Annotated in this window: 118 protein-coding genes, 10 pseudogenes, 2 riboswitches and 1 other annotated feature (1 of these 131 only partly in view); of the genes and pseudogenes, 40 read left to right on the top strand and 88 right to left on the bottom strand. The window is 31.7% G+C overall.

Annotated elements, in window-relative coordinates:
- A protein-coding gene (gene gerXA / locus AC2CGR_RS08640) for a spore germination protein GerXA (protein WP_071716335.1) crosses the window boundary here: on the top strand, positions 1-67 show its 3' portion. Its footprint begins 1,412 nt before the window's first position; 67 of the gene's 1,479 nt are visible here — the last part of the coding sequence; the start codon falls outside the window, past its left edge; it ends in the stop codon at positions 65-67.
- Positions 54-1,214 (top strand): spore germination protein GerXC, encoded by a 1,161-nt coding sequence (gerXC, locus tag AC2CGR_RS08635; RefSeq protein WP_087963987.1) that lies wholly within the window; start codon positions 54-56, stop codon positions 1,212-1,214. Before gerXA ends, gerXC begins: the two co-directional genes overlap by 14 nt.
- A gap of 70 nt (positions 1,215-1,284) precedes the next feature.
- Here gerXC and AC2CGR_RS08630 read toward each other — a convergent pair.
- From AC2CGR_RS08630 to AC2CGR_RS08620, 3 genes and pseudogenes are all read right to left on the bottom strand, one after another.
- Positions 1,285-1,428, bottom strand: a pseudogene (locus AC2CGR_RS08630) (class A beta-lactamase); the annotation flags it as partial.
- Positions 1,429-1,886: 458 nt separating this feature from the next.
- A complete protein-coding gene (locus tag AC2CGR_RS08625) occupies positions 1,887-3,359 on the bottom strand; it encodes a sensor histidine kinase (protein ID WP_071716337.1) in 1,473 nt (490 codons plus the stop codon).
- Positions 3,352-4,017 carry a response regulator transcription factor gene (locus AC2CGR_RS08620; RefSeq protein ID WP_000800744.1) on the bottom strand — a complete coding sequence of 222 codons (666 nt, stop codon included), beginning with the start codon at positions 4,015-4,017 and terminating at the stop codon, positions 3,352-3,354. Before AC2CGR_RS08620 ends, AC2CGR_RS08625 begins: the two co-directional genes overlap by 8 nt.
- A gap of 440 nt (positions 4,018-4,457) precedes the next feature.
- Between AC2CGR_RS08620 and AC2CGR_RS08615 the strand changes: the two genes are divergently transcribed.
- The 7 genes from AC2CGR_RS08615 (at position 4,458) to AC2CGR_RS08585 (ending at position 10,249) form a co-directional block, all read left to right on the top strand.
- Positions 4,458-5,150: an HAD family hydrolase gene (locus AC2CGR_RS08615; RefSeq protein ID WP_270185111.1), complete on the top strand. Its 693-nt coding sequence runs from the start codon at positions 4,458-4,460 to the stop codon at positions 5,148-5,150.
- Between the two features lie 136 nt (positions 5,151-5,286).
- Positions 5,287-5,655 (top strand): DUF4180 domain-containing protein, encoded by a 369-nt coding sequence (locus AC2CGR_RS08610; RefSeq protein WP_087963989.1) that lies wholly within the window; start codon positions 5,287-5,289, stop codon positions 5,653-5,655.
- 108 nt (positions 5,656-5,763) lie between these two features.
- Complete coding sequence (locus tag AC2CGR_RS08605) at positions 5,764-6,267, top strand: MepB family protein (protein WP_484480746.1); 504 nt, start codon at positions 5,764-5,766, stop codon at positions 6,265-6,267.
- A 138-nt stretch (positions 6,268-6,405) separates the two neighbouring features.
- A complete protein-coding gene (locus AC2CGR_RS08600) occupies positions 6,406-7,173 on the top strand; it encodes an arylamine N-acetyltransferase family protein (protein ID WP_087963990.1) in 768 nt (255 codons plus the stop codon).
- 156 nt (positions 7,174-7,329) lie between these two features.
- Positions 7,330-7,983: a YdeI/OmpD-associated family protein gene (locus AC2CGR_RS08595; RefSeq protein WP_087963991.1), complete on the top strand. Its 654-nt coding sequence runs from the start codon at positions 7,330-7,332 to the stop codon at positions 7,981-7,983.
- 125 nt (positions 7,984-8,108) lie between these two features.
- Entirely contained in the window at positions 8,109-9,224 is a 1,116-nt protein-coding gene (locus tag AC2CGR_RS08590) for an NAD(P)/FAD-dependent oxidoreductase (protein WP_087964052.1), read from the top strand.
- Between the two features lie 362 nt (positions 9,225-9,586).
- Positions 9,587-10,249 carry a protein kinase family protein gene (locus tag AC2CGR_RS08585; RefSeq protein WP_270185554.1) on the top strand — a complete coding sequence of 221 codons (663 nt, stop codon included), beginning with the start codon at positions 9,587-9,589 and terminating at the stop codon, positions 10,247-10,249.
- Positions 10,250-10,440: 191 nt separating this feature from the next.
- On the opposite strand, the gene AC2CGR_RS08580 is transcribed toward AC2CGR_RS08585, so the two are convergent.
- A complete protein-coding gene (locus tag AC2CGR_RS08580) occupies positions 10,441-10,698 on the bottom strand; it encodes a hypothetical protein (RefSeq protein ID WP_270185114.1) in 258 nt (85 codons plus the stop codon).
- Between the two features lie 136 nt (positions 10,699-10,834).
- Here AC2CGR_RS08580 and AC2CGR_RS08575 point away from each other — a divergent pair, with 136 nt between their 5' ends.
- The 4 genes from AC2CGR_RS08575 to AC2CGR_RS08560 all read left to right on the top strand — a co-directional run bounded on the left by AC2CGR_RS08575 (position 10,835) and on the right by AC2CGR_RS08560 (position 14,069).
- The gene (locus tag AC2CGR_RS08575; RefSeq protein ID WP_087963993.1) at positions 10,835-12,265 is read left to right on the top strand and encodes a PQQ-dependent sugar dehydrogenase; all 1,431 of its coding nucleotides are present in this window, start codon (positions 10,835-10,837) and stop codon (positions 12,263-12,265) included.
- 182 nt (positions 12,266-12,447) lie between these two features.
- Positions 12,448-13,020 carry a hypothetical protein gene (locus tag AC2CGR_RS08570; protein ID WP_484480745.1) on the top strand — a complete coding sequence of 191 codons (573 nt, stop codon included), beginning with the start codon at positions 12,448-12,450 and terminating at the stop codon, positions 13,018-13,020.
- A 27-nt stretch (positions 13,021-13,047) separates the two neighbouring features.
- Positions 13,048-13,611: a GNAT family N-acetyltransferase gene (locus AC2CGR_RS08565; RefSeq protein ID WP_087963995.1), complete on the top strand. Its 564-nt coding sequence runs from the start codon at positions 13,048-13,050 to the stop codon at positions 13,609-13,611.
- A gap of 77 nt (positions 13,612-13,688) precedes the next feature.
- On the top strand, positions 13,689-14,069 hold the full coding sequence (locus AC2CGR_RS08560; protein WP_001048941.1) for a nucleotide excision repair endonuclease: 381 nt from the start codon (positions 13,689-13,691) through the stop codon (positions 14,067-14,069).
- A gap of 54 nt (positions 14,070-14,123) precedes the next feature.
- Here the strand turns inward: AC2CGR_RS08560 and AC2CGR_RS08555 are convergent, their stop codons facing one another.
- Entirely contained in the window at positions 14,124-14,330 is a 207-nt protein-coding gene (locus AC2CGR_RS08555; RefSeq protein ID WP_131102329.1) for a hypothetical protein, read from the bottom strand.
- Between the two features lie 132 nt (positions 14,331-14,462).
- On the opposite strand from AC2CGR_RS08555, the gene AC2CGR_RS08550 reads away from it, so the two are divergent.
- The 5 genes and pseudogenes from AC2CGR_RS08550 to AC2CGR_RS08530 all read left to right on the top strand — a co-directional run.
- A complete protein-coding gene (locus tag AC2CGR_RS08550; protein ID WP_088033764.1) occupies positions 14,463-15,242 on the top strand; it encodes an undecaprenyl-diphosphate phosphatase in 780 nt (259 codons plus the stop codon).
- 82 nt (positions 15,243-15,324) lie between these two features.
- Positions 15,325-16,647: an NAD(P)-binding protein gene (locus AC2CGR_RS08545; RefSeq protein ID WP_270185116.1), complete on the top strand. Its 1,323-nt coding sequence runs from the start codon at positions 15,325-15,327 to the stop codon at positions 16,645-16,647.
- Between the two features lie 63 nt (positions 16,648-16,710).
- Entirely contained in the window at positions 16,711-17,238 is a 528-nt protein-coding gene (locus tag AC2CGR_RS08540; RefSeq protein WP_087963999.1) for a GNAT family N-acetyltransferase, read from the top strand.
- A gap of 16 nt (positions 17,239-17,254) precedes the next feature.
- A complete protein-coding gene (locus AC2CGR_RS08535) occupies positions 17,255-17,776 on the top strand; it encodes a YfiT family bacillithiol transferase (RefSeq protein WP_087964000.1) in 522 nt (173 codons plus the stop codon).
- Position 17,777: 1 nt separating this feature from the next.
- Positions 17,778-18,251 (top strand): annotated as a pseudogene (locus AC2CGR_RS08530) (GNAT family N-acetyltransferase); the annotation flags it as partial.
- Positions 18,252-18,373: 122 nt separating this feature from the next.
- On the opposite strand, the gene AC2CGR_RS08525 reads toward AC2CGR_RS08530, so the two are convergent.
- Positions 18,374-18,751: a PH domain-containing protein gene (locus AC2CGR_RS08525; protein WP_000522480.1), complete on the bottom strand. Its 378-nt coding sequence runs from the start codon at positions 18,749-18,751 to the stop codon at positions 18,374-18,376.
- 179 nt (positions 18,752-18,930) lie between these two features.
- Between AC2CGR_RS08525 and AC2CGR_RS08520 the strand changes: the two genes are divergently transcribed.
- The 5 genes from AC2CGR_RS08520 (at position 18,931) to AC2CGR_RS08500 (ending at position 23,393) form a co-directional block, all read left to right on the top strand.
- Positions 18,931-19,782: a patatin-like phospholipase family protein gene (locus AC2CGR_RS08520; RefSeq protein ID WP_087964002.1), complete on the top strand. Its 852-nt coding sequence runs from the start codon at positions 18,931-18,933 to the stop codon at positions 19,780-19,782.
- A gap of 12 nt (positions 19,783-19,794) precedes the next feature.
- On the top strand, positions 19,795-20,166 hold the full coding sequence (locus tag AC2CGR_RS08515; protein WP_087964003.1) for a YxiJ-like family protein: 372 nt from the start codon (positions 19,795-19,797) through the stop codon (positions 20,164-20,166).
- Between the two features lie 253 nt (positions 20,167-20,419).
- Complete coding sequence (locus AC2CGR_RS08510; protein WP_087964004.1) at positions 20,420-20,785, top strand: hypothetical protein; 366 nt, start codon at positions 20,420-20,422, stop codon at positions 20,783-20,785.
- Positions 20,786-20,873: 88 nt separating this feature from the next.
- A complete protein-coding gene (locus AC2CGR_RS08505; protein ID WP_484480744.1) occupies positions 20,874-22,499 on the top strand; it encodes a DnaJ family domain-containing protein in 1,626 nt (541 codons plus the stop codon).
- Positions 22,500-22,577: 78 nt separating this feature from the next.
- The gene (locus AC2CGR_RS08500; protein ID WP_484480743.1) at positions 22,578-23,393 is read left to right on the top strand and encodes a YwqG family protein; all 816 of its coding nucleotides are present in this window, start codon (positions 22,578-22,580) and stop codon (positions 23,391-23,393) included.
- 698 nt (positions 23,394-24,091) lie between these two features.
- Here AC2CGR_RS08500 and AC2CGR_RS08495 read toward each other — a convergent pair.
- From AC2CGR_RS08495 to AC2CGR_RS08485, 3 genes are all read right to left on the bottom strand, one after another.
- Entirely contained in the window at positions 24,092-24,487 is a 396-nt protein-coding gene (locus AC2CGR_RS08495; RefSeq protein ID WP_270185120.1) for a RidA family protein, read from the bottom strand.
- Between the two features lie 136 nt (positions 24,488-24,623).
- Positions 24,624-25,706, bottom strand: a complete 1,083-nt coding sequence (locus AC2CGR_RS08490; RefSeq protein ID WP_484480742.1) for a hypothetical protein — start codon at positions 25,704-25,706, stop codon at positions 24,624-24,626.
- Positions 25,707-25,841: 135 nt separating this feature from the next.
- Complete coding sequence (locus AC2CGR_RS08485; RefSeq protein WP_484480741.1) at positions 25,842-26,618, bottom strand: LAGLIDADG family homing endonuclease; 777 nt, start codon at positions 26,616-26,618, stop codon at positions 25,842-25,844.
- 296 nt (positions 26,619-26,914) lie between these two features.
- Between AC2CGR_RS08485 and AC2CGR_RS08480 the strand changes: the two genes are divergently transcribed.
- A complete protein-coding gene (locus tag AC2CGR_RS08480; protein WP_484480740.1) occupies positions 26,915-27,877 on the top strand; it encodes an MBL fold metallo-hydrolase in 963 nt (320 codons plus the stop codon).
- Positions 27,878-27,938: 61 nt separating this feature from the next.
- Here the strand turns inward: AC2CGR_RS08480 and AC2CGR_RS08475 are convergent, their stop codons facing one another.
- The 13 genes from AC2CGR_RS08475 to AC2CGR_RS08415 form a co-directional block, all read right to left on the bottom strand.
- On the bottom strand, positions 27,939-28,877 hold the full coding sequence (locus AC2CGR_RS08475) for a hypothetical protein (RefSeq protein ID WP_484480739.1): 939 nt from the start codon (positions 28,875-28,877) through the stop codon (positions 27,939-27,941).
- Positions 28,878-29,034: 157 nt separating this feature from the next.
- Positions 29,035-30,165, bottom strand: a complete 1,131-nt coding sequence (dnaN, locus tag AC2CGR_RS08470; protein ID WP_087964012.1) for a DNA polymerase III subunit beta — start codon at positions 30,163-30,165, stop codon at positions 29,035-29,037.
- 30 nt (positions 30,166-30,195) lie between these two features.
- Positions 30,196-30,639, bottom strand: a complete 444-nt coding sequence (locus AC2CGR_RS08465) for an NUDIX hydrolase (protein ID WP_087964013.1) — start codon at positions 30,637-30,639, stop codon at positions 30,196-30,198.
- A gap of 215 nt (positions 30,640-30,854) precedes the next feature.
- Positions 30,855-31,280 (bottom strand): GNAT family N-acetyltransferase, encoded by a 426-nt coding sequence (locus AC2CGR_RS08460; RefSeq protein WP_087964014.1) that lies wholly within the window; start codon positions 31,278-31,280, stop codon positions 30,855-30,857.
- 181 nt (positions 31,281-31,461) lie between these two features.
- Entirely contained in the window at positions 31,462-32,088 is a 627-nt protein-coding gene (locus tag AC2CGR_RS08455; RefSeq protein ID WP_087964015.1) for a cadmium resistance transporter, read from the bottom strand.
- Between the two features lie 289 nt (positions 32,089-32,377).
- Positions 32,378-33,586: an L-lactate MFS transporter gene (locus AC2CGR_RS08450; protein ID WP_131102316.1), complete on the bottom strand. Its 1,209-nt coding sequence runs from the start codon at positions 33,584-33,586 to the stop codon at positions 32,378-32,380.
- A 279-nt stretch (positions 33,587-33,865) separates the two neighbouring features.
- A complete protein-coding gene (locus AC2CGR_RS08445) occupies positions 33,866-34,009 on the bottom strand; it encodes a hypothetical protein (protein ID WP_000653680.1) in 144 nt (47 codons plus the stop codon).
- Positions 34,010-34,040: 31 nt separating this feature from the next.
- Positions 34,041-35,057: a serine hydrolase domain-containing protein gene (locus AC2CGR_RS08440; protein ID WP_087964017.1), complete on the bottom strand. Its 1,017-nt coding sequence runs from the start codon at positions 35,055-35,057 to the stop codon at positions 34,041-34,043.
- A 101-nt stretch (positions 35,058-35,158) separates the two neighbouring features.
- A complete protein-coding gene (locus AC2CGR_RS08435; RefSeq protein ID WP_001071388.1) occupies positions 35,159-35,425 on the bottom strand; it encodes a heterocycloanthracin/sonorensin family bacteriocin in 267 nt (88 codons plus the stop codon).
- A 199-nt stretch (positions 35,426-35,624) separates the two neighbouring features.
- Positions 35,625-36,071 (bottom strand): NUDIX domain-containing protein, encoded by a 447-nt coding sequence (locus tag AC2CGR_RS08430; protein WP_087964018.1) that lies wholly within the window; start codon positions 36,069-36,071, stop codon positions 35,625-35,627.
- Positions 36,072-36,096: 25 nt separating this feature from the next.
- Entirely contained in the window at positions 36,097-36,435 is a 339-nt protein-coding gene (cutA, locus tag AC2CGR_RS08425) for a divalent cation tolerance protein CutA (protein WP_087964019.1), read from the bottom strand.
- A 30-nt stretch (positions 36,436-36,465) separates the two neighbouring features.
- On the bottom strand, positions 36,466-36,924 hold the full coding sequence (locus AC2CGR_RS08420; RefSeq protein WP_087964020.1) for a GNAT family N-acetyltransferase: 459 nt from the start codon (positions 36,922-36,924) through the stop codon (positions 36,466-36,468).
- Between the two features lie 109 nt (positions 36,925-37,033).
- Positions 37,034-37,945: a DMT family transporter gene (locus tag AC2CGR_RS08415; protein ID WP_087964021.1), complete on the bottom strand. Its 912-nt coding sequence runs from the start codon at positions 37,943-37,945 to the stop codon at positions 37,034-37,036.
- Positions 37,946-38,094: 149 nt separating this feature from the next.
- On the opposite strand from AC2CGR_RS08415, the gene norG reads away from it, so the two are divergent.
- On the top strand, positions 38,095-39,528 hold the full coding sequence (norG, locus tag AC2CGR_RS08410; protein ID WP_087964022.1) for an efflux pump transcription regulator NorG: 1,434 nt from the start codon (positions 38,095-38,097) through the stop codon (positions 39,526-39,528).
- A gap of 45 nt (positions 39,529-39,573) precedes the next feature.
- On the opposite strand, the gene AC2CGR_RS08405 is transcribed toward norG, so the two are convergent.
- The gene (locus AC2CGR_RS08405) at positions 39,574-40,104 is read right to left on the bottom strand and encodes a DUF4269 domain-containing protein (protein WP_087964023.1); all 531 of its coding nucleotides are present in this window, start codon (positions 40,102-40,104) and stop codon (positions 39,574-39,576) included.
- Positions 40,105-40,277: 173 nt separating this feature from the next.
- On the opposite strand from AC2CGR_RS08405, the gene AC2CGR_RS08400 reads away from it, so the two are divergent.
- On the top strand, positions 40,278-40,739 hold the full coding sequence (locus tag AC2CGR_RS08400; protein ID WP_087953562.1) for a DUF2306 domain-containing protein: 462 nt from the start codon (positions 40,278-40,280) through the stop codon (positions 40,737-40,739).
- 156 nt (positions 40,740-40,895) lie between these two features.
- On the opposite strand, the gene AC2CGR_RS08395 is transcribed toward AC2CGR_RS08400, so the two are convergent.
- The 3 genes from AC2CGR_RS08395 to AC2CGR_RS08385 form a co-directional block, all read right to left on the bottom strand.
- Positions 40,896-41,243 carry a VOC family protein gene (locus AC2CGR_RS08395; protein ID WP_087964024.1) on the bottom strand — a complete coding sequence of 116 codons (348 nt, stop codon included), beginning with the start codon at positions 41,241-41,243 and terminating at the stop codon, positions 40,896-40,898.
- 96 nt (positions 41,244-41,339) lie between these two features.
- The gene (locus AC2CGR_RS08390) at positions 41,340-42,203 is read right to left on the bottom strand and encodes a glycerophosphodiester phosphodiesterase (RefSeq protein WP_484480738.1); all 864 of its coding nucleotides are present in this window, start codon (positions 42,201-42,203) and stop codon (positions 41,340-41,342) included.
- 45 nt (positions 42,204-42,248) lie between these two features.
- Positions 42,249-43,049, bottom strand: a complete 801-nt coding sequence (locus AC2CGR_RS08385; RefSeq protein WP_484480737.1) for a GNAT family N-acetyltransferase — start codon at positions 43,047-43,049, stop codon at positions 42,249-42,251.
- A 507-nt stretch (positions 43,050-43,556) separates the two neighbouring features.
- On the opposite strand from AC2CGR_RS08385, the gene AC2CGR_RS08380 reads away from it, so the two are divergent.
- Positions 43,557-44,255 (top strand): hypothetical protein, encoded by a 699-nt coding sequence (locus tag AC2CGR_RS08380; protein ID WP_071716368.1) that lies wholly within the window; start codon positions 43,557-43,559, stop codon positions 44,253-44,255.
- Between the two features lie 39 nt (positions 44,256-44,294).
- On the opposite strand, the gene AC2CGR_RS08375 is transcribed toward AC2CGR_RS08380, so the two are convergent.
- The 5 genes and pseudogenes from AC2CGR_RS08375 to AC2CGR_RS08355 all read right to left on the bottom strand — a co-directional run bounded on the left by AC2CGR_RS08375 (position 44,295) and on the right by AC2CGR_RS08355 (position 49,604).
- Positions 44,295-45,590: an MFS transporter gene (locus AC2CGR_RS08375; RefSeq protein ID WP_484480736.1), complete on the bottom strand. Its 1,296-nt coding sequence runs from the start codon at positions 45,588-45,590 to the stop codon at positions 44,295-44,297.
- Positions 45,591-45,701: 111 nt separating this feature from the next.
- On the bottom strand, positions 45,702-46,925 hold the full coding sequence (locus tag AC2CGR_RS08370) for a methyltransferase domain-containing protein (RefSeq protein WP_087964030.1): 1,224 nt from the start codon (positions 46,923-46,925) through the stop codon (positions 45,702-45,704).
- A gap of 377 nt (positions 46,926-47,302) precedes the next feature.
- Positions 47,303-47,935, bottom strand: a complete 633-nt coding sequence (locus AC2CGR_RS08365; RefSeq protein WP_087964031.1) for a type 1 glutamine amidotransferase family protein — start codon at positions 47,933-47,935, stop codon at positions 47,303-47,305.
- Between the two features lie 74 nt (positions 47,936-48,009).
- The gene (locus AC2CGR_RS08360) at positions 48,010-48,972 is read right to left on the bottom strand and encodes a helix-turn-helix transcriptional regulator (RefSeq protein WP_071725555.1); all 963 of its coding nucleotides are present in this window, start codon (positions 48,970-48,972) and stop codon (positions 48,010-48,012) included.
- A 63-nt stretch (positions 48,973-49,035) separates the two neighbouring features.
- A pseudogene (locus tag AC2CGR_RS08355) lies at positions 49,036-49,604 on the bottom strand (recombinase family protein).
- Between the two features lie 567 nt (positions 49,605-50,171).
- Here AC2CGR_RS08355 and AC2CGR_RS08350 point away from each other — a divergent pair.
- The gene (locus AC2CGR_RS08350; RefSeq protein WP_087964032.1) at positions 50,172-50,744 is read left to right on the top strand and encodes a DJ-1/PfpI family protein; all 573 of its coding nucleotides are present in this window, start codon (positions 50,172-50,174) and stop codon (positions 50,742-50,744) included.
- Positions 50,745-50,869: 125 nt separating this feature from the next.
- On the opposite strand, the gene AC2CGR_RS08345 is transcribed toward AC2CGR_RS08350, so the two are convergent.
- The 13 genes from AC2CGR_RS08345 to AC2CGR_RS08285 form a co-directional block, all read right to left on the bottom strand.
- The gene (locus tag AC2CGR_RS08345) at positions 50,870-51,676 is read right to left on the bottom strand and encodes a DegV family protein (protein ID WP_000831948.1); all 807 of its coding nucleotides are present in this window, start codon (positions 51,674-51,676) and stop codon (positions 50,870-50,872) included.
- A gap of 199 nt (positions 51,677-51,875) precedes the next feature.
- The gene (locus AC2CGR_RS08340; RefSeq protein WP_014893677.1) at positions 51,876-52,382 is read right to left on the bottom strand and encodes a DUF3189 family protein; all 507 of its coding nucleotides are present in this window, start codon (positions 52,380-52,382) and stop codon (positions 51,876-51,878) included.
- Positions 52,383-52,636: 254 nt separating this feature from the next.
- A complete protein-coding gene (locus AC2CGR_RS08335) occupies positions 52,637-53,269 on the bottom strand; it encodes a VanZ family protein (protein ID WP_484480735.1) in 633 nt (210 codons plus the stop codon).
- A gap of 139 nt (positions 53,270-53,408) precedes the next feature.
- Positions 53,409-54,002, bottom strand: coding sequence for a GNAT family N-acetyltransferase (locus AC2CGR_RS08330; protein WP_484480734.1), 594 nt, complete (start codon positions 54,000-54,002; stop codon positions 53,409-53,411).
- Between the two features lie 240 nt (positions 54,003-54,242).
- Complete coding sequence (locus AC2CGR_RS08325; protein WP_484480733.1) at positions 54,243-55,481, bottom strand: MFS transporter; 1,239 nt, start codon at positions 55,479-55,481, stop codon at positions 54,243-54,245.
- Positions 55,482-55,546: 65 nt separating this feature from the next.
- Positions 55,547-55,801 (bottom strand) — a binding site (T-box leader).
- A 54-nt stretch (positions 55,802-55,855) separates the two neighbouring features.
- The gene (locus tag AC2CGR_RS08320) at positions 55,856-56,677 is read right to left on the bottom strand and encodes an SDR family NAD(P)-dependent oxidoreductase (protein WP_484480732.1); all 822 of its coding nucleotides are present in this window, start codon (positions 56,675-56,677) and stop codon (positions 55,856-55,858) included.
- A gap of 209 nt (positions 56,678-56,886) precedes the next feature.
- Positions 56,887-59,025: a penicillin-binding protein gene (locus AC2CGR_RS08315; RefSeq protein WP_484480731.1), complete on the bottom strand. Its 2,139-nt coding sequence runs from the start codon at positions 59,023-59,025 to the stop codon at positions 56,887-56,889.
- A 304-nt stretch (positions 59,026-59,329) separates the two neighbouring features.
- On the bottom strand, positions 59,330-59,929 hold the full coding sequence (locus AC2CGR_RS08310) for an undecaprenyl-diphosphatase (RefSeq protein WP_071716378.1): 600 nt from the start codon (positions 59,927-59,929) through the stop codon (positions 59,330-59,332).
- Between the two features lie 246 nt (positions 59,930-60,175).
- On the bottom strand, positions 60,176-61,165 hold the full coding sequence (locus tag AC2CGR_RS08305; RefSeq protein ID WP_087964037.1) for a zinc-binding dehydrogenase: 990 nt from the start codon (positions 61,163-61,165) through the stop codon (positions 60,176-60,178).
- A gap of 106 nt (positions 61,166-61,271) precedes the next feature.
- Entirely contained in the window at positions 61,272-62,687 is a 1,416-nt protein-coding gene (locus AC2CGR_RS08300; protein WP_131102298.1) for a HAMP domain-containing sensor histidine kinase, read from the bottom strand.
- On the bottom strand, positions 62,684-63,358 hold the full coding sequence (locus tag AC2CGR_RS08295; RefSeq protein ID WP_484480730.1) for a response regulator transcription factor: 675 nt from the start codon (positions 63,356-63,358) through the stop codon (positions 62,684-62,686). The genes AC2CGR_RS08300 and AC2CGR_RS08295 overlap by 4 nt, the downstream gene beginning before the upstream one ends.
- 12 nt (positions 63,359-63,370) lie before the next feature.
- Positions 63,371-63,901, bottom strand: a complete 531-nt coding sequence (locus AC2CGR_RS08290; protein ID WP_071716382.1) for a hypothetical protein — start codon at positions 63,899-63,901, stop codon at positions 63,371-63,373.
- A gap of 104 nt (positions 63,902-64,005) precedes the next feature.
- Complete coding sequence (locus AC2CGR_RS08285; protein WP_071716383.1) at positions 64,006-64,515, bottom strand: GrpB family protein; 510 nt, start codon at positions 64,513-64,515, stop codon at positions 64,006-64,008.
- Between the two features lie 127 nt (positions 64,516-64,642).
- On the opposite strand from AC2CGR_RS08285, the gene AC2CGR_RS08280 reads away from it, so the two are divergent.
- Both AC2CGR_RS08280 and AC2CGR_RS08275 read left to right on the top strand, forming a co-directional pair.
- Positions 64,643-65,524, top strand: a complete 882-nt coding sequence (locus AC2CGR_RS08280) for a serine/threonine protein kinase (protein ID WP_071716384.1) — start codon at positions 64,643-64,645, stop codon at positions 65,522-65,524.
- An 88-nt stretch (positions 65,525-65,612) separates the two neighbouring features.
- Positions 65,613-66,881 (top strand): sensor histidine kinase, encoded by a 1,269-nt coding sequence (locus AC2CGR_RS08275; RefSeq protein ID WP_071716385.1) that lies wholly within the window; start codon positions 65,613-65,615, stop codon positions 66,879-66,881.
- Positions 66,882-66,973: 92 nt separating this feature from the next.
- On the opposite strand, the gene AC2CGR_RS08270 is transcribed toward AC2CGR_RS08275, so the two are convergent.
- The 4 genes from AC2CGR_RS08270 to AC2CGR_RS08255 all read right to left on the bottom strand — a co-directional run bounded on the left by AC2CGR_RS08270 (position 66,974) and on the right by AC2CGR_RS08255 (position 70,269).
- Complete coding sequence (locus AC2CGR_RS08270) at positions 66,974-67,081, bottom strand: YjcZ family sporulation protein (RefSeq protein WP_000120182.1); 108 nt, start codon at positions 67,079-67,081, stop codon at positions 66,974-66,976.
- 135 nt (positions 67,082-67,216) lie between these two features.
- Positions 67,217-68,017, bottom strand: a complete 801-nt coding sequence (locus tag AC2CGR_RS08265; protein ID WP_000282894.1) for an energy-coupling factor transporter transmembrane component T family protein — start codon at positions 68,015-68,017, stop codon at positions 67,217-67,219.
- A complete protein-coding gene (locus AC2CGR_RS08260; RefSeq protein WP_087964042.1) occupies positions 68,010-69,710 on the bottom strand; it encodes an ABC transporter ATP-binding protein in 1,701 nt (566 codons plus the stop codon). The genes AC2CGR_RS08265 and AC2CGR_RS08260 overlap by 8 nt, the downstream gene beginning before the upstream one ends.
- A gap of 10 nt (positions 69,711-69,720) precedes the next feature.
- Positions 69,721-70,269 carry an ECF-type riboflavin transporter substrate-binding protein gene (locus tag AC2CGR_RS08255; protein WP_001038201.1) on the bottom strand — a complete coding sequence of 183 codons (549 nt, stop codon included), beginning with the start codon at positions 70,267-70,269 and terminating at the stop codon, positions 69,721-69,723.
- Positions 70,270-70,408: 139 nt separating this feature from the next.
- A riboswitch (SAM riboswitch) is annotated at positions 70,409-70,524 on the bottom strand.
- Positions 70,525-70,678: 154 nt separating this feature from the next.
- Between AC2CGR_RS08255 and AC2CGR_RS08250 the strand changes: the two genes are divergently transcribed.
- Positions 70,679-71,359 carry an aspartate/glutamate racemase family protein gene (locus tag AC2CGR_RS08250; RefSeq protein ID WP_087967807.1) on the top strand — a complete coding sequence of 227 codons (681 nt, stop codon included), beginning with the start codon at positions 70,679-70,681 and terminating at the stop codon, positions 71,357-71,359.
- Between the two features lie 49 nt (positions 71,360-71,408).
- On the opposite strand, the gene AC2CGR_RS08245 is transcribed toward AC2CGR_RS08250, so the two are convergent.
- From AC2CGR_RS08245 to AC2CGR_RS08220, 6 genes and pseudogenes are all read right to left on the bottom strand, one after another.
- Positions 71,409-72,587: a macrolide family glycosyltransferase gene (locus AC2CGR_RS08245; RefSeq protein ID WP_131102297.1), complete on the bottom strand. Its 1,179-nt coding sequence runs from the start codon at positions 72,585-72,587 to the stop codon at positions 71,409-71,411.
- Between the two features lie 336 nt (positions 72,588-72,923).
- Positions 72,924-73,112 (bottom strand): annotated as a pseudogene (locus tag AC2CGR_RS08240) (penicillin-binding transpeptidase domain-containing protein); the annotation flags it as partial.
- Between the two features lie 209 nt (positions 73,113-73,321).
- Positions 73,322-75,109 (bottom strand): ATP-binding protein, encoded by a 1,788-nt coding sequence (locus AC2CGR_RS08235; RefSeq protein ID WP_484480729.1) that lies wholly within the window; start codon positions 75,107-75,109, stop codon positions 73,322-73,324.
- A 524-nt stretch (positions 75,110-75,633) separates the two neighbouring features.
- Positions 75,634-76,485: a Cof-type HAD-IIB family hydrolase gene (locus tag AC2CGR_RS08230; protein WP_270185136.1), complete on the bottom strand. Its 852-nt coding sequence runs from the start codon at positions 76,483-76,485 to the stop codon at positions 75,634-75,636.
- A gap of 163 nt (positions 76,486-76,648) precedes the next feature.
- On the bottom strand, positions 76,649-77,227 hold the full coding sequence (locus tag AC2CGR_RS08225; protein ID WP_087967815.1) for a cysteine dioxygenase family protein: 579 nt from the start codon (positions 77,225-77,227) through the stop codon (positions 76,649-76,651).
- Positions 77,228-77,340: 113 nt separating this feature from the next.
- Positions 77,341-78,555, bottom strand: coding sequence for a cytochrome P450 (locus tag AC2CGR_RS08220; RefSeq protein ID WP_484480728.1), 1,215 nt, complete (start codon positions 78,553-78,555; stop codon positions 77,341-77,343).
- A 140-nt stretch (positions 78,556-78,695) separates the two neighbouring features.
- On the opposite strand from AC2CGR_RS08220, the gene AC2CGR_RS08215 reads away from it, so the two are divergent.
- Complete coding sequence (locus AC2CGR_RS08215) at positions 78,696-79,193, top strand: PadR family transcriptional regulator (protein WP_087953594.1); 498 nt, start codon at positions 78,696-78,698, stop codon at positions 79,191-79,193.
- A gap of 101 nt (positions 79,194-79,294) precedes the next feature.
- Here AC2CGR_RS08215 and AC2CGR_RS08210 read toward each other — a convergent pair whose 3' ends face one another.
- The 6 genes from AC2CGR_RS08210 to AC2CGR_RS08185 form a co-directional block, all read right to left on the bottom strand.
- A complete protein-coding gene (locus AC2CGR_RS08210; RefSeq protein ID WP_000046091.1) occupies positions 79,295-79,450 on the bottom strand; it encodes a DUF1540 domain-containing protein in 156 nt (51 codons plus the stop codon).
- 70 nt (positions 79,451-79,520) lie between these two features.
- Positions 79,521-80,153, bottom strand: a complete 633-nt coding sequence (locus AC2CGR_RS08205) for a Vat family streptogramin A O-acetyltransferase (RefSeq protein WP_270185137.1) — start codon at positions 80,151-80,153, stop codon at positions 79,521-79,523.
- Entirely contained in the window at positions 80,143-81,426 is a 1,284-nt protein-coding gene (locus tag AC2CGR_RS08200; protein ID WP_087967824.1) for an MFS transporter, read from the bottom strand. The genes AC2CGR_RS08205 and AC2CGR_RS08200 overlap by 11 nt, the downstream gene beginning before the upstream one ends.
- Before the next feature lie 268 nt (positions 81,427-81,694).
- A complete protein-coding gene (locus AC2CGR_RS08195; protein ID WP_484480727.1) occupies positions 81,695-82,930 on the bottom strand; it encodes a cytochrome P450 family protein in 1,236 nt (411 codons plus the stop codon).
- A 160-nt stretch (positions 82,931-83,090) separates the two neighbouring features.
- The gene (locus AC2CGR_RS08190) at positions 83,091-83,495 is read right to left on the bottom strand and encodes a hypothetical protein (RefSeq protein WP_087967829.1); all 405 of its coding nucleotides are present in this window, start codon (positions 83,493-83,495) and stop codon (positions 83,091-83,093) included.
- Positions 83,496-83,640: 145 nt separating this feature from the next.
- Complete coding sequence (locus tag AC2CGR_RS08185) at positions 83,641-84,663, bottom strand: DUF1835 domain-containing protein (RefSeq protein WP_270185138.1); 1,023 nt, start codon at positions 84,661-84,663, stop codon at positions 83,641-83,643.
- Between the two features lie 276 nt (positions 84,664-84,939).
- On the opposite strand from AC2CGR_RS08185, the gene AC2CGR_RS08180 reads away from it, so the two are divergent.
- Positions 84,940-85,152, top strand: a complete 213-nt coding sequence (locus tag AC2CGR_RS08180) for a hypothetical protein (protein ID WP_087965142.1) — start codon at positions 84,940-84,942, stop codon at positions 85,150-85,152.
- A gap of 287 nt (positions 85,153-85,439) precedes the next feature.
- On the opposite strand, the gene AC2CGR_RS08175 is transcribed toward AC2CGR_RS08180, so the two are convergent.
- The 12 genes and pseudogenes from AC2CGR_RS08175 to AC2CGR_RS08120 form a co-directional block, all read right to left on the bottom strand.
- Complete coding sequence (locus tag AC2CGR_RS08175) at positions 85,440-85,643, bottom strand: hypothetical protein (protein ID WP_000878362.1); 204 nt, start codon at positions 85,641-85,643, stop codon at positions 85,440-85,442.
- A gap of 140 nt (positions 85,644-85,783) precedes the next feature.
- Positions 85,784-86,200, bottom strand: a complete 417-nt coding sequence (locus AC2CGR_RS08170) for a DUF3995 domain-containing protein (protein ID WP_087965143.1) — start codon at positions 86,198-86,200, stop codon at positions 85,784-85,786.
- A gap of 278 nt (positions 86,201-86,478) precedes the next feature.
- On the bottom strand, positions 86,479-87,252 hold the full coding sequence (locus AC2CGR_RS08165; protein WP_484480726.1) for a DUF3959 family protein: 774 nt from the start codon (positions 87,250-87,252) through the stop codon (positions 86,479-86,481).
- A gap of 208 nt (positions 87,253-87,460) precedes the next feature.
- On the bottom strand, positions 87,461-89,848 hold the full coding sequence (locus AC2CGR_RS08160; RefSeq protein ID WP_484480725.1) for an RNaseH domain-containing protein: 2,388 nt from the start codon (positions 89,846-89,848) through the stop codon (positions 87,461-87,463).
- A 309-nt stretch (positions 89,849-90,157) separates the two neighbouring features.
- Positions 90,158-90,652, bottom strand: a pseudogene (locus tag AC2CGR_RS08155) (hypothetical protein).
- Positions 90,594-90,742, bottom strand: a pseudogene (locus AC2CGR_RS08150) (FtsK/SpoIIIE domain-containing protein); the annotation flags it as partial. The pseudogenes AC2CGR_RS08155 and AC2CGR_RS08150, both read right to left, overlap by 59 nt.
- 590 nt (positions 90,743-91,332) lie before the next feature.
- Positions 91,333-91,830: a hypothetical protein gene (locus tag AC2CGR_RS08145; RefSeq protein ID WP_086389443.1), complete on the bottom strand. Its 498-nt coding sequence runs from the start codon at positions 91,828-91,830 to the stop codon at positions 91,333-91,335.
- 283 nt (positions 91,831-92,113) lie between these two features.
- Positions 92,114-92,710, bottom strand: coding sequence for a hypothetical protein (locus tag AC2CGR_RS08140; RefSeq protein WP_484480724.1), 597 nt, complete (start codon positions 92,708-92,710; stop codon positions 92,114-92,116).
- A 150-nt stretch (positions 92,711-92,860) separates the two neighbouring features.
- Entirely contained in the window at positions 92,861-93,358 is a 498-nt protein-coding gene (locus tag AC2CGR_RS08135; RefSeq protein ID WP_270185181.1) for a BclA C-terminal domain-containing protein, read from the bottom strand.
- Between the two features lie 511 nt (positions 93,359-93,869).
- Positions 93,870-94,232, bottom strand: coding sequence for a hypothetical protein (locus AC2CGR_RS08130; protein ID WP_087965150.1), 363 nt, complete (start codon positions 94,230-94,232; stop codon positions 93,870-93,872).
- Between the two features lie 20 nt (positions 94,233-94,252).
- On the bottom strand, positions 94,253-95,053 hold the full coding sequence (locus AC2CGR_RS08125) for a C1 family peptidase (RefSeq protein WP_087965152.1): 801 nt from the start codon (positions 95,051-95,053) through the stop codon (positions 94,253-94,255).
- 399 nt (positions 95,054-95,452) lie between these two features.
- A pseudogene (locus AC2CGR_RS08120) lies at positions 95,453-95,527 on the bottom strand (DUF3983 domain-containing protein); the annotation flags it as partial.
- 143 nt (positions 95,528-95,670) lie between these two features.
- Here AC2CGR_RS08120 and AC2CGR_RS08115 point away from each other — a divergent pair.
- Positions 95,671-95,886 carry a spore germination protein gene (locus tag AC2CGR_RS08115; RefSeq protein ID WP_060630982.1) on the top strand — a complete coding sequence of 72 codons (216 nt, stop codon included), beginning with the start codon at positions 95,671-95,673 and terminating at the stop codon, positions 95,884-95,886.
- Positions 95,887-97,042: 1,156 nt separating this feature from the next.
- Here AC2CGR_RS08115 and AC2CGR_RS08110 read toward each other — a convergent pair.
- A complete protein-coding gene (locus AC2CGR_RS08110; RefSeq protein ID WP_060630981.1) occupies positions 97,043-97,288 on the bottom strand; it encodes a DUF3947 family protein in 246 nt (81 codons plus the stop codon).
- Between the two features lie 1,017 nt (positions 97,289-98,305).
- Between AC2CGR_RS08110 and AC2CGR_RS08105 the strand changes: the two are divergent.
- The 3 genes and pseudogenes from AC2CGR_RS08105 (at position 98,306) to AC2CGR_RS08095 (ending at position 100,058) form a co-directional block, all read left to right on the top strand.
- A pseudogene (locus AC2CGR_RS08105) lies at positions 98,306-98,610 on the top strand (DUF3784 domain-containing protein).
- A 166-nt stretch (positions 98,611-98,776) separates the two neighbouring features.
- Complete coding sequence (locus tag AC2CGR_RS08100; protein WP_042515056.1) at positions 98,777-98,971, top strand: hypothetical protein; 195 nt, start codon at positions 98,777-98,779, stop codon at positions 98,969-98,971.
- A 301-nt stretch (positions 98,972-99,272) separates the two neighbouring features.
- Complete coding sequence (locus tag AC2CGR_RS08095; RefSeq protein ID WP_071716396.1) at positions 99,273-100,058, top strand: sulfotransferase family 2 domain-containing protein; 786 nt, start codon at positions 99,273-99,275, stop codon at positions 100,056-100,058.
- Between the two features lie 468 nt (positions 100,059-100,526).
- Here AC2CGR_RS08095 and AC2CGR_RS08090 read toward each other — a convergent pair whose 3' ends face one another.
- Positions 100,527-100,700, bottom strand: a complete 174-nt coding sequence (locus tag AC2CGR_RS08090) for a hypothetical protein (protein WP_165507131.1) — start codon at positions 100,698-100,700, stop codon at positions 100,527-100,529.
- A 97-nt stretch (positions 100,701-100,797) separates the two neighbouring features.
- Between AC2CGR_RS08090 and AC2CGR_RS08085 the strand changes: the two genes are divergently transcribed.
- The gene (locus tag AC2CGR_RS08085; RefSeq protein ID WP_071716397.1) at positions 100,798-101,097 is read left to right on the top strand and encodes a hypothetical protein; all 300 of its coding nucleotides are present in this window, start codon (positions 100,798-100,800) and stop codon (positions 101,095-101,097) included.
- Positions 101,098-101,724: 627 nt separating this feature from the next.
- Positions 101,725-102,198, top strand: a complete 474-nt coding sequence (locus AC2CGR_RS08080) for a hypothetical protein (protein ID WP_042515060.1) — start codon at positions 101,725-101,727, stop codon at positions 102,196-102,198.
- 282 nt (positions 102,199-102,480) lie between these two features.
- Here the strand turns inward: AC2CGR_RS08080 and AC2CGR_RS08075 are convergent, their stop codons facing one another.
- The 11 genes and pseudogenes from AC2CGR_RS08075 to AC2CGR_RS08025 all read right to left on the bottom strand — a co-directional run bounded on the left by AC2CGR_RS08075 (position 102,481) and on the right by AC2CGR_RS08025 (position 111,201).
- Entirely contained in the window at positions 102,481-102,957 is a 477-nt protein-coding gene (locus tag AC2CGR_RS08075) for a sigma factor (RefSeq protein ID WP_270185183.1), read from the bottom strand.
- 72 nt (positions 102,958-103,029) lie between these two features.
- A pseudogene (locus AC2CGR_RS08070) lies at positions 103,030-103,403 on the bottom strand (hypothetical protein).
- 77 nt (positions 103,404-103,480) lie between these two features.
- Positions 103,481-103,654, bottom strand: coding sequence for a hypothetical protein (locus tag AC2CGR_RS08065; RefSeq protein ID WP_254797766.1), 174 nt, complete (start codon positions 103,652-103,654; stop codon positions 103,481-103,483).
- A 227-nt stretch (positions 103,655-103,881) separates the two neighbouring features.
- Positions 103,882-104,361 (bottom strand): homoserine dehydrogenase, encoded by a 480-nt coding sequence (locus AC2CGR_RS08060; RefSeq protein WP_205687602.1) that lies wholly within the window; start codon positions 104,359-104,361, stop codon positions 103,882-103,884.
- A gap of 166 nt (positions 104,362-104,527) precedes the next feature.
- Positions 104,528-104,659: pseudogene (locus tag AC2CGR_RS08055) on the bottom strand (site-specific integrase); the annotation flags it as partial.
- 72 nt (positions 104,660-104,731) lie between these two features.
- The gene (locus tag AC2CGR_RS08050) at positions 104,732-105,049 is read right to left on the bottom strand and encodes a heterocycloanthracin/sonorensin family bacteriocin (RefSeq protein WP_484480723.1); all 318 of its coding nucleotides are present in this window, start codon (positions 105,047-105,049) and stop codon (positions 104,732-104,734) included.
- Positions 105,050-105,342: 293 nt separating this feature from the next.
- Positions 105,343-106,032, bottom strand: a complete 690-nt coding sequence (tenA, locus tag AC2CGR_RS08045) for a thiaminase II (protein WP_484480722.1) — start codon at positions 106,030-106,032, stop codon at positions 105,343-105,345.
- Positions 106,033-106,162: 130 nt separating this feature from the next.
- A riboswitch (TPP riboswitch) is annotated at positions 106,163-106,268 on the bottom strand.
- Between the two features lie 71 nt (positions 106,269-106,339).
- Positions 106,340-107,254 carry a D-alanine--D-alanine ligase gene (ddlB, locus tag AC2CGR_RS08040; RefSeq protein ID WP_071716401.1) on the bottom strand — a complete coding sequence of 305 codons (915 nt, stop codon included), beginning with the start codon at positions 107,252-107,254 and terminating at the stop codon, positions 106,340-106,342.
- 4 nt (positions 107,255-107,258) lie between these two features.
- Complete coding sequence (gene pdxR, locus AC2CGR_RS08035) at positions 107,259-108,707, bottom strand: MocR-like pyridoxine biosynthesis transcription factor PdxR (protein WP_071716402.1); 1,449 nt, start codon at positions 108,705-108,707, stop codon at positions 107,259-107,261.
- Between the two features lie 124 nt (positions 108,708-108,831).
- Positions 108,832-109,872, bottom strand: a complete 1,041-nt coding sequence (locus tag AC2CGR_RS08030) for a homoserine dehydrogenase (RefSeq protein WP_484480721.1) — start codon at positions 109,870-109,872, stop codon at positions 108,832-108,834.
- 87 nt (positions 109,873-109,959) lie between these two features.
- Positions 109,960-111,201, bottom strand: a complete 1,242-nt coding sequence (locus AC2CGR_RS08025; RefSeq protein WP_131102226.1) for an esterase/lipase family protein — start codon at positions 111,199-111,201, stop codon at positions 109,960-109,962.
- 253 nt (positions 111,202-111,454) lie between these two features.
- Between AC2CGR_RS08025 and AC2CGR_RS08020 the strand changes: the two genes are divergently transcribed.
- Entirely contained in the window at positions 111,455-111,796 is a 342-nt protein-coding gene (locus AC2CGR_RS08020) for a DUF3914 domain-containing protein (RefSeq protein WP_087965163.1), read from the top strand.
- Positions 111,797-111,864: 68 nt separating this feature from the next.
- On the opposite strand, the gene AC2CGR_RS08015 is transcribed toward AC2CGR_RS08020, so the two are convergent.
- The 3 genes from AC2CGR_RS08015 to AC2CGR_RS08005 form a co-directional block, all read right to left on the bottom strand.
- Positions 111,865-112,530 (bottom strand): lipoprotein BA_5634 family protein, encoded by a 666-nt coding sequence (locus AC2CGR_RS08015; RefSeq protein ID WP_131102224.1) that lies wholly within the window; start codon positions 112,528-112,530, stop codon positions 111,865-111,867.
- 67 nt (positions 112,531-112,597) lie between these two features.
- Entirely contained in the window at positions 112,598-114,532 is a 1,935-nt protein-coding gene (locus AC2CGR_RS08010) for an ABC transporter permease (protein WP_087965167.1), read from the bottom strand.
- On the bottom strand, positions 114,507-115,277 hold the full coding sequence (locus AC2CGR_RS08005) for an ABC transporter ATP-binding protein (RefSeq protein WP_087965169.1): 771 nt from the start codon (positions 115,275-115,277) through the stop codon (positions 114,507-114,509). The genes AC2CGR_RS08010 and AC2CGR_RS08005 overlap by 26 nt, the downstream gene beginning before the upstream one ends.
- Between the last annotated feature and the right edge of the window lie 66 nt (positions 115,278-115,343).

Raw genomic sequence — 115,343 nt, 5'->3', positions numbered from 1 at the left:
AAGACCTGAAGAATTGCATACGCAAGATAATACAAGGAAAAGAGAGAGTACAGATGAAGAAAAATAAAAGAATAGTTGTATTTCTTTTTATGATGTGTACGTTTCTAACAGGGTGTTGGGATCAAAGAGAGTTGCATCACGTTCTATATATAAATAGTCTAGGTATCGATTTTAAAGATAATAATTATATCATCCGTCCGCAATTTATTAATTTCTCTAACATAGCTAAACAAGAAGGGAGCACTACCCGTAATTATAGCCAGGCCTATATTGGAAAGGGAAAAGGCTCCATTTTAGATGAGGCAGCATTTGATTTTTATAAGGGGGCTCAACAAGAAATTTCATGGGAGCATCTCAAAACAATTGTTGTAACAGAGCGATTTTTAAAACATGGTGACATAAATCAATTTAATGATTTTTTCTCTCGTTTTTTTCAATTTCGAGATACTATGTGGATATTTGGAACTAAGGAACCTTTAGAAAATATATTAGCGAACAATAATATTTTAAATATTTCTCAATTATATACAATCATTAATTTACCAAAAGAGATAACCAAGCAATATACAATAATAGATCCTTTACCTTTATATAAATTTCAAAGAAATTATTATGAACCTGGGATGACAACTCGTATTCCTTTCTTAGCTACGACTAAAGCATATTGGAAAAAAGGGCATACATCATTTCCAATGTTAAAATTTAGTGGTTATGGTTTTATAAGTGATAAATCCTATATAAATCATTTAAACAGCCATGATATTGCTGGGATTCGTTGGACGGATGGAAATACGAAACGAGCTCCATTACTTTTAAAATTTAATCAGAAAATTATTGGACATATAGTATTGAAAAACCCGAAGATAGATACAAAACATTTTGTGAAAAATGGAAAGTTACGCATACTTATGAACATCCATTTCGATGCTGATATTTTTCAATTAATACACTCTATGCCCGTAAATGATATTAAAAAAATTGCAGAGGCCCAAGTTGAAAAAGAAATTAAAACAACGTACCGAAAAGGAATCGAAAGAGGGATTGACACGTATCAGTTATCACATTCTTTATATCGTCAGAATAATAAATTATGGAAAAAACACAAAAAAGAGGGAGGGGTATTTCTTCAAAATAAAGAATTAGATTTAAATGTCTCGATTAATATAGCTACAAATGGAAAATCTAAAAATAAGCGTAATATGATTGAGCATTAGAATGGTTGAAAGTGAAAGGAAACATAAAATATTAACTCTAAATAAGTGATTCGAACGTGAAAGACCATTCTGTATTTTCATGTTTGGTTTGTTTCGATGGTTCGGATTGAATATTACTATTAGAACAGCCTATAAGCGTTACACATGAAAGTAATACTACAGGTAGTATCTTTTTATAATGTGCAATGTGAAAAAACTTCTTTGAAACTATTATATATTTTCAATTTCTTTCAAGAATATATGGATTTTGTATAGGTTTTTACATACCTATACAATTAACAAATGCACTGGATAGCACTCCTCTTGTACAAAATGAGAGGACTACCAAGAACACCTTTTTTATACGTAATAGACAATCTTAGTAACACATTTGTTCCATTTATGATTAAGCTTTTTAATATATCTATTATCTTTGTTTTTAAGCATCGCAAACTCCATTTTTTTGCACTCCACTTAAATTAATATGGATTTAGAGTGAGTTTTTCTTGTAACGGGAATTTCAATTGGATAGCGCATATATAACAACCTCGTCTCGGATAGAATAAGGAATAACAACTACTGATTTCATTTTAAAGTTGGATGGTAGAAATAAAGAGCTTAAAAAACGAAAAGTCCCCCTAATTGATTCCTAATAAGATTATACTTGCTACAAAAACAAAAAAACTCGCCATACTAAGAGGGGAGTTTTTTTGTTTGTTTTTTAGATAAAGGAATGTTCATGCAAAATTGCACACTATGTTCCATATTTTTTATAGTATACTTTATATTTAACGTTTCAAGAATTTGTTTAACAATATATAGTCCCAAACCACTTCCCCCAGTATTTCGATTCCTTGATTTTTCAATTCGATAAAATGGTTTGAAAATTTGTTGTATATCTTCATCTTTAATATTGACACCTGTATTTATAATTTGCATTTTGATTTGACCATGTTTAGAATCATTATTTAACTTGATATAGACTTTTTCATCATGTGGTGAATACATAACTGCATTATGGATAATATTTTTACATGCTTTTTCAAATAGAACACGATCTGTATAAACAGAAAAGTCAGAGTCAATTTCTTTTATTATTTGGATGCTTTTTTGAGAAGCGAAAAATTCGAGATCTTTTGTGATTGTACCTAATAACTTTGAAAGATTAACTTCTTCTATTTTTAGTTTAAAAGTGTGTTGTTCTAACTTTGACATACTTAAAATTTCACGAACTAATTGTTGCATACTTTCAATAATTTGATGATTTTTCTTTAAATATTGATCACGATTTTGATAAGGGCCAATATTGTATATCATCCCTTCTAAGTACCCTTTCATTACAGTAAGAGGGGACTTTAATTCATGTGCTACAATCGCAAAAAACTCTCTGCGTTTTGTTTCTATTTCTCTTTCTTTTTCAATATCATTTTTTAGTTGTTCATTTGCTTTTTTTAAATCGAACATAGCTTGTTGTAAGTTAATAGACATGTCGTTCAAACTATTAGATAACTCTCCTAACTCATCTGTAGAGCGAACCTCAATTTTTTCGGAGAAATCTAAATTTGCCATCTTTTGTGCACCTTCATTAATATAAATTAGTGGCTTTGTAATAAACCTGGAATAGAAATAAGCACTCCCTATACCAATTACGAGCACAATGATACTAATATAGGGGAGAAAGCGCACTAATACCTGCGAAGCTTCATCAATCGGTTGAAATGTTGCGAACACTACAAGCGTTAAACTACCATCTTGGAATTGAATTGGTTCCGTAACATTATATGAATTGCTAATGGTACCTGCATTCTCAAATCGTGTGGCTTTAGTAACTACTGTTGTTTGTGTACCACTTTGAATAAAAGAAAATGAAGGCGAGTAAATAATTACTCCTTCTTTATTTTGAAGCGAAAGCATCGCGTTATTTTTTTTTGCGTATTCATCAAAAAGTGGTATCGCATCTTGAAACGTAAGATTTTTGGACTTATCAATTATTTCTTTTATCCCTGTTTGAAGTTGATCTGTTTTGTATTGCTCATAAAACGTAGGAAGAAAGAAATATAAAGTTAAATAAATCAACACTGCAAAGGATAACAAAATGAGGGATGTAGTCATAAAGAGTTTATAAGTAATTCGTTTCATCTTCATGATTTTTAAAATTTTATTCATCAACTTTATAACCAATACCCTTTATTGTTTTAATGTAGGGGATAGCTAGTTTTTTACGTAGGTTTTTAATATGTGTATCAATTATTCGTGTTTCTCCAAAATAATCGTATCCCCAAACTTTCTCTACGATATTTTCTCTTGTCAGTACTTTTCTCTCATTTTGAAATAGTAGTTGTAGAATTTCGAACTCTTTTGTCGTTAAGAAAATTTCAACATCATCTACATATACTCGATATGCATCAACATCAATGCGTACTTCTTTAAATATCAAATGATTATTTACATTGTTATCATAACTTCTTCTAAGTACAGCTTCGACTCGTCTAATCAAAACATGAAACGAAAAGGGTTTTGTTATATAATCATCAATCCCAAGATCGAACCCTTTCATTTGATCTTCCTCTTCTTCTAACGCAGTTAGCATAATAATTGGTATGTTTGACTGACTTCGAATCATTTTAGCAACTTCAAATCCATTAAGATTGGGCATCATTACATCTAGAAGAACTAAATCAAAGGATTGCTTATTAAATTGTGTCATACCCTCTAGTCCATCTGAAGCAACTACCACTGTATACTGTTGTGTCATTAAAAATTGTTTAATTAATTCCTGAATTTCCTGATCGTCCTCAACCACGAGGATATGATAGTTTTTCATAATATCACCTCTGGTAGTCATTATAGCCGTACTATCTGTAGTTTATGTGGAGATACAATAGGAAACTTTATAAGACGTTTAACGTATTAACTCCATTTTCAAGATTGTGTATTCTCCGTAAAAAGGATTATTACCGATCTTCCTTTTTTATGGAGGCATATTTGTGTGCTTGAAAAAACTTATCATATAAAAAGTTGAACGATTAATATTTACGAAAAACTAATGTATAATAATGTAAATTACATGTAGTTTTTTTTAACTGTTTGAAAATACACTTTCGATACTTTACTAGAAGGGAGATGAGTTTAAATATAAAAGAAGCAAGCGAAATTCTAGAGCGTACGCCACAAACTTTGTAGTTTTTTTGCTAATTTAGTAAAGGTCTAAGATGCGAACTAAGGATTATTTAAATCATGTGAGAAAGGTTGTGAATTTATTTAATGGGTTATAAAGCTATGCTGTTTGATTTAGATGATACGTTACTTAATAGGGATAAGGCAGTAGATAAATTGTTTTTATTTGTTTTAGAAAAGTGTTATGAGAATGTTAGTGATACAGTTAAAAACAATATGCTACGAAAATTTAAAGAATATGATAAAAGGGAATACGGCATGAGTGATAAAACGATAGTTTTAGAATCATTGTTTGATGAATTCCCACCAAAGTATAGGTTACAACGCAATTATATCCAAGATTTTTGGAATCATAATTTCCCTAAATGTTTTTCAATAGACAAAAATACTATTCATTTCTTACATCATATAAAGAAGCACTTTGAAGTTGGAATTATAACAAATGGCTCAACTCAAAGGCAAAAGGCTAAAATAAGTAACACGAATTTAAACAATTACTTTGATACGATCATTATTTCTGAAGAAGTGGGATTTAGTAAACCTGATAAGCGTATATTTGAACTAGCATTAAATAAGCTTAATGTACAACCAGAAGATGTATTATTTATTGGAGATGACTTAGAAAAGGATATTGCTGGTCCTCAAAATGCAAATATAAAAGGTGTGTGGTTTAACCCTCAGAAAATCAAGAATACTACCAAAATACAACCATATGCCGAGATTAACACTTTGGATAGCTTATTAAGTTATGTTACGCCACAATATTTTTTTAACAAGTAAAATTAATTTCATTGACCGTATTAGTAATAAAAAATAAAAGCGATTTTAATAGCTGTGGATAATTTAATCTATGATTAATACGAAGTTTTGTAAAACAATTTTACTCATACTGTGTAAATTATAAAGGGGTGGGACTATGGAAATAAAGAAAGTAGTAATCGATGGAATCAATATTGCGGTCATTAGAAATGATACGGTATTAATATCCGATGTTCAATCTGCATTAGATACTATGGCAACTGTTCAATATGAGGTAGATGCGAAGCATATTATTATCCATAAATCTTTAATAAGTGAAGATTTCTTTGATCTAAAAACACGTCTTGCGGGCGATATCCTTCAAAAGTTTATAAACTACAAGGTGAAATTTGCTATTGTTGGAGATTTCTCTATGTATACTAGTAAAAGCTTAAAGGATTTTATTTATGAATGTAATAAAGGTAAAGATATTTTTTACTTAGCAACTGAACAACAAGCAATTGAAAAACTTAGTACATTAAAGTAATAACAATACCGCAGTAAAATTCCCCTCTTTTTCACATCGCTTATTATTTATAACATATAAGAACTGATGTTTGTGTTAAACTAAGAAATGAATAAAGGGGGAGTTTTCTTGAACAGTTATAATGATACGATACAAAACTTAAACAACATAATTTACAAACCTAACAATTTACTGATTGCGAATGTAAAAGAAGAAAAGCAAAACGCAGAATATGCAGGATATTTATTTCACTTAAATAACAAAACCATTCGTTTTAGAAAATCCAAAATTACTCCTAATAAAATGGGTCAATTTGTTTCTTTTTGGGAGAAAGATGACAATATGCAAAATCAAGCGTTTTCTTATGACGCTGCTACTGACTTATTAGTTATCACTTGTATAGATGATAATAAACTAGGACAATTTATCTTCACTAAAGAGATTCTTCTTAAGGAAAAAATCTTGAGAACACAAAAGCAAAAAGGCAAAATGGCTATGAGGATTTATCCAATCTGGGATACCCCTGTTAGCAACCAAGCTAAAAAGAGCCAAATGTGGCAGCTTCAGTATTTTGTTGATTTAAGCGATCATAATAATTTACCTATAGACAAACTATTACATTTGTATTCATAGCTTCTTATCTTAAGTAATCTTGTTGGTTAGACTTTTTGTACCGGTACAGTTAAACGAAATGTACATTGTTTCAGTACCCCTTTAAATTTACAATCAGCATATACTATTTTAACTTATACATTTTAAGGGGTGCTGACTATGACAAATCTACAACATAAGCTTTTTACAAGATTGAATCTTGCAAAGCGTACTGAAGTGAAGTTTGAAGAATTAAATACCATTCTTTTTGCATTTGCACACACTATACCATTTGAGAATTTAGATGTTATATTACGCAATACGAATGCAATTACTATGGAAAATTTACAGGATAAAATTTTAACTAGATCCCGCGGTGGACTTTGTTATGAATTAAATACTCTTTTTTACTACTTTTTAAAAGATTGTGGTTATGATGTACAACTCGCATTAGGTACCGTATATAAAAATGATATAAACGCTTGGGCACTCGAGGATGGGCATATAACAATTATTCTAAATTATGATAACGTACGATACGTAATTGATGTAGGTATCGCTTCATTAGTACCTCTAGTCCCTGTACCTTTTACAGGTGAGTCTGTTTCTTCTAAAAATGGTACGTATCGAGTGAGACAAAAAGATACGAGTAAAGGGAATTACGTTCTAGAAAGAAAAGATACGAATGGTGAGTGGAAAGTTTGTCATGCTTTTTATAATCGTATCATTGGTGAGGCAGTAGTGAATGATGTTCAAAAAAGAGTAGTAGAAGATGAGAAATCTATTTTCAATAAAGGACCAATCGCAGTCAAATTGACGGAATCTGGCCATGTCTCTTTAACCAATACTAGTTTCACTGAAATAGTTCATGGCGAAAAAACGAAACGTGAAATTACAGAAGAGCAATATAGGGAGCTTTTAAATACTTTATTTGCTATTGAGTTATGATAAAACAAATAGATAGCCGGTTCTTGTTCAGAACCGGCTATTTCATTAATTTTAATTTAAAACAACTATTAACGTTTGATTTTCTTAATAGATATAATACACTAGAACAGTATGAAAAAGTATAACAATGAATTTTGAATGTAAAGGAAGATCTTCATGTCAATTATCGATAAATTGAAACTTAATAAGTATACGAATATGGTTGTTATTAATGAGCCAAGTGATTACGAAGTTTTTACAGGAAAAGAAACTGTATTTTCAAAAGAACACGATGCCATTTTTATTTTTGTAGAAACATTGGATGAAATGGTGAAACAAACGAATTATATTATTAGTAATGAAGAATTATTAATTGAAAAAGGATACATATTCTTCGCATATCCGAAAAAAGGTAATCCTCGCTACAGTACGTTTATTCACCGTGATGAGATGTTTCCAGCATTAAACGTTGGAGAAGATGGATATGTGGGAGAAAGCGATATTAAATTTGCCCGAATGGTAAGTATGGATGATATCTTTACTGTTGTAGGTTTAAAGCGTGAGAAGAAAAAAGCGACGAAAACGCCTGCAATGAGCCAATGTGTAGCTGATTATGCAGATCGAATTCAAGATGTTGAAGCTTTATTAGCTAATCATCCAAATGAACTTAAGTTTTATCAAAGTTTAACACCTGGATACAAAAAAGATTGGGCACGTAATCTTTTTTCTGTAAAACAAGAAAAAACACGTGAAAAACGTCTTGAGAAAATGATTGAAATTCTTTCACAAGGGTATAAAACAATTGATTTATTCCGCAAAAAGAAAAAATAAGATTAGGAAAGTCACAATGATGCAACAATTAATTGCGATGAGTACATTGAAAAAAGTATTCCTTCCATTATACTAAGGGATGTTCTTATGTGTATATAATTAGTAAAAGAGAAAAGGTGTTTGAAATGAAATCGTATATTGTAGTTGGAGCGGGAATTTTAGGAGCGTCTACTGCTTACCATCTTGCTAAGGCTGGCGTGAACGTTACTATCGTGGATCGTCAACAAGTAGGTCAAGCAACGGATGCTGCAGCAGGTATTGTCTGTCCATGGCTTTCGCAACGTCGTAATAAAGCATGGTATAAAATTGTTAAAGGCGGTGCACGTTACTATTCTTCGTTAATTCAGCAATTAGAAGACGACGGTGAAACGGATACAGGTTACAGCCGTGTAGGTGCAATTAGTTTACATACTGATGAGAAAAAACTAGATCAAATGGAAGAGCGAGCTTATAAACGCCGTGAAGATGCACCAGAGATTGGTGAAATTACGCGTTTATCAGCTGAAGAAACGAAAAAATTATTCCCGGCATTATCAGAAGAATATAGTTCTGTTCATATTAGTGGTGCTGCAAGAGTAAACGGAAGATTATTACGCAACGCATTAATAAGCGCTGCGAAAAAACATGGCGCAACTTTTTTAAAAGGCGATGCAGTATTAGTCCGTGAAGGTAATCATATTACGGGTGTTAAAGTAAACGATGAAACAATTTTAGCAGAAAAAGTTATTGTAACTGCAGGTGCATGGGCGAATGAAATCTTAAACCCATTAGGAATTAATTTCTTAGTTACGTTTCAAAAAGGACAAATTGTTCACTTGCAAATGGAAAATATAGCAACAGAAAATATGCCAGTTATTATGCCGCCAAATGATCAATACATTTTAACATTTGACAATGGTCATGTCGTAATTGGTGCTACCCATGAAAATGAAACTGGCTTCGATCATCGTGTTACGGCTGGTGGTTTAAATGAAGTATTCCATAAAGCATTAACAGTTGCACCTGGCTTAGAAAATGCTACTATGCTTGAAACGAGAGTTGGATTCAGACCATTTACGCCAGGGTTCTTACCTGTAATTGGCCCGCTTCCTAACTTTGAAGGTATTCTCGTTGCAAACGGATTAGGTGCTTCAGGTTTAACTGCTGGTCCATATTTAGGGTCAGAACTTGCTAAATTAGCACTTGGACAACCAATTGAGTTAGATTTAAATGATTATGACGTTGCTGGAGCAATTGAATAATCATGGGGTACTGCTAACATAAAAAACCTTGCTACACTGCATTTGTAGCAAGGTTTTTTCTTAGTGTCATTTTTATAAAAATCAAACATGGATTTGGCATGGTCAATGAACCAAGAGAACTTGCACTAAGAAAAGCTCTATACAGTTGCCTCTGAAAAAATGAAAATAGTTAGAAATATTTTTAAGTTGTATGGTTTTGGGCTATGAATAGCGGAATACATATTAAGTATTCAACAGTTAAAATAAAACGAGTCATCTTTTTATTTGAAGAAGAAAGATGACTCGTTTTATGCTAAAATTCGCTTAGTGTATATTTTCGTTAAAATGTGGGTAAGCCCCCTTTTAGCAAAACCGGAGTGGAAATGATGAGTATAAATAGTTTTGTGGGATTGATAAAGGACGAATTATTAAAAGAGGTAAGCATAAGAAGTGAAGATGAATTCGAGCCTGTAGTAGTTAAAGATATTCCTAGACTTTGGAAGTGTTTAGGGAAAGGTAATTATGCAGCAGTATTCATGCACAGAGAATTCAAAGATTGGGTAGTGAAAGTTTACGCGCGCGAAGGAGAAGGAATTGAAAAAGAGTCAGAAGTATACCGAAGAATTGGAAATCATCCTTCTTATTCAAAGCTTATTTATAAAGGAGAAAATTTCATAGTATTGAAACGTTTAAAAGAAATTACCTTATACGATGCTATCCATAAGGGGATTAAAATTCCTAAGCAGGTGATTCTTGATATAAATAAAGCTTTAGAGTATGCAAGGAAACAAGGATTAACTCCTTGTGATGTTCACGGGAAAAATGTGATGATGGAAAAAGGAAGGGGATATGTAGTCGATGTATCTGATTTCTTAAAAACAAATGAAGATAGTAAGTGGAGAGACCTAGAAAAGGCATATTTTACATTTTATTTGCCTTTCATTTATAAATTGCCTTTCCCTATTAAAATACCGTATTTTATGTTAAACATTGTTAGACATTCGTATAGAAAATATAAAAAAATTAAAAAAAAATTCGAATTGTAAAAGGATCACATATTTATAAGTGAACCACTAGTAAACAAAAGGACCGTACATTTTAGATATGTCTAATATGTACGGTCCTAATTGTATAACTTCATGAAGGAATCAGTAAGCTTTATATTTTCTTTTTCATGCAATTTCTTTTTTTATAAAATAAAAGCAGTCTAATAAGAAAATATGTACAGCATTATAAATCAATATTTTCCTGTTAAACCACCTTTTTTAAATAGAAATACGACTGATAAAATAATAACAACGGCCTTCAAACTGCCCCAATATGGATAAATAGCATGATCTGTTAGATTAGCATGCTGGAAAATGTTCTCTAATCCAAAAATCCCAATAATGACTGCTAAAAGAAAAGCGGCTTTTCCAATAGTTGTATTACGATAGAGGGTAAATAAATATAGTGCAATTATAAGTGGTAAGATGATTTGTAGTAAAAGTGTCATAAGTAGCCCCTTAGTTTATTTATAATTATATTATATACAAAATTGTAATAAAAAGGAATGCGACTTATTTGATACTAATAAGATCACTCTAATCATATTCTTCTATTAAAAAGAATATAGAGGGGTGTAAAGTTAATTGACAAAAGTGAAGGTTCGTTTACGACCCATTGTTCATCACATAAATTTACCCACTGTAATAAAAACAGCTATTCTTCCAGGTGAATCGGCTGAAAGACTATTTATTGCAACCCAATTAGGGGAGATTTTTCACATAGGAGACGGGGTCATAAAAACATTTTTAAATATTCATCCGCGAATTATTAAATTAGGTACATTTGAAGAAGGTGTTGCTAGTAGCGGCTATGATGAACGTGGATTGCTTGGACTAGCATTTCATCCGCGATTTTATCAAAACGGTTTATTTTATCTTCATTATTCAGTAGTTGGAACTCAAGGACCTGTTGCACTCTCTGAACAATTTAAACCGAATCCTTGTGACCCGAAAACGTTAAACTTAAAGTGGACAAATAGAGATACGCAATATGATCATATTGATACAATCGAAGAATGGAGTTTACAATCAAACGGTCATCCTCAAAAACGTAGAACATTACTTAATATAAAACGCCCATTTTTTAATCATAATGGAGTAAATACTTTAAATTTTTCTCCAGAAACGGGAAAACTTGTTTTTACAAATGGAGATGGTGGGTCGGGTTATGATCCGTTTAATTTAAGCCAAGATGATTTAGAAATAGCGGGTAAAATAATTGAAATCGATGTAAGTAGAGATACAGTCATAAATAATCCTCCAGTCGTTACACGTTTTAATGAACTTCCTCTATCTATACAAAAAACACTTACAGTAATTGCGAAAGGTATTCGTAATATAACCGGTATTTCATTCCAAAGGTTTTATAATCAGTATATTAAATATGCAGGTAATGTCGGACAGGATATTGTAGAGTCTATTTTTTCATTTGTTCAATATAAACCAATTCCGGTTACCGAACTTGTTCAAATGCATGTAATGGGATTCACTTCAAATCAAGATGGGTTTATTAATTTTGGTTGGAGAGGATGGGAAGGAGAATTACCTACTTCTTTTATACAGCACTGTTCTGATAATCCTGCTTTGGATGAGAGAACAATGGTTTATTATAATGAAACAATAGAAACATCAGTGAAGCGAATTCAGCCACTCATTAGTTATTTTCATAAAGACCCAAGACCGGATAAGTTTGGAGGAACTTCACTAACAGGCGTTCAACCATATATGGGAACTGCAATCCCGAGTTTACATGGTAGTGTTGTATTTACTGACCTTGCTAAGAAAGAAGAGTCCCGGCCACCAGTTAAAGGTGTTTTAGCATATATTAAAGCCGGTATAGACGGTAAACATACTGACTTTCATGCTATTGAAACGAATTATGATTTTGGTACGCAAGCAGCTTATTATATGAGTTTAGGAACAAATTTGGATCAAACTAGGTTATATTTAGGAGTTTACAGTTCTATGAAAGTAACTGATTTTAACAAAGGTACCATTTTTGAAATTATTCCTTAATACGATATACACTCGTAGTTTAATCATACAAGGAATCCTCTTTGTTTTAAAACGTACAATTTCTCCCCCCTAAAAGCTCTTTATTGTATAGTAACTCATAAGAAGTAGAAAGTAGCTCATAAACCAATAGTGTATGAATAAGATAGAAAGTGATAAATTAGATATCTTTAGGGGGTATTTTGATGAATCGGTTTGTACGTTATTGGTGTCAACTTATGATAGAGAATGATGCGAACTTTGTTCATACAAAAAAATTGTCCCTAGCAAATAAGCTAGTCATTACAGCTTTAATGAGCGCTTTGGCCACCATGTTTCAAGCAGCAGGTAACTTAATTCCTGGTATAGGGTTATTCATTAGCCCATTTGCGACATTACCAATTTTTTTGGCTATTTGCTACTCTATTCGTGAGGGAGTACTTTCTTATCTTCTTACTATTCTCCTATTATTTATTATTGAGCCAAGTGAACTAATTGTTTTCCCCTTTACTACAGGTTTATTAGGTATAGCCTTAGGACTTTCCTTTATACAATTCAAGAGGAGAATTTGGGTTGTTTCCTTTTCTTCGATTTGTCTACTTATAGGAATTATGATTGTTCTAGATATTTTCCGTTTTCCAGTACTTGGTCCTACTATTCATACAACTATGGATATAAAAATTATTTTATCAATATTTATACTGAGCTTTCTATACTGCTGGATCTATGCAGGGCTTTGTAGAATATTGATGAATAGAGTATATAGAGTATGGTTTTAACACTTGTATAGAATGGAGACTTAAAACATGTATAACGTTGCAATTAGGAGACCAAATTCGGATGATTTAGAGGAACTACACTTATTTTTCCGTATAGTTATTACGAATACATATAAAGACGAAGGATTATCACAACTATTGGATGACATAGAAAATGAAATTAACATGAAAAAGCAATATTTGAAAACAGATTTTGATAGTAATGGAGAAAAACGTTTCTTTTTATTAGCAATTGATACAAATAACGATAAAATCATTGGAACAATTGAAGTTGGTCCAGCAAGTACGTTGATTAATAGTTGTACAGGCGGTGTACTTAAGGATTTGTATGAAATAGGAACTGTTTTTATACTGCCAGAGTATCAAAGAAAGGGTATCGGAAGTTTGCTACTAAACACAATGTTTCTTACGTTACTTAGCAGAGGAATAACAGAATTCTGTTTAGATAGTGGATACAAAAAAGCACAAAGTATATGGACGAAGAAGTTTGGAGAGCCTAGTTATGTACTGAAAGATTATTGGGGAGAATCAAGTGATCATATGATTTGGAAGAAGAGTTTACATGATACACCTATAATATTTGAATTATAAAATGAATTATGCCTCTGAGCGTAGCTTTTCTTACATATGTATGCTATTATTTATCTTTATAATAAAAGAGGACGTGAATGAACTTGATTAAAATTAATATTCCTGAAGCTGATGTTTCAATTACTGAACGTAAACAAGTTATTAAAGGAGACGAGCCAATAATCACTCCAATTAATGGTTTTATCGATTTCCATTTGTTTCCTAGAGATAAAGGCGGCATTTTTATGTTTTACAATATTAATGACGAACTACTTTTCGTAGGTAAAGCTCGTAAAATTAGACAACGTATTAAGAAGCATTTCGAAGACAATGTTTCACCAATTAAAAATCACCGTGATGAAGTATACCGCATTGATGCATGTATCGTAGAAGATCCAACAGAAAGAGAAATTTACGAAACATATATCATTAATGAATACAAAGCAAAATATAACGTTGATAAAGTATTCTATAAATAAGTAATAAAAAAACAATCCTAGCACATATACTGGGATTGTTTTTTTATTATAGATTTAGTCCTCATATTTTTTTCCTTTTTTTAAATGATTAGCAACAATAAAACAGCATACTCCTATACATATAAGTACAATTCCAATTATTTTATGTTTTCCTTCAAAGAAAGGAATATTAGAAATAACATTTGTCATACATAGCCCTACAAACACAAGGATAGGTCCTACCCACAATAATACATTGCCGAATTTCGTATGTTGCCACATAGTAAGCCTCCTCACCCCTTTTTACATATATATCCATAAATTAAGAGTAAATTCATAGAGAAATACAGTTTTTTTCATATCGAAAATTTAACCTTCATATATTGGTACAAGCAAACAAGAAAGGGGACCATCATGAATTGGTTAGAAGCTTTTATATTAGGGATCATACAAGGTTTAACAGAGTTTTTACCGATAAGTAGTACAGGTCATCTTTATTTAGGAAGGCATTTGTTTCAATTAGATGAAGCAGGATTGTTTTTAGATACGATGCTACACATTGGGACTTTACTTGCAGTGTTTATTTATTACAAAAAAGAATTTATATATTTAATCAAAAATCCATTTTCAAAACTAATGCTACTCCTTATTGTCGGAACAATACCCGCAGTTGTAATCGGATTGTTGTTTAAAGATTTTTTTGAGGATATTTCAAAAACAGGTATTACGATTGGTTGGGAGTTTTTAGTGACAGGATTCTTTCTCTACATGGCAGATAAACAAAAGAATGGTCGTAAAAAAATGGACGACATTACATATAAAGACGCATTTATCATCGGTTCATTTCAAGCGGCTGCTATTTTTCCGGCAATTTCTCGTTCTGGTATGACAATCGTCGCTGCATTATGGAGGAAGTTAGACCGCGAAACTGCTGCTTACTTTTCTTTTTTATTATCAACGCCAGCCATTGTCGGAGCTATCATTTTGCAATTTGCAGATGTTTTTCAAGGGAAAGCAGAATCTATTTCTAGTACATCTTTAATTGTCGGAACGTTATCAGCTGCGTTTTTCGGTTACATAGCTGTTTCATGGATGATTCAATATTTAAAACGTCACTCCTTAAAAGTATTCGCGTATTACGTATGGGGATTAGGCATTTTAATTTTAACATTGCAATTTACTCATGTGTTTTAAGTATAATGATAAAGAAGCTAATTAGTTTAAGATCCTGTTTCATTCATACAAGGCAGGATCTCTTTTTATTAAGGGGGAAAACATGTTTAATAAGGCTATCGTTATTGGCGGAAGTATGGCAGGAAAACTCGCAGCAAAAGCATTATCAACTTCTTTTAAAGAAGTAATCATTATAGAAGCTGGTGAAAGATGGGATGGAAAGTCTTCGAGAAAAAGAGTTCCACAAAGTAATCATCCTCACGTGTTATTAAAAGGTGGAGAAAACGCAATTGAAAAATTGTTTCCTACTATTACGAATGAATTAATAGAAGCAGGTAGTATCGTAAATAACTTTACTCGTGATTTAAAATGGCATCAATTTGGTTTATGGAAACAGCCATTCATAGGGGAAGTACATATGATTCAACAAAGTAGATTTTTGCTTGAATGGCATATTCAAAAACGAATACATCAAATTCCAAATATTACCAGTAAATTTGGAACACTGGTTGAAGGATTATTAGTAGATGAAAAGGTTAACAAAGTATGTGGAGTAAAAGCTAAATGTTTAGAGACAGGCATGCAAGAAGAAATGCAAGCAGATATTGTTGTTGATGCAAGTGGATTTAGTTCAAAAAGCATAGCGTGGTTACGTGAATACAATATCGAAGTGCAAGAAGAGAAAGTGCGTATTGATTTATTTTATGCAACGAGAATGTTTAAACTTAAAGAAAATGAGGAATTAGACTGTTGTAATATGCTAATGTCTCCAAGTTTTCCTGACAATCCGTATGGCGTTCTTATTCAAACGATTGAAGATAATCGTTATTTTGTTACTTTCAGCGGATATGCAAATGAGAAAGCACCACAAACAGATGAGGAATTTTATAAGTTTGCTGAAAATCTATCAATTTCTAATGTTACGGATTTCCTAAATAAAGCGGAGGCAATTTCAGAGATCAAAACGTATAAAATTCCTTATCAAGTACGTCGGAGATTTGATCTCACTACAAATATGCCAGAAGGATTATTAGTCGTTGGAGATGCACATTGTCGTTTTGATCCTGTTTTCGGGCAAGGTGTTTCAGTTGCAGCTATGGAAGCTCACCAATTGCAGTTACTTTTACAAAGGAGACAAAAGCTCGATTATGCATTTACACAGCAGTTTTATAAAGAGACCGCTCATATCATACAAACTCCTTGGGAAATGACAACAACGGAAATATCACGTCATCCACAGCTAAAAAGAGAATTAACGATAAAACAAAAATTTCAGCTATGGTATACGAAACAAATATATCAACTATCTGCAACTGATTCTGGTGTTTATATTCGATTAGTAAAAGTGATGAATTTAATTCGCAGTCCATTTCACCTGTTTCATCCGAAAGTGCTACTTGCTGTGTTACTGAAACGAAAGAAATAGCAGGGAAATAGTTGATTAAAAAAGAATATATAACAGTTAGTAGATATAGAAGGGGTAATCGAGATGAAAATATACATAGAACAATTAAAGAAACACGATGCTAAAGATTTATTTACGTTTGAATTTACGAATAAGTCTTTTTTTGAAACAATGGTACCTAATCGCGGCTCGCAATATTTTGATTTTGAATATTTCCAAAAACTACTAGATAATTTGTTAATAGAACAGGCGGATGGAGAATCTTATTTTTATTTAATTCGTAACGAAGAAAATGAAATTGTAGGAAGAATAAATTTAGTAGATATAGATTCGGAAACTCGAATCAGTTCGTTAGGTTATCGGGTCGGAGAAAAGTTTACTAAAAAAGGAGTTGCAACTGCAGCCGTAAAATTAATTTTAGACGTAGCAAACAATAATGAAATTAATGAGGTTCATGCTAAAACAACTTCTAATAATCTTGCATCACAAATTGTACTAGAAAAAAGCGGATTTTCTTATTATCAAAACGAAGCAGATACAACATCTGTACAATTAAATGGGGAACAGGTGAATTTTGTACATTATATTTGGAGAAATACTTCGCGCTTATAAGAAGGGGGACTTATTCATGAATGATTTACGTTATCCAATTGGGCAATTTACATACAAACGTCCTATAACTGAAGAAATGATAGATACATGGATTCAAGAAATTGAAGATTTACCTAATGAACTAACGAAGGCTATCAAAGATTTAGATCAGAAGCAGTTAGACACACCGTACCGTGTTGGTGGATGGACAGTTCGTCAAGTAGTCCATCACGTTGTTGACAGCCACATGAATAGCTACATACGTTTTAAATTAGCGCTAACAGAAAAGAATCCAACGATTAAACCATATAAAGAAGAGAAGTGGGCAGAATTACCTGATTCTAAATTACCAGTAGATGTTTCACTAGTAATGTTAGAGTCATTACATAAAAGATGGGTTAACCTTTTGTATTCTTTAGAACTTGAAGATTTAGAAAAGACATTTAACCATCCAGAGACTGGAGAAACAAAACTTGCTGTTGCAATTGGACTATATGCATGGCACGGACGTCATCATACAGCTCATATAACTTCATTAAGAAAGCGACTAAGTTGGTAAGATGGAGATTACATTAGAGAAGGCAACAGAAAGTGATGCAGCAGTTTTATTTCAAATGCAAATAGACTCATTTAGCTCTTTATTAAATAAATATAAAGACTACGAAACAAACCCAGCAAATGAATCTATTGAAAAAACTATTTTTAGAATAAATAATCCCAGCAGTAATTTTTATAAGATGATATTAGATTCGAGACTTGTTGGAGCGATATGTATATCCCAAAAAGAACTACCTTATAAATTTTGGATTAGTCCAATGTTTATTCATCCAATCTATCAAGGGAAAAGAATTGCTCAGAAGGTACTTATTTTAATCGAAGAAATGTTTCCAGAAGCACGAAGTTTTGAACTTGCTACGATTTTAGAAGAAGAAAGAAATTGTTTTCTATACGAGAAAATGGGGTATAAAAGAACAGAAGTAATAAAGAAATTAAATGATAAAACTACACTTATTTATTACAAAAAAGAAAGGTAAAGCGTTTAAAATAAGCTTTACCTTTTTATGTTATTTTAGATTAAATATACAGAATTAATGTATATCCTTCCAAAATAATCGGGTTAGTAATTTCAAAAATGAATAAACATACAAAAAACCAACTATTTCGTCGTATATGTTACCAATGCTTTTTGAATGCTTAAAACACTATCGTCACCTTTAAATTCTTTCGTAATTGGCGTGCTCAAACTAGATACCCAAATTTTAAGTTCAGCATCTAAATCAAAATGCCCAGCTGTTTCAATGCTGAATTGTGTAATACTTTTATAAGGGATAGAATGATACTCAGTTTTTTTACCTGATATTCCTTGTTTATCTACTAAAATAAGACGACGATTTGTAAATACGATTAAATCACGAATTAATTTATAAGCATGTTCAACTTTCTCATCGTCTAACATAATCTTCTCTAGATCACGTTCTACACTTTCTGTACTCGTATTTGATGCATTTCCTAAAATACCGCTAAATAAACCCATAGGAAATTCCTCCTCCATTATTTGTGGAATGTGTTACTTATATTGTACCATGCTATTTACTAAGAAATTATGATATTACTTTAGTAGTTTCTGGTTATTATTGCAATTCATTTATATAACCTCATCTTAATATCTTATGCTAATATGTAAGTAAGAAAAAAGAAGCAGAGGGATATAGCATGAAAAATATCGGTTTAGTATTAGAAGGCGGAGGAATGAAAGGTTTATATACTGCAGGCGTACTCGAATATTTTATGGAAAAGAACTTATTCTTCCCTTATGTAGTTGGCGTATCCGCTGGAGCTTGTATGGGAGCAACTTATTTATCACGTCAAAAAGGGAGAAATAAAAAAGTAAATACAGAGCTAGTAGCAGATCAGCGTTATATATCTTATCGAAATTTGATTCGAAAACGTGAATTATTCGGAATGGATTTTTTGTTTGATGAAGTACCTAATAAAATTGTACCATTTGATTTTCAAACTTTCTTAAACTCAAATGAACAGTTTGTTATAGGAACGACTGACTGCGAATCAGGACAAGCTATTTATTATAATAAAGCAGAACATGGAAATGATATTTTAAAAATCATTCGTGCATCTAGCTCAGTACCTTTTATAGCACCTGCTGTAGAATATGATAATCGAAAATTGCTAGATGGAGGAATTATAGATCCTATACCGGTTTTAAAAGCTCAAACTGATGGTTATGAAAAGAACGTTGTAATTATGACAAAACCAGAAGGATATGAGAAGCAGCGAAATAAATTTTCTGGACTAGCTAAAATTTTATATAGGAAATATCCGAATATCGCAGAATCTTTAGTAGAACATTATCGTTTTTATAATGAGACGATATCTTATATGCATCAAATAAAACAAAAAGACAACTTTTATATTATTCAGCCTAGCGTACAACTTCCAATAAGCGGAATAGAAAGAAGTAAAGAAAAGCTCGTTAATTTATATAATCTTGGCTATACAGATGCTCAATATCATTATGAAAAATTATTAAGTTGGATAGAGAAATAAAGGGGTGGAAAGTTGAAGTTAGGAAAAAGGGTTATTTTTAATGAATTGCAGAAAATGCCTAGTCTGCTGTATAAACCGTTTCCGAATTGTGACATTCGAAAAATACGCAAAGATTTTAATAATATGTTTACGGAAGATGATTGTATAAGCGCTAATTTAAATTATTATTGGATGCATACAGCAGGTACTTTAAGTTATGTGCTTAATAATAATGAACAGGAGATTGTTTTTAATCAAATAAAGTGGCTAAGGATATCGTTTTTCGAGTGGTTTCCGCAATATCGTTTTCTAGAAACAGAAATTGTTAAGTATCCCATTTTGTATAGAGATTTCATGAATTATGAAAAGACCCGAAAGCTATTACTTTATTACCTTACTGATTAAAAACGTACAAGTTATGCTACTTGTACGTTTTTTGTTCATAAAATATACAATATTAACAACTTGTCCATGTAGGTATTTTAACGAGAAAAAAGAAGTACATATAGAGAATACGTGAGGGAGGAGATAGAAGTTTGTTAGCCGTTTTCCTTTCAATTTATGTCCAACTCAAATATTTCGAGTAAAATTCGCTTCTAAATGGTATTATCAAATATCAAGAAAACTAATTTAGAAACGAAGAAGGGACAGGTTTAATATGGAAAACGTATCAAATGTAGATAAAGTAGAATCAATTAAATCTTTACAGTCAACAATCCGTAAACTTGAAAATGCACTATCCCAGATGACTCAAAAAGGCTCAAACACTACTTTAGTGAAAAAAAGACTCAAAGCAGCTAGTATCGGCTTAGCTATGTTAGAAAGTATTTGGAATGAAGAAACCCATCATTACACGCAAGAGGATTTAGCAGACGCTCGAAATGTTCTAATTGGTTTGTTGCCATCAATTGAAAAGATTTATGTTAAGTCAAAGCTTGGGAGTCCTCAAAGAACACTGTTAGAAAGAAGAATAAAATCATTGGAACTTTCTATTCAAGCAATTGATCATCTTTCTAATAAATAATTTCTCTAAACACATAACTTACGACTACTTTTATATAGGGATTCTAATGAAAAAACTACATATAGAATACTACAAAGGAGGAAGAGAGGTGACTACAATAATCAGTCCTAAGTTAGAGAAGCTTAAAAACCACTTAAAGAATGAAAATGAAAAAGCTCTTTATACTTTTTTGCATGAAATCAAGTCAAATCATACACCACTTATAGAACAATGTCCTATAGATAATCAGTATAAGCTTATAACGTATATATGGTTAGGGGACCGAGAAACTGAAAACGTTTATGTATTCGGTAGTTTTCCTGGTTGGGATCTGTCTGTAAATCAATTACAACGATTGTTACAGACAGATATTTGGTATGTTACGTTTAGGACGAATAAGAGTTTTATTTCAACTTATTATTTTACAGTAAATGATTTTTTTGAAAATGATTGGATAAAGCGTAGTGAAAAGTATCGATTAGACCAATTTAATAAAAATACATTTGGAGAAGGTACCAATAAAGCGTCTTTGTTAAAAATAGGTATGGGCGTGCGGTATAACAGTCGTTTTCCTTCAAATCATTATCCATCTGGGAGAATTGAAACATATTCTTTTCATAGTTCAATTTTAAATAACACACGTAAAATTCATATTTATACGCCTCATGATTATTCTCACACTTCACATCTTCAAGAACTTCTCATTGTATTTGATGGGAATTCATTCATTAATGATCTTTCAATCACAAAAACACTTAATTATTTAATTTACGAAAAAGAAATCCCATCTTGTATTGCTGTTGCTATAGATCCTGTCGATCGATTAGAAGAGCTAACTTATAACGATAAAATGAATTCATTTTTAACAAAGGAATTATTTCCATGGATTCAAACTAAATATCGTGTGTATCAAAAAGCAAAACATACAACAATTGCTGGTTTCAGCCTTGGTGGCTTAGCAGCTTTTTATGCAGCACTTCAAAATCCACATATTTTTGGAAATGTGTTGTCAATATCTGGATCCGTACATTGGAAAAAGGATGATTATGAAAATACAATTCCTTGGATTGAAAATCAAATTTCATCAATAGATTCTAATACGACTCATCTATATTCTTACATAGCAGTAGGTGAACTTGAAAACGAACCTCTTTTAACGGCTAATAGACGGCTATATAAAGCTTTAGAAGAAAAGAAATACCAAACCACTTATGAAGAGTTTCAAGGCGGACATGATAGCGTGTGGTGGCGAGAAAAGCTATTAGATGGATTAAGGGCATTGGAATTTACAAAAACGACACTAAAAAATAAAAAGGAGAGAGAATCTATGAATCAAGAAGAGCTAGATAAAAAACTAAAAAAGCAAGAGATTTTAGTAAAGGATGAGAAAGTTTGGTCCTATACGTATGAGGATCATATTAGTTCTATCGTTAAAGAGGCAGAAAAGAAAGGGTCTTTCGATCATTTACCTGGTAAAGGGAAACCTCTTAATCTTGATAAAGATCTTTCGTACAATCCTGAAAAGCAATTGTATAGAACGTTAAAGAATAATCATGTGTTACCTAGGTGGATTGAGCTTTCAAAGGAAATTGATAATTTAAAAGAGAGACTAAAAGAACATACAAATACAGCAGAAGCAGCGGATTTAATTCGAACTATTAATAAAAAGGTTTTAGAACATAATCTACTTTGTCCACCAAGTGCGCAAAAAACGAGGGTGAAAACGGACTTTTAACAATTTTTAATGAAGCTATCTCTTGCTATATAATTAAGTAAGGCATTTTCAATTTATTATGAAAGGGAGGTAATTGTGATGAAAAATACGTATCAACTTCAAATTCCGAAAGAACTCGAGCAGTATCGTAGTATTTTAGAAGAAAGTGTAAAACCGTATGTTAAAGTGTCTGGAACATTAGCAGAGACAACATTTTTTGAGAGTAAGTTTGGTGGTTATCCGTATTTACCTATAGATCAAGAGCATCCTACAGATTCAAACGGACAACCTATGATGTTACTTGCGCAGTTAAACTTTGAAGAAATTCCGCATGTTGAATATATGCCTCAAAAGGGAATGTTACAGTTTTTTGTAAGTGCTGATGATGAGCTTTATGGAGCAGATTTTGATCATCCAGCAATCCAAAAAGACTTTCGAATTATTTATCATTCTACAATTATAGAAGATTTAAATAAGGTAATTACTGATTTTAGTTATTTAAACACTTTAGAATTAGAAAACTTTATCATACCTGAAGCAGCGAAATTACAATTTGAATTAGATTATCAACCCATAACATCTAGAGATTATCGATTTGAAAAGATGTTTAGTGAGGATATTGATTGGGAAGAAATTGTTGATGAAGAAAATAATACAGAATTAGGCGAACTGTATGATGATTTATGTAAAGATTTCGGACATAAAATTGGTGGTTATCCATTTTTCACACAGACAGATCCAAGAGAATGGGAAGAAAAATACCAACAACATGATATATTATTACTGCAAATCGATACAGACGATTCATTAAATATTATGTGGGGAGATTCTGGTGTTGCAAATTTCTTTATAAAAAAAGACGATTTGTTAAATCTAAATTTTTCCAATGTTATTTACAACTGGGATTGCTACTAAAAAGATATAAATGAAATACTAGCAAGCTAAAAAATCTTCCTGAAGGTGAGGGAGATTTTTTTATGTTAAAAATAAACGTTATGTTAACTAGAGAGTAAAATAATAGGAATAATAAAAGTCAAGCGCAAATAACAGAAATAACAAGAAATAATGTAAAGTTGTAAAACGTGTGTAAATAGCAATAAATTTATAAAGTAAAACATAAAATAAAATTATTAATTTATATTTTATAAAAAAGATTTTTCCGCATAAAAATTTCTTGCTGATCAAAAATATTTTTGATTGGTTAAATCTTAATCAATTATCGATTAAGATTTGCTGTGATGAATTTATAACTAAAAAAAGATAAAAAACTGTATAAATGCGTTTAAATAAGATTTTATGTGAATCTCACTAAAAATCTCTATTTCGTCTCATTAAGTATAGTTTACTTGGATTTTGATACCTGATATTGCTTTGTTTCTATAACTGCCTATAATATATATTATGTTAACTTACTAAAAATAATAAACTTATTAAATATTAGTCGACGGTGTTATGCCCCCTTTTTCCACCGAATTAGTAATGTGTGATTGATTGTGTAGTAATTCGCTTTATCCGCTATATAAATTGAATTTTAAATAATAAAAAATACAATTCGTTTAATGTGTTCATTTTAAACGAATTGTATTGATATGATTGCGAATACGTTTTTAAAATTAGTTTGCTACAGCAATTGCTTCGATTTCAATTAATAAGTTGTCGTTAATTAACTTTCTAACTTCTACAGCTGAACTTGCTGGTGGATTATTAGTGTCAATGTATTGATCTCGTATATCTCTAACAGTGGCCATTTGAGAAATATCTGTTAAGAAAAATGTTAATTTTATTACATCATTAAATTGTAATTCTAAAGTATCTAATGCACTTTTAATGTTTTCGAATACTTGTCGCGTTTGTATAGCTATATCACCAACACCAACTATTTGACCATCGGTATTGATTGCTACTTGTCCAGATATGTAAATTGTTCGTTTAGCGTTACTAACTTCCACTATATGTGAGTATCCAAAAGTTGGGGGCATCGTTTCTGGATTGATAAATTTCTTTTGCATGGCTCTTCTCCTCTATGAATATCTTATTTTCTTTATATTAGATTTTAACTTCAGATTATCCCTTATTTACTAATAATTATTTATCCATTCAGCTGCTACATTTGTAAAAGTATATTAGCACTTTAATTTACAGTTATTAATGGATTATGTACGTTTGATTTTTTTGTGTGCTTGTTATAATTACACCTTGTTTTATTAATTCTTCAGTTACTTTTGTATAGAAAAAGTGATACCACCAGATAAAAAACTCTTCATAATTAATTTCTTTTGAGTATCTGCTGCTGGCAAAGTATTGTTTTAAAGGTTTATCGTTTTCTTTAAACAATAAGGCTAAATCTTTACTGATTATGTTTGCAATTTCGTTAAGTATAAATAAGTCTGTTGATTTAAATACAGGGATAACAGGTTGTGAATTTTGATATAAGCCTAATTTTTCGTAAACTACGTTTAAATGTAAGTCTTTTTGTCTATCTGCTGCTACGAAACCTTTTACTAATTGCTTTTTCTTATAATTAATATCAGTATTAGTGTTTTGAAAATATTCTTCAAATATTTCGTTGTTTGCCGTTATTAAATTTAATGTTGAATATCGAGAATTTCCATAAAGACCAATTTGAACTTCTCCTAAATCTAAATACGTGTTACCATACATCCCGAAAGCCTCTATATCTGTTAGTTCTTGTTCTTGAATCGCATAATAATATCGTTTCTTATTTCTTAAAGGTCGTTTCTTTTTTAAATAGTTTTCTTCAATGTGATTTATTTGTCCAAAATCTAATAACACACCACTATACAATAAAAGACTATAAGATTCTTTAGATAAATGATTAAACGTGTCGATTCTTTTTGAAATATCTTCAATATGACTTGAATGGTTTTCAATGATCTTAAGTGTTGGTTTAATTAGAGGTTCACAAAGGTTATAAAGCTTTTCTCCTTCACAAGCTGTTATAACCATACACGTTGGATAGTACCTCCCTCCTGTTTGTTTCAATAGCCCCTCTGCTTCTAATAAATTAACGCGCTTTTCAAATTCATCATTCGTCCAATTCAACATCATTTTTATAGCATTTGACTCAAAACCAAAATGAACCAATACAAGTAAATATTGAAGTTTCGTTCCTTGTATTTTTATAGATGGCGAATTATCTCCAGATGAAATCATTTTAACTTCATAAGATGTTTGTAATATATTCTCTGGACTATTATTAGTGGGCATTTCATATTCCCTCCCTTACTAGTAAATTCATTGTAAAATCTATGTATTTACTAAGTTCTATAAACGAAAATAAGTATCCTCTAATAATCTCAAATTAAAAACCTTAGCATAAATATACTAAGGTTTCTTGCATTTTTATAATGAATGAATTCTTTCATAGTCTTTTTTAAATTGATTATCATTTTTTAACCAACGTTTAAAAGTTGATTCGCTTATTAGTTGTATTGATTTTCTCCCAGATAAAATAACGCGATAATGTTTGTTTTGATTTAGTATATCGGCTCGTAAATTGCGATTTTGAAGAATTTGATGTAAAGAATTCATAAAGCTATATGATCCTCGTACAAAGCTTACTGTATAAGTTTCATAATTGACGTAACCATCCCCATCAAAATACCCTCGCACAAAATGATGTAAATATTCTTCTAGTACAAAAGGAAATTCAATGTTAAAAGATTTACATGGATTAATTCCGTGTATGTTCATAAGGTCGTCTTTTATTGTTTTGCTATTAATGTTTAGCATATATACGCCTGTCTTTTTGTTTTGGTAAAGTGGCTGGTTTGTTTTTAGTTCTTTTTTTATGTCTTCTAAAATATAACTTTCTTTTTGTGATATACTGACGCATTGATTTTCTTTTGGTATAACACCGTCAGCTGCTATAAACCCTAAAATATAAGCCATATTATTTGACCACGTTTTAAAATAATCTTCTGTTATGTCATACTTTCTCTTCCAGCTCCCTATAGCGCGCCTTGGCACGTTGCTGTCTGATAGAACCATACGAATATACCTTGCAGATACGTTAGCAAGCATGGCGACTTCTGAGGTACCCTTCCCTTCCGCATACAGATGAATGATTTCAGGTTTTGATAGTTTACATTTTGATTTCTTTTTTCTCTCTATTTGCACTTACATCCTCTCCTTCCCTTTAATAATTAGAGACATATTTTCTTCTATAACATATAACGAAACGTATGTTCTTTGTTGCTTATAAGAAGAACTTTACTAAATTAAAACAATTTACATTTACTTCATATTCCTTTTATCAGCTGCTGTAGGATTTACATTTTATATACACAAATAATGAATTTGACAAATTTATGAAATGTACTGTATTTAAGGTGAAAGGTAAAATGATTTCGTTTAAACTACAGATAGCTACAATAACAACATACGTATAGTGTTAAACGTAAAAAGGAGAACGAATGAAAAAGAAATTTATAAATCAAATTCATACTGATGTAAGTTTTAAACCGAAAGATATTATAGGTTTAATGACTGATTACTTAAAAATGAAGACAAAGCTACGTCCTATAAAGAATTTACCGATCGTTTTATCAAATAAAGATAATGAATCTTTAGAGAGTGTGACATGGTTTGGCCATTCTGCTTCTCTTTTAAAAATAGAAGGTAAAAAATTGTTATTAGACCCGATGTTTGGAGATGCCTCTTCCCCGTTTCCTCTGTTTAATAGTAAACGTTATAGCGGTACGTTTTCTTTAGAACGTGAAGACCTTCAAGAAATTGATGCGATTATCATTTCTCATAATCACTATGATCATTTAAATTATAAAAGTATTATGCAATTAAAAGATCGTGCAAAACATTTCTATGTTCCGACTGGAGTTGCACAATATCTTATTAAATGGGGTGTTTCACCTAATAAAATTAGTGAACATAATTGGTGGGATGAAATTACGTTTGATAATATTAAGTTAGTATGTGCTCCTGCAAGGCATTTCTCTGGACGAAGTATGACAGATAGAGATTGTTCATTATGGTGTTCATGGCTTATTCTTGGTCAAGAGACTAAAATTTTCTTTAGTGGTGATAGCGGTTATGCCCCTCACTTTAAGGAAATTGGTGATAAATATGGTCCATTCAATCTTACATTGATGGAATGCGGACAATATGATCCGAGGTGGTCTGCAATTCATATGTTGCCTGAAGAAACTGTACAAGCTCATATTGATGTACAAGGAGAATTACTTCTTCCGATTCATTGGGGTGCTTTTACATTAGCATTACACGAATGGAGTGACCCGGTAGAGCGTGTTACGAAAGAAGCTAACCGTTTAGGAGTTAAAATTACAACACCTCAAATTGGCGAATCTATTACGTTAAAATCTACAAACTATCCTTCAACAGCTTGGTGGAGAGAAATTTAATTATAAATAGAAAAAGAGCGAACTCTCTTATAAGGAATTCGCTCTTTTTCTGTTTTTAAACTTATCTCACTATATTTGATTTCCCGCTATCTAAAATTCTATTTGCTGGTACACTGGACATTTCAATCACTGTATTCATACTCTTATCAGTTAGTTCAACGAGTTCGTTTTCGTGATTGATTTTTTGTAAATCCCACACCATTCCATTGAACTCGTTATGCTGTCCACTTACCTTTACAATACTTTTCGTTTTATTTGTAGGTTGTATTTGAAGGTTTGTAAATAGGTTACCACTAATTTCATTTGGCGTTGTTACATTACTATCCATATAAATCATATATACACAATCTTCAAGAGAGAAATTCATAAAACGGTTGGCATTTATCCATGCATGTCCAGATTGTGGTTTCTTTGCTACTAATTTCACCCCAGTTTCCATTCCTACAACTTTTATATTTTCAAAATTAATAAATGAAATTTCATTTTCCTTCCCACCAGAATACAAAGAAATGCCGGTACCTTTATTCGTTTCTGTCCAATTGATAATATTTATATCTTTTATTTGTGTTTTGTGCCAAGTGTTATAATACTTATTTTTCCCGTCTAAATATATAACTTCAGAATTAAATGTAGGATCATCTATAGCTATATAAGCTCCTTCAATAGTAGCGTTTTTTTCTAATTCTAGAACTCTAAAATTACCTTCCACAACAAATTGTGTTCCATAACCAAATAATAACTTTACACCCTGTTTCACTACGATTGGTGACGTGATTTTATACTTCTTATCATCAAGCAATACTGTTTTAATTTTACTAGATTCTGCTTTATTAATAGCAGATTGTATTTTGTTTGAATCATTTTTACCTTTAAAGTCTTCTACATACACCTTATCATTTTTAGCTAAACCATCTTTTTTGTTGTATTGATAAAACGCAAAAATAATTAGGACTACAGCTATGAGTAAAATAATTATTTTCTTCATCACACTCATCCTCATATAAATTTTCTTCTTAGCTACTCTTCGAATAATCTATGGCTTTTATATTTAGGTGATAATTATTTTGCTGTGTATGATAGATTACAATTCTTACTTTTTATAATTGAATTATATTATCTATAGAGTTGTCCTGCTTAGCTGATTCCTTCCTCCGTTTTTAATAAGCTCTTACTGGAGATATAAGATGGATTGCTGCAGATTGTGTCCCTGCTTCAATTAATATCGGTCTCATAGAACCGCTGAAACTTAAAGTAACCGTTTCTTCTTTTATTGCCCTTAAAGCATCCAACATAAATCGTCCATCGAAAGATATATTGAATTGTTTTTCACCTTGAATTGCATCTATCTGTTGTGTCTCAGATATTTTTCCGATCTGAGAAGCATTTGAAGAAACTTTAATTGTAGATTCATTTACAATTTCTAAGTTAACATTGTTATTTGCCCATTCACTTGCTAATAAGCTTGATCGATCTACCCCTTGTAACATTCTTTGTCTATCTATGTTAATGACTGTTTGAAATTCATTTGGAATTAAACTAGATATATTAGGATATTTCCCTTCAATTAATCTTGAATATAATGTAGTTGTGCCGAATGTAAAAATAATGTGGCTTTCTGATAGATAAATAGAAACGAATTCTAAATTGCTGTTCATTAATTTTAAAAGTTCATTAATGGTTGCACTTGGTACAATACAATTCGCTTTCACATTAGTAGAAATTAATGTTTCACGTATAGCTAGTCTATGAGAGTCAGTTGCAGCGCATATTAATTTGTTGTGGTCTAACTCGATATGTACTCCGGTAAGAACGGGTCTAGATTCATTTTTTGCTACTGCAAAGACTGTTTGTTTAAACGCATCAATTAATTGTTTTGTTTCTATTTGTATTTCTGCATGATCGTCTATTTGTGGTATGTTAGGAAATTCATCCGCTGGAAAGCCATTTAAGTTTAATGTGATTTCTTCTGATTGTATGGTAATTGTTTGCTCATTCTTACTTTTTATTACTATATCGCTTGGCATTTTCTTTATAATTTCAATGAAGTATTTTGCAGGTACAACAATTGTTCCTGCTTTTAAGATAGTCGTAATTTGTTCGTCATCCATGGAACTAGGGATGAATTTTTCGATGAAAATATTTGAATTACTTGCGATTAAAGTAATTCCAGATTGATCTGCAGTTATTTTTATACCGGATAGTATAGGAATTACAGCTTTCGTAGATATTGCTTTACTTACTTCTGAAAGTGCTTGAGTAAACTGTTTATGATTGACGATAAACTCCATTTTTTCCCCGCCTTACATGAAATGATATTTTTATGAAGATTGATGAATGATTGTTCCGTTAAAAAAGTAAGGTACTGTTTCTTTCCTTTGTAATATATTTAATAAGTGTTCTGGTATACGTAAATGCGGTGCTGCTCTATGTAATTCCATCCAAGTAATCTCTTCGATTTCTTTTGGTCTTGATATATATGTCTCTCCGCCAATTATTTCACCTAAAAAATTAAAGAATATTGCATGGTGTCCTCTCTCATCGAAAAAAGCTTCGCTAATGTAACAAATACCGTTTACAGTTATATGTAGCCCGGTTTCTTCTTTCACTTCTCGAATGACTGCCTCCTCTAACGTTTCTCCTAATTTAACTGCACCACCTGGTAGCGTGTAATAAGAACCATTCTTCCCTTTGTTTTTTACCATTAAGATCTTTTCATCCGTTTTATCGTATAAAAGTGCATATGTAACATTTACTTTTTTCATCTAAGTCCACCTTCAATAACGAGAATTTTCTGTCTTTGTTACATTCTACCATTTAATTGTTTTAAAATATAAAAAAGTTAATAGAGTATTTCATTTATCTGCCTTTAGTAAAGGTAATAATCGACACCCCTTCATTTCTAAATAAAAAAGAACGTATTTTGAAATTGATTATTCAACGTATGCTCTTTATGGTTTAATTGATTCATTTTGAGATTCTATATATTTTCTAACCTTTTTTCCAAATAGTATCGATTATGACCTTTAGGGTGATCTTCACTTACTCCAATTACTTTATATCCATGCTTCTTATAAAAATCAGGTGCCTGAAAGCTAAAAGTATCTAAATTGATTAGCCTACACTCTTTTTCAATTGCAAATTCTTCAATAAGTTTTATTAACTTGGTTCCATAACCTTCGTGTCTATATTCTTCAGAAACCCACAAGAAATCAACATGTACGTGGTGCCAAAATGTAATTGCAGTTATTCCGCCAACTATTTCTTCATTTTCATTTTTCACTATAAAACTAATTTTTTCTGAAGGCTTTTTCTCTTCATCTGAAATATGTTTTTGATTATATTCAATTACTTTTTCTCTTATGTAATCACTATCTTCTTGGACCCATTGTTTTACTATTTTCATTTTAAATATCACGCTCCTTTTAAAGTATCTATTCAATTTAATAATCGTAATATCCTGTCTAACTTAATAGACGTAGAGAGCACTATTTCATTTCACTAATATAAAGAAAAGCCATACTACATTTTATCTGTATTATGGCTTTTTACGGCGCTTGATTCGTTTTAATCCAAGTTTCAACATATTAGTACAATAATTCAATTGTATTACTGCAAAAAAGAATGAACATTCCTATACCAATTAGAACAATTGGAACGATAATATGACAATTTCTCTCAAGTACTTTAGCTAAAATAGGAGCTCTTAACAATGTGTAGCTAATAAAACACCATATTGCTATCATGCAAAAAAAGATAATTAATGTAACGAAATTTGCTTCCAAGGATTGACTAGTGAACATTGGTATATAAATTGAGATATTATCAGCTCCATTAGCTAATGTAATCGCAGCTACTTTAAATAATGAGCCAGAAGTGTTATCAATGACTTCATTACTTTTGTTAGAACGAAACGAGAATAGTCCTTTAATCCCCATATAAATTGGCACGAATCCTAATAATCCGATCCACGATATAGGAATGAAAAAAGAGCTTAACAAACCAATAATACTTAGAAAAATAATTACACTAAACCCCAAGTATTGTCCAATAACAATATAAAGTTCTTTTATCTTAGTTTTTCCCTGGAAAGTTCTATCTTCTTCCTTACATACTCCTGTCTTTACTTGTGAAAATAAAACAAGGAGTATAAAAATATCATCAATATTTGTTGAAGTAAATGCAATAAAAGAAGAAATTATGGTTGTAACCAAAATAAACCAACTACCTTTATAATAAAATAATGGTATATAAATGAAATGTATGCCTAATAACAAAGCGGGTTAACTATAGTTTTATAACAGCATTTTGATTCTTTTATAAAACAATATGGATATTCCACTTATCTGCTACTTGATTCGTTAATAAATAAAATACTTTATTGCTTCTCAAATCATTTCATTTTAAATTAAGTAAGTGTATCCTTCCTACACAATGACTAAAAAGGGAAAATCAAATGTTTTGTAATATAAAAAGAGCCCTTTATGAGGACTCTTTTTAAAATTAAGCTACTTTCCGATATAAACGTTGTGTTTCTTTTTTCTTTTCTGCTTTTGGTGGACGAATTAAAATAGATACAACGAAAGAGATAACAGAAAGAACACCGATTATGATAAAGGTCGGTTCAAATCCTCCAAAAAGCGCCCCGATGAATGATCCTGCAAGTGCACCAAATCCGAAACCTTGGTATACAATCCCATAATTTGTACTATGGTTTTTTAATCCAAAGAAATCTCCAACAATGGCTGGGAATATAGTGATATTACCGCCAAAACAAAACGCAACACTTGCTACACAAGCGAAATAAATGCCGTAATTTAGTGGAATGAAACTTAGTGTAAAGACTGACAATCCAATAATAATAAACGTTGCAGAAACGATTTTCATTCGACCTATTTTATCTGATAACGTTCCAAGAACGATTCTACCTACTGTATTAAAAATTGCAATCATTGCAACGGCGTTAGCAGCAGTTGCTGCACTAAGTCCAACGAGTTGTACCCCAATGTCCTTTACCATACCGATTAAATATAGACCACCCATACACGATGTAAATAACATAAAAAACAAAAGATATACTTGTTTCGTTCGCATCATTTCACGTGGAGTATAGTCATTGTGTAATGTTTCAGTTACAGCATTACTTACAATTGCCTCACGTAAGAAGAACGATCCAATTAATACTAAAAGCAAAACGATAATGCCCCAATATAAAAAGGCTTGTGATACACCAAGGCTGTCGATAAGATTTCCGTTTATATATCTAAAGATTAAGCTGCCCATTCCATATGCTGATACAGATATACCTGAAATAAGCCCTTTTCGATTCGGAAACCATTTAATTAAATTAGATAGTGATGTGATATAAGCGGTCCCATCTGCATAACCAACTACGACTCCGGCTAATAAATATAGTAATGGTAAGGAAGAAACTTGCGAACTAAGTATTAAACCGAGTCCCAGAACAATCCCTGCAGTAGCGATAAGTTTACGAAGTCCTAATTTTTGCTGTAACTTTCCTGCAAATAAAGTTGAAAATGATAAAGAGAAGCTTGTAATGGAGAAAGTTATCGCAACGGAATTAAGGTTCCATCCAAACTTACTGACAAGGGGTTGATTAAATAAACTCCATGTATAAATTGTTCCAAGGCCAATTTGAACAATGATTGTACCTAGAACAATTAGTAACGGATTTATAGAAGTTTGTTTCATACTAACTGTCCCCTTCTTTTATCTTGACATAGATTTTCACAGTTAGTATAACCATCATAAAATGCAAGATACTGTACGGAAAATGGTAATTAAGTTCCTATACACAAAAAGACACTTCATAAAGAAGTGTCTTTTGCAGGTTATATCAGATGTTTCTAAAGAAAGCTTTGTTAAGATAAGACATTTTCAAATGCTTATGTATATATGTTATCAAATAATTTCTTATATGTGATGCGACTTAAGACGTATTTTTCATTCATCATATAGTCGGATAAAAAATTAATATTCGATTTCATCAAAATCCTTCGGCTGCGGTACAGTTTGCATATTAGCTGCATCTTTTGGATCGCTATAAATTGCATTTTGCTCTGTATTTACATCTTTTATATTTTGCTTTTTATTTTTGTTCACTTTATCTTTCACTTTCAATCACTCCTTTTTGTTATAGGAGTAATTATGCCCTATTACCGTTACGAAATGTATCAGCGACTAAATTACTAAATTCACGTAAATAATATAAATAATTATCACCGCCGTAGTTATATCTTTTGTTATACATTTTTGCAACAACTACATTATATGCAGGTATTACTAATATAGTTGGTCCCGTAATTCCTAATATTTGATACGATCCTTTTGGTACGCGTTCACCTAGTTCACTTAATTGTGCAGGTTCATTTTGAACGAACCAAAATAATCCATTTTGTGGTAGCTCTTTATTTACATATGTTGGACTCTGCAAACTCGTAGCGATTTTTATAACTTCTTTTGGAACAATTTGTTTATCATCTATCATACCTTGATTTAAATGAAGATTGCCCCACTGCGCAAATTCTTTAGCTGAGACAAATAGATTTTTTTCAGTACCGTCATCTACTTTACCAAGTTCACTAATCGCGTCTTCATTTGGATTATTAACAACGTCAACTAACTTTTCATCTTGCTGTACTCTCCAACCTGTTTCTTGAAAATTAGCAGGTCTAAACACACGCTCTCTTAACAATTCAGGAAAACTTTTACTATATAGCTGATAAATAAGATGTGTCATCATTCTTACATTAATATCTCTATAAGCCCAAGATTGTCCAGGTTCAAATTCACGAAAAATTTTTCCGTCATTCGTTTCTCCTAAACCGTGCGAATGTGTTACTAAATGTCTTATCGTTGTTTTACCAAGCAATACAGGATCAAAGTCTTTAAAATATTTTATTGCTTCATCATCAATAGAGTTTATTTTCCTCTCGTAAAGCGCATACGCTATCATTAATCCTAAATAACTTTTTCTCGCAGAAGCAACGTTAAATTGTGAAGCTGCTGTTACTTTCTTGTTTGTAGATGTATTTGAGTGATAACCACTATAATGTTCTAGTGCGATTTTATTATCTTTTATAATACAAAGTGCTGTAGCAGAACTATGATTTTTTTCTTTTATATTCTCTACCCAAGCAATCAACTTATCATATGTATACAAATACATCCCCCTCAATGCGCATAAAAATTAAAGCTAGAAAGAAAAGTGCAAAATAGTTTTCACACCTTTCTTTCAAGTAAATTAGCTTTGATGTTCTATACTTAAATGATCCACCAGTTCCAGCAATTAAAGCAACCGAAACATCCAGCGCATCCTATGCATCCGCCGCAACGACCTGCACAACCACCACATCTGCCGCCACATCCGCCACAGCGTCCACCACAACCTCCGCATCCGCCGCAACGACGCGCATCGTCTTGAATGTAATAGTATGGATATTGACTTTGTTGTTGATCCCAATACACAACATTACCAGTTTGATAATCATTAAGGTTCAATGATTGTAATTCTTGTTGAAACTGATTCATTATGAAACCCTCCATTTATAAATGTAAATTCCGCTCAAATATGAAAAGTAATATATTTTTGCAACCAAAGTAGAAACAAGGCTATAGACTAAATACGTACATCAACAAAATATGAAATTACTCTAGGTGATGTACCTTGTTTTTTAGCCTATTTTCTTACTTTCCTTTTGGCAGACGGATTTACTATTGATAGAGGCGTTTAAAAATTGCTAATCCAACAGTTTAATAGTTCATCACTTAACTTTCTTTCTAGTAACTGTTTAACTGAAGGTGCGGGCATGATTTTATAAGTATGTAAAGCTTCTTGATTATAATCTATCCAGTGAAATGCTAAATGAGATTCTTTAGATTTTGGTATGAAATCAATGTGTAACTCTTGTGAATCTATCTCAAAAATATGATTGATTTCATGGTGAAGAACTTCTTTATCTTGCCATTTGTTTTCTATGACTCCTAAAAATTGTTTTATACTACAATTTACTCCGAGTTCTTCTCGTAGTTCTCTTATTAATGCATTCTCAGCTGATTCGCCAACTTCAACATGACCACCTGGTAAAAAATAATGATGGCCAATGTATTCAGCCACTAACAATTTTTTATCTTTAATCATAACAGCTCGTACAATATGATGAAATTTATTTTTCAATTGCTATTCCTCCCAGTCATTTATTTTATATTTGATTAAAATAGCCATTTAATATCGGGATAATATAAATCATAGGTGTTTCATACGGATGAATTTCGTTAATGACTTCAAGTGCATCCTTTACAAGGTCCCGTTGACACTTTATTTCAATTTTACATTCTTGCCCTTCGCATATTTGACCAATTTCCCCATTAAAAGGTGATGCACCATCTAATGGTCTCCAGTATCCTTTCACGGAATTATAGGAAAGACAATGATCATATTCACCTGTTTTACAAGCACCAATTCTATTTAGCTCATCCCGTAATATCTCAATGTATTCTTCCGGAATAAACACTTCGATTTTCACTTCCGAAAATTGCATATTTCATTTCACACCTTTACTTTGTAATACTTAAACACATAAACGATAGACTTGCTCACCATCATAATCATGTCCCAATGGTTGAAAACCGTAACGTTCATATAGTTTTTTTGCAGGGATATTATCTTTATGTACTGTTAATCTAATTTCTTTACACACCTTAAACGTATTTTTTATTAAGTATATACTTTCTTGTAACGCCACTTTTCCATAACCTTTACCTTGCTGCATTTGATCAATAATAAAACCGTTTATCCAATACATATCAGTTGTCTCTCTTACAACAGCATGCATAATAAAACCAACCATATGGTCGCCGTCATATATCGCAAATGGTGTGTACTCTACATTGTCACCATCTGGTTTTATATATACTTTAGCAAGTGAGACTGCTACAGCTGGAACAAATTTTCTTTGATTTTCTTTAACTTGTAACTTTAATGCATCCTCCCAATTCTCTCTCGTAACAACCCTTAACTGGATATTCAATATGGTAAGCTCCTTTATAAAAAGAATGTATTTATATATTCAACGCAGTAAAATAATTCCCTGTTTCTTGATTGTAAGAAATGTGTTGAATTATCACTTCTAAAAAAATCTATCTAGTTATATTGCTGTACTTTTCATCTCGAATATCTTTCTTTAATGATACATGAGCTATTAAAACTCCAAGTATAGTAATTAGCCCACCAACTACCGAAATAAAAGTAGGTATTTCACCTAACCATACCCAAGCTACAAAACACGCAATTACTGGCGTTAAATATAGAGAACTTGTTGCCTCGGACGCACCAGTATGAGATATAATATAGGCCAATGCAATATACGGGAGTACTGTTGGAAATAAGCCTAAATATATAACGCTCCAATTTACTTCAAGAGGAGCTGCTAGTATTTCTTGATACATTCCCGGTAAGAAAATAAGCATACATACTGTACTAGATAAAATTGTATATATGGTAAATGGCAAGAAACCGTACTTTTTTAAGTAAGAAGATTGGAAAACGAAAAATAAGCTTTCTGAAATCGCTGCTAATAATATAAATAATCCCCCGCTATTTAATTGAATAGCATCTCCTTGACTAAATGATATAAAAGCAATTCCTATAAAACTAATTACACCGCCAATCCAACCATTTAATTTCATTTGTTCTTTTAAAAAAACAGAAGCTAGAATTGCTGTTATTATAGGCGTGACTGAAACAATTAAACTTGCAGATCCAGCATTAACTGTTTTTTCGCCGTAGTTTAATGCAATGTGATAAAAAGTAAATCCTAAAGCACCAAATATAAAAATTGCTGGGATATCCTTCAAATCCGGTAGCCGTAACTTATATATAAAGGAAAACAAAAGAAGTATAAATGAAGCAATTAATAAACGTAGTAAAGTTAGATGCTCAGGTGTATAAGATTCAAGCCCCATACGAATTGTCGGAAAAGCAGATCCCCATATAAGAATCGTAAAAGCGTGAGCACATATAATGCGTAAATCCCATTTTTTATTATGCATGTTGTCTCTCCCCCTAATAAACCAACCACTTTCAAATTACCAATTATTTCTTTTCATCATATTTAATAGTTGATACAATGTCTTCAACCAGTTTTTTATCGTAAAAACCAACCACTTGGCATTTTTTAAGTGAACGAGGGAGTTTGTTTATGACAAATAGTAAAAAACTGCCTAAGTATCGGCAGATAGTAGATTATATGAAAGAAAAAATTAAAAACGGAGAATGGCCAATTGGAAGTAAGATCCCTAGTCAAAGGCAGTTAGCAAAATTATTTCAAGTAAATCGTAGCACTGTAATAACTGCACTAGATGAACTTATGGCTGATGGATTGATTCAAGGAAAAATTGGAGCAGGAACAATTGTAACGAATAATACATGGTCATTATTAGCGACGAATCCACCACCTGATTGGAGTGAATATGTAAAGGCCGGTATTCATAAACCAAGCAAGTTAATGGTACGAGAAATAAATGAAGCAGAAGCAAATAACAAACTTATCCATCTAAGTAAAGGTGAACTTGCTCCTCATCTTTTTCCGTTAGAAACGATGCAGTCCATTATGAAAAAAGTAAGTGAGGAATTAGATTATTTTGGATATGAGGAACAAAAAGGGTTTTATCCGTTACGTGAAGCAATAAGTAAATACGTAAAATCATTTGGAATACAGGCATCACCAAGTTCCATATTAATCGTCTCGGGTGCATTACAAGCATTGCAATTAATATCAATTGGTCTTTTACATAGAGAGTCAACCGTCTTACTTGAACAACCGTCTTACTTATATTCACTTCATGTATTTCAATCAGCAAATATAAATTTATCTGGTATATCTATGGATCCTCACGGTATATTACCTAACGAGTTATTAAAACGAATTAAATACAGTCAGAAGAAAAACATTTTATATTCAATCCCTTGTTTTCAAAATCCAACAAGCATATTAATGTCTAAAGAGCGGAGAAAAGAAATATTAAAAATATGTGAAAAGGAACAGTTACCTATTATTGAAGATGATATTTACCGCGAGTTATGGATTGATGCACCGCCCCCAGCTCCTTTAAAATCAATGGATAAACATGGACATGTATTATATATTGGTAGTCTCTCTAAGACACTTACCCCAGGACTTAGAATTGGATGGATTATCGGTCCAGGACCGGTTATTGATAGATTATCAGATATAAAAATGCAAACAGATTATGGATCAAGCTCTTTATCCCAAAGGGTTGCTGCTGAATGGATAAATAAAGGTTATTATGAGGAACATGTAGCGAATGTAAGAATTCAACTACAAGAAAGACGACAAATAATGATACAAGCTTTAAATAAGTATTGCGCAGATATTGCATCGTGGGATATCCCTAGTGGTGGATTTTTCATATGGCTAAAGGTAGTACCTAGCATTCCGATGAAGAAATTATTTTCAGAAGCACTATCAAAAGGAATTCTTTTAAACCCAGGACGTATCTATGAAGAAGAGTCAGATCGATACATTCGTTTATCATATGGATATGCTTCTCCAGAGCAAATGACTAACAGCATTAAATTGTTGAGTGAATTAATCCGTAAGTTAACGGCATAACAAAAACTCCTCTTTTATCTATAGAGGAGTTTTTGTGTATCATATTTACCACAATCTCATTTCCTGCCCTAATAAAATAAGTTCTTCATAAGGATCCCCGTTAATGTTTAATACTTGAGCAAAAGCGGGTTCTGTTTTTAAACCGTTCTCTTTTAAGCGAATAATTTCTTCTCTTATATGTGGATGCTGTATTAACAACATGTGCTCTACTATCATATGTCTATATGCATTTTGATTACGTACTGGCTTAGGCTGAGCAAATAATTCAAATTCAAAACCTTCAAATTTAAAATTCACTTTTATCGATTCGGTACTTTTTATTTTTTTCTTTTTTATTTTGAATCCTTCATAAGAGCCATATAAAGATCTCATTTCTTGTTCAAAAACATCAAAGTTATGTACTTCCATTACTATATCTAAGTCAGATTGAAGCGTATCAATTCTTATAGGTATAGTCCCGCAAAGAACGGGGCTATACAAAGCTAAATCCTCCATGATGTTTAGTTTATTCAAAACATCATATACCTTTTGTTGCTTGTCATTCCCTGATTGTAAATATGTAATAGATGTAAACATGGAAGTCTCTCCTTCATTTCACGTAATACGTGACTCACTAAATTCAAGAAAATTTGTTCGTTTAAATTTGTTCTAAGAGTACCTTTATTTCAATATATTAAGACGAATAAACAATATGTTTCAACTTTTCTCCTATACTGCAATACTATAAAAATAAAAAAGGAGGAATTATTATGAGTATTTTCAACGTTCTTTTAACCATCCATATATTATTTGGGACAATATGTTTAATCACTGGTATTGTAGCAATGGTTGCTCAAAAGAAGAAAGGAAAACATACGGAATGGGGTGAAATATATCATGCATCCTATGTGGTCATCACCCTTACTGCAATTATATTATCCATTATAAACTGGGATAAAATCGCATATTTATTTTATGTAGCAATTTTCTCTTATTCATTTGCGATTTATGGCTACCTTGCACGAAAAAAGCGTTGGAAAAATTGGCTTCACCACCACATTAGAGGTATGTTAGGCTCTTATATCGGTGCCGTTACCGCACTATTAGTAAACGTAGGTATTCATATCCCCATAATTAATTTATTGCCGCCTATATGGTTTTGGTTTTTACCTACATTAATCGGTATTCCTCTCGTAGCCAGTGTATCAAAAAAATATAAAAAGCGTAGTTAAAATTCATTACATTTTCGTTACTTTCTAATTATTATTATGAAAAATCATACTCAATGTAATATTTTATTTATAAATTGAAGGTCGTATTGCTTTAAGTTAGTCATTTAGAGCTAAATAAAAAGAATCCAATATAAGTCTTGGATTCTTTTTCGAATTTCATTTTAATGTTGGCTCTATGTACTCAATGATATTACCATCTGGATGACGAACTATCATTTTCATACCTGTCGGTACTTGTATTGGTTCAGTAATCATTACGCCGTTATAGTTTAAAATTAGTTTTCTTACTTCATTGAGATCATCAATTACGATCGTTGCAGCAACATGATTCTTAATTGTTTCATTTAATTCTTCCATTAAAAGTAAATTTGTAAATCTAATCACATGAGTTCCATTCATTTGGAATTCATGTGGTGTTTCTTGTTCCAATAGTATTTTGTAAAATTCTAGATGAGTTTGTAAGTCTGAAACATATAGGCGTGGAACAACAGCTAATATATTCATCCTACTTACACTCCTTTTTAGTTTAACTAGATTAATTTAATTATATATTACTTGAAAATCTCTATAAACTATTACGTTAAAAATAAGATCTTTTAATTAAGACTTTAATAATGAATGTAAACGATCCGGATAATTCGTAAACATCCCGTCAACTCCCCATAATAGTAACTTTTTCATGTCTGTTTCATTATCTACAGTAAATGGATGAACTTCTAATCCCTGTTTCTTTATTTTCTTTACATAAGCTGAATCAATATATTTGTAGTTCATACCAAGACCGATGCAGTATGTTTTATACTTTTTTATCTCTGATTCAGTTAATTGAACTGCCTTTTTGTAAGATAGTAATTGGACTAGCGGTATATTAACATGTAAACTATGTAGCTTTTGCAAACTTTCTTCACTAAATGATTGAATAATAACTTTATCCTGTATTTCATAGTGATTGATAATTTCTAATAACTTTTCTTCCATTCCTGGATATTCATCAGGTGATTTGGTTTCAATATAATAGTTCGCGTCATGCCCAAACACTTCAATTACTTCTTCGAGTGTTGGAACTTTAGCATTTTCATATTCTTTCTTTGCTAAATTTGGATGTTTTTCATTAAAAGAAGAACCTGCATTTAATTGCTTTAATTCTTCTAATGTATGTTCCTTAACTAGCCCTGTACCGTTTGTAGTACGATTTACTGTTTCATCATGCATAGCTACTAAATGTCCATCTTTTGTCATTTGAAGATCTATTTCTATATAATCGCCCTTCAATTGTTTTCCTAATTTATATGCTGCTTTTGTATGCTCAGGCGCATACGCAGAAGCACCTCTATGTGCAATGTTTTTTATATGATTCGATTGAATAATAACTTTTGTGTATTTAAGTTCATTTACTATATGAAAAACAAAAGTACCTATTACTATAAAGGCGCAAATGATTGTAACGATATATATCTTTTTCATAATGATGTATTAACTCCTACATGAAAGCAATTTGGCTTGGATCATTTATTCAAATAAATGCCGATTTTCAAATACAGTCATTTGTCCAACAGATTGAAAACCAGCCTTTTTATAAATATTAATCCCATCAGGTGAAGCTTGTAATACGCATTGAGCAACGTTTATTTCCTTTGCTTCTTGCAGCAAGTAATGAAACATAGTAGAACCAAATCCTTTTCCTCTCATTTCTTCTTTCGTTGCTATATCATAAATACCAATACTATCTTGTGTACACACTAATGAACCAACCGATACGACTTCATCTTTATAAAACCCTAAGTACAGTTTCATATTTTCACTATTCCATAAATGGGTAGAAGCAGTTTGATTGTAGAATGCTTGTACATATATACCTTCCTCTGATGTACCAAATAGACTAGCTAACGCTTCTCCAAACTTTTTAATTTGTCCTGACGAAGATGCTTTTTGTATCGTAAAACCTTCTGGCAAGTTTGTTGTTGGATGTATTGTATGTAAGTTTGCTACCATCGCGATATTTTGTTCTGTTTCTTTTAATCCAAGCTTTATTAATTCATTCTTTAAATTACCCTCCAGCTTCTCGTCCCAAAACCAAACACTCATTGGGTACTTCTTTTGATTATAGTATGCTACTTCCTTATATAATTTCTCGATATCTTCCGTTACATTATTGTTTAGTAAAGTAATGATATTAAATGTATCTGCAGGTAAACCACAGTCGACAGCAATGTAATTCTTCGTTTCTTTTACATGCATTCCCTGTGCCTGCCGCGCAATATATGAATTTTTATATGTAAAATTATCTATTAACAATTGTTTAAAATTCATTCATTCTTCTCCTTTCATAATATTTGTATTCGAATACTTCAGTATTAAATATAACATATAAGAAATGTACCTATTTCTATAAAAATATCTCTTTACATCACTCTTTACGCCCTAAAAGAATTAAAAATGATATAACGTTGTCGGAATGAAAAAAGTGGTATATAATAAATATTAACATTACTAGTAATTATTTTAGGTATTCCTAGAATAAAGGAGCGATACATATGAAAATTACTATTTATTTCGGAAGTCATGAAGATCAAGATGTTCGTACTATGGACTGTCATTTAGATGTAGAAGATACAGAAGAGATTGTTTCTGTATCATAATATAAATTGTTGGGATGAACCCTCTTCCCTGCAGCGTTTAAGGCACCTTTTATAGGTGTCTTTTTTGTTGTTTTTTCTTCAAAAACCCTTTACTTTAGAGCGCTTTAATAGTAAAATATAAATATACGAACAAACGTTCTTTTTTATTTTAAACGTACATGAAGGGATGATTTTAAAAATGGCTCCATTAAAGCGCAGAGGAAGAAAAAAGCAAACACCTATTATTTCAAATACAGGCTTTATCGGCTCTGTCTTTATTGATACATTGGAGTTACAAAAGAAGTCCTATTATTTTGCTCGTAAAAAACTTCAAATTGTTCATCATGTATTAGACGGTCTATCTGGAGCAACAAGTTCCCTATTTAAAGAACATAACATTTCAGCATTTATGTCATGTGTGTATTTACATAAACAAAAGAAAATTGGATTCGTTCTTTCGACGAAACCATTTGAACAAAGTGATGGCGTTGCTTACTTTATAAATTATTTAATCGAAAAGAATTTTTATGGTAACGAGGAAATAGAATATCAAGAAGTATTTAATACGGGTTTTATCGGTGTAGTGTTCGCTGATTTATGCAGTATAGATCGCTTTAATTTCGAGTTTGAAATGGGTATGTTAACGAAATTAATGAAAGATATGATTATTCCGGTTAAAGAACTCTTTTTACGCCACAATGTACCGGCCTACATCTCGACTTCTCATTTAGAAGAACAAAACAAATTAGGTTTCGTTCTATCTGTAAAACCATATGATGAACGTGCAGAAGCAGATTTATATTTTGAAGCGTATTTAAAAGAACGCGGGTTATTTATTGGTGATGAAGAAGATGATATTGATAAGATTGTTATTAGAAAAACAGCTGAATTACGATAGAAAAGTGCAGGATGGTGATCCTGCGCTTTTTAAGTTACGTTAAATACTATAATCTTTTGAATGAATTTCTAAATTCAACTTATTTGAGTAAGCCTTATTCAAAATAAGAAATACGATCCCTCCTCCAATTGGAAGCGTGTAGGCTGGAATATGATTTAATAATAGACCTGATAATGCCAGTGCTATTGGCTGCATCATCTTACCTATACTTAATCCAATACTAAGCACTCTGCCCCTATATTCATCTGGAATCTCTCTTTGCATAAAATAAATTAAAGGGATATCGATTAATGCTATCATTAGTCCTAAAAAGAACATAATAGCGCAATACATAGTAACGAATACAAAATTATTTACTTCAATACTTTTGAATAAAACAGGGATACCTGAAACTATCATAAAAATTGCCAACATAAAACTTATTTTTTTCAATAGATAGGAATAAGAAAAACGATTCGTTATCTTTTTTACTAATATTGCACCAACTATCATACCTACTGGAAAAGTCCCTTGAATCATACCAAATTGTTTAGAACTAAGATTGAGAACTGTATTAATAATGTATGGCAATGGAACAGTTACAGCAAAGCCTAAGAAGAAATTAAGTGCAATTAAAATAAGAAACGTAGTCTTTAAACTTTCCTTTGCAAGCAAGTAAGAAAATCCCTCTTTTATATCTTTAATAAAATGCATTTCTCTAATTGAACATTTCTCATTTATGTTTTGCTCGAACAATTTAAAGTGAATAAACAGTATGGATATACCTGATAGAATAAATGAAATACCGTTTATGATTATAAAAATTTTAATATCAAAGACTGCAAAAACAATCCCTCCTAACATAGGACCTAGAATTAAAGATATGGAATCAATAATTTTACTTATAGAGTTAATACTCATTAGTCTCTCTTTAGAGACCATATTTGGTTTTGCAGCTTCTAACCCTATCCCAAAAAATGTTGTAAATACTGTCATAAGAAAGGTAGTTGTATAAATGATGAATAAGTTTAATCCATAACGGCTGCTTAATATATAAACAGCTATTAATATGCTGCCACTTAGTAAATCCATACAAACAACCAGTTTCTTTTTATCAACCTTATCAGCAATTACACCGGCAAATGGATTCATAACAATCATTGGAATTGTTCCTAATATAAGCGTAATCGCAAAATTTAACGCGGATCCGGTTATTTGTAACACATACAAGCCTAATGCGAAACTATAAATAGAGCTACCGAATAGTGATACTGTTTTTGCAATTGAATATAGACAAATATTTCTTAGTTCTTGGTTTCTTTTTTTATTTTCTATATGTAATCGTAAACTTCCCATAACATTTCCCCCACTTTTCTTTGTATTACATTAAGTGTAATTTCTTGGGTTAACCCAATCTCAATATGTACGATTTGAAAAGTTTTAAGGAAAAATAAATAAAAGATGGAGTTAACCCCATCTTTTTCCGAAAAATGAATATGTATAAATTTCTTCTCCTTGAACAAAGAAATCCTCGTATTTTCCGCCCCGTTCCAAATAATTTGACGTTCGTTCATCAATGGATTGAAACTGTAGATTTTGGATTTCTTTCATTACTTTTGAAAGTGTAAAATTTGCTCGAAAGTTATTTGTAATTTGGCTATTTGAGCTGAAATTTTTAAATAAAATAAATAAGCTTAATAAATAACAATTAGATTTAAAAAGTGGATTTAATTCGTGAAGTAAAAAATTCTCATGCTCAAAACTATAATTGCTCGTACCAGAGTGATCAATTACAATATCAACAGACTGATTTTGAATAGGGATGTTCAAAAAATCCGCACAGATAAAGAGAATATTTCTTCTCGGATTTCTTCTCGCTAATACATCTTTTAAAAATAATAGTTTATTGAAATCTCGATCCACTGCGATATATAGGCAATCTTCGGGTAGTTCTTCATAAATGTTCCTCAAAAAGAACCCGAGTCCTGATCCTATATCCAGTATTAATTTGTTATTTAAATCTAAACGTAGTAGTTTCTTTTTCGCCCATTCCCCTTCTCTATGCATATTTTCCAAATATGCATTATCAGTTTCATGAATATAATCTGAAATAGTATCTTCAAGTAAGGTCCGCTCATTTGCTTTAAATAATTCACTAGCAGTTATAATTCCTGATGTAATCATGTATTCTTCACCACAATTACAAATTAATTTTCCTTCAATAATTTGATTGTTAGTAATAATTCCATCTTGAAGAATTAATTTTTTGCTACACTTAGAACATGTGAGTAAATGTAGTACACTTAAATCTATCCCTATAATTGAATTAGAAGTTTCATTTGTTAATAATAAATCCTGTAACACTTCCTTTAATTTATCCCGTTTATTCTCCAAAAGTTCTATTTCCTGTTGCATCTTGTCATATTTCAGTTTAAATAAAGATTGGTAAAAGGTATCTTTTTCGTAATTCATAGATTTTGCTAAATTTTTATAAAAAAATAGTTCTTTAATTTCATTCAAGCTAAATCCTAGATCTTTGTAATGTATTATAAGTTCTAAATCTGTTTGACAATACTCATCAAAAAAATAGTGGCCTCCCTTTTTTTCAGGAATAATAAGACTGAGATCCATGTAATGTCTAATTGTATCAATACTTATGTTATTTACTTCTCCAAACTTACCGATTTTCATAATATCCCTACCATTTAAATATTTTTTTATATAGATTTCTATTTTTACCTTTAAAAATCCTTTCCCCTTTTTTATCAACAGTATTTACGGAATAAACAAATGGTATTATTTATATTGTTGTGCCTAATAATATAACATGCAACTTTTTAGTTTTATGTATGTCGAATTATCAGTATTAGAATTATTAAACCTCAATAAATTTATTACTTTCTACTTAATGAAATGTACCTATAAACGGACATTATAGCATCGCTTTATTGAACTATTGGAGTAGGATTACTGTAGAAGGTTACATAGGGATAGCGTCAGGAAAATGCCGATTTACAACGATAAGGGAATTCCAAATCAAAATAGAGAAATTGAGCTTTTTAGTTATTTCATTTCTTTATTGAATTCATTAACTGGAAGAAGTATTCAGGTTTATGAGTCTTATTTAGGTTATACCATGAATGTAATGTATCTGGTGTAAATACATCTATTTTTTTCAGTACCTCCATTGCAAATTCCAGAGGAGCTATTCCTGATGCAGTAACTAAATTCGCATCAGATACCGCTAATCCCAACTCATAGAACTTTTCTCCTTTATAATTAGGACATACCATTTTAGTATATTCTAAGTTATTACTTGTATGCTTTCTAGTATCCAAGTATCCCATATTCGCGAGGGCATCAGGTGCACCACAAATTGCAGCAACAATAGTGCCAAGCTTTAAAGCTTGGCCAATTCTTTCTAAGATAGGGTGATGAATTTCTTCACCCCAAGTAGTCCCTCCTGGTAAAATTAAAAGATCTTTACTCTCAAGAGTACATTCATCAAGGGAAATATCTGGTTTTATGCTCAGCCCTCCCATAGTAGTAATCATTTCTTTATTAGCTCCTACTGTAATTACTTTTAAAGGTGCTAAATCTTTTTTGAAATATCTTCCTGAGTTTAGTTCAGCAATTAAATATCCATATTCCCAGTCCGACATTGTATTAAATACATATAAAAAAGCTTTTTTTGTTTGCATCTAATAACACTCCAATCACAATTTATATAGCTATTATAATATAACTTCCCTGACAGTTAACGTCAGGGAAGTTATCATACTTGATGAAATTTTATTAATTCAGACAGAACTTCAATAATTCTATTCTTAAGACTTATTGGCTCAATAACTTTAATAGATTTATTGTACGGTAAAAGTAAATAAGGTACATATTTATGTATCATATCTTTTTCAAGAAGAAAAACTGCTTGATTTGAAGTCCGTTCTTGTAAATAATGTCCTAAAAACCAATGTTGGCAAATATCAGCCAATACATTTTTATCCCCATTAATAACCAAAGAAATAATACTTTCCTTATCTTCTATAGTTGGAAGAAGACTTTTTATAAAAAAGTCACTTGCTGAAAAATTGTCTGGCCGGTTAAACTTATTTTCGGTTTGTATTAAACTTTCAATTCGATCTACTCTAAAACTACGGATATCATTCCTAAGATGACAAAATCCAATTACATACCATTTATTATTCCAATAGATAATTCTGTATGGATCGACCAATCTATAATTTAATTGCTTTTCGCCACTTTTATGGTAAAGAATTTTTACTGAATACCCGTTAGCTACGGCCTGCTCCAACTCCTTCAAAAAAGTTTCTATAGAGAGTGAACTTAATCGACTTATTACTTCAAGACTAGTTAAATGTTGGTTTATCTTTGTTTCTTGCTCTTGATTTGAGTATTTACTTAGTTTTGAAATGGCCCTATTTAATGCTTCACCTCCATAATATCCGGCTTCTTCTGCAAAAACAGCAGCGTGAAATAGTGAAGTTTGCTCCTCAAAATCAAAGAAAAGAGGAGCCTCTACAAAATTGTTCAATAAAGTGTATCCACCGTTATGTCCTGGTTCTGAAATTATAGGTACGCCACTAGTTGAAATTGTATCAATATAACGATACACAGTCCTTATATTTATTTCTAACTTTTCTGAAATTTGTTTCGCAGTAATTTTTTCACCTGAACGAAGCATCCATAGAATTGCTAACATATTGTCAATTTTAGGCATATAATTTCACCTCTATATGAAACTTATTTTCTATTATATATTTCCGATTTTTGGTATAACTCATCAACTGTTCCTTTCCGTTAGCTTTCTATATAATAAGGCCTAGACACATTTGTAATTTCATAAGTTTTTATTTACAGTCATATCTCCCTCTTTATAAAGCTTTACTGCATAATTCATTCCTGCATGATTTTTATGGTACTTCTTTGACCGACCTTTAAACTTTCCTTCTTTCTTAGCTAGTTCAATTCCTTCACGCTATCGCATACGGATAAGATCACGTTCTAATTGGTTTACACCCGCCATAACAGTAATTAAGAATTGGCTGTAGGGATTATCTTCTGATAAATCTAGCCATGTTTCTTTTAAGGATATTAAATTTGCCTTTTTACCCCGTATATTATCGATTAATTCAAATAAATCTTTTGTACTACGAGTAATCCGAGTTAAGTCCGTAACATAAATGATGTCACCTTCTTGTATAACCTCTAACATTTTTTGAAGTTTCTTACAATCTTTTGTTGCTCCGGAAACTTTTTCTTCAAAATAATATCCATTCCGATTTCGTTCAGTTGCTGAAATGGCCTTGAAGAATTCTGGTTAATTGAACTGACACGTATAATAGCATAAATGGTACTGCAAGCGTAACTAGTTTCTTTACTTTCATATTAACCTTTCCCCTTAAAACTAAAGAGTTTTATACCTATGCATACAAAAAGATACATCTTTTATATAATATTGGTTAAATTTGGATGAATATTATTTTATATTGAAAAAATAAATACGTCAAAATTATTTTAGGGAAATTATAAAAATCATATTATATATAGATTAGCAAGCTAATGAAAAAATGCCCTCCTAAAAACGAAAAACGTGTTTCTATCTGAGAATTTATAAAAAAGGATGACATTTTTATTTCTATTTGTAGGTGTAATAAATTACACCTATTTCCTTGAGAATTTTAAAGATTCTCATCCCCAATACCTTACGAGTTATTGCTACAGATCTTGGTTTTGTACACAAAATCGATAGAAACCAAGAAAAAGATTTTATATCTTTTTATGTTTAGAGGCGTTAAAAAATCACTACACCTCCTTCATATACGTGTAATATACAGGGATTTATAACTGGATATAGAACATAAAAAGGAGATGTTTATATTATAAATAAAATGATATACATAAGTGGAGGGTTAGAAAATGAAAATTGCAATAGTCTGTTTCGATAACTTTACTGATATAGATGTTTTTCTACCATGGGATTTATTAAATCGTGTACGTTTAGTCGGTGGTATTTCTGATTGGGATGTCCAGCTTTTAGGAACGGAAGAAACTCATATATCTATGTCTGGCTTGCGTATTCCCATGACGGGAAGCATATCTGATATCCCTTCTGCCGACGCTGTAATATTTGCAAGTGGTAAAGGTGTAAAGGATTTATATAAAAATCAACAATATATTAATAGCATTCATGTAGATCCCAAAAGACAATTAATAGGATCTATGTGTTCTGGTTCACTACTATTAGGGGCTAAAAAATTGCTAACTGGCAAAAAAGCTACTACATATCCATCCGCAGTAGAACAGCTAAAAGAATTTGATGTAGACGTTATTGAGCAAAGTTTCGTAAACGAAGGAAATATCTCAACTGCTGCGGGTTGTTTTGCTGCTCAAGAACTTTCAGCTTGGATTATAAGAACCCTACTTAATGAAGAAATGGTTGAAATCGTACTAGAAACTGTTCAGCCAGTAGGCAAAGGTTTATATTTTTAATTTTAAATCAAGTCTAATAATTAGTTAGTCCTGGAAACGATAAAATGAATTCTTTTTCTTAATGTAAACGTGGTATGCACCATTTATAAATAAAAAAACCCGCGTATCATTCACGGGTTTTCTTCTTAATAACTAATTGCTATTGTACCTTCACCTGCATGTACCGCAAATGAAATTGGTAATGGATATAATTTGAAATCCATTTCAGGGAATGCTTGTCTAATATCTGAAATCCATTCTTCAGCTCCATCTTTATCGTTAGCATGGAACATGTGAAGTACTTTTGGCAATTCTTTTTCAAGTTCATTTTTAATGTATTCTCGGCATTTTTGGATTTTACGAACTTTCTTTTCAAGTAACAGCTCTCCGCCTTTTACTTCTAATATTAAGTTGACACTTAATAAACTTCCAAGTAAAAATTGAACTCCCTTTACACGTCCACTTGCATAAAGGCCTTTTAAACTTTTCGGGAATACATGGAAAGGTCTTCTTTTTTCATCTACTAATGTTTTGTGTATATCTTGTAAAGTCATACCATCATTGTATAACGATTTCGCTTTTCTAATTAGTTCATCCATTGGATAACTTGTTGTTTCACTATCTAATACTGTTAATGGGAAACCTGCCATTTCTGCAGCTAACTTCATGTTTTGATAGGTTCCACTTACTTTTCCGCTAATAGCAACTGCAAATCCCTCTTCATATTCTTCTTTGCATTTCGAAAATAACTCTACCATTTCCCCTATGTTAGGCTGTGATGTAGTGACAGTTTTACCTTCGTTTAAAGCATTATAAACGCGCTCACGCACACCTTCTTCACAATCTTTGTACGACACACCATCAATAATAACTTCAATTGGAATAACAAAGTTATCTCCTTCTGTTGTAAAACTCGCAGTTGTACTATCAGTAATCCAAGCAACACGCTTCATGTTGTTCCTCCCTTAATTCAATTCCTCTTTTCTAATTTTTCTATATATTTATGTTATGAAAAGAGAATATCCCTGTAATAGTAACAGGACTTTATTGTTTTGGCTATAGTAGATAGATGATAAATGTGAATATTTCTTGTCTTTTTCACAAATTAAAAAGAAAATCAAGAAATTTGCTCGATTTTCTTTTTATCTTACATTATTTAAAAGTTTCATTATCTAAAATCACAACATAATCATTTGTTAATCGCCCGGCTTCTTTCGTATAACTAACAAGTCTTTGTATGTTATCACAGCTAAGTTTTGCACCCCATACAAGTAATGGTACACCAATAAAGTCAATATGAAACCTTCTAGAAAACAGACCGCCAAAAGTCATTGGTAAAGGTACTGTTGGTGATGTATTAGAAAAAATAATCTTTTCATGACTTTGATAATGTTTTTGCAAAATCTCTCCTAAATGCTTCATCGCAGGTACAACGACTTTAGATGCCCCGCACCCAATTGTATATACAGGATTACCATTTTCATCTATTCCATGAAAAATAATTTTCCCCATATCTTCGGTTTTCAATTTATTAAAGTAATCTACATTTAATATTTCTTCTTTCGTTAACTTACGGTCAGTTGGCAATTTATTTAAATGATAAGCTGCAGCGAGTGCAGTTGAATGCGTTCCACCGAAATCCGTGTAAATGAATATCATATTATCATCCCTTGTTATAAAAGTTCAATGTTATTTAGTATTACCGCTCACAGCATTGTTAAACAAGGGATGAATGTATTTATACTTTTTTATTAATGTATTATGCATTTCCGATTTTACTATTGTCTATTTATTATGTTACACCATGTAATAGCCATAAGCTTATTTATAAAAGTAAAAAGACGTACTTTTGACTCGTACGTCTTTTATCATCTTTATTCAAAATAAATGTATACTTTAAAACGTATGAATTGTTAGTTATCAATAGTTTCTATTCTTTTAGAATCCGTCTCATTAAATACTTGAATGTTAAATTTGGCAGCTAGCATTATAGTGATTTTATAAATAAAGTATCCAAGAATACAACCTATAACGTTACAGATTACATCATCAATATCAGTAATTCGTCCCACTCCACTAAATAAAGACTGAATTAATTGTAGCAATTCAATACTAGTTGATATAGAAAATCCTAATAAAATTGTATTTTTGAATTTCGTGTATTTATTCCATAAAATTGGTGCTAAAAACCCTAAAGGCATTAATAATAAAATATTCCCGCCTACATTTCTTACAATTAGACCAATCATAAATTGACTATCTCCATCATAAGCACTACCAATTTGATTGATGTCTTTAATAATTGATACGAATGGCATCATATTGACCGATCGATTCAAATTTTCAATATTAGAAGGAAAACCGATTGGTAAAGGGAATAGAGTGACTGCTATAATCATACAAATATAGACTACGAATAAAAAGCTTATTATTTCTTGCCACCAAATCACATATTTTTTATTTTTTATACTCATTAATATCCCACGCACAATTAAATAACAAATAATCACTAAAATAATAAAAAAACTACCATTGATCATATACAAGATGTTAGCACTTCCCTTCATAATGAATTAATAATTAAAATTTACAACTCTATAGTAATGTTTTTGAATCCTAAAATCTTTATGATTATATATACATAAAATTACAAAACCCCTTATTTAGTAAATAAAGGGTTTCTCGTCAACTAAAATGTTTTTCAAAACAAAAACAATCATGAACTCGTTTAAATTGTTTTCTTATGTCTTCTTTATTTTCACCTGTATAATGGGCAAACGTTTGAACCGGATATAACTGATCAATATTACTTTTCATTACACTTTTTATCTCGTCTGTATGATCGCTATATACGTGTAAATACGAATCTACGTTTACAAATCCGTTCTTTTCATACCATCCATGTACCCATAGGTTGTCCCTAGTCCATGCTTCCAGGCGATTTAGGTTAAGTTCTTCCGCTAACTTTTCTGCCTCATTTAATAGTTGATTACCAATTTTCATTCTACGGAAATCCGGATGAACTGCAATATGCCAAATCATGCCGCCAAGACCTGTCCCTCTTGAACATATCGTACGTTCTTCTAATTCATATTCAATATCTATTAAACCCACAATTTGATTTTCGTATACAGCTACTAATTCAATTGCAGGATTTTCATATTTTTCTTTCTCTCTAAATACGTTATCGTAATATGCTGTATCTAAAAAAGATAACACACGGCAACGTACCCAACCGGTTTCATCAGATTTTTTATATGCTCTAATCTTAATATCCATGTAATCTAAAAGCTCCCTCTATATTTTTATTAATTTTTTAACTCCTACTTCGTTGCTTTAGACATATAATCAATTGAACAATCTAAATCTAGATATAATAATTTCCTGGACTATATCCTTTGCATTAATCATATTTGTCACCGTCATATGCAGAAGAGATTCTTCCACCTAATTATTATTCAATATATAGATGGAATAATCCTCCAGTGATGTATACTAATTGAAAAATGGAAGAAAAAATTATTTGGAATCTACTGATTCAGCATGATATACCTTGGATTTTGAAGGTAATAAAGTAAACACACACAATATAATAGTTATAAGTAACATTACCAATGAGCCTACAATAACTACAACTTTTATAGAAATAAATTGAGTAGCAACTCCAAATAGAATCGTAATCAAAATGGTTATGCCGGCAATTACTAGCCCATATATACTCCCAATCCGTCCCATTATATGGACAGGGACATTTTTTTGATAAAAGGTGGTAAACCCTGTATTTGCATACGCCATAGAGAAAGATAAAATAAAGAATCCAATTGCAGCCATTAAAAACTCATTTGAAAAAGCATAAATTATATAACCGATTGCGATGAAAAATGATCCTATTCCAATTAAAAATGAAGATGTTAGTTTTTTTGATAAAATTGTATTTGTTATTGCTCCTAAAATAAACCCGACTCCAGCGATACTAACTAAAAAGCCATATTCACTATCTGTTAACAATAAAACTTCTTTCGCAAATGACAATTCAAGTGAATCATTTGCGGCAGCTAACACCATCATCCCTTGGAATAAGAAGTACACAAAAACGATATCCAAAGATTTTTTACTAAAATTTAAAACGATGTTCCAATCTTTTTTTAGTACAGCTAAAGACAACGTGTCCTTTGATGTATGAATAGCAGGTTTTTTATCAAGATTAGGTAGCAGCAATGTAATTACTCCTGATAAGAGAAACGCTATAGCATTTATATATATTGCAAACTCTGGTGTACTTGCTATTAACAATACTCCCGCTATCGCTGGACCAATTAAAAATGCACCAGATCCTATTAAACTACGCAATGAGTTGAAACGTTGTCTTTTCTCAACTGGAATTAATTTAGTCATATATGTCATAGCAGTTGGTTCATAAATCGCACTGGCCATACTAATAAAGAATACGAACACATAAACTATCCAAAGTGATGGAAGTAAAGGTAAAATAGCGATACATACCGCGCGATATATATCGAGGTGAATCATTAATTTCCGTTTATTTAAACGATCAATCATACTTCCTGACCAAGCGTTTGTAAATAGAGCAGCTAATGGTTTAATTACATATAAAGTAGCAACAGCTAAGGCTGAGCCACCCATATGATAGACAAGTACATTCAGTGCTATTAAGTAAATCCATGCCCCTAAATTTGCAATACCAACTCCGGACAGTAGTAATAAAGGATATTTCCAATCTTTAAGTAAGTTTTTCATTTTAGGCCCCCGCTTTCCAAATTGTTTTAAACCAATAAAAAAATCCCACCCCCAAGACTTTTAGTCTTAGGGACGAGATTTATCATCGCGGTGCCACCCTAGTTTGTTAATATGTCACCATATTAACCTTATCAGGTACTGCATTCTTCATGCTTATACCATAGCTCTATAACGGGAGCTCCCGTCACACCATCCCCTAATATAGGTTCCGATGCGCTGCTCAGAGGCTTGGTTCAATAAAGAATTTTTACTCCTTTTCAGCTAAATGGAGCTCTCTGTGAAAAATTCATTTTATTTACTCTTCTCTTCACTGCATTTGATTTTTCCATATTATCACAATTATTTTTAACTGTAAATATAAAATAATCAGATATTTATAGTTGCGTCATTTTTGCTTTTCGGCCAATTCGGCATACGAAACGCATTAGCTTTTTATGAAAATAAGGAAATACAATGAAGAATACGTCCATTGTTTTTTTTAACGGTATTGGACATATCACTACTTTATTTTTATGAATAGCTTTCAGTGCAATTTCAGCAAACTTGTCTGCTGAAATCGGCTTATTTAGTTTTTGTTGTTTTAAAATTTTGTCCTTATTCATATGAATTGCGATTGATTTTTCAAATATGGGTGTATCTACAAAAGTTGGACAAAGTACACTTACATTTACACCGTATTCTTCTGCCTCATAATGTAATGACGTTGTTAAACCTACGATAGCATGTTTGGTAGTTGCGTACGCGGTACAAAGTGGAGCAGGTCCTAAACCGGTTGCAGATGCAGTGTTAATAATATGACCAAATCCTTGTTTTTTCATGAATTGATAAACTAATTGTGTTCCGTAAATTACTCCTAATAAATTAATTTCAATAATATGTTTCCAATGATCCAAAGACATATCGAATACTTCTCCATACATAGCAATTCCAGCATTATTAAACATATAATCAATTCTACCAAACTCATTAACTATTTTTATAATAAGATCCTCTACGAATTCAGCATTAGTAACATCTAAATATTCGAACCTAGCTAGTTGATTATTATTTTTTATATTATTCACAAGTTCTTGACCACATGTTTCATTAATATCTGCGATGATTACAAATATATCTTTATTTGCTAATTGAAGAGCTAAAGCTTTACCGATACCAGAAGCTCCACCAGTTATAATTGCGACTCTTTGTTCATCCATATAAAAAACCTCCTGTTGTTAATTCATATAATGCAAATGGACGAGTGTAAGGATTTGAACAATCGTTCTAATTTCAATATATGTAAGTTTTTTTGTTTTAGTAACTGTTAAAAATCTTATTTATTATTTTTTATAAAAATTACGGTGCGTGAAATTACTTGAACCATTAAAAAAGAGTCTATTATATATAGACCCTTCACATATCCTAATTAATTTGTATTTGCCTCTGCTAACGGTTGTAACGGTGGTTCTAATTCTAGTTTTAATGCATCGCCTTCTTGTATAGCTTGTCCTTTTTCGATACTTTGATTTGTTACATATCCCGTACCTGAAGTTTTTAAATCTAATTTTAATAGTTTAGAAAAATACATCACATCACGCATGGACCAACCTTGCAAATTGGGCATTATTGCGTTGTTTCCTAATAAAAATATACGATCACTTTCACTCATTACTTCACCAGACTGCGGATATTGTTTTATTATTTTTCCTTCTCCTAAGGTTATTGGTTGGAGTTTCTCTTTTTTTACATTATTCTCTACCGTATCCATGGATTGATTCACATAGTTTTGTACTTTCAATTGGGATCTTTTCGTTGCATCTGCCATTTGTTTTTCTGTGTAGGGTCTCACCTTTAAATATTCAAGGCTATTTTTCACAACCGGTTTAAATATTTCAGCAAGCGGCTGAGCTCCATACTCGTCTCCCTTTAACTTAGGTTGTTTAATTGCCAAATATACAATTAACTCCGGGTCATCAATTGGAGCCATACCTAAAAATGAAAAAATATAATTCTCTTTTCCTTCCATGTATCGTCCATTTTCAGGATTCGGAATTTGAGCTGTTCCTGTCTTACCTCCTATTGGGTAACCATCCACTTTATACATTGTACCAGTACCTTTTGAAGACGTAATAACACGCTCCATTAAGTCTCTTACCTTGTCCGCTGTCTCTTTTTTTATCGGATTCCCAATTTCTTTCGGTTGATTTTCCATAATAACTTGTTTGTTTGTTGGATTTACAACTTTGTCAACGATATATGGTTGCATCATTTTTCCGTCATTTGCTATAGCGCTAGCGGCTTGGACTAATTGAATTGGAGTTACTGTAGAACCTTGTCCGAAAGAAGTTGTTACTTGTTGAATTTGTGTATTTAATAGTAAAGTATTTTTACTTTCACCAGGTAAATCTATTCCAGTTTTTTGGTTAAAACCAAATTTATTCATATATTGCTTAAATTTATTTGGTTTTAATAACTGATCTTCTAAAATAGAAAAAGCTACGTTTGATGACCTTTCAAAACCTTCATCAAATGTAATAGATCCCCATCCAAATCCACCATTATGATCTTTTATATCCGATGAACCAACTGCGTATTTTCCGGATTGGAAATATTCTTTTCCGTTATATACACCTTCATTAATTGCTGCAGCTAACGTAAATACTTTCATCGTTGAACCTGGTTCATATGCATTTGCAATTGGATCATTTAAAAAGTATTCAATATCCCCTTTATTAGGATTAAAACTAGGTTTACTAGACATAGCTAAAACTTTCCCCGTCTTTGGATCCGCTATGATACCTAGTAACATAGAAGGATCATAGTGTTCTTGCGCCTTATTCATTGCTTCTTCTAAAAAACTATTAATTTGTTTATCAAGCGTAAGATATACGTTATTTCCATGTTTGGCGGGTTCTATTTTCCCTATATCATTTGTAAGCGGGATACCTCCTCGCGCTCCCACGTATTCTATATTTCCATTTGTCGCGCGCAAATATTTATCCAAACTTTTTTCAAGTCCAAATTTCCCTTCTGTATTTCCTTTATCGTCTGGTCTAGCAAAACCAAGTATATAAGATGCGAAATCTTCATTTGGATACACTCTTGCTTTCTCAGGCATAAAAGAAACACCCGGGATTTTCATTTTTTTGATTTGTTCTTTCTTTTCCCTAGACAAATTCCGGCCAACTTTTCCGATTTCAACTTGCGTACGCCCCTCATGGAAATTTTTTAATACGTCCTCTTTATCAATTTCAAGTGCATCAGCTAATTGCCCTGCAGTTTCATCTTTATTTTTCACTTTGTCATTACCTTTCAAATTCACAACAACACGATACGTTGTTGAATCTTGAACGAGTACTTTTCCATTTTGATCATAAATCGTGCCACGATTTGCTTCCAAAACACCATTTTTATTATGTTGTTCATTTGCTAAATCCTTTACATTCACATTATGCACGACTCCTACTGCTTGAATATAGAAAAAACGCAATAGCATAATAAGAAACAAAACAATAAAAGCAATCATCATATATCGCGCGCCTTTATTCGTTTGAAGTTTATACATATTTCGCTCCTTTCTTTTTTATTGATACATGCAAGGATGTACTTCAAAATATGTAATTTTCACTTTCAATACTATATGTTTCGAAGTTTTCCTTTCAATTCCTTTAAAACGTTCTGAAAGTAGCCATTGTTTCTATTTTATTTATTTATCTATTTACATTGCGGTGCGTGAAATTTATGAACATTACGACATGATAGGGTTGATTTTTTAATACGTATATCCTTATCATGTACACAATAAAAAAGTCCTCCTTTGGATTTCCAAAGGAGGACTTTAAAAAACTACGAATAGTTATTTATAACAATTAAGCTATATGATTATATTTCGCTAAAAAAGGAATTCGTTTTGCTACTAATGCGTACATTTTGAATACAAATTTCGCTATCGGCTCCAACGTACGTGTACTTTGCATTACTAAGCCACTCGTGATAAATGTTAAGAAAGCAGCACCAAGTATATCTAGAGGATAATGAACACCTACGTACATACGCGATACACCAACTAATACCGCCCAAATAAGAGCAATATATTTTAGTTTTTCTCCTCTAAGCAAAAAGACAAATGCAATTGAGAATACAAGTACTGAATGATCACTAACAAATGATGAGTCTGCTGCATGTGGCACTAATTGATGCACATCATGTGATACAAACGGACGTGGATGGTAATATACCGCATGTATCACAACATTTACTAGTAATGCGATAATGACTGAAAGTGTCGTATATAACACTGTATATTGTTTTTTTATTGCATTAACTTTCTTTCCATTATTAAACCATAAAATAAGCATAAATAAAATCGCTACATATGCAGCACTATTTGTAATAGCAATCATTAGCGTATCTAATAGTTTGGACGATTCAGCAAAATTATTAAACCATTGAAATACTGTGTAATTCATAATACTCTCTCCTTACATAAAAGCGTTCTTGATTTACACAGTATACAACATCAATATGAAAATCGGCTGAAACTTTTCTCATCTAATTCTCATTTTACTATTACTCATTTGACAAAATTAAGACTAATTATAACGGCTAATTATGTATTAGGCTGAAAAACCTTTAAAACAATACGGATTACATATTATTCATGTGTAGAATACATAACATAGTTACTTAAATATACTTGTTGCAAAATCATATTTTTAATATATACGAAGTGCAATATTACCGAATTGTTCACCTTGTTCCATACGTCTTAACGCTTGAATCGCTTCTTCCAACAAATAAACTTTATCCATAATTGGTTTAATCTTATATTTCTCTATAAACTTAATCATTTCATTAAATTCTTCACTGCTCCCCATAGATGTCCCCATAATATCGATTTGATTATAAAATAATGCTCGTAAAGGTAATTCAATTTTATCCCCGGAGCTTGCACCAAAATTAACAATTCTCCCATTTGGTTTTAATACATCAAAGTATTTTAAGAATGTTGCTGGACCTATACTATCGATTATTAAATCTACCTTCTCTCCGCATAAACTCTCTTCCCAATTTCCAGAACTATTAAAAGAAAAGTCTGCGCCATAGGTTTCGGCAAACTTTCTTTTGTTCTCTACCCTTGAAGTAACACTTACTTTTGCGCCAATTGCTTTTGCAAATAACATGGCAAATGTCGCTACACCGCCGCCTATGCCCGGAATTAAAACATGTTCTCCACTCTTTAATCTACCCTTTGTAAAAAGCGCTCTATATGCAGTTAGTGCCGATAAAGATAAGACGCCAGACTCTTCCCAAGTAAGATATGACGGTTTTGCCACTACATTTTCAGCGGGCACAATCACATATTCAGCAAACGTTCCATCTTTCGGTCCACCTAACACCTCTGGTAACTCGGGTATTTCAGCGATATTATCCCATCCAATACTAGGATTAATAATGACCTCGGTTTGTAACAAATCACCTGAAACACCTTCTCCAACTTCCGTAACAATACCTGCACCATCTGATCCTAGAACTAATGGTACTTGCATTTCTCTTCTATTATTCATTATAAATAAATCTCGGTGATTTAAACCGGCTGATTTTAATTTCACTTTCACTTCTCCAACATTAGGTGTTATCTCTGGTAATACTTTATATTCTACCCCTTCAAATCCAGCTTTATATTGTTGTACGATAGCTTTCATTATTATTCCCCCTTCATGATTCTAATGTACTAGAAAGTTCGAAATAAACAAAATAATCTGCCCGTAAAAAAGAAGGAATGCAAAAACATCCCTTCTTTCTAAATTATTAAAGTGAAACAGTAGGCAGTGTAATCGTAACGATTGTTCCTTCGCCTTCTTTACTCTCTATTTGAATTGTTCCGTTGTATTTCTCTATAAGTCGTTTTGCAATAGACAAACCTAGACCGTTTCCACCCTGTTTTCGACTTCTTGCTTTGTCCACTCGATAAAAGCGGTTAAGAACAAAAGGTAAATCAGCTTCGGGTATTCCCACTCCACGATCTATGATACGAATTTTAACTTTCCTTGATTGCACACTAGATTCAATACAAATATATTTATTAACTTCTTTTGTATACTTCACAGCGTTATCCATTACGATAATAATAATTTGTTCTAAGTAAGACGAGGGTATTGAGACATATGCCGTATCTCCATCCAGTTTCATTTCAAATTGAAATTCAGTTTGAAGTATAGCAAAGTTTTGTGTAACTTGTTTTAATATACTATTTACATGGACTGGCTCAGCTGCGATTGGATGCATCTGTTCTGATTCGGCTCTTGATAGTTCTAACAATTCTAAAACTAACTTATTTAAACGATCGACTTCCTTTAAACTGGATTGAAGCGATTTATCTAAAACTGCTGGATCATTTTTCCCCCACCGATTTAACATAGACAAGTGTCCTTGAATAATTGTTAGTGGTGTTCTCAGTTCATGGGAGGCGTCTTCAACAAACTGTTTCTGTTGTGTAAAAGACGTTTCTACCTCATCCATCATTTCGTTAAAAAGAAACGATAATTTTGCAAGTTCATCATTATTTTCACGTACTGGAACTCGTTCATTCAATCCATTTTTCTTAATGCGTTTCATCGTATCCGTTATATTTTGAACGCTTGATAATAGTTTTTTCGTGATTAGTAGCCCACCTAAAAAACTAAAGATTAGTCCACATATTCCAGCAATAACCATTACCACTAGAATAATTTTTAATAAATGATCGAAAGCCTCTAAGTTTTTCGTAAGCTCAATAGTACCAGTGAACTCTTTTGTTTGGATTGGTATACGCTTAACTAATATGCGATCTTCTATATGTCTTTTTATAAATAATTCCTCTTGTGTAACTTGTTTTGGCTTTATCCATGTTTCATTAAAATCTCGCGAAACAGTAACAATTGGTTTCCCGTCCATGCCGATAATACGAATCATTTGATGCTTATCAATCATATTATTTAAGAAATCTTTCCTGTTTTCAAACGTTTTACTCGAAAGGGTATCACTTTTATCTTGGAAATATGCCGCTATTTCTGTCACTTGCCTATTTATTTGTTTCTGTTCATAATCTATAGTCCACTTATTGATTACAATAAACTGCAAAGCGCTATATAAGATGAATAAAATAAATACTAGTGTAGTGGACCAAAGTGTTAATTTCCACTTTATAGGTAGATTTCGAATTCGATGCACAATATTTTTAATCATTTCATTATATATCCAGCACCACGGACTGTTTGGATATATTCCTCCTTATCCGCACTATGTAACTTGTTGCGTAAATAACGAACATATACATCAACGATATTTGTCTCAACCATTGCATCATATCCCCATACTTGATTTAATAAAACATCACGGGTAAGTACTCTATTAATATTTTTCATAAACATAAGCAAGAGTTCAAATTCTTTATTTGTAAGTTCCATTTCTTCATTTCCTTTTGTAATAGTTCGAGATTCAATCTGGAGCTGTAAATCTTTGAATGTAAGAGATGAAACATGTTTGTTTTCTATATGTTCTTCTCTTCTAAATATCACTCTCATACGTGCTAACAGTTCTTCAATTGCAAATGGTTTCGGAAGATAATCATCGGCTCCGCTATCTAATCCTGTCACGCGGTCCATAATACTATCGCGTGCAGTCAGCATAATAATAGGTGTATTTTTAGTTGCCCTTAATCTACGACAAACTTCTAGACCATTTAAGCCTGGTAACATTAAATCCAGTAAAATAAGGTCATAATTTGTTTCAAGTGCAACTTCTAAACCCTTCCTTCCATCAAACTGTATATCGACTTTATATCCTTCATACTTTAGTTCTAACTCTAAAAAATCAGCTAAACTTTCTTCATCTTCAATAATTAATATGTGTTGCAACAGTAATTCCTCCTATACAGTTAAATGAATGAGTAATCCTATTCCAAATATAATTGCAATGATTTGATGTGATTTTCTATACAAAATCAAGTTTCTTTTTTCATTATGTTTCTGTAAGAAAAACCCAATGATTCCTAGTACAATTAAGATAAAAAGAGAGAATATACCACTATAAATTATAAGTATATGTCGACTTCCTTTTAATAAAAAATAAACACCGTGAGTAATTGATACAGCTAATACAGCATATCCAATTAATACGTGAAACTTTTTAATGAAAAGATATAAATTCTTTATCACATTAAACCCAATTATATTTTTCTTCTTAAAAAACAACCATACATGACGTAAAAACCATAACGATGCAGCTAAAATTGCCCCATACTCACCGAAAGTACCTAATTTCTTGTTTAACCCTTTTACATTTAATGCGTTGCCGCATATTACATTCATAAATAACAATGCTACACTGCAAAAAATAATAGTAAAGCCTATGATTTTTACAGACATGTGAAAAGATTTATTTCTTAGTAGCTTTTCCATTTTATTAAAGCTCCTTTCTTAAAAAGCTTCTGTAACAAGCAGAATATCAAATAAAAAAGAAAGGAACATGAGAGAAAGATTAAAATAAAATGAGAATTTCAAGATCAATTAATTTTTTTTGCTTCCTTTATTATTTTTTGAATAAACGGTGCTTTTGTATTTGTATAAGAAACACGATCAAAAGGATATGTAGCTGCAAGTCTCTCTTTTAGTTCTCTATATTCTTTACGTGCCCATTCATGCTTTATTAGAAAGTCTCGAAATAAAAGATTGTTTTTCCATTCGTCACTATTATAAATATAAACATGTAAATGATGAGTACCTGCTCTCCATTTTCCCTTTCTAAAAAAACGCCAATTAGGTGTTTCTTTTGGAACATACTCATATCCGATTTTTAATAGATCATCAATCCACTTTTCGATAATTTGCAAATCTGTTACGCCAATCATCATATCAATTAAAGGTTTCGCTCCTAGCCCTTGTACAGATGTGCTCCCTATATGTTCAATAGCAATACATTCTCCTCCGAATAAAGAAATAAATTTCTCCTTTTCTTTTACATACTCTTCATGCCACTTTCTTTCATACGGTTTAATAACGATTTGTTGTTCCATTTTATCCATCCCTTTATAAGTGTATATCATTATATTTATAAAATTTCATGTGATTCACATAGGATTTTCACAAAATATGTCGAATACTGAAATATACAACTTAATTATAATAAATGCGAGGTATATTATGGAAGCTAAACCAGTTGAAATTCAGTTGAATCAAATAACATTCCAATTAAAAGAACATCATAATTTTGATTGGCTCTTGAAATTAGGAACTGTATTTGCAGTTTTTGACCAGCAAGATTCAGGGAATATAAGTTTTGGTGTAGAAAAAAATGGTCATAAGAAATTCATTAAATACGCAGGGGCACAAACAATTGCATACGAAGGATCAATAAATGACGCTATTGAACGCTTAAAAAATTCAGTTTCCCTATACGAGGAATTAAAGCATGACTCGCTTATAAAACTAATTGAACATTTTCCAGTTCAATCTGGATATGTATTCATTTTCGATTGGTTTGATGGTGAATGTCTTCATTCGCACTGGAGTTTCCCGCCTCCTGATAAATATAAGAATCCAAACTCTCCATTTTATAAATTTAAGCATTTACCTGTTATGAAACGGATTCAATCTTTAAATTCCATTTTTTCTTTCCATACATATGTCGAAAAGAAAAACTATGTAGCGATAGATTTTTATGATGGTAGTATTTTATATGATTTCCATACAAATGAGACAAAGATTTGTGATATTGATTTATATTCTAAAAAACCATTTGTGAATAAAATGGGAAGATTATGGGGTTCCTCACGTTTTATGTCTCCTGAAGAATTTGAGCTAAACGCTATGATTGATTCGAGAACAAATGTATTTAATATGGGGGCAATGGCTTTCGCAATTTTAGGTGGTGGAAAAGATCTCTCCTTTGCAGAATGGGAAGCAAGTAGGGATTTATATGAAATAGCGTATCGTGCAGTAAATGAAAATCGAGCCGAACGATATGCATCAGTTGAAGAATTTTATGAAGAGTGGGTAAACGTGTTAAATACTAAAAAGATATAAATCTATATTATTCAAACAAATATATAGTTTATACCATTATCATGATAATATATATGAAAAGGAAATTAAAAATAACGAGGCAAATATTATGAACTTTGTGTATATCAATCAACACGTGTTAAATAATCTTTTATACATTTTAAGTAGTATATTTATTTTTTATTTTATATATGATAGCGGGCGCTATGTGAAGAAATATAAAAAACTACTTATTATACTCTGTACGAGTATCCCTCTTATTTTATGTATGCGTTATCCTATCTATATGGATGAAAGTTGTATTCATGATTTAAGACAAATACCAGTTATAATAGGTACGCTTTATGGTGGCTTCCCTGTCGGTATCATATTACTTGCTATTTTATTAATTATAAGATTTTCATTTTATGGATTTAGCATGTTAACAATGCTAGTTTATGGCATAATGTTTATCATTACAGCATTCGCATCCGCAAAATTTAATACGTATAATAGAAAAATTAAAGTAGCCTATGCAATGTTTTTAACATTTTTCCTAGCAATATTTACAACTGTAATTGTATTAACTTTATCAGATTTTGAAGTGAATAATTTGTACATCATTTATTTCATAATATTACCAACTGTTTTAATGTTGTTTGTAGTTTATTTTAATGAAGTTTTAAAAGATGCAGTATGTATGCGATCGAAGTTAATTAAAATGGAAAAAATGGAGATTGTTAGCCAACTCGCTGCTAGTATATCGCACGAAGTAAGAAATCCCTTAACTGTTGTAAAAGGATTTACACAACTTTTAAAAACACCAAATTTAACTCCAGAATCAAGAGACGAGTATATTAAGCATATACTGGAAGAATTACATCATGCCCAAGGAATTATTGATGATTATTTAACGTTTGCCAAACCTGCTTCAGAAAAGTTAGATGAGATTTCAGTAGAACAAGAGTTAAATCGAGTTATTAATATGATTTTACCTTTATGTAATATGAATACAATACATATTACAAAAGATTTCTCTACGGCAACAATAGTTGGTAATAAACAGCACTTTCAGCAATGTTTTTTAAATTTATTAAAAAATGGTATTGAAGCAATGCCTAATGGTGGCACTTTAAATATCTCCTCTTCTATTAGTAATAGTAAAGTTATCATACGAATTGAAGATAGCGGAATTGGTATGTCACAAGAGCAAATAAATCGATTTGGCGAGCCGTATTTTAGTACAAAAACGAAAGGTACAGGTTTAGGTACAATGGTTGCTGTGAAAATTATTGAAACGATGCAAGGGAATTTGAAAATCCGAAGCGTTATTAATAAAGGTACTACTTTGACAATTACATTTCCGAAATGTAATACAAACACATCTAACAACAAATAAAAAAGGAGCAATTATGCTCCTTTTTTATTTGTTTCGATACATAAGTATCTTCTATGTTTTTTTGTTTTACATTTGTGGAGACTAATTAAAAATTAGTACCCTCCGCCCCAGCAGCTGCATCCAACGATAATTAATAAAATAAATAACACAACTAATAAAGCGAAACCTCCACCAAAACCACAAGAACCACCGTAACTCATATTTTCTCCTCCTTTTGGTTTGAAAACTAATAGGTAGTTGATCATTTTAACTGGTTCGTATTATACATTATGTAAATATCCCCTTTTTGAGCATGTCTATATAAAAATAAGTAAAAGCACTCATTTGAGAGTGCTTTAAAATGGATACCAAAAATTTTGAAATACATGTAACTTTAAATATACTGCAGCAATTAAAATAAAAACACCTACAAATAAAGCAATGAAATCTCCGCTTTTCGCTTTATTTGTATAGAACCACGTACGTGTATCCTTCTTTCCAAATCCTCTTAAATCCATTGCGTTTGAAACTGTATCGATTCTCTCTAAAGAATGAATAATTAAAGGCCAGAAAATTAAGACACGGTTTTGCATGCGAATCCACAAACTTGCTTCTCCTTTTTCAAAAGCTACTCCTCTCGCCTCTTGGGCGTGTTTAATAACTTTATATTCGGACTGTATATCAGGTATATAACGTAATGCAATATTTATCGCATAAGTAATTTTATAATGAATTCGAAATTTACTTAAGCTACTCACAAATTTGCTTGGATCAGTCGTATAAATAAAAATAAGTGTAAATGGTAATAACGTAAAATACTTTAACGAAAGTGTAGCTGCATAAAATAAGGTTTCGTATGTAATTGTTGCATATCCAATATACACAAATGAAGTATACGATCCAGTTAATTCAGATCCATGGGTTGGTGTAATAAATAAGATCATGACAGAATTTAATAAACTAAATGTAAATATAACAGTAAAAACAATAAAAATTTTACGAAATGGAATTTTAGCAACTAGAAGTCCGATACATCCAATCATAAATACGAATAGCAATATGCGAAAATCAAAAAATAAAAAAGTAAGTGTCATACAAAAAATAAATAACAACAATTTCACTGCCTCGTCCATGCGATGAAAATATGTATTATACACCTTCCTCCCTCCTAATATCATCAAAATAAAGTTTCATAAATCTTTCAGGATCTGCAATACCACTAAATTTAACGAGTTTAAATAAAGAACTCTCCTTTAAGTTCGCTCTTTTTAATGTTTCTGGATGCCCTAATACAGTAGACGCGGTATGATTCGCAATAATTTCCCCTTCATGTAGAACTATTGCTCTGTCCGCATATTCTAATGCGAGATTCATATCGTGTGTGATGAAAATAAATGACATTCCCTTTGCAGCTAGTTTTCTAATAAACGTCATAAATTGTTTATAATGATAATGATCTTGTCCGGCTGTCGGTTCATCTAATATGATAAGTTTTGGATTTGTTGTTAGTACAGATGCAATCGTTAATCTCTTTTTTTGCCCATAACTTAATGCCTGAATTGGCCAATTTCGAAATGGAAACAAGCCACAAATTTTTAATGTTTCCTCCGCTCTAAGCTTTATTTCTTCCTTCGAAAATTTTTTTAATTGTAATGGAAATGAAATCTCTTCCATTACAGTAGCTTGTGTAATCATATGATTTGGATTTTGCATCACATAAGATATAACTTCACCGCGTTTACGAATAGACCAAGAATTGATATTTACTCCATCAATTAAAATGCTATCGTTTTTTGTTTTGTTTATCCCTATCAGACTATGAGCTAATGTTGATTTTCCAGCTCCATTATGGCCTAAGAGTGCTACTATTTCCCCTTTATATAGAGAGAAATTTACATTGTCTAATACTTTTTGTTTATTAGGATATGAGAATGACAAATTCTCTACTTTCAATAATTCTTTTTTTGTAGGAGTATCTTTACAAAAAGCTTGCTTCTCCATCCACTCATGTATTACGCTACTAACACTTTCCCTTTGAAGATTTTCAAGTGGGTATATTACATCATTATTACTATCAAAATGCAATCTCTTTAATCCTTCTATGTACATAGGTTCTCTTAATCCGATAGATGGTAATATATTTGATGCTAAAATTTTTTCTGGTGTGCCTATCGCAACAATTTCTCCTTCATCAATTAAAATAATTTTATCTAAATCTAGGTTTAACATTTCTTCTATTCGATGTTCAATTATGACAATTGTTTTATTATATTGTTTATGTATTTCTTTAATAAGTTCTACTGTATGTAAGGCACTTAGCGGATCTAAATTTGCTAACGGTTCATCGAACAACAATATATCAGCGTTTGTTGTTAACAGACCTGCTAAAGAAACAGTTTGTTTTTGTCCTCCTGATAATTCATGTGGACTTTGTTTATGAAAATTATGCATCTTTACCTTTTTTAATGATTCCGAAACAATCTTTTTCATATCATCTTCATTTACGCATTCATTTTCTAAATAAAAAGCTACATCTTCCTCTACTGTAAGACCAATAAATTGTGCATCTTGATCTTGCAAAATTGTTCCAACCTGTTTACTCTGTTCAAAAATACTCCCTTTCCTCGGGTCTTTTCCGTCAATCAAAATAGTACCAGTACTAGTCCCTTCATAAGAAAATGGGATTAGCCCATTCATACAATGAGCTAATGTTGATTTCCCTGAACCACTTCGTCCAGCAATTAACACTTTTTCCCCAGGATATATATGAAATGTAATGTCTTTAACTGTAGGCTGCGCTGCATGCTTATATTGAAAGTTGAATTGTTCAAAAGAAATAATTGGTTGCATGTTAACATCCCTACTTTTCAATTTTTAAATGTGTATGTTTCTTATTAGATTTAGCTAATCCTATTGTAATTGGCAATCCAAGAACTAAAAATACAATAACATCAGCAATTGTTGCACCTAATACTTGTATAACAATTTTGTCAAACGGTTCTCCCATAACAATAATATCAAATGCCCCAGCAAATATAATAGCAATGACGATACCAATTAACCCAGTAATGGCTAAATAAGAAATATCTCCTTTATTATATGTCCCGTTTTTCACACTAAAGCCAACTCTTTTTTGAATAAGCCCCATTGCAAAGCCGATAATGCCTGAACTAATAACCCAGCCCCACCAAATACCCCAACCAGCAATTGTATCTGTTACAGTATGCCCGATAAGTCCTATCAACAGGCCTGCCACTGGACCAAATAAAGCTCCAAAAACGGTTAAAATAGCTAATGCAGGTTTAATAAACGTATTTGGTGCAATAGAAAATCCCCAAAGTCCTAATATCCCGTATAATGCTGCTCCAATTCCGATTGCCACTACTAACTTCGTTGATAATTTGTTCATTACAATTCCCCTCTCTTATTAGTCAACTTTTATTACTCTATATTTATTTTCAAAATGAATTATGCATCGACACTCCCTTTCTATACAACAAAAAATGGCCTCTTATATAAGAGGCCATTTTCTTTCACGTTCAAGAATCCTCTTATCTTCCAAAAAACACATCGTGTTCTCTGCGGAATTAGCACCTTCCTATACATTTACATAGGGGTTGCTGAGGTTTCATAGGGCCGGTCCCTCCACCTCTCTGGATAAGTATTAATTTGTAATTCGTATTATGGCATTAAAAAGTATAAATTTCAACACTTTTCTAATTATTTTTTATTTTTTGTTTAACAGTACATTTAAATCATTGTATTCTTATCGGAATTATGAAATAATGAATTCAAAATAGTTACGGGAGGAATATACGATGAAAGTAATCGGTTTAATTGGTGGACTAAGTTGGGAATCTACATCATTATACTATAAACATATTAATACACTTACACTCTCTCAATATGATCAAAATGCAAAGCTTGTTTTATATAGCATGGACTTTGGTGAAGTAACTACTTTATTACAAAATCATCAATATGAAGAAGTGAAAAACGAATTAGTCACCGTTGCAAAAAAGGTTGAAAAATCTGGAGCTGAATGTTTATTAATGTGTTCCAATACGGTCCATTTATTTGCTGAAGAAGTAGAAAATGCAATTTCCATTCCACTTCTTCACATCGGTGATGTAAGTGCTAAGGAAATGGTAGAACAGAATATAAAGCGTATCGGATTATTAGGTACGAAACAAACGATGGAACAAGACTTCTATAAATCACGTCTAGCGAACTATAATATTGAGACAATTATTCCAAATAAAGAGGAAAGAAATTTTATTCATCATGTTATTTTAAATGAATTAAGTAAAGGAATTATTTCAGAAACATCAAAAGAAAAGCTATTACAAATTACAAAATCATTAATTCAAAATGGCGCAGAAGGTATACTACTAGGCTGCACTGAAATACCATTGCTCATTTCCCAAGACGACCTTACTGTTCCTGTTTTTGATACTGCTTTTTTACATGCAAATACTGCTGTGCAGTTTGCAGGATAATCATATAAAAGCATAAAGGTAGACCCCCTATGCTTTTATATTGTCTAAACTATTTATTTAAAAGAGATGTAATCACGGTAATTGCTTCTTTTGAACCACCACATTCTAAAAAACTTTCATTCAGTTTTCGTATTCCATGCTTATACTTTTCATTTGAAAGAACATCTGTTACCGCTTCTCTTAACGTTTGCACATTAACATGCTCTTTCAATAACCGATTTGCTGCTTCCAGTTCGGTTAATCTTTGTGCTATCATTGGTTGGTCTTTATCATGTGGAATGATAACAAATGGAACATTAAAATGAATAGCATCATGTACACTATTCATGCCGCCATGTGTAATAAAAACATCTGCTTCACTTAATATTTCTGATTGAGGTACGTATGAAGCAATTATAAAATTGTCTGGCGCTTTCTTAATTTTAGAACGATTATTTCTATCACCAATTGCCATTATAACTAACCCATCAAAATCTGAGAAAGCATCAATACATGTATTAAAGAATGGTTCGAGCCCTTCAAGCAGTGTTCCCATTGAAATATAAATAACTTTCTTATCTTTAAGCGATTCAAGTGGAAATTCAACATTTGTTTTACGCTTTGAAATACTTGGCCCAATAAAAATGTTATTTTCTCCGAACGAATCACTATTAGGTTGGAAGTAACGACTTGTGTACACGAGAGTAATATCTCCCTTGTTATGCATAAATTGAAGATTATTTTTAGGCTTTACCCCAAATTCATGTTCTATTCGATATAGTAACTGTTCAGAAATTTCATCAGGTTGGAATGGCATTTCTGCATTTGGATGAAAAGGTAATGTCTCCAAAAATTCAGTAGGAATTAAAAATATAGGAGAAGAAACTATACCTGGAATCTGTAAATACTCCTTTACTAACTCACCAGCGCCAAATATATCATAAATTACAAAATCAAACTTTATGTTTTCACATAATTGTTTCGTAATTTGTAAGATATATAAAGAAGTTTGAACATGTACACGAAAGAATGAACTCAGCCCATCTGGTGTTTCAGAATCAATAGAAATTTCCTTTAATAAATCTGGATGGGTATACACAGTAGCTCCCAAGTCTTCAATTCTGTCTTTAAAGTGTTCTGTTGTAATATAATGTACGTGATCACCCCGTTTAGTAAAGGCTTTGACTAAACTTAATGTTGGATTTACATGTCCCTCTGCTGGAAAATTAACCATTAAAATATTTAGCAATTCTTTCTCACTCCTTACATTTTAATACTCTTATTCATCATACTGTAATGATTACCGTCAATCTTCCCTTAATAGTCCTAATACACTTGCTACTTTAGATTGATAAATAATTATCAGTTATTTAATTAAAAAAAGCATCTACATAAGTAGATGCCTAACCGTGATAAGGAGTGTTCTGTGAGGTTAGAAGAAGCTTTTCAGCTTGTCCTATGCTATCAATATATGATTCATTTTATAAAACGTGAATAATTGATAGAATAATTTTATCTCTCTATCAACCATTTTGAATCGGTTCTTAAATAAGATGACTCTAGTTTTTATTACAATTCATATGTTTTAATCTTCTTTAGAGCTATCTATTTTTCAGTTTCTCCAGTCAATCGCTTATTTTTCAATATCAGAGTTAATACCAAATTTATCATTAATAACCCACGGCACAACTACGGAATACACTACTTCTAAATTATCATATGGTGCATATCCTACTAACGTTAAGTTATAACACTCTCTTCTCTCGCCTTGTTTAATATCTAGTAAACTATTTTGCACATAATCCACGCCAACAATTTTTAATGCTATATATAAACATATACACGTTTGAAGAAACTTGTAGCGCTCTTTAATCGTTTATATTTCCAAGACTTCTTCTCCTTAGTATATTTAATTTACTAAATTAAATGTAAAAATACCCAATAATCAAAAGTTGAACTTTTGGTTATTAGGTATTTAGTAATTTAAGAGTTAATAAATGGACGTATAGATTTGAATCTATCATCATAATTTGATAAAGGCTTTTTACTCTGAAATTTTGGCAAGTAAATCGTTACTGTTGTCCCAACACCAACCTCACTCATAATACTTATATTCCCTTGATGCCTTTCAATAATTTTATAACTTAACATCAATCCAATACCGGTACCTTTTTCTTTCGTACTATAAAAAGGTTCACCTAATCTTTTAATTCTTTCTTCAGGTATTCCTATTCCTTTATCAATTACACTAATAATGATACCTTCTTTACCAATTTCTTTTATGTGAATTGAAATTCTCCCACCATCTGGCATAGCTTCGATTGAATTTTGCAAAATGTTAATAAATACTTGTTTCAGTTGATTTTCTGAGCATTCAATGATTATATCTTTTGAATCTGCATATAATTCAACTTGAATATTTGTCATAATTGCTTTTGTATTTATTAATGAGACGACATTTTTAAATATTTGATAAATATTTTTCTTTTCGGTACTTATTTCGTCTGTTTTAGCAATCGACAAAAACTCTTGAAGAATCGCTTCTATTCTTTCAATTTCAGAAAGCATTAAATCAAAATATTTTTCCTGATCTTCTTTATTAATTTGGAATAACTGTATAAACCCTTTAATTACTGTTAATGGATTCCTAACTTCGTGAGCTACACCAGCTGCTAATTGACCGATTGCTGCAAGTGTATCTGATTTATTTAGCAATTCTTCTGTCTTTTTCCGCTCTGTAATATCCCGTACAATAATCATAATTTTATCATGCAATAACGGTAAACATCTAGCTTCAAAGAAATCGATACTTTCATTAATTGTAAGTGGATATTCTACAATTGCATTTGTTCCTTTTTCTTTCACTTGACAAATTGCTTCTTGAAATTTTTGTGCTACTGAAGATGGTAATACTTCGTAAAACTTTTTTCCCATAAAAGCTTCTGCGGGTACGTAAAATTTTGTAGGGGATCCTGCTTTATAATCAATAATTGTTCCATCATCTTCTGTTAAGAAACATAAATCTGGTAAAGCTTGAAAAATTAATTCCAATTCAGACGTTTGTTGTATTAATTTCTCTTCTATTGCTTTTAAATGTGTAATATCTACACCAACAGCCCAATAACTAAATCCACTTACAGGAAACTGTTCTGATATATTGGACCACATTATCGTTTTAATTTCACCATTTTTACATGTTAAGCGCATTTCCCAATCTCTAAAGTTCTTTCCACGAGTCAAAAATTTCTTTTGTATTTCGTGACGATAATTATGATCCGGATACAGTAATCGAAGTGCGTTTGGATTTCCAATTACCTCTTCCGCAGTATATCCTGTTACAATTTCACATTCGCGATTCCACAAAACAAAATCTCCATTATAATCAAGTGCATCAACCATAACAGGCATGTTTTGTAAGATTGTATGTAGTTCCTCCTCTTTACGAGTAAGTAACGTTGTATTTTTACTTTGAAATCCTTTCATTACTCCACCTATAATTAGATTTGCAAGCATTTCAAAGTATTTTTGGCAATTGTAAATTTCGCTTTTCTGAGACCAAACAACAAAAGATCCTAAATATTGATTGTATAAAAAAATGGGGATTTCAATTTTGGGAAGTTTACATATTTTCTTTTCATTTATTCCAAATGAAAATATACATTCTTTCTCAGCATCAAGAAGTTGATGTGATATATTGGTTAATTGATAAAATTGTTCTGCCATGGTTTCTATTGTACTCACATCAATAAGTTCCATTAGCCGCGCATTCATTCCTTTTTCACCTCAATATGTAAAATTCATACAAATTTAAAATTCATACTTCTCCATTATACGAAGAATGTGCCTGCAGGTATATAGCTGAAGAATAATTATTCGAACAAATTTTATTTTTCAATTAAAATCAGAAAAGAATATCCATTCAAATTGAAACTCTAATTAGTAAGTTTTATTCATCTCTGATTGATTATTATCCGATCCAATCATAATATTTTTTTGTAAGAACTCTCCTTAACGTCCTTACATTCGTTAAGTTTTGACATGGATTTATACGCATTAATAGCAATATAAAAAAACATTACATATAAAGTTCATAAAATTTTCACAATTAACATGAAAAATATAAACATTTATTCCAATATATTCTATATAATATAATGTAATAAGGCTTCTATGAATCTCATAGAATACCTTACCCCTAATAAAAAGAAAAAAAGAATCTAAATAGATTCTTTTTTTCTTTTTATCCCACTTTAATGGGCAGTAAGCCCCCCCACTGATTAAAGTTTCACTTTATATTACATTACATATTTATATAAAGCATGTGCAACACCGTGTTCTTCATTAGTCAATGTTTCGTATTGACACATCGCTTTTATTTCTTCAACTGCATTTCCCATTGCAATTGATAGATTTGCTTTTTCCATCATAGATACATCGTTTAGCCCATCACCTATCGCTACAGTATTTTCAACTGGAATATTCAGATGTTCTGCTAAGGTATATAGTCCATTTCCTTTTTGAGCGTCTCGATGATTAATCTCTAAATTATGCCAATAGGAAGATGTAATTGCTAAATCAGTATTATGAAGAAACGCTTCTTTTAACTTTTTTAATTTTTCCATGTCATAAGAAAATGGTAAAAGCTTATGCACATGTATGTCTGTTTCTACAATTGGTTTACAACTTTCTGCACTAAGAAATGCTGTATGTTCAAGGTATAATGCTGCAATCGTTTCTAACTCTTTCAAATCGATATTTTCATTTGAATTTTTCACATAATCGATTTCATTACGTACACTCTCTACTCCATATTCCGGTACGTACACACCTTTATCAGTATAAAGCTGATAATATAAACCATTCTCTTCAAGATATTCTACAATCTTGAGTGCCTGCATATTTTGAATTGGATATCTCTTCATCATTTTTTTATCTTTATATATAAGCGCTCCGTTTTCAGCAATAATTGGACACTCTAAATTAACTTCTAATAATAATCGTTCAATATCGACGATAGAACGACCTGTACAAATTGCTACAACATGGCCAGCTTCCTGACATTTTCGAATTGCTTCTGCATTCTCTTTACTAATCATTTTGTTCCCCGAAAGAAGAGTTCCATCTAAATCAATTGCGATTAATTTCATTATTTCTTCACCACTTTCTATATATACACGAGCTCATATTAAATGAAAGGTATCGTTTTCATACCGACCTCGTAAAGTACTCCTTATTTATAATTTATGAAAAGCGTTTCAGGTCAAGAAATAATTATAAATAAAATCCAAAGCAAGAGCTTTGGATTTTAAACTATGAATTATAACAAATATATTTTGTCTCACACGTGTATACATTCTTTTCTTTAGTTGGGACATATACTTTAAACTTTTCTAAACGTTTTCCGTAAACATGAATAGTGACAACGCTTTCATTTTTGGCTATTTCAAGGATATGACAATCAGCTGGTGGAATGACTTTATCTGTTTCTCCTTCTCCCAAATAAAGATTTCCTGTATGAGTTAAATAAACAAGTGAATTTTCAAGCTGCTTAGTTTGTATAAAGTTCTGCACCATTATTCTTCCTGTAAATACGCCTTCTACTCCCCATGTGCCATCATGGTCATGTAAAGGAGTCGATTGTCCATCTTTCCATACAAGAGCTAGTACTTCAAAACGATTTAAAGGATCTTCATATAATAAGTGTCGTGCATATTGAGCCGAATTCGCCTTCTGTTTTTCTAACGGAAGCCATGTTTTCTTTTCTAAAAGTTCTTCTAATAATTTTTCAATTCCAAAAACAATTTGATTTTCTAACAAATTACTATTTATTAAATCTGTTACAGCTTTAATAAATGTTTGGAACGTCTTACTTCCATTACACGTTAACATAAGCATCCTCCTATACTCTTATTCACACACTTCCATACTAAATAACCCACTAAAATTTTACAATTGAGAAATAAAAAAACAAGGTACAATAAATCTGTACCTTGCCGAACAGCTTATTGAGTTTTTAAGCAGATAGGTAAGAATTTCAAATTTTGTTCATTCTCCAATATACATTTTTCTAAATTGAAAGATGAAGACAACTCTATTTTTTCAAAAGCATTTATAAATGTTTTTAATGCAATCTCAGCTTCTAATCGTGCAAGTGGTGCGCCTAAGCAAAAGTGAGCACCTTTACCAAAGGTTAAATGCTTTTCATTTCCGATTCGGTGTAAATTAAATTTAGAGGCTTGTGCAAACTTTTTCTCATCTAAGTTTGCTGCACTTACCCACGCAACAATCATTTGATCCTTTTTCATAAGAGGTCCAAATATATTTGTATCCTCTGTAATCCTCCTAGCTAATGTAACTGGAAAGCGATAGCGTAATACTTCCTCAATAGCTTTTGAAATTAATGTAGGTTCTTTCCTTAATTCTTTATATGTTCCAGCTGAATCCACTAAGAAACAATAAAAACTATTAATAATTAAATTTGTAGTTGTTTCATTGCCAGCCGCTAATAGTCCTAAAGAAAAAGTAACAATTTCTTCATCGGTTAACCGTTCTCCTTCATATTCAGCTCGTATTAAATCTGAAATAATATCGTCGGTTAAATGGAATCTCTTTTCTTGAACGATTGGTAGAAGATATGCTTTAAATTCATTTAATGCTATCCCCTTTTCTACATCCAGATCATTAAACTTTTCTTTACTATACGGCATAAATAAAATATCAGACCATTCTTTAATTTTTTTACGATCTGTTGTGGGTACGCCTAATAAATCAGAAATAACGGTAACAGGTAAAGGTGCAGCGAACTGTTCAACAATATTAACTTCACTACATTTTTCAAGTTGCTGTACAAGTTCATCTGCTATAGCCTGTATTCGAGGTTTCCATTGTTCTAAACTTCTTGGAGTAAATGCTTTAGAAACGATAGAACGTACATTGCGATGTTCTGGTGGATCAGTAGAGTTTATATTTATTCTAGTTTCTAAAGGAGGGATTGAGAATTGTCTTCGCTCCCTTCTACTTGAAAACAGGCGATAGTCTGATAAAACACGATTTACGTCCTCATACAAAAATACATTCCAAACATCTTGCTCTTCATCATAATGTACTGGGTGATTATCCCTCATAAATTGATACCACTCATACGGATTCCACAATTCCTCTTTCGTTTTCAGCTTTGAAATTTCATGAACTAAAATCACATTTTCAGGCGAAGCCATAGTCCTTTCCTCCCTTTTCTTTTACAATAAAAGTGATAGGTCGGTAATTCAAAGTTGTATAATCTAACATATGTTATTTTAACATATACTAAAGGGGATTTTTCGTAGGAGAACTTGAGAAATAAATAAGGGGGATTTTTATGTATGTTGATATTTTATTGCTCGCAGAATTGACGTCAGGGCCAAAATATGGGTATGAAATAAAGAAAAATATCCAAAATCGGTTAGGAGAGAATTTTGAATTAAATCATAATATGCTTTATCCTTCTCTTCGACGTTTTGAGAATATGGGGGCTATAACGAAAAAAGTACATACACAAGTCGGTAAGCCAAACCGAAATATGTACGACATAACTGAAACAGGAGAAGAGATCTTTTCTGAAATGTTGCGCGAGTTTCCCGAAAAACTCGCGACAAACAATATTGAATTTCTTGTTCGTATCGCGCTATTTGAAAAACTTGATTATGAAGAGAGAAAAGAAGTTTTAACAATACGCCAAGACATACTACATAAACAACTTACTGCTATTCAATCTCTTGATGCTAACTCATTTTTTATTACAGAAGTCATTGACTTCAGTAAATCACGTATCGAACATGAATTGCTTTGGATTACATCACTTATGAAGAAAATATGAAAAAATAAAAGAAAAGTTAAAAACAATGAATGAAAATGAGATTTATTATCAATACTATAATTAATAAAAGGGCAACCACGATTTGGCTACCCTTCAAAAATTTATACTTCCGGATCGAAAGTTTTGCAATCTGTTTCTTCCGTAGTCGATGCTTGTTTTCCTTTATGACTTACTACATAAATTGCGTCTGCGCTACATTTATTGCCGTTAGCCCAAAATTTACAGTTGTTTACTTCACATAAAACGTCTTGTGCCATAGTATCACACCTCCTTGTTCTATTATCATTAACAAGATTCGGAGGTATGATACTCTTTGTTATGCATTTTTTATTCCCTTTTTAGCTTTCTTAATGGCTCTATATCCCCTTGTACAATAGTATCTATATTTCCAGTTATTTTTTCAATATCAAAATGCCACCATTGAATTTGCAATAATTCCTCTATTATTGTATTTGTAAATCGGTCCTTTATTTTATTTGCAGGGTTTCCGCCAACAATTGTATATGGTGCGACGTCTCTAGTCACAACAGATTTAGCTGCTATGATTGCACCATCCCCTATTTTTATTCCGGGCATAATGGTTGCATCCATACCAATCCAAACGTCATTTCCTATAACTGTATCTCCTTTGTATGGTAAATCAGTCAAACTAGGTGTATACTTCTCCCACCCATTTCCAAATATATTAAATGGATATGCCGAAAATCCATCCATCCGATGATTCGCTCCGTTCATAATAAAGGTAACTCCATTTGCAATACAACAAAACTTTCCAATAATAAGGTGATCTCCAAGAAATTCATAATGATGTAATACTCGATCTTCAAATGTTTCTCCATCTTTCGCATCATAATATGAATAGTCTCCAACATGTATATTAGCTTTCGTTATTGTATTTTTTATAAAGTGAACATTTTTATTTCCTTCAATAGGGTATTTAACATTTGGATTAGGATTCATGTTGCACAGCACTTCCTTTACTATTCATTTCACTTTCTACCGCTATAACTGGCTTTAAATTGTATATAGGTAAAATAAATAATAATCCAATTATAAATAGGAAAGCTGTGCCCTCATACATCATACTGAGTGAAAACATTTCTTTTAATGAACCAGCTATACTCATTGTTACTACCATTGAACCAGTGAATAAGGGACTTAAAATGCCATTAACACGACCAATAAAATCTGTATCGCTATTTTGAATAATAAGCGTATTAATACCTATTTGGATACATGGAAGAGCTAACCCACTAAAAAGTTGTGCTGTGAGTGTTACCCATAAATTTGTGGAATAACCTATAATACCGATGCCGATTGCCTGACCGAGCATACCGATAATTAACATTTTTTGTGGCGCAACGTTTTTTGCAAATACCATCGCTAAAGCACCGCCAACAATCATTCCTGCACCATTTACTGTTAGTAACCACTGTAGACTCTCTTTTGACAACCCTAACTGCTCAGTCACGATAAATATACCCAATGGCTGAATCAATCCTATACCTAGTCCTGCAGCCATAAAACAAAGCCCTAGCAAAGTTAATGCCTTTTTCTTTTTCACATATTTAATACCATCAAGCATTTCCTGTAATAGAGTGATTTCTTTCTTCTCATTATCATTCTCACGATCTTTCGGAAGAAATAACAACACAGCTGCCGCAAGTAAAAAAGCGATACCTGTAATAATAATTGAAATATAAATTCCAAAACTATGAAAAATAAATGTTCCAAGAATTGGTCCTAACACCATAAATATCGCAAATATTGTTTGATAAATAGACATCGCTAATTGGATTTGTTCTGCCGATAAATGCTGTTTAAATAATTTCATTCCAGATGGTTGAGAAAACTGCGAAAGGATTGCAGAAATAAGCGTTACAAAAAATACGATTTTCCACGTTCCAAACATTAGAGTAATTAATACAGCAAATACTGAAATAGAACTTAACGTTTCACACCATATCATCGTCTTCTTCGGCTTCCACCTATCAGCAAACGTTCCACCAATAAAGGAAAAGATGAAAATTGGAGCAAACTCCGCAACTGAAATCATCGAAATAGCAAAAGCATCACCTTTTGTCATTTCCATTACATATAGTAATACGGCAAAGTTCCGAACCCATATTCCAATTTGTAAAAATAGTGCTGATGCTAGAATTCCTTGTACAAACCGGTTTTTTAATACTTGTGATACCCCATTATTTTGTTTCGTTTCTACATTTGTCGACATAAAAAAGCCTCCTATTTCATGTTCTGAACAGGAGGCAGCACAAATCATATGAAAAGACTATATTTTTCGCAAAGCGAAATACATCCCTTTTCTATAAATGTACAGACTAATCCTATTCAGAAGAATATTTCGTTTTTTAACGAAGATCTCTTACAAATAGAATTAGTTGATCATTGGGATGTTTTCACCCTTCCGTTTCGAATTTAAATAACACATACATACTCTATGTAAATCATTTTCTATGTATGCATGTCTTACAATAAATATTCTAGAATGTTAATGGTAATTCCTCTAAAGAACGCATTAAATAATTACCTTGCCATTTGATTTCTTCTCGATTCCCTTTTATTTGTAGTTTAGGCATTCGATTAAATAACGTAGTAATAGCAATTTTTGCTTCCAACCTAGCAAGCGGTGCTCCTAGGCAGAAATGACTACCATGTCCAAAGGCAATGTGACGGTTGTTCTCCCGTGTAATATCAAATATTTCTGGATTTTCAAATACTGTTTCATCACGGTTCGCTGAAGCCAATGCGATAATAACCATATCTCCTTTCTGTATTGTTTGATGGTGAATTTGAAAAGGTTCCGCTGCCCATCTTGCAGTTGTAACCTCAACTGGAGAATAGTAACGCAATCCTTCCTCAATAGCCGAATCAATTAGTTTTGGATTATCTTTCAATGATTGTAATTGATTTGGATTTTCAAGAAGTGCTAATACCGTATTTGTAATTAAATTCACTGTCGTCTCATGTCCTGCGACAATTAATAGCATTATCATTGAATATAGTTCCCGAGCGCTAAGTTTATGCCCTTCACTCTCTGCAAGTATTAAAGCACTCACCAAGTCTTCTTTTGGCTCTTTTCTTTTCATATCAACTAAATATTGAAGATATGTAATAAACTCAGATAGTTGTTTTTCGGTCTCTTTTATTTCTTCAGGTGTTTCTGGTGACGCAATAACAGCATGAGACCAAATTCTAAATTTCGCTTGATCTTCTTTTGGAATACTGAGCATCTCACTTATTACAATAATTGGTAATGGAAATGAATAATCATCTACAAGATTTAATGTACCTTTTCGCTCTATATCACTTATCAAATCATCTGCTATTCTCTGAATTCTTCCGTCTAATTGTGCAATCATCTTCGGTGTAAAAGCTTTTTGAACTAAAGATCGTAAACGACTGTGGTTAGGTGGATCTGAATTTAGCATATGTGTTGTTAAGTGGTCACTATTATCAACGGAAAGATACATGTTCTTTGTATCTTGAGAAAACACATTTGTCCAATCTTTTTTTAAACGATTATCTTTTAAAAGTGGCAGAGCATCTTCATATCTAGTAATGAGCCATTCTTTACCGATTTCAACTTGGTTTACAAATAATATAGGTTGTTTTTTTCGCGATTCTTTATAAATTTCATACGCATCTTCTTTAAATTGAGCTGAAGCTAAATTAATGCCATCCTCTATTTTTAGTCCAACTTTGTTTTTCATTGACATTGTATTCCCTCACTCTCATTTGTTTTTGAAAACCAACCCAACATATGCATTATACTCTAATAAAAACGTGAAAATTGTAAATTTTTAATCAAAATCTTACTTCATATATTGAAAAATAAAAAAGTGAGGGAGTAAAATCTTTCTACTCTCTCACTTTTCTTTATGCGAAGCACATAAAATTACTAATTTGTTGATAATGATAACTTACTTTACGACGACGACCACCTTGCCAAGTGTAACCTGATACTCCATTTCTTCTCACTTCAGTCGGAAAGAACCATAAGTCTCTTCCGAAAGGTCCTGAACGATGCAAACGTAAATAGCCCCATCTTCCTAGACAGTTACACATCCATGATTTCATATTACCAGCTTGTGCAGGTGAAGCAAATGTGGATGGTAACGATGGCGCTTGGGACGGTGGTGGTGACGTTGGAGCATCTTCCGCATCATCTGGTCTATAATCTTCTTGTTCCATATCTCTCACTTCATTTGTAGATTCATATCCGTAGTTTTGTGGATTATAATACATCGCTGGATCATATGGATAATTTTGTTGGTTATACATATTAACAAATCACCTTCTTTTCATTCATTACCTTTACCATTCATATGTGATATGCCCTCTTTGGGAAACTTATGTATAGCCCAAATTCAACTTAAAAAGCTCGTATTATTAAAAATACGAGCCTTTCAAAAATAGAATGTGTTTATTATTTCCTTAACTTCACACTATAAAAACGCATTTCATCTAACGAACCTTCAAATTCAAATACTTCTTGTTTAATTAATTGTTTCAAGCGATATTCTAAGAAAGTATCTCCAACCAATTGTTCCACAAGACCAAGTGCTTCACCAATTACTCTAGGAGCTTTGAGGAACTCTCGATCAGCACCCACACTTTTCGCGCATTCAATTATAAATTGATCAAAATAATCTTCCTGTACAGAATACACTTCATTTTCTTTCCACACTCTTAAACATTCTATGCTTTCCGATAATCTATTCCACTCATGTTCAAACTTCATGCGCTTCTCTTCGGTTAAATAAGGCAACTTTATAAAACTTTTTTGGAATAGAGCTAAACTTTCAGGTGGTAATTCTCCCGTTCCACGAATATCATACTCTTGTTTTAATATTTCTCTGCTTGCTTCAGACGTATTAATAACCCGAATGTTTTTCTTATCCTTTAATTGTGCCATTACAAAACTTAAGCCTACATGTTCATGTGCGTTATCTGCCTTCCAAATGGTAATTGGTGTTTCATTCGGAATTGAATGTAGAACTTCTACAGTTTCCTTAAATCTTCGTAAATACTCATCTTCAAAATAATTATCATAAGAGGTTAAGTTATTTACTAACCACTCTTTTCTTGCTAACTGACCTTCATTTGTATGTAATTGATGTATTAGCCCAATTGAAAAGAATTCAGAGAATGAAACCACACTCTCCTCGAGTAACCCTTCCTGTTTCAACATATATTTTAAACAACCGGCTGTTGATTCATCAAAAGCGATATGAATGTGTATACTTTCACTTATGTTCTTTTCCTGAGTTGTATTACTCGTTAGTTGCCTAGGAATATCCATCAAATTTTTAATTGAATCTTCACTATAATTTTCTTCTAATAAATTTAATTGAATTAGAATGCTTTGAAGTAAATGTTTTGCTTCGTCTTCGTACATATCATCAACAACGTTTTTAATTTTATCTATCACGTAAATCCCTCTATTCATTTCAAAATAACGTAGATTATAGTGTATCATTTTACTGTCGTTCTTTAAAAGCTTTTTAGTCAAATCATTTCTTACACTGATTTATGCAGCTATCTAAGTTTTTAATAAAACTTTTCTCCATCTCCTTCTCAAGCTATAGACCTAAAATATTTTTTGCTTTCCTGTTATCAATCACACAAAATCACAATAGTTGCTAAATAAATTTTAAATACTTTGTAAATCTTTTTATTTAAATGTATAATTATATAGAAAATAAAAACTATGGGAGCAATATTAATGGAGAAAGTACTTACTAATTATAAATATTATTTAAAAAATTGGAGATTTATATTTATTTGTATATTACCTGCTGTCGCTTTATTGTATACACTTGATGTTATCTTTGAACTACTGTTTCACCAAAATTTCTATTTGTCTAATTTAATTATTGCTGTCATTTTATTCTTAATTTTTATTAACATAAAAGATAAATTTAAAATCAAAGGTTAAAGAAAAATATAATTGAAATGAAACCGTTGTATAGCTACATTTTTCATAAAAAATAAGGGCACCCTGCTATTGGATGCCCTAAAGTGATTAGAGGTTTTTTCTGAGTATTAAGTAGGACACGAGGTCTTGTCCTACTAGATAATATATGCTTGTACTTATTTTATTGTGCATCTATGACATATCAAATGCATACGTATTGCTAAAAATTTTGCTCATATATTTATTGTACAATTATCATATATATAAATAAAAAAACATCCCTATGGATGTTTTTTATTTACCGATTTTTATGCTTCCATAAACTTAGCCGGTACACCAATTTTTTCAACTACAGAAGATATATTAGTAGGATTAATCATTACATTTTCAATACTAACTAATTTATTTTCTAATAGTCCATTCTCTGTTGTAATAAGTTCTTCAAATCGATCTAGAGTCATCGAGAATTTGTGTTCACTTCCGCCATTCATACATACTTTTACATACTTCATAGTGTCACCCGCCTTTCATAATAATCTATATTTCGATAAGAAGACGCTTACATCCTTTTTATATACTACTAGATTTCTAACTTCTAGTCCTTGTTAATTCACGTTTATTTATTTTGGAGAAAGTAACTACTATTTTATGTTCACGTTATAATTGCTAGAAAGAATGATAAAGATAAAAATGCACAAAGTGGTATATATAAAACAGTATCCATTCTTGCAAATTGCGTATCCTTTTTTCGTTTAAAGATACCAAAATAATGAAACTCACCAATTACTCTTATAAAAAACACAATCATACAAACCCAGGTTCCTAATTGAACAAATAAATTAGGAACTGCGAAATGAATAATATTTACTTGTTGTAATAAAATCATAGCTGCCATACTTAATAATAATGCAATGAACAAAGTCATTCCTGTACCTGGTATAAACGCCTTTTCTCCAGCTTTAGTTGGAATAACACTATTTGTAGCCCACTTACCTCCGAAAGCCCAATAAACATGTAAAAAGCTAACTAAAAATAATATACAGACAGAAATATATGTAATAATAAGCATTTTGTCCTCCCATTATTTTATTTAAGTCCTTAACTTTAGGGTATGCTATAAAGTGAAACTTTAATCAGTGGGGGTTTTCTTCATCACCTATTGATTATTAGTTGAACCAATCGGACTTTTACGGGCAGCCCGACCCCCACCTAACTTCTTTGCTTTCCCTGAATTTTGCGGTGGGGGTCTTACTGCCCATAAAAGTGGGATAAATTTCTCATTAGCAATCTATATGTAATTACAAAAAAGCCTTCAATGATAAATCATTAAAGGCTTACTAAAATTTCTTATGCATTATACCTATTTCTACGACGTTCCATCCTTGTTTGTCCTTGAACAGTACCTTCTTTATATTGATGTATTTGCTCTTTCATTTCATATGTTGCAGCTGGAGCCGATTCTTCGTAATTATGCTCACGTATTTTTTCTGGCGTTTTTCGTTTTGATACTTTTCCACCAAACTTAAATAATTTCATCCTAAATTTAGGTAATCTTGGAAGTGGAATCTTAAAGGATAATTTTTTGCGTTTCTTTTTTTGGTTAAATAGATTTATATTTTCTTTATTATTATCTTTCTCTCTGCGGTGAATTAACATCGCAAGTAATCCACCTAATATAAGTCCACCAACTAAAAGCATGATATATTTGAAATTGCTTGTCATTAAGCTAGACATACGTTCAAGTATGACTAACGACTGTACTTCTTTCATATCCCAAAGTAAAGCGGCCCATAATGCGAATAAACCGAAAGTAAGCCCATATGTACGAAAACGAAATAAACATGGGATTAAAGCGATACAAGCGGCAATTTTCGCATTCGCTATTATTGAACTAGTTGAAATATCTTGATGCCAAATGACTAACAAAAGTGTAATAAATGGCGCATACGCTATCCAGCTGCATATACGTGAATATATTTTTTTCGCAAAATAACTACCGAAACTAGTAAAAAATAAAAGGCCTCCAATATATAAAGATTGTTCTAGTGGGATTTGCTTTAAAATTCCTGCAACTGGAAAGAGGCCGCTCAATAGCATTAATAGCACATCTAATTTCTTCACAATTCCTCATTCCTTTCAAATTTCTTTTGAGTCAATTCATATTGCTTTTCCACATGGTGTAGTTTTTCATTTCTAAAAAACATCTTAATCCTGTATGGAAATAAAGTAAATATGTAAAAGAGAAGATACATGACAAAAGATATCCTTATTTACATGAAAAAATGACAAATCCTGACCTATATAATGAACAGGATTTGTCTATTATTATTTAAATTAGAATAATTGAATCTTTCTTTTCTATTTTTATAATATCTACATCCAATTCATCATCAAACTCTTTAAACTCTCTTGCATCTATATCCGTCATATAGCTCTTTATTACTTTCGCCATATGCATGGAATATGGCATGTGTATATTCTTTTCCAAAAGCATACTTGAATTACAGCTCATGTAATGTACCATTTTGGCAATATAGTTCCTTTCAACAACTTTTACACCTAGCGGTAATATTTCAAGTATGTATCGCTGCAATGTTTCACTACCATTAATCGAATACTCACCAGTGCTATAATACATTCCTTTTTGATCTATATATAAACCCGTACTATCCAGTACGTCACCACATTCTATCGTACCGTATTTTGGTACATCAAAAGATGTATTTATTCTTACAGCATTTAAGTTTGGAACTTTTAGCACATTTGGAACAATATCAGGGAAAGTATCTATATCAATTTCTCTATTTTGTAACTCTTTTATCCAATGTTTTCTTACATTCGCATCTATAATGAAGTATACTTGCTCATTTTGCTCTTTTGCATGTTGTAAAATTTCCGTTAATGTTTCAGAAACAAATTGTTTAAATTGAATCCCCATATCATTTCTTTTTGAAGGCTGCGGTAAAAAGGTATTATGTTTATTAATATTTAATAATAAACGATCAATCGTTTGCCACTCTGTATTCCCATATAATTTATATGAAATTTCTTTTCCTTTTATTTGTGAAAAAATAGGTAAGAAATCAAATTTCGAGATTCGTTCAATTGATAAATTAACATATGTACAAGGTAAATTTATCTTATTCCAACTACGTTTTAAAAATCCTTTTTGTTCTAATAAACTCAAAATACCATTTATAATAGTTTTACGAGATACACTTTGGCCTATAAATAAATTAATAAATGCTGAAATACGGTTTGTTCTTGCAAATCCTTCTCTAACAATTTGCTTTGGATCAATTTTTTCACGTCCATCACAATTTTTCATTGCAATTAACGCCAATGTCGCATCATTGCGCTCACCTGCAGTAGCATAAACCGCTTTCATAACATCCTCTACTAAATTCGTTTTATACTTCTGGCAATATTGCATTTTATATGGATTTTGCAATACCTTTTCCATATTACATCTTACTATTTTTAACAATACTGGAGAATCTGCATGTAATACATATGATGACTCACTGATTTGAGCTAACACCATTTCACTTTCAAACATTGCTTGTTCTACTTCCAGCGATATTTTTTCAGACCATATTTCTAGCGTTATAGTCTCTAATCCTTTTGGAGCAAGTAAAGGGAATAATTCGGTTTCATTATTTGTTTCTAGTTTCTTACATTCTGGTATTAATGTAAAATAAGCGAATTTTTGCTGAAACGCTTTAAATAGATACTCTCTTTCCTTTACTTTTATACCTGGTTTTATTTTAGTACCTTGAACTTTATATATTCTCTCATTGTATGGAAGCAACACCCTAAGATTTGTCCCTAGCATATAATCTTTCGGATATTGAAGAATGTGTTCTAATTCAACTTCTCCACCTATATGAAAATTATCTTTTAAATTTCTAAATATTTTAATCCACTTTATACCGTTTGTAGCTTGTTGTACTTTTAGTTTTACAAACCGTAATTTTTTATTATTCAATGCAAATCCCGGAGTAGAAATTAATATCATACCCCGTTTTCGTCTTAACAGCAAAGGAATGTCTGGATGGTTATATTCTTGATAAAACCTCCGAATTCCTATTGAAACATTTAATAATGGAATGTTCTCCCCTCCGCGCGTTATATATTCGAACCGAAATACATAGGCGAAATAGTCTTGTGTTTTTTCATCTTTAATAGGCTCTGACATCGCCTCACAAATATTTTGTGATCTAAGAGGAGAAAAATATATATCTTCTTCGTTTATATTTTCTAATTGTACAGGACGTTCACAAAAAATATGTGAAATTAAAGCGGGCACCCACTTAGAATATATTTCTTTATCATGTAGTACTGTTAAATTAGCAATCAAATCGTAATGCCATTCATATTTTGGCGATTCTATTAATTTATTAGGTTTCCAATCATGAATAATCTCATACCAACTTTGAAAAATATAATCGAGTTGTTCTTTTCTAATAGGTTCTTTACATACAATCCATGGTGTATTTTCATTTAATACATATGGATTATGCTGAATAAATAATATATCAGAAAACATATCATATAATCTTTCATTTAATCGTTTCAACTTACTCGTTAATAAAAATGTCTTATAATGTATCTCTACAATATCGAGCCATTCAATAGGAAAATATATAAATGATACGTTTTCGTTTAAAAGAGGTTCTACTATATTTTCAAATGTTAACAGTCTTAGTTTGTCCATAAAATGATTACTTCCTTTCTTTATTTGTCTTGATCGTTAAAAAACTAGAAAAACTAGCACTTACTCTAATCCATTTAAATCAAGTATTTAAAAGAAAAGTAAAAAACATTTCTCCGCATCATATATTATTGAAACGGCTCATTTAAAAATAAAAAGTAATTATCATATACAGCCTCCTTAAAAATTATATTTCAATACATTCAGATTATATAATATAAATAACGTAATGTATTTATCATTTACAATAACTTTACAATAAAACTAAAAAAGAACACCTTAAGTCGGTGCTCTTCTTACAAATATCAACCATTATGTAATTGAACATATTGATAACATGAATCCTCCAAAAGAAATTGCTCCTAGTAAACCTCATCCAAATCCTGTAAAAAAAAATACAATCAGCAAGAAAAATGGAAGACTGCGATAACGGAACAAATGACCTACTTGTATTCGATCCATATTGTTTTATTTTCTCATAATTCATATCTAACATGAAATGTAGACATCTTACACCATCCTCATGCGAACGATCTACCTCAACTACATGAAGTATACTTTCTTCATCACAAAAATTCACATCAGGAACTATTTCTCATTCTCTTTGTTCAAATAATATACGTATTCCTTACCTTGCACCGTCTTACTCACGTATGATTTTAAATCTCCCATAATACGGTTTGCATTTCAGATACCGCCCATATCATGCATATTCATCAAATGTCTTCTCGTTGCAAACTGAGGCATTCTAATCTTCGCAAGTATCGCCATCTGACGGTTGATTTTTATGTGGCTCTGGATGTTCATGTTTTTCCACCTCATATTCTTTTAGATGTTCCCACATGACTTGTCATCGATATACGGCACTTGCAATACATTGAAGTGTTTCTTCATATGGTAACTTACTAAAAGTAATTTGATGTTTATTATTTAATCTCTGTAGCTCCTATTTATAACTTTCAGTCTGTTTATTTAATATTGATTTGTATTCTTCTGATTGCTTAGTTAATATATGAGAAAGTGCTATTTTAAAAAGATACCCAACAATTCCTGTAATCGTTGCATTACCTAATGTGAATATCCCTAAACTTCCAATCCACTTTAATCCTTCTTCAATCCAAGATCAATTCATTTGTCACACTCCACCATTATTATTTTACATATTCAATGATAACTTATATTACTTATTATATTATTAGTTACCCATATCTTATATTTTGTGTAACTGAGCCACCCGCTGAATCTCTTGCTATCATTGACTTAATTAAACTTTCTTTTTTGAGTTATGCAGTACGAAATTTATGAGTAACTGTATACGGATACCATCAGCATTTTGGTAAAAAAACACGCTAGGCAAAAATACAATAAGCTGCCCCTATGGACAGCTCATTTACATAAATATCGAAAGCGAGAGTTAAATTAGAATTGTTTCGTCCCTACATGGCGAACCAGCACCCACACCAAAAAACAAGTGAAATCATAGCTAGTTAAACTATAAAATCTCCATAATGAAATGTTAAAGATGGGTCTGCAGCAATAAGACCAGCATTCGTGGGTGAGGTAAGCCCTACTCCACCAATCACTTCAATTTCAAGTTTCCCACGTAATGGACGATCATCACCTATTAAATAATCGCCAGTAGAATTAACATGAAAAACTGCATTTTGATAATTGGTAATATCAACTTCTAGCCGAAGTATATTCTTTGGAAGTATGGTAGTAGGACCAATACCATTAGGGAATGGCTCTTCTTTAAGAGTATTTAAATAGGGAAGTGTTATACCAGGTATGCTAAATTGTGGTATTTCACTAAATTCAATAGCAATATTAGCCTCTAACGGTTTATTTGTAGGATTTTTGATAAGAATTATAAGTCGATTATTTGATCCTCCACTGGGAGCATCAAAAGGAACTAAAAATGGACCGGTTGTAATTGTATGTTTTCTACAATAATGGCTTGAACTACTTGATTTGTGATACGACATAAAATCACCTCCTATCAAAATAAAATATTTTCTGTATATCTTATTAAAATCCAACTACAGATGTACAGGCGATTTTAGTAGGAAGAGCGTAATTACAGAGCGATTACGCTCTGTAAATTTCTTTATCATGAAGGTTTAGAAGCCTTTGATAAATAACAGTACTCACTGAAGATGAAGCGGGTAGCTTGGCGAAAAAAACATTTTAAAACTACAATACTCAAAAAAACAAGGGGAACAAAAAAGACATTTTCTTAAATTGAAAATGTCTTTTTTAATTAATTAATTAATAAAACAATTTTGGGTCTGTATCTGTATTTTGAACCGTTTCCTCACTAATTTCAGTACTTGTAGTACAGCTTGTCGAAAACAAAATTGGTATACCGCAAATCGTATCTTTCATTACATCACGAAAAACTTTTGCAGCGACTTCTGTGAATGCTTGACATAAATTGGAAATATCATCATTAAAAAACTGAATTACTTTCGCAGCAAAAACTGGAAAAACAACATTAGATCCACCTGGGAACTGCGGCTGTACAACAACTTGTTCAAAATACAAGTTGTTTTCTAAAGCTACTTGAAAAAGGTGTGCAATTTCAAAAGCGTCTAAAGGACAAGGAATCGGATTTACAATTCCATCCCCAATAACACTAACAACAATAGTAACATTTACATTGCCAAATTGCACTGTAGGTTTAAGAAGTGTAGCTAATGCAATCGCTTTTTCAAAATCCGTAGTTTGTACTAAAATAATAAAATTTCCATCAGTCGGTATTAGCGGACCTACTGTTACAGTTGGATCAGCTCCGATTGAATTTCTGAGTTCGTTAAAATATGTGATCCATGGTGGCGAAAGTCGAGGTTGTACATGCTCGTCCATTCTTTTTCACCCCCTTATGCAGTTTTCAATACTATAATATGAGAAAAATCTAATAATGTATTAGACATATTTATTATTTTTCACAATCACTTTTATAAAGAGCATCTTCATTATTTTAGAAAAACGGTTTTTAAAATCTTTTTTAAAATTTTAACTCAATTTTTTAATACTTAGTGCTGCGCCACTTTCAACAAAATCACAAAGAGCTAGAGAAAATCCATCAAGACTTGTATTTCTTAATGAAAAAGTTGAGTTAGCTGGTATTCTTAAAATAGCTGTTCCTGAAAATTGGTCACATGCTTCTCCAGTGGTAGTTATTGCTCCAAAAAATGTTTGGAAATTAGGAACTGGCGCCCCGTTTAGGATAGCAGTTACTTGTTGTTCTGAACTTACACCTGTTATATCATGGGTTGTAATTACATAGTTAATTTCATAATCACCAGCTACTGGAATGAATACCGTAGTAGGAGAAAGTAAAACAATTCCTCCCGCGGCAGCTTCACTTTGGTTGTTAAATGGGATGTCTTGTCCATTAGGTATCGTAACAAATGTATTTTGCCAGAAGTTTCGATACGCTGGTGAAAATGGGGGAACAGCAGGGGAAAATCTATTACAGCATCCCTTAGGTCTTGAAAAATATGAGTTCAAAATAATTCACCACCTTTTTTGAAATTGATTATAATTATTTATATTCAAATCTATTAACTTAGCTTGAATATTTGTCCAATAAAACTTACCATGCATATTTTATACATATGAGCTTAACATAACGTCTCAACATCGATAGCAATAAACCAAGGGAATCCATACTCCCAGAAGGATTCCCCTTGTTTATTTTCTATAACCCTTTCATCTTTATATACATTCTTATCCTGACATAGGTTTTAGAGTACTTGTTTGTTTCTGTATTAGCTGAAAACTGTATAGAATTTTGTATACACTTAGCAATGATTAGATTTTAAACCTAGTCATTGCTTTTTCCATTCACGTAACTGATCCTTTAACACCTTCATTTCCCTATCTCCCTTTTCAAAATAAAAAGGACACCTATTCCAAAAACAGCTTTAATGGCCGTTTTAATAAATTGGTGTCCTCTAGTTTTCTAGCCGGACTATATTCTATTTACTTTCACTTTAAAATACCAGCTTGTACAAAGATATTACTCATACCTTTTTCCGTTGTAGATAACAAAACCTACTGGATGGTGGGTAAAATGTAAAACTGGATCACCAGGATTTCCAATTGAAGGATATGTATGATTTTTATCAATATAGACTCCCTGTAATTCAATTGGATTACCTGATTCTAGACCACTAATTGGCTCTCCCAAACCCTCGTTATCCCCGTAACGAATAGCACAGAATAGCTCATCTGGAATCGTTGATGCCTCTACACCACTTGCATGTATAACTGATATATTATTAATTAATAGATGATAATGCATTACACCCTTTATTTCTACATCTTTTTCACGCTCTTTTATACTACCTGTAACATGTATAACGTGTTTTTCAATTTCCATACTTCCACTCCCTTTTCTAATTAACGACCTGTCCACATATCTTGCACAATTCCATTTTTAAATAATTCATATGGAAAATAACAATATCCTTTATCTCCCCAGCCTTTTCCCCAGCTGTTGCGAATAATAACCGTTTGCTTATCATCATCATATCCAACAGCACAAACAGCATGTCCTGCTTGGTGACCATCTTCAATAATTACATCATCTGTTCCTGACACTGGAACTATACCAGTCTTTTTAACTTCATCTGACATAAAAGATTCCGGTACAGCAAATCCAAGTACAACAACTAATCCATGAGCAAGTGCAGCCTTTAATCTCGATAAGTCTTGAATACGATAATAGGCCCCAATTTTATATAGCGTAGCATCTGATTCAGCCTTCGAAGATGGCTTATCTCTAAAATCCTCAGTATAAGGAAAATCCTTTTCAGGACATACCCCAATGTTTTTAAGAACATCCATACCATCGCGAACATTCGCTCCGCTATCTTCCTGAATATGACCTTCTATTTCCCGCTCATGATAATATAAAAACAAACGAGATAAGCAAGTAAATGGACGACCTGATTGTAATAATAGGTATTCTCGTAACCCTGAAACAATTGCATTCGCCGTACAAGAGCCTAACTTCAATTGATCTACTACATCTGACATCTTAGAACGAAGATCGACTTGCGTTGGCAAATCTGCCTCATTACTAAACAAGTAACTCCGAAACATTTTGTCTCTTAAATCAACAGGGTCTTTTCTTACATTAAGGTACTTTACAATATCTTTGTTACTGTTAAAACTGAAATTTGATTCATTTGAGCTCATTGCAAAAATCCATCCTTTCTTTATATCTAGATAATTCATTTCTTTTCTATACTTAACTTAAAAATTAAAATTATACCTTTTTAATTTTAATTTCATTTGCATTCAATACATCCGAATGTTTAATTATTTATCTTTTTAGTTATCAATTTATCTCACAACTACTTAAACTCTATGTCTTTTTTTCTTCCTTGTTTGATTCGATTGCTTTTTCCACTCACGTAATTGGTCTTTTAGTGCCTTCATATTTCCCCACCCCCTTTTTCAAAATAAAAAGGACACCTATTCCTAAAACAGCTTTAATTGCTGCTTTAATGAATTGGTGTCCTCTAGTTTTCTAGCCGGACTATATTCTATTTACTTTCACTTTAAAATACCAGCTTGTACAAAAATGTTTCTTCAAGCTTTATTGACTTGATACTTCTCCACCTCTTTTGCACGACGATTATTTACTTTTCTTTTCTTCAAAGGTTTCATTCTGCTAACCTCACTTTCTATTAAAAGGATTATTTTATTAAATTCCCAAAAAATATCTCTTCAAAATTTCTAACTCAAATGAACCACTAGATGTATACACCATATACTAATTTAAATACTTCTTAGGAAAGAAGGTAAAAATCATGCCATCTGTTGTTGGAAATATGGTTGTACAAAATAGTAACGGTTCTTTCAACTTAGGTGATTTCTATAACGTTTCTCCAAAAGAAAATACAAAAGCTTATAATGGGTCAGGTTCATCAAATGTTGCTTTTGTTCTCAATACATTTAACGGCGTTAGTGCAACAAATACATTCGATTCTGATGTTGCAGACCAAAGCCAAGTTGGAACAGCCTAAATTTATTCATTTCCTTATCCCCCCTGAATAAAACTTAATATTCTGTCAATCATACAGATAACCCATTTCGAACCATATTCCATTACCTGAGCAGTTAACTTTTACTAACTGCTCTTTTTATGTTTCACACGAATAAAATTCTAAATTTCACCCATACTATATAGGACTTTAAAAAGTCAGCTTTAAATTCTTCCCACTCTAGCTCTCTTGGTCGAGGGTCGAGCAGTTAGTTCTTGCTAGCTGCTCTTTTATTGAATAAATTTCTAAAAATTGTTAACCATATAAGTACACCAAGGTTGAATACGAATGACCATTGTGTTCTTCTTATTCACCAGGGCAGTTAGCTTTTGCTAGCTGCTCTTTTGTATTAAATCTAAAATGAAATTTTGTTCTTATTTCCTTTTCACATCATATATTTCTAACCTAGACGTTCCGCTTAAAGAGTTACCTCCTTTCTTAAAGAGCACTTATGCATGGTGCTTTTTTTATTTTCCTTATGTCTACAAAATGAAGTTTTTATATAAATTTTTCTCAATATCTATGTACTGGAAGTTAATCCCCTTTCATGGAAACTTATTGGTAATCCCATAAAATTCTATTGTTCCATTAAAAAGGACCCGCACCCCTAATCGGGTCCTTTTTAATGATTTCTACTAAAATAGCGTTTTTGTTGAAAATGATGCCCTCATTCACTTGGACACATTTACCAGTTTTTTTACCAAAAAATTCATGATATGGTTAATTAGTCGAGTACGTCATTACTTGGCAATTACCCTTAGAACCCCCGCGGACAATCGGGGTTTCTTTTTATCACTATATGGTTGTCAAAATAATCAGTTGAGCGTTAAAATACCATAGATTTTCCTTAGGGAGCTTTCATGTAATTAAACAAGAGTTTAAAAGTTCTCGAATCTTAGCCCCTTGGAGCGCCCTTCAAGGGGGTGAACCAATTAAAATAATGATTTTATTACAGCCTGCACATAAACCCCAAACATACTTAAAGTATAATGCGCTACTCTTTTTCAATATAAATCTTTGTCATGGAGCGCTTTTAAAAGCGCTCTTTTTATTTAAATCTACTTTATTATTTTTATTACTATAAAAAATATATAGTTTCATATGAAATCAATAAAAAGAATATTCTATTCTGTATAATCTACATTGGGTAATACGATTGTGCTGGATAATAAGATTGTACAGAGTAATATGATTGTGCTGGGTAATAAGGCTGTAAAGAATAATATGATTGTGCTGGGGTATAACTTTGTTGCGCGTGCTGTGGTTGCAGCGCTTGTTGTTGTGCTTGTATAGCCTGATGAACCGCTTGAATAGTACTTTGTGCAGGCCCCGATCCTCCTAAAGGGCGCATTTGCGTTTTATTATAAAAAAGATCAAAAAACATCCTATATTCACCTCATCCTGTAAATATTTTGTTTTCCATCTTTTATACTATGAATATTTAATTACAATGGATAATACATGACGCTTTTCACCTTATAATTTTTGAATCTCTTTCTATTCAAATAACGATTTTGTTTTACTTTTGCTAGTCATCCTGCCCCATATAAATGCACCTTTTTTTACGTATCATATTAAAATCTAAATTATCCTCTTTTAGGAAGGCACTAATATGAACAAGACATTAAAATACATTTAAATCTTCTTTTGTACGGTGTTTTATATTGTAATTCTGGGTTGTATTGTCTATCTAAATTTTGTTTTAAGAGTATTTTATTTCTCCAGGCAAGAAATCAATCTAAGATCGAACATAAGCATTTGTAATTAGGCATAAGGAGTGCTCTACAAGGCACTCTTTAGCTTTAAAATAAGGATTTTGTTAAAGAACTGAATAAAATTCAATATTCTGCTAATACTGCTCGATTTTAATTTTTGTTACATAAACTTGATATTTTTGTCCATACTATATACTCCTAAATTCATGGGGGTAATTTCTCATTGCAGTTAGCTTTTGCTAGCTGCTCTTTTTATTTTCGTTTATTTCCGAATAACATTTTCAACTCCGCTTATACTATTTTGGTAACTTAAAGTTACAAACTATTTCTGTAAGCGTAGCGTTTCTTTTGTACAACAGGCAGTTAGTTTTATGAACTAGCTGCTTCGTTGTGCAAAAGAAAAATTGTTTAAACTGCACACTTAGTAAGAACATACATAAAATATAATGCGGTATTCTTTTTCAATATTAGTTTTAGTCATGGAGCGCCCTAAAAAGCGCTCTTTATATTTGAAATAAATAACCCTTTTGTTCAAACAGACTCACGATTCATATAAACCAAACATATTTATACATAGGCAAGACATAGCTTTTTATTATACATGCACAATTTTTGTGCATGTTTTTTGTTTAATACAATAACTATCCCAATCTAAATATGGTAAAATTTAAATAAGGTAGGTGAATATAATGAGTGGATTTGTAGTTTGCACACTTGTTGGTCTAATCATTGTAATAATGGGTTATCTGATTCATATTAAAAAACAATTATTTCTTATTGCTGGATACCAAGATGCTACTTTTATTGGTGATAAAAATAAACTAGCTAAATTATTGGCATATTTGCTTACATAGTAGGAATTGCTACTTTTTTACTACCTTTCGGACTTGAATTTTTTGGTGGCATAAGTGGCAAAATCTATGCAACCTGTGTTGTTGCAGGTACAGTTTTTGTTTTGGTTAGAAAACAAATGATTAATAAACCTTTTTAAAAAGAGTCTTAATACGGCTCTTTTTTTATTGATAAAACTAATTCAAATAACTATTTTGTTAAATTTCTCAATTCACAAGGTGCTAACTTTATAAAATGAATTCATATACAATTATTGAATACATATTAAGCTCATATAGAACCAAATAGTTTAGGAGCTGATCAGTATGACAAGTAAACCACTGGTAATAACGATTCCTCCTATATCAAAAACCAAAATTACTTTTTATTCTTCTTCTGGTGAAGTAATTAACCACACTTTTTTTACAAACGAGACTTCAGAACCTATAGCAACATTTGCATATTGCCCTATAGACTTTGAAAGATTTGAAACTAAAAGAATGCCAGTCCTTATAAAATAATTTTTCATTCTCATTTACGAATAATCTTTTTTGCATTACACATACTACATCTGAACGCTCTCTCCCTGGGCTTCGCTCTTTCAAAACGGAAGGCACTCCTCCGTGCAGTGTATGAACATAGCGGGCAATCTAGTCAGTTGCCTGCTATGTTTGTTTATAGGTATACAGATTCTCGTACAAAATAACGCTTTTATTTTAAAATTATATTATTTTAAACTATCTATTCTACTTCTCTTGTTCATATATCAAGTTCTCTATTCATACACTAAACATAATTGACATAACTGAATGGAGGATAACTATGTCTTTTGCAAATATTATTAAATACGGACGCGTCCCCCTCTTTAATTCTAACTTCCCTTTAATTTTATTTTGGAGTCAAAAAAGTGGCTGTACCTCTCTTGCACATTGGTTTTTTTATCAAATAAATTTATTTAAACAAGCTATAAAATACGATTCTTTCATCCATAATTATGAAAATGAAATATACAAAAACTCCTCGGACTACTTTATTGAATTAGCTGCAGCTTTATATTCAAAAGAAAAAGATACCTATAAGTTAGTAAGAAACCCATATACAAGAGCTGTAAGTTCATTCTTCTCATTAATTGCTCCTCCTTACATAGAAAATCCAGCATGGAATCCTATTCGGAATTTTTATTATGGTAATGAATTTTGTAATAAACCTATTTCATTTAAAATCTTTCTCTACTACTTAAAAGCACAAATGATAAATTTAGAACAAGTAGATCCACATTTAATGCAGCAGTATGAACCAGGTGAGGAGGAGTTTGTTACAAAGTATATCTACCTTGAAAATTTCTCTACTGAAATTGTGCGCCTTGAACAAATATATCAACTAAAAACTTCTCCTTTACACATACTAACCAAATCATGGCATCATCAGAAGGACAGGGCGATTTTTAAAGGGAATTTTGCAGATGCTGATATTACTGATCCCTTATTCCCACGCCTCCCAACATACGATAGTTTTTATGATCATGAAACTATCCAATTAGTACAGGATGTTTTTAATAAGGATTTCGGCACATACAAATACCCATTAACTCCTTTAAAAAATACGTGATTTTCTAATTGCAGTTTCATATTTTACAGAGTAGCTTAAATTCACCTATTTAAGTTTCCTCATAAAACTCTCATAGTAATTTGGGACACTGGAAGCGGTGTCTTTTTTTAATGAAATTCAAATTTGGTCTTTATCAAAATCTTCAATACCATATAAAATTTACGTAAAGATTGATATGATTCAACCTACCCACCCAATAAACGTTATATACTGAACTTACAAATATCCGATTTGCACAATGCTTGCTTTCTATACGACTTATGCTTGGGTGCTAGGAGAAATCCTAGCCTTTTTTGATTTCTCTCATATTAGTTGGACCTTTCCATTTCCCTTCACATACCTACTTCTTCTCGAGTTTTCCAACATAGGTAAAGCTACGCTCATACATAATGCTTATTTCCTTATCTGCAATTTCCTTTTGATTTATACGATACGGTTTCCCTCCGTTCAATCTACTCTATTGAACTTTTACTTCATTTCCATTTTACATTCTTCAAGAAAGTCGATAGCCTCTTGAACCTGTTCTTTTGTTGAAAGTAATTCCATCACATTGCCTTCTGTGTTATAAACATGAATCGTTCTTTCCTTAAACTCCATTCCCAACATCCCACCATCACCTAAAAGCTTTACGTTAGCTTTCATTTTCCTCTACCTCACTTTAAATGGATTATTTTGTTTTAATTCTATTTAGAATTTGCTAAAATTTAGTGAAAAACATCATATTAATAAAGGGGCAATCATGAAACATACTATAAACTTCTGGTCTTTTATTTTTTCATTTATTTGTGTTGCTTTATTCTTTTTATATCTTGAAGTATGGTCACCTAAAATGAATGAATCTATTATGAATACAATATATTTTCATCCTTTATTCGTTTTACTAGTTTTAACACTAGGAACTTTTTTTGTTGGTATGATAGGATTCTCTAAAATAAACAACTGGAAAGCGATGCTCAGGAGCATATTAACAGTCTTTCTGACATTTTCATTATCTGTATTTTTAGCCATTATTTTGTTTGTGGGATATGGATTAAGTTAAAAAGAAAACCTTTAGGTGCTCTGAATAAAACTCAATATTCCGTCAATACTATAGACAACCCATTTCGAACCATATTCCATGATTGGAGCAGTTAGCTTTTGCTAGCTGCTCTTTGTTTGTAAAAAACGAACACAATTAACCGCACTCACATATAATATTCTGTGTTCCTTTCTTTATAAATTGAAATAGTCATTACAAAATAAATCTCGTCACGAGAGCACTTAATTAAGTGCTCTTTGTGGTTTTAAACTAACATAAAATGAAATTTTTACCACATAGCTAATTGTTAAATATTTTACGTTTATACATTATAATGGAATAGTTATTGTATATTGGCATTAAGAGAAGCGTCCTGATTAAGCGCTTCTCTTTTTTTAACAACATAGCGATTTTATTAAAAACTTTTAACCTTTTAGTCGGACAAGCATATGATGTACTATCTAATACTCATAGGGTTTTCCTCTTTCAAGAGCACATATTAAATATGTGCTCTTTTTTCTTTATATAACCAACCAGAAATATATATTCAAAGCCTCATTTTTTTGTTTTATTGAATTAATCCAATCATAATTTCTATTTCTCAAATAACATATATGGACAACTAAAGATAAGGAGGATGAAATTCGTATGGCTGATTATTTTTATAAAAATGGTAAAAAAATTTATAAAAAACAATCCAATCCGAAACTTCAAAACAATAATTGTTCTGTTAGGACTCATACAATTGCTGGTGCTGAAGAAAATAGAAATGGAAATATACCTTTAGTTATTGACCTTCTAGATAACACTCCACAAACAGTATTTGAGGATTTCACTAACAACCACAATAAAACATTAATTCAATTATTTGTTATTGGGATGAGTGCACCTGTTGACGTAACTATTCTAACAAGAGGATCTAATAGACCAATTACCACCACATTACAACCCGTTCAAACAAAAATATTTCAGGTTGAAGATTTCCAAAGCCTTACTCTTACAAAACATGAGGGTCCTGCCAGTGGAGTTAGTTTATTTGTCCAAAAAACATTTTGCATCTGTTGCAATAATCAAGGTAATTCTTGCGATGAATATTACTGTGAATCCGACGATTATTGTTAAATTACCGAAAAGAGTCCTTTTTATATAGGATTCTTTTTCTTTTACTCCTTCAGCATTTAATTATTCACCACTCTATTACCAATGTATCCTAAAAAGCATCCTAACCAAAACATAATGCAACTCCACCTCTCTGTATAACTTTCAAAATTGATACTACTTTGCAACCCCCTGCGCCCTTCCAAAAGTTGCAACTTTTGGATTAATCTATTTTAGAATCCACCTAATTTGAGTTTGAGTAACCGCTACACGCTTTCCGATATTCCCCTGTGACATATGGTTTGACTACATATCCCAAATCATTAACTCTCTATCTGGTAATGTATTTATAAAAGAACACATTACTATCTTTTCATCAATTTCTTCTGTTTTACCTATTAAGCTTTCATCTACAAGCATTTGCTCTAGGGTTAGATCATTTTCTGATGAAAATGTTACGTCATGTAAAGAGCTTGGAATTTGCTGATATCGCAAAGCTTCTTCCACATTCTCAACAGATACACCTAATAGCTGACTGATGAATTCTGGTTTTTCTTCTGCTAATTCCCCTCTAATAACTCTGCCTTTTAAGTAGAATATTTCTCGCGTTACTTTGACTTTTTGATTATTTATAATCGCTAAAGTAGAGAACTTGCACCCATATGCAGAATCAAAGTCTTCTCTTGCTTCAAGTAATCCAATCATGCCACATTGAATTAAATCCTCTATTTCTAAACCTATATTACTTTTAATAGACTCCAAATTCGAGCGTACTTTTCCCATACAAACTTATAAACTAGCTTTTTATATTTTTAAAAAAACTCATCATCCGTCATGGCTTTCACATCAACTATTTCAAACATTCGCTCCACCCCTTTTGATTTCTCTCATATCAGTTGGCCCTTTCCAAATACCCGCTCTTTTCCATTGCTTTTTCTTTTTCCCGATATACGAGGGGCTACCGGCATATCTTGTATATTTAAATTCCTAACAGCCTCAGGTGTTAAACCACTCGGCACTTCCCTTCTTGGTCCACCATTCTTTTTCGGCTGTGTATCAAAATATCTACCCAGCTGGCATAATTCTTCATCAATCGGGCATACTTTACACTCATTCACACTTAAACATTCGTTTGATGTACGATTGCAATAACAACGTTTACATTTCTGTTCGATAATGTCACCGATTTGGTATGTGAGCTCTTTTCGTTCTTCTTTAGTAAGTTTCATACCATCCCCCTGACTGCTTTGAGTACTATACCGAGCGCTTGTGATCTACCTTGTAACTCAAGACTGTGTTCTCGTTCTTATACGGTTGTCTCTTCTGCGGCACGTACATTGATATGCATCTTTTGAAAATCACGCTCTAATTCGTGGTTCTTTTCCGCAATCGCATTAAATTCATTGAGTAACGAGTTGTAATCTTCCTCACGAGATTGAAGCTGATTTTGCATGAGTTTAAGTGCATCTTCCGCTTCCAAACGTAACTTTGTTTCCGCGATATGTTCTTTTGCAAGTAAGTCTTTTTATTTTTTGAGGACCTCGAATATTTTCAATACTTAACTCTTTTCGAAGAGCATCTTTTTCATCAAGAATGACATTTAATCGCTTATACAGCACCCTAAAATCTTTATTTTAATACCATAGTTTTACAATAAAACTAAAAAAGAACACCTTAAGTCGGTGCTCTCCTTACAAATATCAACCATTATGTAATTGAACATATAGATAACATGAATCCTCCAAATGAAATTGCTCCTAGTAAACCTAATACAAATCCTGTAAAACAAATACAATCAGCAAGACAAATGGAAGACTGTGATAACGGAACAAATGACCTACTTGTACTCGATCCATATTGTTTTATTTTCTCATAATTCATCTCTAACATGAAATGTAGACATCTTACACCATCTTCAATAGTATGTAGAGATTCTTTTTCTAATTGCTCCAATAATTTATTATTAAAAGCAAATGGAATAGGATACTGCTTATCTAATTTCATATTTTGATAGATTAATTGTAAATGAGATAATATATTATTTTTCTTTTTTTCAGATGTTACTGTACATTTCATATTATTAAATTCATTTAATAACAGTGTCAATTCATCTCTTTTTCCGTATAAATCTTTAGCTATTTTTCTCTTTAATTTGTACGAATGGATAATAGATTTAAATTCAATCATTTTAATACACTTCCTAATTAAATATTATTTATCTTATATTATATAGATAAACAGTACTCTTTAATCCTATTTAAAATACACTTAATCCTCTTAATTTACTATCGATTAACATTACACTAACCTTACGTATTTGTAATAATTTCTTTATCAATCCACAATTGATCCCTTAATTAGACAGATTTTTGATGGTAAAAACATAAGAAAAAAGCAATGATTCGATTTTAAATCTAGTCATTGCTTTATCTATCTCATCTTGATTTACACCTAAATATCTAAATATCATTCTTTCACTTGAATGCTACATGTGTTTTTATTAAATTCTTTAATAAAAATTATATAATGCTTCACTAATGGATTCTTTTTTCTCTTATCAATATTCATATGTTACAATAGTACCAGTTGTATCAGTAGTACCATTAAAACCACTAAAACAATTAGAACAACCACCACAAGTACCACAGCCGCCACAGCCGCCACAGCCAAAACAACCGAAGCAGCCAATACAACGGAACCCACCACAACGACCGCCACAACCTCCGCAACGACCACAACCACCACAGCGACGAGCAGTATCTTCAATATAGTAATATGGATATTGGTTTTGCGGGTCCCAATACACAATATCTCCAGACCGGTAATCATTAAGGCTTAACGCTTGTAGTTCTTGTTGAAACTGATTCATTTTCATAACCTCCGTTTATAAAATACAACCTCATCGATGCTTGCTTATATCCCTGTTCGTTAAATCTAAGTAGAAATAGCGCTATAAACTAAGTTCAATACATACACCAACAAAGTATGACTTATCACTAGATGATGCACCTTGTTTATGCACCTATTTTTAGGTTATTTTTTCCATGGGCTCATTTTTATAAATTGGAAAAAGACGCATTTAGGTTGATGCGTCTTTTGGCAAACTTCTTTTGTGAAATCATATACATAGGTATTATTCATACCTGTGTATAGCAATACCTCTACTCATTATCCAATTACATCTTTTACATCTGTATCCACTGGCCACTTTTCTAATGTATAAGCCATATCCCAAAATGAATATTCATATTGACTACTAATAATAAAATGTTGTTTCATTCGCTTACGGTCTGATTCAGTTACTTTTTCAGCGATAGTATCTAACCGTGCAATTTGCTCTTCAACTAATGTTCGGAACCAATCGGATCCATAAGCAGAAATCCAATCGTTATAAATTTTCTCTTCTGGCTGACACTCTTTTAAACGCTCACCAATTTCATAATATAACCAATAGCAAGGTAAAATTGCTGCAATGATATCTCCTAAATGTCCTTCGTACGCAGCACGATACATATGTGAAGTATATGCGTATGCAGTTGGAGCAGGGATAAAATTTTCTTTTTCTTCTTGTGTTATTCCTAGTTTCTTCGCAAAATTCTCATGTAATGATAATTCCGCCTCATATGTATTTTGGGCATGGTGTGCCATACGAGCTGTCGTTTCTAATTCCAGTGCTTTTGCAGCTCCTAATGTTTGTACTCTAGCAAAGTGACTTAAATAATATGAATCTTGAAGCACATAATAGCGAAAACTAGCTAAATCTAACGTTCCTTCACCAAGTTTTTTTACAAAAGGATGATGAAAACTAGCTTCCCAAATTGAATCAACTTCTTTACGCAATAATTGTGAAAAATTCATTTAAATTCCTCCAATAATTCATTTAATATAAGTATTAAGTATTTATCCACAGCTATTAACGCTTTAAAATAAAAAAACTTTCTTTACAGGCGTAAAGAAAGTGAAATTGACAGTATTTATACATAAAATAGCAATGTCTTTTCCACTTCCCTACGCTGGCATTAACCAGATCAGGTACTAAGAGTCTCAAATTCCCATTTGATCTCAGCCTATAATAGGCCCCCCTAGTGGATAAATATTTAATTATCGTATTGTATTCATCATAACACACTTCATGTTACTGTCAAAAGTATTCATGATATGCTACTTAAAACCCTTCTTCTTCCCTTACTCTTAATGAAGTTTCAATAATCATATCTAATAGTTTGCTATAATGAATATCCGCTGCATCTGCACTTTTTGGTAGTAGACTTGCTTGTGTCATCCCTGGTAATGTATTAACCTCCATTACATATGGAATACCGTCTTTCACCATCATATCAACTCTTGCATAAACACTACATTTTAATGCTTTATAGCAAGCCAGTGACGCTTTGTTTACACGTTCTTTTAATTCAGCTGGAAGTTCAATAACTTCTTCAATAGTACCTGCATCATCATATTTCGCATTGTAATCAAAGAACTCCGCTGCATGTCGAATTGAAATAATAGGTAACTGTTTACCATCAAAAATGGAACATGTAATCTCATCACCTTTTATATATTTCTCTATTACTACTTCAGAATCCCATTCAAACACAGTTTCTAGCATTGAAATTAATTCGTCTTTATCATAGACAATTTTCACCCCAACACTCGAGCCACCAGAGTTTGGTTTTACCACTAATGGAAATCCTAACTTATCTAACTCATCAAGATTTAGATCCTCCATTTTTGTAAGTTCAATCCAATCTGGTGTTTCTATTCCTTCATAACGTAAAATCTTTTTCGAAATATTTTTATCCATACATATACCGCTAGATAACATATTGCTCCCGCTATACGGAATACCTAAACTTTCAAGCGTTCCTTGAACAGTCCCGTCTTCTCCGTATTTTCCGTGTAATGCGAGCAACGCAAAATCAATGTCTTTTGCTTTTTCAATTAAATCCATTTTTTCATTTAACGTAATTGGTACTATCTCATATTTATTTTTATCTAAATTTGCAATCATTTCATTTCCAGTCATAATTGATACTTGTTTTTCAGAGGATACTCCTCCCATAATAACGCCAATTCTCATTTCCTCAACTCCAAATTTCGTTTTTTATTGTATCACCGATTATTTTGATTCCACGAACTATTTCTTCTTCTTTCAGGCGTGAAAATCCTAATCGAAAAGTGGTTGCTCCTCCTCCATCAGAATAAAACACATCTCCAGGAGAAAAAGTAACCCCTTGCTCATAACACTTTTGCAAAAGCGTACGGGCATGAATTTTTTCTTCTAACTCTATAAATAAATGGAGGCCACCATCACCGGTCATTCTTTGAAACGGAATGTACTCGTTACATGCCCCAACAGCTAACTCATATTTTTTCTTATAAACTGATCTTGCCTTTTTTAAATATTTTTCAAAATATCCTTCATGTAAATATTGAAATAGAACAGCTTGATCTAACGTAGAAGTGTGAATCGTTCTTGCTCTTTTTACACTTTCTAAATGATGAATTAGTTCTTTATCTGCAATAATCCATCCTACACGTAAACCAGGGAAAAGTACCTTCGAAAAGCTACTAATATAAATCACATTATTACCAGCACCAGCAAAAGTTAATAATGGTGCTAAATGTGAACCTGAATAACGTAGTTCTTCATTAAATCCATCTTCTATAATAGGAATTTTATATTTTGAAAATAATCTCATCAGTTCCGTTCTTTTCTCCGAACTCGTGACAATACCAGTTGGATTATGATAAGAAGGAATTAAATACGCGAAATCAAAATCCTTTTTACGCAAACTTTTTTCTACTTCATTCGTATCAATGCCATCTTCATTCATATTTATTCCATGCACTTCAAGTCCATGTAAACGGAAAAGCTTCAACGCAGCATGATGAGTTGGATTCTCACAAATAACCCGCCCTGATTTCTTCGATAATGAGGAAAGTACAATATCCAATCCTTCGGTAAATCCATTTGTAATTAATATATCTTTATTTGAAATATCTACACCTTTCATTTCCATATAATGAAGTAGATAGTTCATTAACGGTCTATAACCTTTTGCGTAGCCGTAGTTTAATACGACATCACCTTCAATGGACATACGAGTAAGAAAAGCTCTTTTGAAATTTTCCACGTCAAATAGCTTTTCGTCCGGAGCAATGCTATTAAAAACAATCATTCCTTTTTCCCAGCGGACACCATGTTTCATTAAATCTAATTCATCCGCTAATAAGGTAACTGTATTAAGTTTATTTTTCCAATCTATTTCAACAGACGAAGTGTTTGAAATATCAACCTTCGCAACAAAATTTCCTTTTCCTTTAACTGCATAAATGAGTCCTTCTTGCTCTAAATCGGCATAAGCAGCGAGTACAGTATTTCTGCTCACACTTAGTAATTCGCTTAGTTCCCTTGTTGAAGGGATTTTTTGATCCCCGAGCAAATGCCCTTTCATAATCATCTTTTTCAAATAATCTTTCAATTGAATATAAACGGGACGATCTTTCACAACTTTAAAATCTTTAAACAATTCCTTACCCCCTGCAATCATTTTTGCATATTTATTTCATTCTCAAAAGGTCCACTACATATGTATTTTTTATTAAGGGCGGTACGGTTTTATAAAGTGAAACTTTAATCAATTGGTAATTTTACTACCTGTTCATACGTGACAAATCTTTACGATATAAGTTAATTATATCTTTTAAAGCTGCAGCTGCAGCACCTCGCGGATTAGAAGCACCACCAATTGTAGTAACTTGCCCCATCGTATCTGTAAAGAACGTAATCCCTTTTTCCGCCCCATTTACTTTTGCTAGCGGATGATCTCTGTCTATTTCGGACGGTTCTACATTAAGAACCACGTTACCATACTTATCCTTATTTGCTGAAGCAATTAATTTAATATATTTATTTTGTTCCTTAGCATTTTGAATTTCTTGTTTTGTAACATGTTCGATTCCTTTTATATGTATATCGGTAAGCATATTCTCTGCTCCCATTAAACTGTTTGTCAAGAGTAACAATTTACACGCACTATCAGAACCACTTACATCTAATGTTGGGTTCGTTTCAGCAATTCCTTTGCCTTGCGCTTCTTTCAGTGCTTCTTCAAACGTAATATCTTCCTCATTCATTTTCGAAAGAATATAATTTGTAGTCCCGTTTAATATTCCTTCTATTTTTTCAATATGGCAACCCGCTAAACTAAATTGCCCAATATCAAGTGTCGGTAATGCCGCAGCAGTTGCACCACTGTATCGAATTCGTACATTTGCGATTCTTGCTGCTTCATTTATTTCTCTCCAGTTTGTAACAAGCGCACCTTTTGAAATTGCTACTATATCCATTTGTTTTTCAATCGCTTGTTTTATATATTGTTTCCCTGGATTTCCATCTTTAAGGTTTGTAACTGTTGATTCTACCAGCACTGTACCACTTATGTTATCTGTTGCACGTTCCTCCGGATGATATTCTATATACTTCTCAATTGCTGCGCTACTGCTACCATACGTTAATAAGTCCTGAATAGATAACCCATCCTCATTATGTATTGCAACATTTCTACCTAATACGCCACTTACAACTAACTCTATACCATATGTTTCATATATATATGAATATTTTTCATGTAGTAATTTTATAAACTCTCTTCCTACTGTTCCATATCCTGATAATACAACTTTAATTTTCATAATATCCCCCCATATTTTTCTACCAAATCCCTCTTTCAATATAATATAAAGCGCCCCCGAATTCCATCGAGAGCGCTTTATTATTACCTATTTCGGTAAAAGTGATAGCTTTTCAGCAATTGTTCTATAAAACTCTTGAATGTTAGAAAAACCTAACGTGTCTGAAATACTTAATCCCACCATGTCGAGATGGTCCCAATTTGCTTTCATTTCGATATGATTCCATTTTCCAATCTGTAATGACTCATTATTATTTACAGTTGCATTAGATGATGGTGCAATCATAGAATTTGTATTTACTACACCATCATTTTGCCACCAAGAAGTATTAATTAATGGGCGGTTTTCTTCATATCTCGCATAAGAGCCTAAGAAAAATGCATTCCCCATTAACACTTTATTCATCGTTATATGAGGCAAATGTAAACCTGTTATAGGTGCCGCTTGTGATGCATGTCCACTATAGGATAAGTAATACACATTCGGTTGCGTCTTTACCCAAGTATTTAACTCCTTTGCACCATCAGTACTTAAATCCCATTGACTTATATCTTTTGTATTTTTCCAAATTGAACTATTTAAAATACGATCAGTATATTGTAAAGAGGACTCTCCAGCATTCTTCTTTAACCCCCATTGATCCAATTTGAAATCATATAATGATAAATTACTGTTTCCTCCTAAACTTGCAGCTGTAATGAGTAAATCTTTAACGAACGGTAGTAGAAGACTACCATCCGCAAGTGTTGTACCGTTGTGAGGGGTTGCTAATGTTGTAACACTATGAACATATGATTTCTCGCCCTCAAATAGTTGTGATATTTTGGTGTTTGGGTGATTTTTCACATAATTTTTTTCTTCAAAACTGCCTTCTTTTAATAGCTGTACTAATGTTCTAATCGTTTGCCCACCCATGCTATGCCCAACTAAATGAACTTTATTTGTTTCACTCCAATTCGGCGCAAAACCACTATAAGTTCTGCCAAAACGATTATGTCCATGTTTCTCAGCATGTGCGGCACCGTAGTCTACTGTTCCACCGTTAATTTGGGCATATAATTCACATGCACGGTCCCAGTTACTAGAAACTGGTCCAACAGCTGCGGTATGAACTGTATAACCATTGCGTTTCAAATCTTCCTGTATATCATGCACACCACCCCAATATTTAACCCCTAGCATTTCCTCTCTACCCCATCCGGCAAATCCGTTTACTAAAATGATCGGATAATTATTTTGTTGACTCTCTTCAGCGTAAATTACTTTCGTGGCGAATGAACATACAGTCATCAATGCAAAAAAACATATTTTTAAAAATAACTTCCCCATACTTCCTCCCCCTAATAAAACGTTTACATTTTTTTACTTTACAGCATGCTTTAATAACTTAAACATAATGTAAAGTATTTTATATACGTTGTATATATAGAAAACATATACAAATGTTGATAAATATTTACTTTTTACAATACAACTTGTAAATCTGTTTATTTGAATTTATAATTAGATATAGTTTCCTCATGTTAAAAAGATTTAAAAACCATAAGAAAACTAATCTCATTGCTTCAAAGGAGGAAAAATCATGCAAATCGGATCAAATATTCATACATTGTCTCAACCTACTAAAATAACTCCATCTAATATTGAGCATAATACTATCTCTTCTACTAAACTTGAAAGTAAGAAAGTAAATGATCCTATCAAGTTCGATATTCGTTCATCCGAAAAAGAAATGAAACAGCCTGAGCATAAATTTAACGAATTAGATTTATGGAAAATGTTAAAAGATAAAGGTGTTCCTTTATGGATCATCCTTGAAATGCTACAAAAAGTTCGTAAAGAAAAAGAAGCTCAAAATAATTCAGTTCAAAATTCAAATGCGATTGAAGACACGAGTGAGACTCGATTAAATGAAGTTATGTAAATGGTTCATACTTAAAAAGAGTTCCAGGCTGATAAGCTTCTTATCGACCTAGAACTCTTTTTGTATAATCATTCTGCAATCGTAACAAATTGAATTGATACTTCTTCCTCAAAATCTCTAATTAACTTTCTTACTTTTACCTTTTCATTAACCAATGTATTATCTGTCGACATTTTAGGTTTTTCATCCCCTAAAGAATTTTTCAGATGTAGAAGTTGCATAGTCATTTCATTTACTTTTATCTCTTCATACACACTATTTTTCATCACAATTACACACCATATTGCTCCATAGTTACGAGTATTGCCAAGCCAAGCATCACTATCATATGTAACAGGTATTTTTCGTCCTTCTATTTCAATACTTTTTATATTCTTTTCTTCTTCATTTATAAATAAAAGTGAACTTTCTTTTGGGAAATTCGGCAACTTATCTAAAGGCTTAGAAAGAGATGAATGATCTCTTTTACGAAAAATATTTGCTTTAATCATCGCTTTTGCAGTAGATTCATTTAATATCAGCACCCTTTTTTGGTCAACTCTACCTGTTTTCACAGAAAAAGCTTCCTGTTCTTTCGTATTTTCCTTATAACGATTCATAACTGTTGTAGTATGCTTCTCATCTCCAATGATTAATACACCGTTAGCTGGAAATCTATTTTCATTTTTAGAGCATGCGCTTAAACTTATTAACAATAATATACTTAATATAAAAATAGATAATGTTTTTTTCATTACAGTTCCTTTCATAACTCAAATTGGTTTATACATGCTTTTCTGCAAGCTTACTTGCTTAAATTCTCTATTGTTCCATCGTTTTATAAAGCTTTTGTAAATAACGCCAACGAGTTATAAAGAAATATAAAACTTGTATACATATAAAGGAAATTAAAATGACGATAGAGCTATTTAGAATAGAAAAATCGACTAATTGTTGTAATGCTGTATAAGCTACTACAGTATGTATTACTGCAATGATAATTGGTAAAAAGAACATTAATAATAACTGTCTCGTTACGACTTTCTTTAGCTCCCGTTTACTTAACCCCATTTTCGAAATCATTTTATACTGCTGTTGATCGCGGTCCAAATCAGTATATAATCGGAAATAAATAAAACTAGCAGCAAATGTGAAGAAAACAATTCCGACTAAAACACTAGCCATAAGTAATAATCCATTCGTTTGTTTTGCACTTAGCAACTCTATTGTTAGTGCTCTAAATTCAAAATGTATATCTCTAGGATCTTGATTAAATATATTATTTAATTGGTTTGAAACCTCTTTCGTTTTTATCCAATCGTCTACAACAAATCCGTAAGTACGATATTGAATAATATCTTCATTATCTGGACCACTATTAAGTGGAATTCCATCATATACATGATCTTGAATAGCAATATATATTCCTTCCGTATCATGAGGTAAAACTAAATTATCGACAGTTTTTTTCACATGAAATGTCTTTGTCCAATCGCCTTGAAGGACTTCAATATTCTTCTTATAATCACCATTTTTAAATTCTTGTTTTTGTGATACCATTCCAGGAATTAATAACATTTCATCTTCTTTTTCAATCGTTTCTTGTTGATACCCTAGTGCTCTCGCAAGTTCGTTATATTCACTTAATTTCATTACATATACATTACTTTCCGTATATATATATGAAGATGAAGCCATTCGATACGGAATATTAGCATCAGCCAGATGGTTTTTTATAATAGAGAGATGTTTATCCGCTATTTTATTGTTTTCAGGAGCCATGTATAGTAATGTATACGGATTCGTCATCCTTACTAAATCTTTATTTCCAAGAGCAGCTGTCGTGCCAATTGCTGTAAAAGCAACTGCTGAAATAATAGATACTATAAAAAACATCGTTGCATTATCTTTCATACGATAAATTAATTCTGAAAATGTTAGTATATTTGTTCTCTTTAAAAAGAAAGTTTCTCTCCTTTTAGCAAGATACAATATATAAACGCTACACTGTGTATATAAAAAGTACGTTCCTATAATTACTAAAAGCACACCCATTCCGAGCGTAATAAAACTATAACTTTGGATAAAGCGAAATACTAAAATATAGCCATATCCTATACTAAATAAAGAAAAAAGTGATAATAAAATTGACGATTTCGGTTCAGGTTTTGGCTTTTCCCCTGCTTGAATCAGTTCCACAAGCTCTGTTACTTTTATCATTTTAAAAGTAACTAGCGAAACAATTAAAAATAAAAAAAGAAATGTGATGACTGTTAATATTATAGCCTGTACTGGTATATAAAAAGGTAATCCATTGCTAATCATTAATACACTGGCACTTATTAATAAAACTAGTTTAGAAAATATGAGTCCAATTAGAACACCTATACAAATGGAACCAAGTCCAATTAACATATTTTCAATTAACAATAACTTCTTAAGCTGTCTCATTGACATACCTTGCATCATTAAAATGCCAAATTCTTTCTTACGTGTTTTTAAAAACGAACTAACTGAATATAAAATAAAGAAAAATGAAAATACAAAAATCAAACCTTGCGAAACTTTAAATCCTAATGTACCAAATGTACTTATTGTTGTACTTGTCGATTTCAACTCCCCTTGTAGATCGGGATGAAATAATAAAAGAGCATACGTAAAGAAAATCATAATTGAAAATGCACTACTTAAAAAATGTCCTGCATATGTACGCTTATTACGAAAAATATTATTAAATGCGAACTGACGAAAAGTCATGCCTTTTCCCTCCTAACAAAGAAAGGACATCCATAATCTTTTGATAAAAAGTTTGTCTGCTTTCACCACAATAAATTTCGTTATATAGTTGACCATCTTTAATAAAGATTACTCGGCTGCAAAAACTCGCTGCATACGGATCATGAGTAACTAACATCATCGTAGCTTTTTCTTCCTTATTTAGAGTATTTAACATCTCCATTACATCATTTGAAGATTTAGAGTCTAAATTCCCTGTAGGTTCATCTGCAAGTAATAATTGTGGCTTATGAACGATTGCGCGAGCGATTGCTGTTCTTTGAGCTTGTCCCCCTGATATTTCAAACGTTCTTTTACTTAAAATTTCTGTAATATTTAATTTCTCTGCAATTTCTTCCACTCGTTTGTTCATTTCTTTCACAGAAACACCATCTAAAGTCATTGGCAATACGATGTTTTCTTTTACAGTAAGTGTGCTAAGAAGATTAAATGATTGAAAAACAAATCCTAATTGTTTTCTGCGGAATAACGCTAAATCTTCTGATGATAATTGGAAAGGATTTGTGCCATTTATTAAAATTTCTCCGGATGATGGAGAATCAATAGTAGATACCATATTTAATAACGTTGTTTTCCCACTACCAGATGGCCCCATAATCCCTACAAATTCACCTTCTTGAATTGATAAATCAATATCAACTAATGCTTTATAAGGTACTTTCCCTTTATATACTTTACTAATACTTTTTGCATGTAAAATTTCCATGTATATTCTCCCTTCATTTGCACGTCTCATAACAGAGTGTAAATGAATTGTCTTATAGCTCATATT

It is taken from the genome of Bacillus sp. LSHTCR4 (assembly GCF_057197025.1).
The sequence above is the reverse complement of the archived record's forward strand: the minus strand, read 5'-3'. Positions and strand labels throughout refer to the sequence as shown.

Coding starts and splice junctions, on each gene's coding strand:
- AC2CGR_RS08015 (WP_131102224.1), bottom strand. CDS start 112,530: ATGAAAAAAACATTATCTATTTTTATATTAAGTATATTATTGTTAATA.
- AC2CGR_RS08600 (WP_087963990.1), top strand. CDS start 6,406: ATGACAAATCTACAACATAAGCTTTTTACAAGATTGAATCTTGCAAAG.
- AC2CGR_RS08230 (WP_270185136.1), bottom strand. CDS start 76,485: ATGAAATTAATCGCAATTGATTTAGATGGAACTCTTCTTTCGGGGAAC.
- AC2CGR_RS08185 (WP_270185138.1), bottom strand. CDS start 84,663: ATGAATAGAGGGATTTACGTGATAGATAAAATTAAAAACGTTGTTGAT.
- AC2CGR_RS08525 (WP_000522480.1), bottom strand. CDS start 18,751: ATGGGTTTATTTAGCGGTATTTTAGGAAATGCATCAAATACGAGTACA.
- AC2CGR_RS08475 (WP_484480739.1), bottom strand. CDS start 28,877: ATGAGGATGAGTGTGATGAAGAAAATAATTATTTTACTCATAGCTGTA.
- AC2CGR_RS08340 (WP_014893677.1), bottom strand. CDS start 52,382: ATGATATTCATTTACACGGATTTCGGTGGAACGCATTCAACTGCACTC.
- AC2CGR_RS08305 (WP_087964037.1), bottom strand. CDS start 61,165: ATGAAAGCTATCGTACAACAATATAAAGCTGGATTTGAAGGGGTAGAA.
- AC2CGR_RS08030 (WP_484480721.1), bottom strand. CDS start 109,872: ATGAAAATTAAAGTTGTATTATCAGGATATGGAACAGTAGGAAGAGAG.
- AC2CGR_RS08435 (WP_001071388.1), bottom strand. CDS start 35,425: ATGAATCAGTTTCAACAAGAATTACAATCATTGAACCTTAATGATTAT.
- AC2CGR_RS08235 (WP_484480729.1), bottom strand. CDS start 75,109: ATGAATGCGCGGCTAATGGAACTTATTGATGTGAGTACAATAGAAACC.
- AC2CGR_RS08005 (WP_087965169.1), bottom strand. CDS start 115,277: ATGGAAATTTTACATGCAAAAAGTATTAGTAAAGTATATAAAGGGAAA.
- AC2CGR_RS08465 (WP_087964013.1), bottom strand. CDS start 30,639: ATGAAAAAAGTAAATGTTACATATGCACTTTTATACGATAAAACGGAT.
- AC2CGR_RS08330 (WP_484480734.1), bottom strand. CDS start 54,002: ATGGATATTAAGATTAGAGCATATAAAAAATCTGATGAAACCGGTTGG.
- AC2CGR_RS08110 (WP_060630981.1), bottom strand. CDS start 97,288: ATGTTTTTTGATCTTTTTTATAATAAAACGCAAATGCGCCCTTTAGGA.
- AC2CGR_RS08360 (WP_071725555.1), bottom strand. CDS start 48,972: ATGCCTAAAATTGACAATATGTTAGCAATTCTATGGATGCTTCGTTCA.
- AC2CGR_RS08415 (WP_087964021.1), bottom strand. CDS start 37,945: ATGCATAATAAAAAATGGGATTTACGCATTATATGTGCTCACGCTTTT.
- AC2CGR_RS08490 (WP_484480742.1), bottom strand. CDS start 25,706: ATGCCCACTAATAATAGTCCAGAGAATATATTACAAACATCTTATGAA.
- AC2CGR_RS08275 (WP_071716385.1), top strand. CDS start 65,613: ATGAACTTTGTGTATATCAATCAACACGTGTTAAATAATCTTTTATAC.
- AC2CGR_RS08205 (WP_270185137.1), bottom strand. CDS start 80,153: ATGAATCCTAATCCAAATGTTAAATACCCTATTGAAGGAAATAAAAAT.
- AC2CGR_RS08255 (WP_001038201.1), bottom strand. CDS start 70,269: ATGAACAAATTATCAACGAAGTTAGTAGTGGCAATCGGAATTGGAGCA.
- AC2CGR_RS08115 (WP_060630982.1), top strand. CDS start 95,671: ATGCCATCTGTTGTTGGAAATATGGTTGTACAAAATAGTAACGGTTCT.
- tenA (WP_484480722.1), bottom strand. CDS start 106,032: ATGAATTTTTCACAATTATTGCGTAAAGAAGTTGATTCAATTTGGGAA.
- AC2CGR_RS08480 (WP_484480740.1), top strand. CDS start 26,915: ATGAAAAAGAAATTTATAAATCAAATTCATACTGATGTAAGTTTTAAA.
- AC2CGR_RS08510 (WP_087964004.1), top strand. CDS start 20,420: ATGGAAAACGTATCAAATGTAGATAAAGTAGAATCAATTAAATCTTTA.
- AC2CGR_RS08310 (WP_071716378.1), bottom strand. CDS start 59,929: ATGAATTACACAGTATTTCAATGGTTTAATAATTTTGCTGAATCGTCC.
- AC2CGR_RS08570 (WP_484480745.1), top strand. CDS start 12,448: ATGAATCGGTTTGTACGTTATTGGTGTCAACTTATGATAGAGAATGAT.
- AC2CGR_RS08615 (WP_270185111.1), top strand. CDS start 4,458: ATGGGTTATAAAGCTATGCTGTTTGATTTAGATGATACGTTACTTAAT.
- AC2CGR_RS08405 (WP_087964023.1), bottom strand. CDS start 40,104: ATGTTTACATCTATTACATATTTACAATCAGGGAATGACAAGCAACAA.
- AC2CGR_RS08580 (WP_270185114.1), bottom strand. CDS start 10,698: ATGACACTTTTACTACAAATCATCTTACCACTTATAATTGCACTATAT.
- AC2CGR_RS08315 (WP_484480731.1), bottom strand. CDS start 59,025: ATGTATAAACTTCAAACGAATAAAGGCGCGCGATATATGATGATTGCT.
- AC2CGR_RS08585 (WP_270185554.1), top strand. CDS start 9,587: ATGATGAGTATAAATAGTTTTGTGGGATTGATAAAGGACGAATTATTA.
- AC2CGR_RS08170 (WP_087965143.1), bottom strand. CDS start 86,200: ATGCTTATTATTACATATATTTCTGTCTGTATATTATTTTTAGTTAGC.
- AC2CGR_RS08390 (WP_484480738.1), bottom strand. CDS start 42,203: ATGAAAAAGATATATATCGTTACAATCATTTGCGCCTTTATAGTAATA.
- AC2CGR_RS08375 (WP_484480736.1), bottom strand. CDS start 45,590: ATGGGAAGTTTACGATTACATATAGAAAATAAAAAAAGAAACCAAGAA.
- AC2CGR_RS08130 (WP_087965150.1), bottom strand. CDS start 94,232: ATGGAAATTGAAAAACACGTTATACATGTTACAGGTAGTATAAAAGAG.
- AC2CGR_RS08325 (WP_484480733.1), bottom strand. CDS start 55,481: ATGAAAAACTTACTTAAAGATTGGAAATATCCTTTATTACTACTGTCC.
- AC2CGR_RS08215 (WP_087953594.1), top strand. CDS start 78,696: ATGTATGTTGATATTTTATTGCTCGCAGAATTGACGTCAGGGCCAAAA.
- AC2CGR_RS08060 (WP_205687602.1), bottom strand. CDS start 104,361: ATGATTGAATTTAAATCTATTATCCATTCGTACAAATTAAAGAGAAAA.
- AC2CGR_RS08625 (WP_071716337.1), bottom strand. CDS start 3,359: ATGAATAAAATTTTAAAAATCATGAAGATGAAACGAATTACTTATAAA.
- AC2CGR_RS08100 (WP_042515056.1), top strand. CDS start 98,777: ATGACAAGTAAACCACTGGTAATAACGATTCCTCCTATATCAAAAACC.
- AC2CGR_RS08535 (WP_087964000.1), top strand. CDS start 17,255: ATGAATGATTTACGTTATCCAATTGGGCAATTTACATACAAACGTCCT.
- AC2CGR_RS08450 (WP_131102316.1), bottom strand. CDS start 33,586: ATGAAACAAACTTCTATAAATCCGTTACTAATTGTTCTAGGTACAATC.
- AC2CGR_RS08550 (WP_088033764.1), top strand. CDS start 14,463: ATGAATTGGTTAGAAGCTTTTATATTAGGGATCATACAAGGTTTAACA.
- AC2CGR_RS08380 (WP_071716368.1), top strand. CDS start 43,557: ATGGCTCCATTAAAGCGCAGAGGAAGAAAAAAGCAAACACCTATTATT.
- AC2CGR_RS08545 (WP_270185116.1), top strand. CDS start 15,325: ATGTTTAATAAGGCTATCGTTATTGGCGGAAGTATGGCAGGAAAACTC.
- AC2CGR_RS08225 (WP_087967815.1), bottom strand. CDS start 77,227: ATGTTAACGTGTAATGGAAGTAAGACGTTCCAAACATTTATTAAAGCT.
- AC2CGR_RS08495 (WP_270185120.1), bottom strand. CDS start 24,487: ATGCAAAAGAAATTTATCAATCCAGAAACGATGCCCCCAACTTTTGGA.
- AC2CGR_RS08400 (WP_087953562.1), top strand. CDS start 40,278: ATGAGTATTTTCAACGTTCTTTTAACCATCCATATATTATTTGGGACA.
- norG (WP_087964022.1), top strand. CDS start 38,095: ATGACAAATAGTAAAAAACTGCCTAAGTATCGGCAGATAGTAGATTAT.
- AC2CGR_RS08085 (WP_071716397.1), top strand. CDS start 100,798: ATGAAACATACTATAAACTTCTGGTCTTTTATTTTTTCATTTATTTGT.
- AC2CGR_RS08370 (WP_087964030.1), bottom strand. CDS start 46,925: ATGAAAATCGGTAAGTTTGGAGAAGTAAATAACATAAGTATTGATACA.
- AC2CGR_RS08565 (WP_087963995.1), top strand. CDS start 13,048: ATGTATAACGTTGCAATTAGGAGACCAAATTCGGATGATTTAGAGGAA.
- AC2CGR_RS08285 (WP_071716383.1), bottom strand. CDS start 64,515: ATGGAACAACAAATCGTTATTAAACCGTATGAAAGAAAGTGGCATGAA.
- AC2CGR_RS08260 (WP_087964042.1), bottom strand. CDS start 69,710: ATGCAACCAATTATTTCTTTTGAACAATTCAACTTTCAATATAAGCAT.
- AC2CGR_RS08350 (WP_087964032.1), top strand. CDS start 50,172: ATGAAAATTGCAATAGTCTGTTTCGATAACTTTACTGATATAGATGTT.
- AC2CGR_RS08280 (WP_071716384.1), top strand. CDS start 64,643: ATGGAAGCTAAACCAGTTGAAATTCAGTTGAATCAAATAACATTCCAA.
- ddlB (WP_071716401.1), bottom strand. CDS start 107,254: ATGAGAATTGGCGTTATTATGGGAGGAGTATCCTCTGAAAAACAAGTA.
- gerXC (WP_087963987.1), top strand. CDS start 54: ATGAAGAAAAATAAAAGAATAGTTGTATTTCTTTTTATGATGTGTACG.
- AC2CGR_RS08145 (WP_086389443.1), bottom strand. CDS start 91,830: ATGTCGTATCACAAATCAAGTAGTTCAAGCCATTATTGTAGAAAACAT.
- AC2CGR_RS08090 (WP_165507131.1), bottom strand. CDS start 100,700: ATGAAAGCTAACGTAAAGCTTTTAGGTGATGGTGGGATGTTGGGAATG.
- AC2CGR_RS08250 (WP_087967807.1), top strand. CDS start 70,679: ATGAAAGTAATCGGTTTAATTGGTGGACTAAGTTGGGAATCTACATCA.
- AC2CGR_RS08320 (WP_484480732.1), bottom strand. CDS start 56,677: ATGGATGAACAAAGAGTCGCAATTATAACTGGTGGAGCTTCTGGTATC.
- AC2CGR_RS08365 (WP_087964031.1), bottom strand. CDS start 47,935: ATGCAAACAAAAAAAGCTTTTTTATATGTATTTAATACAATGTCGGAC.
- AC2CGR_RS08180 (WP_087965142.1), top strand. CDS start 84,940: ATGGAGAAAGTACTTACTAATTATAAATATTATTTAAAAAATTGGAGA.
- dnaN (WP_087964012.1), bottom strand. CDS start 30,165: ATGGAGTTTATCGTCAATCATAAACAGTTTACTCAAGCACTTTCAGAA.
- AC2CGR_RS08590 (WP_087964052.1), top strand. CDS start 8,109: ATGAAATCGTATATTGTAGTTGGAGCGGGAATTTTAGGAGCGTCTACT.
- AC2CGR_RS08560 (WP_001048941.1), top strand. CDS start 13,689: ATGAACTTGATTAAAATTAATATTCCTGAAGCTGATGTTTCAATTACT.
- AC2CGR_RS08010 (WP_087965167.1), bottom strand. CDS start 114,532: ATGACTTTTCGTCAGTTCGCATTTAATAATATTTTTCGTAATAAGCGT.
- AC2CGR_RS08395 (WP_087964024.1), bottom strand. CDS start 41,243: ATGAATATATTAGCTGTTGTTCCACGCCTATATGTTTCAGACTTACAA.
- AC2CGR_RS08520 (WP_087964002.1), top strand. CDS start 18,931: ATGAAAAATATCGGTTTAGTATTAGAAGGCGGAGGAATGAAAGGTTTA.
- AC2CGR_RS08025 (WP_131102226.1), bottom strand. CDS start 111,201: ATGGGGAAGTTATTTTTAAAAATATGTTTTTTTGCATTGATGACTGTA.
- AC2CGR_RS08610 (WP_087963989.1), top strand. CDS start 5,287: ATGGAAATAAAGAAAGTAGTAATCGATGGAATCAATATTGCGGTCATT.
- AC2CGR_RS08125 (WP_087965152.1), bottom strand. CDS start 95,053: ATGAGCTCAAATGAATCAAATTTCAGTTTTAACAGTAACAAAGATATT.
- AC2CGR_RS08160 (WP_484480725.1), bottom strand. CDS start 89,848: ATGGACAAACTAAGACTGTTAACATTTGAAAATATAGTAGAACCTCTT.
- AC2CGR_RS08175 (WP_000878362.1), bottom strand. CDS start 85,643: ATGAAGTATGTAAAAGTATGTATGAATGGCGGAAGTGAACACAAATTC.
- AC2CGR_RS08095 (WP_071716396.1), top strand. CDS start 99,273: ATGTCTTTTGCAAATATTATTAAATACGGACGCGTCCCCCTCTTTAAT.
- AC2CGR_RS08200 (WP_087967824.1), bottom strand. CDS start 81,426: ATGTCGACAAATGTAGAAACGAAACAAAATAATGGGGTATCACAAGTA.
- AC2CGR_RS08270 (WP_000120182.1), bottom strand. CDS start 67,081: ATGAGTTACGGTGGTTCTTGTGGTTTTGGTGGAGGTTTCGCTTTATTA.
- AC2CGR_RS08385 (WP_484480737.1), bottom strand. CDS start 43,049: ATGAATTTTAAACAATTGTTAATAGATAATTTTACATATAAAAATTCA.
- AC2CGR_RS08210 (WP_000046091.1), bottom strand. CDS start 79,450: ATGGCACAAGACGTTTTATGTGAAGTAAACAACTGTAAATTTTGGGCT.
- AC2CGR_RS08020 (WP_087965163.1), top strand. CDS start 111,455: ATGCAAATCGGATCAAATATTCATACATTGTCTCAACCTACTAAAATA.
- AC2CGR_RS08195 (WP_484480727.1), bottom strand. CDS start 82,930: ATGTCAATGAAAAACAAAGTTGGACTAAAAATAGAGGATGGCATTAAT.
- AC2CGR_RS08460 (WP_087964014.1), bottom strand. CDS start 31,280: ATGAAAATAGTAAAACAATGGGTCCAAGAAGATAGTGATTACATAAGA.
- AC2CGR_RS08345 (WP_000831948.1), bottom strand. CDS start 51,676: ATGAAGCGTGTTGCTTGGATTACTGATAGTACAACTGCGAGTTTTACA.
- AC2CGR_RS08140 (WP_484480724.1), bottom strand. CDS start 92,710: ATGGACGAGCATGTACAACCTCGACTTTCGCCACCATGGATCACATAT.
- cutA (WP_087964019.1), bottom strand. CDS start 36,435: ATGCAATTTTCGGAAGTGAAAATCGAAGTGTTTATTCCGGAAGAATAC.
- AC2CGR_RS08050 (WP_484480723.1), bottom strand. CDS start 105,049: ATGAAAATGAATCAGTTTCAACAAGAACTACAAGCGTTAAGCCTTAAT.
- AC2CGR_RS08080 (WP_042515060.1), top strand. CDS start 101,725: ATGGCTGATTATTTTTATAAAAATGGTAAAAAAATTTATAAAAAACAA.
- AC2CGR_RS08555 (WP_131102329.1), bottom strand. CDS start 14,330: ATGTGGCAACATACGAAATTCGGCAATGTATTATTGTGGGTAGGACCT.
- AC2CGR_RS08540 (WP_087963999.1), top strand. CDS start 16,711: ATGAAAATATACATAGAACAATTAAAGAAACACGATGCTAAAGATTTA.
- AC2CGR_RS08075 (WP_270185183.1), bottom strand. CDS start 102,957: ATGGGAAAAGTACGCTCGAATTTGGAGTCTATTAAAAGTAATATAGGT.
- AC2CGR_RS08595 (WP_087963991.1), top strand. CDS start 7,330: ATGTCAATTATCGATAAATTGAAACTTAATAAGTATACGAATATGGTT.
- AC2CGR_RS08290 (WP_071716382.1), bottom strand. CDS start 63,901: ATGGAAAAGCTACTAAGAAATAAATCTTTTCACATGTCTGTAAAAATC.
- AC2CGR_RS08500 (WP_484480743.1), top strand. CDS start 22,578: ATGAAAAATACGTATCAACTTCAAATTCCGAAAGAACTCGAGCAGTAT.
- AC2CGR_RS08300 (WP_131102298.1), bottom strand. CDS start 62,687: ATGATTAAAAATATTGTGCATCGAATTCGAAATCTACCTATAAAGTGG.
- AC2CGR_RS08220 (WP_484480728.1), bottom strand. CDS start 78,555: ATGGCTTCGCCTGAAAATGTGATTTTAGTTCATGAAATTTCAAAGCTG.
- AC2CGR_RS08620 (WP_000800744.1), bottom strand. CDS start 4,017: ATGAAAAACTATCATATCCTCGTGGTTGAGGACGATCAGGAAATTCAG.
- AC2CGR_RS08190 (WP_087967829.1), bottom strand. CDS start 83,495: ATGTATAACCAACAAAATTATCCATATGATCCAGCGATGTATTATAAT.